Genomic DNA, 111,360 nt, shown 5'->3' on the forward strand with positions numbered 1-111,360 from the left:
CGCGGGTCGGGTAGCGGAACGGGAACCAGCTGACCGGGCCGTCGAAGCGCAGGGTCTCGTCGACCACGTCCGACCACGTGGCCTTCCCCTCCAGGACCAGCGCGAGCTGGTCGCGGTGGGTGCACAGGGCGCGTACGGCGTTGCTGATCAGGTTGAGCGTGGTCTCGTGGCCCGCGACCAGCATCAGCCGCATGGTGCCGGTGAGTTCGGCTTCGCTGAGCCGGTCGCCGTCGCCGTCCCGGGCGGCGATGAGCGCGCTCGTCAGATCCTCCCCCGGATCGGCCCGCCGGGTGGCGGCGATGGTGCCGATCAGCTCGATGAGCTCGCGCACGGCCGCCATGACCTCGGCCGGGGTGGTGTCGGTGGCGATGACGGCGGTGTTGGTCAGCTCGTGCAGCCGCCCCCGGTGTTCGGGGTCCACGCCGAGGAGTTCGCAGATCACGCTCATCGGGAGCGGGAGCGCGACGTGCGTGCGCAGGTCCGCCACCCCGTCCGGGGAGGCCTCCGCCGCCCGCTCCAGGTCGTCCAGCAGCGCGGCCGTCAGTTCCTCGATGCGGGGGCGCAGCCGCACCACCTGCCGGACGGTGAAGGCGTTGCCCACCAGGGAGCGCAGCCGGCGGTGGTCGGCGTCGTCGGCGGTGTGCATGCCCTGGGCGTTGGCGAAGACGCGCAGCGGCCAGTCCGCGGGGATGGTGCCGTCGTGCAGGGCCGGGAAGTGCCGGGCCGACTTGGCCACATCGGGGTGGGCGAGGAACTCCTTCAGCGCCTCGTGGCCGAGGACGACCGCGCCGGGGACCCCGCCGGGAAGCACCACCTCGGCCACGGCGCCCCGGGCGCGCAGCCGGGCGTTGAGGGCGTGCGGGCAGCCGCCCGCGGGGTCGATGACGTGCGGGAGCGCGGCCGCGGACGGGAGCGTGGACGGGGGCGTCGGCTCGGATGCCTGCGCGGGGTCGGTGGACAAGCCTGTCTCCTGACAATACGAACGGATCTCGGCCAACAGTGCGGCCTCGGGGGCCGGTTGTTCAAGGCCGCACCCGCCCCGTCTCAGGAATCCGCAGTCGCGCCGCACGGCCCCGTCGCGCCCGGACGTCGTAGGGTCGGGGCCATGGCGCAGGTACGGCGGACTCTCGAAGGCAAGGTGGCCCTGGTGGCCGGGGCGACCCGCGGCGCGGGCCGGGGCATCGCGGTCGCGTTGGGCGCCCAGGGCGCGACGGTGTACGTGAGCGGGCGCAGTACGCGCGGCAGGCGCTCGGAGTACGACCGGCCCGAGACGATCGAGGAGACGGCCGAGCTGGTCACGGCGGCGGGCGGGTCCGGAATCGCGGTGGTCGCCGACCACTTGGTGCCCGAACAGGTCGAGGCGCTGGTCGGGCGGATCGACTCCGAGCAGGGCCGGCTCGACGTGCTGGTGAACGACATCTGGGGCGGCGAGCGGCTCTTCGAGTGGGAGAGCACGGTCTGGGAGCACGACCTGGACAAGGGGCTGCGGCTGCTGCGGCTGGCCGTGGAGACCCACGCGGTGACCAGCCATTACGCGCTCCCGCTGCTGCTGCGCGAGCCGGGCGGGCTGGTGGTGGAGATGACGGACGGCACGGCGGAGTACAACGCGAGCCGCTACCGGGTCTCCTTCTTCTACGACATCGCCAAATCGGCGGTGCTGCGCATGGCGTTCGCCCTCGGACACGAGGTGGGACCGCGCGGAGCGACGGCGGTGGCCCTGACCCCGGGCTGGCTCCGGTCGGAGATGATGCTCGACGCCTTCGGTGTCACCGAGGCGAACTGGCGGGACGCGCTGAAGACGGTCCCGCACTTCGGCATCTCGGAGACCCCGCTCTACGTCGGCCGCGCGGTCGCGGCCCTGGCCGCCGACCCGGAACTGTCCCGCTGGAACGGGCAGTCGCTCTCCAGCGGACAGCTCGCCCGGGTCTACGGCTTCACGGACGTGGACGGCAGCCGGCCGGACGCCTGGCGGTACATGGTCGAGGTGCAGGACCCCGACCTCCCGGCCGACCCCACCGGCTACCGGTAGGGCGCCGGCTCACCCCCTAAGCCCGGTCAGCCCCGCTCCAGCAGCCGTGCGATCCCGTCCAGGACGCAGCGCAGGCCGAAGTCCCATACGGTCTCGGGGCTGTACCCGCCGACCGCGCTGCCGACCCGCCCGGCGAGGGGGTAGCGCTCGGGGTCCATGGCCCGTTCCAGCAGCGGGGCGCTGAGCTCCCACCACTCCTGGTCGCTCTGGCGGGCGTTGTGCGCGGCGGTGTCGGCGGCGGCCAGGGCCTGCGCGTGGACGAAGCCGAGGAGGTGGGTCAGGGCGGCGTCCATCTCCACGTCGGTGAGGCCGATGCCCTCGAAGGCCGCGAGCTCGCACTCGTACTTGCCGATCACTCCGGGGCCCAGCGGGGGCCGGGTGACGGCCACCTCGCCCATCCACGGGTGCCGCAGGTACAGCGCGCGGTTGTCCTCGGCGACGCGGGCGACCTTCTCCCGCCAGGTCTCCTCCGGGCCCGGCTCGCCGCGCTCCATGGCCAGGTACGCGGCGTCCAGCATCAGGTCGAGCAGCTCGGCCTTGCCGGGGACGTAGGTGTAGAGGGTCATGGGGGTCACCCCCAGCCGCTGGGCCAGCGCCCGCATCGTCAGTGCCGCCAGCCCTGACCCGCCGCCCTGTCCCGCCTCGTCGGCGAGCGCGATCGCACCGTCGACGACGGCGTCGACGGTCAGCCCCTGCCGGGGCCCGCGCCGCCCGCTGGGCGCCCCCTGCCCCGGCTCGCGCCACAGCAGCTCCAACGTGCGGACGGGGTCGCCCGCGCCGCTCCGGTCCGTGGTCACTTCCGACCCCTTTCCGCCGCCTTCCGGCAGCCTGCTCACTTAACTTTCTACGCTGTATAGAATACTGTGTATAATGAAATTCCGAGCCACGACACCAGGAGGACCCATGCGGATCACCGACACCGCCATCTGCCTCACCGTCGAAGACCCCACGACCTCGTCCACCTTCCTGACCGGGCATTTCGGATTCAAGGAAACGATGGCCGTGGACGGCTTCGCTTCCCTCTCCCACCCCGACGGCCCGAACGTGGTCTTCATACGGCGCGGCTTGGAGGTGCTCCCCGAGGAGCTCCGCGAACAGCACGCCGCCGGAGTGCTCCTCGCCTTCACCGTGGCCGACCTGCCCGCCGAGTACGAGCGGCTGCGCGCCGAGGGCGTCCCGATCGTCATGGAACCGCGCGTGGAGCCCTGGGGCGAGCGGGTGTTCCTGGTGGCCGACCCCAACGGCGTGATCATCGAGCTGGTCGACTGGGTGGAGGCCACGGCGGAGCAGGGCACCGACGCCTGATGCCCATGCCCCGCGGGCGTGTTCAGCCCGCGGCGATCCCGGGGCCGTCCCCGGCGAGCGGGGCGAAGAAGCGGGCCACGTCCTGCTCGGTGACCTCGCCGAGGGTGGCCGGGGACCAGCGCGGGCTGCGGTCCTTGTCGACGACCTGCGCCCGGATGCCCTCCACCAGGTCGGGGGAGGTCAGCGCATTGCAGGAGACCCGGAACTCCTGTTCCAGCACCGGCTCCAGCGCCCCGAGCGCGGCGGCCCGGCGCACGGCCTCCAGGGTCACCTTGAGCGCGGTCGGGGACTTGGCGAGGATCGTCTCGGCGGCCTCCTTCGCCTCCGGCTCCCCGGATCCGAGCAGCCGGTCCACGATCTCCTCGACGGTGCCGGCGGCGTAGCAGTGGTCGATCCAGCCCCGCGCTTCGGCCAGCGGCGCGGGCCCGGCACCGGCGGCGTACCGCCCCAGCACCTCCCGGGCCGGGGCCCCGGCGAGCTCGGCGGTCAGCGCCGGCAGCCGGTCGGCGGGTACGAAGTGGTCGGCGAGCCCGCACAGCAGCGCGTCGGCCGCGCCCACCGCGGAGCCGGTGAGGGCGAGGTGCGTGCCGAGCAGGCCGGGGGCGCGGGCCAGCAGGTGGGTGCCGCCGACGTCCGGGACGAAGCCGATGCCGGTTTCGGGCATGGCGACCCGGGAGCGCTCGGTGACCACGCGGACGCTGCCGTGGGCGGACACGCCGACTCCGCCGCCCATCACGATGCCGTCCATGAGGGCGACGTAGGGCTTGGGATAGCGGGCGATGTGCGCGTTGAGCCGGTACTCGTCGCGCCAGAAGGCGGCCGAAGCCCGCGTCCCGGCCTTCGCGTCGTCGTGGATGGCCCGGATGTCCCCGCCGGCGCACAGCCCCCGGTCACCGGCGCCGCGGATGAGCACCTGCTCCACGCCCGGATCCCGCTCCCAGCCGGTCAGGGCCTCGGCGATGCGGAGCACCATGGGATGGGTGAGGGCGTTGAGGGCCCTGGGGCGGTTGAGGGTGATCACCCCGGTGCGGCCCTCGACGGCGCACAGGACGGTGTCGGCGGTGTCGGCGGCTGCGGTGTCGGCTTCGATCTTCACGCCGCCCAGTATGGAGGGCGCAGGGGGTGTCCTACGGGGCGGACAGCAGGGCGACGTAACCGGACAGGGCCGCCGCCGTGCCGGACAGCGGGAAACGGGCGCCGAGGTACCCGTCCGGGCGTACGAGGAATCCGGTCGGGCCGTCGGCGCCGTACAGCCGGGCGAACTCCCCGGCGGCGTCCCGGTACCCGGGAACGGGGGCGGGGAGTCCGGCGGAGGCGTCGAGTGCGGCTTCACGGGCGAGGACGACCACGGTGCGCGGGCCGGTGGCGTCGTCCTCCGTGCCACCCTCCGCGCCGCCCTCCTCGGCAAGCTCCGCCAGCGCCGGGCCCGCGGCCCGGGCCTGCCCGGCGGCCTCGGCCAGGGCCGCGCCGTCATCCCCGTACAGGAGCACCACGTGGCCGGCCCGGCCGCGCAGGACGTCGAGCAGCCGTGCGGGGTAGGCGGCGAGGGGCAGGGTCAATCCGCTGCAGTCCGGGGCCCGTTCACCGGGCTGCGGTGCGTCCGCCGGGCCGAACGGACCGCCGGCGAGCGGGCCGTCGGCGAGCGGGCCGTCGCGGTAGCCGACGAGCAGTTGGGCCTCGCGGAGCAGCACGGTCCGCAGATCGTCCGGTTCCTTGTCGATGCCCTGGGTCGCGTGCCGCACGGTCCGGCCGACGACCTCCTCGCCGACGGGGCGGCGCTCGGCGTCGTAGCTCGCGAGCAGCTGGGGGCCGCCCGCTCCCCGGAGCGCGAGTGCGAGCTTCCAGGCCAGGTTGCAGGCATCCTGGATCCCGGTGTTCATGCCCTGGGCGCCGGTGGGCGGGTGGATGTGGGCGGCGTCGCCCGCGACGAAGACGCGCCCGTCGCCGTACCGGTCGACGATGCGGTGGCTGATGCGGAACACGGAGGACCAGCGCATCCCCGAGACCGTGGCCGGGGCCGGGGCGAGCCGGTCGACGACGGCCTGGATGTGGGAGAGCGAGGGAACCCGGCCCCCCTCCAGCCCGTGCAGCACGCCGTCGCCCGCTCCGGGGCCCCCTGCCGAGCCCCCTGCCGGTCCGCCGGCCGGCTGGGCGGAGAGCTCGGGCGGGACCAGCATCGACATGCGGTAGCGGCCCCGGCCGGGAAGCGGGATGCAGACCAGCACGTCGTCGGTGGCCCCGTCGACGCCCTGGTGCATGGACCGCAGGCCGTACCCCTCGGGCAGGTCCCAGTCGCTCACGACGTCGGCCAGCATGTACTCCTCGGCGAAGGCCCCGCCCTCGTAGGAGAGTCCCAGCCCCTTGCGCACGGTGCTGTGCGCTCCGTCGCAGCCGATGAGGTAGCGGGTGCGCAGCTCCTCCTCGCCTCCGGACGCGGTCCGCAGGAGGCTGGTCACGCCCCCTGCGGATCCGTCGCCGCCGGCGGACCCGTCCCCGTCCTGGGTGAACGACAGCAGTTCGGTGCCGCGTTCGATGACGGTGCCCAGGGCCGCGAGGTGCTCCTCGAGGATCCGCTCGGTCTCGTACTGGGGCAACGCGGCGAACCGGTAGGGCACTTCGGGGGGCAGCATGAGCTCGATCCGGGCCTGCTCGGTGCCGTTGACGTAGATCAGCTGACCGCGCAGGGGCACGGCGGCCTCGATGACGGTGCGGGCCAGGCCCATCCGGTCCCAGATCTCCAGCGTGCGCGGCTGGATGCCGACCGCCTTCGCGTACGGCAGCCGGGCGGGCAACCGGTCGACGAGGCGGCAGCTCACGCCGTGCCGGCGCAGTTCCGCCGCCGCGCTGAGGCCGACCGGACCGGCGCCCACGATCAGTACGTCGGTCGTCGGGGTGTGCGCCATGCCCGCCATGGGGGTCCTCCCGATCGCCCTGCCCCGAACCGGTTCCCTGCCTCCATGCTGACCCGGTGCGGCGCGGACGGCCAGACGAGCCGGTCAGCCCTCCTTGGCGTGCGCGCCCGGGGTGTGCCCGAAGGCACGCCGGAACACGTCGATGAAGGCGCTGGCCGAGGACCAGCCGCAGCGGTGCGCGACCGCGGTCACGGGGGTGTCCACCGCCAGCAGCCGCAGCGCGTGGTGCAGCCGCAGCTGGGTCCGCCACTGCGGGAAGGTCATGCCCAGCTCGGCTCGGAACAGCCGGCTCAGGGTCCGCTCCCCCGCCCCGGCCCCGGCCTGCGCGGAGAGTTCCGCCAGTCCGCGCGCATCGGCGGGATCGGCGTACAGCAGCGCGCACACCGCGGCCAGCCGGGGATCGGAGGGAGCGGGCAGGTGCAGCGGCTGGAGCGGCGAGGCCCTCAGCTGGTCGAGCAGCACCGCCAGCATCCGGTGCCGCTCGGCGCTGCCGTCCTGCGGGGCCCGGGTGTAGGCCAGGATCAGCTCGCGCAGCAGGGGGCCGACGGCGAGCACGGCCGGGGCGGAGAGCGAGAGCGGGTTGAGGTGCGTGGGCAGACCCACGCAGTGCAGGTCGACGCGGCCGAAGGCCCGGTGCTCGTGCACGGTCCCGGCGGGGATCCACAGGGCGCGGGTGGTGGGCGCCACCCAGGTGCCGGCGTCGGTGGTGACGGACAGCACCCCGGAACCGGCGTAACAGATCTGGTGGTCGTCGTGGCGGTGCGGATCGATGCCGTGGTGGGTGTCGAGCTCGCGGATGCTCGTCGCTGCGCGCGGGGTGTGGCGGATTTTCTGCATCACCCGGCAATTTATCGGAAGCGGGACGCCCCCGGCGAGAGCGATTCTCGACCGGTGACCTCCCTGAGACCGCCCAAGACCCAAGCCCAGTCCTCTGCCTCTACCTCCCCTTCGGCCTCTGCCTCTGGCTCTACGTCCGCGCCCGGCCCGGCCCGGCTCCGTACGGCCGCCTTCTCCGCGGGTCACTCCTGCGTGGACGTCTACCAGGGCGCCGTCGCCGCGCTCGTGCCCTTCCTCGTCTCCGAGCGCTCGTACGGCTACGCCGCCGCGTCCGGCATCGTGCTGGCCGCCTCGCTGCTCTCCTCCGTGGTCCAGCCGCTGTTCGGTGCGCTCACCGACCGCTGGCCGATGCCCTGGCTGATCCCGCTGGCCACGGCCGCCGCGGGGCTGGGCGTGGCACTGGTCGGACTCGACGCGGGGTACGCGGCCACCCTCGCCGCGGTCGCCCTGTCCGGGCTGGGCGTCGCCGCGTACCACCCGGCGGCCGCCCTGCTGGTCCGTACGGTGGGAGGCCCCGGGCACGGCGCGATGAGCTGGTTCGCGCTCGGCGGCAACATCGGCTTCGCGTGCGCCCCGCTGCTGGTCGTCGGCGCGCTGGCGCTGCCGGGGCCGGCGGGGTGGTGGCTGCTGGCCGCCCCGGCGGCGCTGGGCGTGTTCCTCAACAGGCCGCCGTCCGCGAAGCGTTCGGCCGTGAAGCGTTCGGCCGCGGACCGGGCGGCCGCAGGTCCGGCTCCGGCCGCCGTCCGGCGCCCCCGCGACGACGGGCGGGCCTTCCTGCGGCTCTCCCTGGTGGTCGTCGTGCGCTCGGTCGTCTTCACCGGCCTGAGCACCTTCATCGCGCTGTACGTCCGCGAGCGCGGCGGCGGCGAAACCGCGGGCGCCGTCGCCCTGTTCGCCCTCTTCGCCGGGAGCGCCGGCGGCACCCTCCTCGGCGGCCGGCTGGCGGCCCGCTGGGGCCGCGTCACCACCGTCCACCGTGCCTACGCGGCCGTGGTGCCGGCCGTCGCGGGCATCCTCTTCCTGCCGCTGCCGCTGGTGTACGTCTGCTCGGCGCTGGCCGCCACCGCCCTGTACGTGCCGTTCTCCCTCCAGGTCACCCTGGGCCAGGACTACCTGCCGACCCGCATGGGCACGGCGAGCGGGGTCACCCTGGGCCTGACCGTCAGCGTGGGCGGTCTCGCGAGCCCCTTGATCGGCGCGGCGGCCGACGCGGCCTCCCTGCGGACGGCCCTGCTCCCGCTGGCCGTGCTCCCGCTGCTGGCCTGGGCCCTGGCCCGGCGCCTGCCGGAGCCCGCGGAGCCCGAGCCGTCGGAGCCGTCGGAGCCGGAGCTCACTGCGGCCCGGGACTGACGGCGCCCTCCCGGGGGCTGGAGCGGTGGGCCCGCCAGGCGACCAGGGCCTGCGGGCGGGTGCCCTCGGGGTGGCGGGCGTGCCAGTCCCGCAGGAACCGGTTCAGCTCGAACTGGGCCCCGATCTCCTGTGGTTGGGCAGCCTGCGCCCGGGTGGCGTGCCAGTGGGCGACCGCCTCGGCGAGGGTGCGTCCCGCGCCCTGGGCGACGTAATCCCGCATGAAGGCGTCGAAGTGGAAGCCGGACCCGATCTCCCGGACGAAGTACTCCCGCAGCACCTGGCTGCACCGCTGCCCCGGCGGGATCACGCTGGCACCGTCCACGGGCGCGGCCAGCTGCCGGCCCGCACCGCGGGCGGGCCGGGAGCCGGCCGGGGCCGGTGTCGGGGCCGGAAGCCCGTCCAGCGCGGCGGCGATCCGCGCCGTGACCGCCGCCTTCCCGCCCCCGACGGGAAGGCCCATCCGGCCCGCCAGCGCGGTGAGTTCGGCCAGCGTCCAGTACCAGCGGGCCAGCTCCGCCCCGCTCAGCTCGGGACTCGGAGCGGGCCGCACTTCACTTCCATTCGTACGCACGTTCGCATCCTAGACGCCTCAGCGCCACGACCCGCCCGCGGTCAACGGACCCCGGCGTTGCGACGTTCACGGCCGCGCAGGACGTCGAGGGCGAAGAACCGCGTGACCGCCCCGCCCAGCCCGTCGGGGCCGGAGAACCCCCGGCGGGCCATTTCGACGTCCGGTGAGGTGCCGCGCCCCTGCCAGTGACGCAGGAAGAGCTTCGCGCACATCGGCGGCGGCGGGACCACCAGCCTGGGCCTGGCCTCCTCCGCGGCCTCGTCGGCCCGGACGACGAGAGCGCACCACTCCTCCCAGCGCTCGGATTCCCGCAGGCGCGCCAGGACCGCCGGCCGCCAGTCCACCGACTGCCATACGGGCCACACCCGCACCATGAGGAGCCGGATCCGGTCGGCGACGGGGAGCCCGTCCCGCTCCTCTTCCGTGAACCAGCGGGCGAGGGAGTCCGGCAGCCGCGACCGGCCGTCGAGCCCGAGCTTGGCCCGTGCGTACGCCTCGAGCGTCATGCCGCGGGCGCCGGCGAGCTCCTCCAGCAGACCGGTCAGCACGTCCTCGTGCAGCGCGGGGTAGCCCTCGTCGAACAGCCGGGCGGCGTCCAGTACGTCGAGGTCCGACATCCACCGGCCGGGAGCGTGCTCCCGACGGGTCCGGCGGACCAGGGACTGGGTCCGGCTGATGCCCGTGAAGGGCACCTCGGGCGCGACCGGACCGGGGGTCACCGCGCCCCGGCTCGCGATCGCGCGCAGCGCCGCCATCGCGTCGAGCCGTTTGAGGTCCCAGACGCCCGAGGCGATCATCTCCTCCAGCGTCCCCAGGGGTTCGTGATCCTCCTCGTCCAGCGCCCGCTCGATGTCCTTCCAGCCGCGGTGGGTGAAGGGCAGCGCCGCGGCCGCCGCCACGATCCGCCGTCCGGCGTCGGGCGCGATCAGCTCGGTCTCGGCACCCTCCTTGCAGCCGTAGCGGAGGTTCACCAGGGCCACGGTCTGCGCCGGGTACCCCATCTCGGCCGGGCCGTGCAGGACCCCCACCTCGTCGTCCCCGTCGATCTCGCCGGAGGCGTACATGGTGAAGACCGCGCCGAGGCCCCGCATGCCGCACGGGGCGAGTTCCGCGGCCCGCAGCGCGCCCATGCTCGCGGCGCCGATCACCTCCGCACCCTCGGTCAGCACCTGGAGGATCTCCTTGTGGCCGACGGAGCGCCGTTCCCGGAAGTAGCCGTCGACGACCACGACCACGTCTCCCGGGTGCCACTGGTCGGCGAGGAGGTCACCCCGCCCTGCGGGCGGACGCACCTCCGCCTCCGGGAGCACCGCGTGGACGTCGGCGGCCGAGAGGGTCGGCCCCGCGTAGACGATCACCCTGGAGCCGTTCACGCTGTGCCCCTTCACTACAGCACCTCCGGGCATACGCGGCTCCCCGGAGCCACGACCTTGACGACCGGGACCCCGATCTCCTCGCGCGTCAGGTCGACGAGGAGGGGCGGATGGGAGAAGGCGGCCGCCGCCCTGCGCACCACGTGCGCGAGGGCGCCGGCCAGACTGTCGTGCGGAACGGGATCCTCCACGAGGCCCTTGATGTCGGCGGCCGCCGGGCCGGACCGCGCGCTCCGCAGCCGGCCGGCGTCCACGTGACCGAAGTCGTCCCGGAGGTCGTCCCGGGCCCCCGAGATGTACGCGAGCCTGGCCTGTGCCGCTTCGGAGACGGCGCGGGTGAGGGCGATCTCCGGGCTGAGGTGGCAGCCGAAGCCGAACATCGGCGCCGGGTACTCCTCGCTCGCCACCCAGGACAGGAAGCACGGCAGGCCGGTGGGCGACGGGACGAGGCGGACCTCCAGGGTGACGTCGGCCCGTTCGATCAGCGTGCACAGCTCGTCGGCCACCGCCGACCCGAGGGAGCGCGGGTCGACGCGTACGCCCATCTCCCCGCCCCCGGTGACCGCGGCCGTCATCGCGTCGCGCTCGATGACCTCGCACAGGGCGTGCAGAGCGGCTTCGATGCGGGTGTTCCCGCTGGCCAGGCCGTTCGTCGACTCGAAGAACACCGGCGGGTTCCAGTCGGTGTGCTCCTCCAGCGTCAGCCGGACCACGTTCACGGGAACGAGGGTGCGCGCTCCGTCGACCAGGGATCGGGCCGCCACCCAGTCCAGCGGGAGCCCGTCGTGCAGCAGGCTCGGCGCGGAGGGCGCCAATGCGCCCACCTCGTAGCCCAGTTGTGTACGGAGCTTGCGGGGCGTGGCGGTCAGCGCGGGCAGGGCCGGCTGTTCCACGTGCCAGGTCTCGACCGATTCCATCACCGCCGAGAGCCTGGCCAGTTCGGGTGTCATCCCCTTGCCCTGGGAGACGGCGAGCGTTCTGGAGAGCGGCCGGATCGCCTGGAAGGTCGGGATGCCGATGGAGTCGAGCCGGGTGATGTCGGCGACCCGGGTGACGCCCACCTTGGCGGCTGCCCTGGTCGCCATCTCCCAGGTGGCCTTCGGTGGTTGGGCCCGGTCGGTGCCCGGGAGGCGGTGCACGGAACGGTCGTGCGGCGTGGCCAGCCAGGCCAGGGGCGCATCGCCGGTCTGCACGGTGACGCCGGTCTGCACGGTGTCGTCGGTCTGCACGGTGGGGAGCTCCTGCGGGTCAGAGGTTCCGGGTGCGCCGCAACAGCGCCCGGCCGGCGACGAAGTTGGCGACGATCGCGACGACGGCGAGCACCACCAGGGAGGGCCAGGCCTTGCCCAGGCCGAAGATCGCGGCGTCGCGCATCCCGGTGACGGCGTACGACACCGGGTTCACGGTCGAGATCCACCGCAGCACGGTGGGGAGCTGCTGGGAGGTGGACAGCGAGGGCGCGGCGAAGACGAGGACGGGCACCGACACGCTGGTGAGCACCATGAAGGTGCGGTAGTCGCTGATGAGGACGGCCGCCGCGAGGTAGAGCCCGTTGAACGCCACCGACGAGAGCACCAGGGCCAGCAGCAGCCAGATCCAGTGGGACGCGTGGAACGGGTAGTCGAAGATGATCGCGGCGACGGCCAGGGCCAGCAGGCTCTGGGCCAGTACGAGCGAGACTCCGGCCAGCAGCTTGCCGGCCAGGAAGCGCGACCGGCGCAGCGGCCAGCTCCAGAGCTGGGTCGAGACCCCGCTCATCTCCTCCTGGAACATCGCCATGCCCGTCGTCCCGGAGGCGCTGACCACCGACATGGACAGCACCATGGGGAGGAGGAAGACGGCGAAGGGGAGGGTTTCGCCGCGGTAGGTGATGTTCCCGACGACGTTGCCCAGCGAGGTGTTCACCAGGAGCAGGTACACGAGCATGGGGGTCAGACCGAGGATGAGGTTGACCCTGTTGCGGGCGAGGAGCGCGTACTCGCGGTAGAACACGGCGGTGAAGTCGGCCGGCTTGCCCGACGCGACCGGTGCGGTGGTCTTGAATCCCAGGTCGGCCACGGTGTCAGCCCTCGTTCCCGGTCATGCGCAGGAAGACCTGCTCCAGCGAGTCGGTGACGGTGGAGATTCCGGAGATCGCGACCCCGGAGTCGTGGCAGTGTCTGGACAGTTGCGGCAGCACGTCCCGGACCTGCGCGTTCTCGATGCGCACCTCGGCGTCCTGCATCGTCGCGGCCAGTCCGGCCGTGGCCGCCCACTCCTTGACGACCTTGGCGCCGACCGCGTCGTCGACGCTGACCAGCAGATGCGCTCCACCGAACTCCTGGACGAGTTCGCTCGGTTGGGCGAAGCGGACCACCTTGCCCTGGTTGATGACCAGGACCCGCTGGGCGTTGCGCTCCAGTTCCTGGATGATGTGGCTGGTCCAGATCACGGTCATGCCGTACTCCTCGCGCAGCCACCGGACGAAGCGCTCGATCTGGTGCCGGCCGGCCACGTCCAGCCCGGCCGAGGGCTCGTCGAGGATGAGGAGTTCGGGGATGGTCAGCAGGGCCCGTACGAGCTGCAGCCGCTGGCGCTGTCCGCCGGAGAGCTGGAAGACGAGCCGGGACAGGTGGTCGGCCAGGCCGAGGTACTCGGCCACCTCCATCGCCCAGGGGCGGGTGGTGCGCCAGGACAGGCCCTTGAAGCGGGTGGCGATCAGCAGGTTGTCCAGGGCCGAGAGCATCTCGTCGTAGGGGGCGGACTGGTGCATCGCGCCGATGCCGGTCTTGGCGGCGACCGGGTCGCGGGCCGGGTCCACGCCGAACACCCGGATCCGCCCGGTGGTGGGCGGGGTGACGCCGCAGATCATTTTCATCAGGGTGGTCTTTCCGGCACCGTTGGGTCCCAGCAGCCCGATGGTCTCGCCTTTGGCGATGTCGAATGAAATCCGGTCGACTGCCGGCGTTTCTTTCCCGCGGTAACGCTTGGTCAGTTCCTCGGCGTTCACCACACCATTCGCCACGGTCCGCCCTCCACAATGTGATCGATGTTTCTCTTGGTGTTTCTCCGTACGGTGTTCTCCGGCTTGGCCGGTCGAGTTGTTGCGGCTGGACGTTACGCCCGCGGGACGGCAGGGAAGCGGCCGCTGCCCAAGTTGCCTTGAAGCTGCCTCCGTTCTGCCGCCTCCCGCGCCGACCCCGTTGGCTAGCATTCGCTGCATGAGCCGTTCGGGACAGGCTGAAGACCGTGACGGCCAATCCGTTGTGGTTCTGGTGAATTGCGCGGGCGGTCGTGAATTGGAGGTCGTTCGCGATGCTTTGACGGGCCCTCTGGAAACTCCGGCGATACTGATCCGGCAGGACGAACTCATGTCGACGCCCCTGGCGCTGGACGTGGATTCCGGTCTGCTGGAGGTATCCGGGCGCCGGGTCAGACCGGCCGTGGTGTGGGTGCGGCACGGTTCGGCCTGCGCCCTGATGGCGCAGGCGGTACCCGCCGGTTCGATGAATCCGCTGCGGGCCGAGTCCTGGTCCGGGTTCCTGCGGCAGGTGGCGGCCACGGCGGACGCCGCACTGCCCGGCGGCACGGTCGTCGGGCCGGGCCAGCTGGCACAGGCGCGCCGGCTGGGCGTGCGCACGCCCCGTACGGTCGTCACCAATGACGTGCCGGCGGGGGCGCGCGCGGTGGGGGCGCCGACCCTCGTGGTCAAGACTCCGGACTTCCGGCTGTTCGAGCCGGACCGGCGCAACTGGAAGGCCGTCCTGCCCTCGGTCGTGGGCCTGGAGGCGGTGGAACAGGGCCCCGGACCGGCTCCGGGCGTCGCGGGAGAGCGCCCGGTCGTGGTCCAGGAGTACGTGCCGCACGCGCGCGAGCTGCGCGTCTATCACCTCGACGGCGGGATCTGCGCCTTCGAGGTCCGCAAGCCCGGTCCGTCGAGCCCGATGACGGATCCCGACAGCGTCACGGTGACGCGCGTCGACTGCCCGACCCCCGCGGCCGAGGCGGTGCGCACGCTGTGCACCGCCTGGAACCTGCGCTACGGGGCATTCGACCTGCTCGTGTCCGACACCGGGGAGGCGGTGTTCCTGGAGGCCAACCCGGACGGGGACTGGCTCTGGTTCGAACGCAAGGCGCGTTGGCACGGCGTCTCGTTCATGGCCGCCGTCATGGTCCGCGAGTTGTTCGTACGCAGTACGTCCTGAGGGAGAGCGTCGTGAGGAGAGCGTCGTGAGGAGTGCGTCGTGGAGCTCTCGCCGGTGACGGCGATACGGGGTACGGCGATACGGGGTGCCGAGATCTCCAGCCGGGGCCTGGTGCTGGTGGCCCTGGTGGCACGGGGTCATACGACCGACCGCGTGGCCCGTGCGCTGCGCCTGAGCAGGCACACGGTGGGCGAGGAGATCAGTGTCCTGCTCGACCGGTTCAACTGCAGGAACAGGGCTGAGCTGGTGGCCTACTGCTATGTCCACCGGCTCCTGCCGATCGATGTCTGGCCGCCGCCGTGCGGCCCCGTGAAAGGGGTGGGTGACGTGTTCGACCCTCTGACCGCTCTGCGTGAGGCCGGGCTTCCGGTCGACCAGTTGAGCACCGCGCAGCGCGAGGTGCTGGCGGGCCTGACCGAGGAGGAGACGTCGGTCGTCGTATCGGTGCAGCTGCGGCTGGTCGAGGCGGATTCCGGTGCGGATGCCGAGGTGTGGGCGCACGACCTGAAGCTGCTCTGAGCGCGCATGAGCCGGAGACTGGTGGTCGTTCTCTTCCTCGATCTGGTCGGGTGGACCCGGCTCGCCGAGCGCGTGGACCCGGAGCCGCTGCAACGGCTGCTCGACGAGTACTACGAGATCTGCTCGGCCGCGGTGGAGGAACACGGCGGGGTCGTCGAGAAGTTCATCGGCGACGCCGTCATGGCGGTCTTCGGAGCCGACACCTCCCAGGAGGACGACGCTCCGCGGGCGCTGCGCACGGCGATGCGGATCCGCGCCGAGGTCCGCGACCTGCACACGCCCGCCACCGACGCCGCACCGGTCGAGGTCCATTGCGGGATCGCGGCCGGTGAGGCCCTGGTGACGCGTTCGGCCCGGGCCGGCATCCGGGTCGTCGGCGACGTGGTCAACCTCGCCGCACGGCTCCAGTCGCTGGCGGTCGCCGGGGAGATCATCGTGAACGAGACCGTGGCGCACCTGGCCCGTCCGCACTACGCGATGGTCCCGGTGCCCCCGGTGGCCCTGAAGGGCAAGGCCGAGCCGGTGCCCGTGCTGCTGGTCACCGGTGAGGCGGCGGACGGCGGGGCCGGCGAGGACTCCCTCATGGTGGACCGCGGCGCCGAACGCCACCGGCTGCGCCGGATCTACCACCGGGTGGCCCGGGAGCGGCGCGCGGAACTGGTGACGGTGATCGGACCACCCGGCATCGGCAAGACCCGGCTGGTCCGGGAGGCCGTGGACGACCTCGTCGCGGCCGGGGCGAGGCCCGTCGCCGTGTTCGGCAGCTGCCAGTCCTACGGAACGGCCGGGAACTACGGGGCGCTCGTCGAGATGCTGGACGCGCTGACCCGGCGGGCGCCGTCCTGCGCGGAGTTGCTGCGGACGGACGAGCGGATCGCCGGAGTACTGGCGGCGCTGCGCGACGCCTCGCTCCCCCGGCGGGCCGGCGCCGTCCCGGGCCCGGGCGTGGAGGAGCTCTCCTGGGCGACCCGGGAGCTCCTCACCGCTGCGGCCCGCGACCCGCTCGTCGTGGTGTGGGACAACCTCGCGTGGGCCGGGCAGTCGCTCCTGCGGCTGATCGGCGAGCTGATGGACGGCCTGCGGGACCTCCCGCTCCTGATGGTCTGCGTGTCCAGGCCGGAGACGGCGGGACGGGACGCGTCGCAGGAGGCGGACGTGATCGAGGTCGGGGCGCTGGTCCCGGCCGACAGCGCGCGGCTGGCGTTCTCGCTGGCCGGGCGCGCGAGCGGCGACGAGGTGGAACTGCACGGGCTCGACCTGGCCGAACAGGTCGACCGGGTCGCCCTCTACAGCGCGGGCAACCCGCTGTACATCCGGCTGATGATGGACTGGCTGAGGAACGGCCGGACCGTCGACGAGGTGCCGCCGACCATCACGGCCATGGTGGGGGCGATGATCGACCGGCTGCCCGCGCCGTCCCGGCGGCTGCTGGGCGCTGCTTCGGTGATCGGGCCCTCGTTCACCCTGGAGCAGCTCGCGCTGCTGGGCGAGCCGGCTCCGGAGGCGGCGGTCGCGGAGCTCGCCGGCCGGCGGCTGTTCCGGTCCACGGAGGAAGAGGGGGGCTACCGCTTCGTTCAGCAGCCGGTGCACGAAGTGGCGTACGGCAGGCTGGAGAAGGAGCAGCGCGTGTCCTGGCACCGGCGGCTGGCCGAGCACGGTTTCAGTCCCGGCTTCCACCTCGAAGCCGCCACCCGGCTCCTCGGAGGGCTGCGCCCGGACGATGCGGGGCTGCCGGAGTTGGCGCGGCAGGCGGCCGGGGCCCTGCTCGGTGAGGGCACGGTGGCGTTGCGGCAGCGTGACGTGCCGACGGCGATCGGACTGCTCGGACGGGCGCTCGTCCTGGCGCGGGGCGGGCCGGACGGGTGCCGGTCGGTCGCGGCCGTCCGGCTGAGCGACGCCCTCATGCTGTCCGGGGACACCCGGGGTGCGCTGGAGGTGGTGGAGGAGGGCCCGTGGCGCGCCACGTCGCCTCCCGCCCTGGTACGGGTACAGCGGCAGCTGCTGGCCGCCCGGCTCGGCAAGGTCACGGCGGCCGACGTGGAGGGGCTGCGGGCCGCGCTCGACGGGCTCGACGGCGCGGAGCCCGACCGGTCCGCCCGGTGCCGGTTCGAGCAGCTGCTGATGCTGATCCACTTGGACCGCGGCCGGTTCGGGGCGGCCGAGGAGGCGGCCTGCGCCGCGCTCGACCATGCCCGCGACGTCGGCGACGCGTACGAGGAGGACCGGCTGCTGGTGGCGCTGTGCGAGATCCGGCAGTGGTCGCCGAGTCCGATGGCGCAGAAGCTCGCGGGGTGCGCGGAGCTGCTGGAGCGGTTCGCCGCCGACCGGTTCCTGGCCCTGCCCGCGCTGGCCGCCCGCGCGCGCTGCCTGGCGCTGACCGGGGACCGGAGCGGTGCGCGTTCGGCGCTGACCGAGGCCGAGTCCGTCGTCGTGCAGCTCCGGCTGACGCTGGGGCGGGTCCTGGTGGACCAGGTCGCCGCGCTGGCCGCGTCGCTGGACGGTGAGCACGCGGAGGCGGAGCGGCGCTTCGGCCGCGCGGCGGACGCTCTCGAACAGGCCGGCTACGTACCGGTCGCGCTGACCATGCGGGTGCAGGCGGCCCGCGAGTGCGCCCGCCGGGACCGGACGGACGAGGCGGCCCGCCGGATCGCGGACCTGCTCGCGCGGCGCGAGGAGATGGACGTCCGGGGGCGGATCCTGTGCCTGTCGGCCGCCGTGCTGGGCGCCGCTGCGCAGGGCCGCGCCGAGCCGATGCGCGCCGAGGTGCTGCGGCTGCTCCGGAACCTCGACGACCCGTGCCTGCGGGGCGAGGTCTGTTTCGACCTGGCCCGGGCCCACCGGTGCCTGGGCGAGGGGGCCGAGGCCCGCACGATGGCCGGGCTGGCCGCCGAGAGTTACGCGGCCGTCGGCGCGGTGAAGCCACTGGGGGCGGTGCGCGCATGGATGTGAACGATGCGCCCTGGCGGCGCGAGCGGCGGCCGCACGCGTCGGGGATGCCCGCGTGGAGCATGCCGGCCGGCGGGGATCCCGGCGAGCCCCTGCCGACGGCCCTGTTCGAGGGGATCGGCCCCCGTTGGGCGTGGGAGGGCGCCGACGGCGAGGGCGTACGGGTCTGCGTGCTCGACAGCGGTGTCCAGGCCGGGCACCCGCTGGTCGGCACGGTCGAGCGGGCCTGGCAGGTGGTGAGCGCCGAGGGCCGGGCTCCGCGCGTGGAGGAGTGCGAGCCGCTCGACGGCGCCGGGCACGGGACCGCCTGCGCGGGGATCATCCGCTCCATCGCGCCCCGGGTGTCGCTCAGTTCGCTCAAGGTGCTCGGCGACGGAAGGGCCGGCAGCGCCTCCGCGCTGATCGCCGGGCTCGCCTTCGCGATCGAGGAGGGCTTCGACGTCATCAGCATGAGCCTGTCGACGACCAGGGTCGAATTCCGCGACCGGCTGGGCGAGTTGTGCGATCGGGCCTACTTCCGCCGCACCGCGGTCGTGGCGGCCGCGCACAATCTGCCCATCGAGAGCTTCCCCTGGAACTTCGCCTCGGTGATCTCCGTGGCCAGCCATGCGGAGCCGGACGGCATGCGCTTCTACTACAACGCCGCTCCCCCGGTCGAGTTCCGGGCCCGGGGGGTGCGCGTACCGGTGGCGAGCCTGGGCGGCGGCACGGTCCGCAACACCGGCAACAGCTTCGCGGCGCCGCACATGGCCGGGATCGCCGCCCTCGTCCTGAGCAAGCACCCGTGGCTCACGCCGTTCCAGCTCAAGAGCGTCCTGTACCACTGCGCGGCGAACGTATCGATCCACAACGAATCGGTTCACAACGCGTCGGTCCACAACGCACCGGTCCGAGGAGAAGGAGGCGGAGAAGAATGAAACCCTGGCCGCACGATCTGATGGCCACCGAACGTCAGCTCCTGCAGTCTGTCGTCACGGTGGCCCGCTACATCTACGGGGCCGCCGCGTCCTCGGTGTTCATGGTGAGCCCCGACACCGGTGAGCTGATCTTCGCGGCGGTGGCCGGCGAGGGCGAACAGGGCCTGGTCGGACGGCGGTTCGAGCCCGGCACCGGCATCGCGGGCTGGGTGGCGGCCAGCGGGCAGCCGCTGATCACGGACGACGTGGGCGCGACCGACCGGTTCGCCCGGGACGCCGCGGCCTCCACCGGGTACGTTCCCGCGAGCATCATGGCCGCCCCGCTCATCGCGGACGGGGAGTGCATCGGCGTGATCGAGGTGCTGGACCGCCACGCCCACGACGCGAACGCCCCGGGCCGGGAACTCGACGACATCGAGCTGCTGGGGCTGCTCGCCACGCAGGCCGCCCTGAGCCTCGCGCTGCTGCGGCGCAGCGAACAGGCCGCGGACGCGGCGCCGCGCATGGGAGAGCTGCTGGCCCGGCTGTCCCAGCACGCGGTCATGGACGCGTCCGACCCCTTGGCCGTCTCGCTGCTGACCCTCTCGCTGGATCTGCTGGACCGGGGTTCGCACCCCGGTTCGAAGGTGGTCTGACGGCCTACGGAGACGGAGCGCAGACGTGCCGGGAACGCCGCGGAGACGCGTACGGAACGGGCCCCTCCTACCCTCCTGGCCTATGGTCCACCGTGCCGAGGCCCAGGCTCCGTCGTTTCCCGAACTGCTCCGCTCCAAGCGCGTGCAGGCCGGGCTCACCCAGCGGACGCTGGCCGACCTGTCGACGATCAGCCCGCGGACGATCCGGGCCCTGGAGTCGGGCCGGGTGAACGCGCGGATGCAGACCGTCCGGCTGCTCGCCGACGCGTTGGGGCTGGAGGGGCTGGCGCGGGAGCTCTTCGTCGGCGCGGGCCTGGGCAGCGGGGGCCCGGCTCCGGTCGGAGCCGATCCCTGCCTGGCGGTGCCGAGGTCCGTCAACGCCCTCATCGGGCGGGACGTCGAGGTCCGGGCGATGGTGGGCGCCCTGGAGTCGGACCACCGCCGGATGATCTCCCTCTCGGGGCTGGCGGGCGTGGGGAAGTCGCGGGTGGCCGCGGAGACGGCGGCGCGGCTGAGCTCCCGGCGCGGCTGGCCCGTGCTGTGGATCGGGTCCGGGACGGTGGCCCCCGACGGTCTCGGCACGGCCTTCGGGCCGTTGCTGCGGTCCTTGCGCCTGCTCGTCGAATCGGGTGCGCAGGACGTGTCCGCGGTCTGCCGGCTCATCGGCCGGCACGAGGTGCTGGTCGTGCTCGACGGGGTCGCCGACGCCCGGGAGCCGGTCGGCGTGGAGGAGCTGTTGGCGTACTGTCCGGGCATCCGGGTGATCAGTACGTCCCGTGCGCCGTGGAGCGTGGCCGGCGTCCAGGGGACGGTGCTCGCCCCGCTGACCGTCCCCGAGCCGGGCTGGGAGGCGGCCGGCTCCCTGGACGCCCTGGCCGCCGTGCCGTCGGTGCGGCTGCTCGTGGACCGGCTCTCGGAGATCCGGCCGGGATTCGTACTCGGCCGGGCGGACGCGCGGGCTGCGGTCCGGCTGTGCCGGACCCTGGACGGCCTGCCGGCCGCGCTGGAAGCGGCCGCCGCGGGGTGCGGGGTACTGAGCCTGCACCGGCTCGCGGACATGCCCGCGGCCCAGCTGCTCGAACTCCCGGCGGCCACCCGGCCCGCCGGTGTTCCCCGGACGATCGGCTGCCCGATCCGGACCGGGGTCGAGCGACTGGACCCCGGACCCCGCACGCTGCTCGGTGAACTGGCCGGCTTCGACAAGGCGTTGACCGTCTGCGAGGCCGCCGAAGTCCTGGACCGGCCGTTGACCCGGGTGGTCGACGGACTGGGTGCGCTGACCGGCGGAGGGTTCGTCCTGGCCGCGCACGAGGAGGCGGAGACCCGCCTGCACCTGCCGAACCTGGTGCGGGCGGCCCTGTCCTGAGGCGGATTCAGCCCAGGTGCTCCGCGAGGAACCGCTCGACCGCGGCGTAGTAGGCCTGCCGGTTGGCGGGCCGGGCCAGACCGTGGCCCTCGTCGGGGAACAGCAGGTACTCGTGCGGAAGTTCCTTGGCCGCCAGTGCCGCGACGATCTGCTCGGCCTCCGCCTGCGGCACACGGACGTCGTTGGCCCCCTGGACGACCAGGACGGGGATCCGGATCGCGTCGACCCGCGACAGCGGTGAGCGTTCCCACAGCATGGCGCGGTCCGTCTCCGGGTCCCCCACCTGGGCGTGCATGAACGAGCGCAGCGCGGTGCGGTAGGGCGCCCCGGCCGCCAGCAGCGTCAGCAGGTTCGACGGACCGCAGAGGTCTATCGCGCACGTGAACACCTCCGGGGTGAACGCCGCGCCGACCAGCGCCGCGTAGCCCCCGTACGAGCAGCCCATGATCGCGATGCGCGCGGGGTCGATCCCGCCGCCCTCGACGAGGTGCCCGACCGCGTCGAGCAGGTCGGTCTGCATCGCGGCGCCCCACTGTTTGGCGCCCAGGTTGCGGAACCGCTTGCCGTAGCCCGTCGAACCGCGGAAGTTGACCTGGATGCAGGCGTAGCCGCGATTGGCCAGGAGCTGCGCCTCTTCGTCGAACGCGAAGGTGTGACGGGCCCAGGGCCCGCCGTGGACGTTCACCACCGCGGGCAGGCCAGCGCGTTCGGCGCCGGGCGGCCAGGTGACGTAGCCGTGGACGGTGACCCCGTCGCGCGCGGCGAACGCGAAGGGCTCCATCCTGGCCAGCGTGTACGCCTCCAGCTCCCTCTGGTGGCTGAAGAGGTAGCGGAGCGCGCCGGCCGGCCGGTCGTAGACGTAGTAGAGGACGGGACCGGCTCCGGTCACCACGGAGACCGTCCACAGCCGGTCGCCGCGGTCGGTGCGGTCCAGGTAGACCTCGCCGTCGACCGACAGGAGCGCGAGCTCGCCGCGGATCCGCCCGAGGTCCTTGCCGAACTCCTCGTCGAGGAAGACCCATTCGTCGCGGTCCTTCGCGAACAGCACCGCCTGGGGCCGGCGGGTCACCGGGTCGAACTCGACCTGCTTGACGTCGTACACCGGGTCCTCCGCGAGCAGGGTCCGCCGCCCGGTCGCGAGGTCGACGGCGAACAGGCGGCCGGCGTTGGCCCCGATGGAGGACAGCAGGTGGCAGGTGGCGCCGTCGCGGGAGAAGCCGACGACGCGCGTCCCGACGGCGTCCTCGTACGGCACGTCGAGCCAGGGCGGGGCGCCGTCCGGGCCGCCCGGGGCCCCCGGACCCTCCGGCGGGTCGAGGAACACGGACAGGCCGCCGTCGGGCTTCATCACGGTGCCGCCGCGCACCCGCAGGTCGGTGTCGACGATCCAGCTCACGTACCCGGGGTTCTCCGCGACCTTGGTGAGCCGGTCCGTCTCCAGATCGAGGGCGTAGACGTCGTGCAGCCCCGGCCGGTCCCTGTTCAGCCCGATCAGCAGGGTCGTCGGGTGCCACCGGTTGTGCGCCAGCACCCGTGCCTGGACGCCGTCGAAAGGCGTGGCGCAGCGCTCCCGGCCGGTGACCAGGTCGACGAGGTGGACCCGCCAGCTCTCGTCGCCGTCCCGGTCGCGCAGGTAGAAGAGGGTCCGGTCGTCGTGGCACAGGCCGTACGTGCGGATGCCGCGGCCCCGGTCGTGCGTGACGGGTCTCGCCTCCTCGGGCCGGTCCACGGGCGCCGTCCAGACGTTCAGCACGCCGTCGTCCGGGGCCAGGTAGACGAGGCGGGTCCCGTCCGGCGAGATCTCGGGCACGAGGTACGACGGGTTGCCGAACAGGACGGAGTGCGGGATCAGCGGTACGGCTTCGGTGGTCACGGTTCCCTTCCCGGGGTGGGTTGGTGGGGGCCGCGCTCCGAGAACCACCAGTCGCGGAGTCCGGGGAACTGCGCGACCGCCTCGTCGGTGTCGAGCGGAGGGGCCGCGGAGCGGCCGGCGGAGGGCCTCGGGAGAGCCGCCCCGGAAGGGACCAGCGTCTGGGCGCGGAACAGCCGGGTCATCAGCACCGGGCTGCTGAGCACTGCTTGGGACACCCGGGCCCGCATCCGCCGCCCGGCTGCGGAGCCGGAGCCCTCGGCTGATCCGGGCCCGTCGGCGGGTGCGGAACCCTCCGCGAAGGCCCGTACCCGGTCCTGCTCGGTCGCCATCCTCCAGGATTCGGCGGCCGTTTCGGCCACCGCCGCCTGGACCGCGGGCAGCACCGAGGGCCGGGCGCCGCGCTCCGCCAGCTCCCGCTCCAGCCGCAGGGCGCCGAGCAGCGCGACGGACATCCCGTGCGAGTACACGGGGTTCACCGCCGTCAGCGCGTCGCCGATGACCAGGAACCCTTCGGGCAGGGGCAGCCGCTCGAAGTACCTCCGGCGGTTCGCGGTGGCGCGGAACGGCCGTACGCCGCCCAGGGGTTCGGCCGCCGCCAGCAGCTCGGCCACGATCGGCGAGCGCAGCGAGCGCGCACCGTCCGTGAATCCGGGCTCGTCCACCGGCGGTCTGGCGGCGCGCGTGCCGGTCAGGGTGAAGATCCACCGTCCGTCCTCGATGGGGAACAGCGTGGCTCCGTACCCCGGACGGCCGCCCGAAGGCCGCGGGTGCACCATGATCGCCGGGAGGTCGGCGGCGAGGCCGGGGGGCGCCCGGTAGATCCTGGTGGAGTACGCCAGTCCCGGGTCGACCACCTCCTCCTCCACACCGGGTCCGCCGATCGCGGTCAGCCATCGCCCGGCCCGCGAGCGCCGGCCCGTCGCGTCCACCACGAGGTCGGCGCGGAGTGTCTCGTCGGAGCCGTCCTCGCCGGAGCCGTCCTCGCCCGCGACCCGGACACCGGTCACGCGCGAGGCGTCCCCTACGAGTCCCAGGACCCGGGTGCGCTCCCGTACGGTGACCGCCCCGTCGGCCAGGGCCCGCTGCCGGATGACGTGGTCCATCAGCCAGCGGCTGCACGAGACCATGAAGGCCCCGGTCTCGTGGCGGCGGAACCAGCCGTCCGCGCTCAGGATCAGCGCGCCGTCCGGCAGGCCCCGGCGGTGCGCTCCCCGGGCGAGGAGCGCCTCCAGCGTTCCCGGGAGCAGGGTGTCCAGGGCCTGGGCGCCGGCGGTCACGAGCACGTGGCTGTGGAAGGCCTGCGGGAGCCCCGGGCGGACGCCCGGGCCGGCAGGGTACCGGCCGCCCTCGACGACGGTGACCTCGTCGACGTGCCGGGAGAGCACCCGGGCCACCAGCACGCCCGCGAAGCCCCCGCCGAGGACGACGGCCTTGGTCATGACCGCGCGGCCGGCTCGCTCCGTGTGGCCTGCGTTCCGGATTCCGTCTCCTCGATGAGGTCGGCTTCGATCATGGAGCTGATGAAGGCGTCCACTTCGGCGCGGATGCGGGCCGTCATGACGGGGTTGTGCCCGGCGAAGAGCAGGGACAGGTTCCTGATGACCGTCTCCCGGTCCCCGTCGCTCTCCACGAGCGCCCAGATCTGGGCGGCCGTCGCGTTCAGGGTGCGGAAGTCGCCGGATTCGCTGTGGTAGAGCGAGATGCCGTCCCCGCTCTCCTGCCAGATCACCGCGTCACTGATGTGCAGGGACATCTCCCAGCCTCCTGTTCACCGGCATGATCGGAATCAGTTCGCCCACCTTGATCGCGGGCACGGGCGCCGGCGGGCGGACCCAGGTCTTCCACTGCTCGTGGGCCTCGTGCACCTCGCCGGTGGCGACCAGTCGCGGGACGGTCATCTCATCGCCGCCCACGGCGAGTTCGGCGCGGGTCACGCCGGTCTCCTGCCACAGCTGCGTGGTGACGCCGTGCCGCAGGATCCGGCACAGGTGGCGGCTGTTGCGCCGCAGGTCCCCGGACTCCGACATGTGCGCGGCCCGGCAGCCGCCGCCGCAGTTCGCCTTGATGTAGCACTTCTCGCAGTCGGCGTGGAACTCCCCGCCGTACACGGTGCTCTTGCGCATCGAGGTCAGGATCGGGCCGGCGAAGATCTCCGACAGCCGCTGCTTCCTGATGTTTCCGGCGAACTCTCCCTTGCCCGTGATGAGTTTGCACGGGTAGACGTCACCGAGGGAGTTGACGTAGATCTCGTTGCCACCCATTCCGCAGTTGCCCTTGACCGAGCACGCGGTGACGGGCCTCGGCCCGTCCGGCTTGAGCTTGCCGGCGACCGGCGAGGTCCAGACGAGCTCCTGCACCTTCAGGTGGTCCTGCCAGCCGAAGTCGTAGTCGTCGCCCACGCCCCGGCCGAGGTCGTTGTGGTTCATCAGGCGGACGCTGTGGATCTCGATCCCGTCGAGGAAGGAGGCGAAGTCCTCCAGCTCGTGGACGTTGTCCGAGGTGACGATGTGGTTGATGGCAGGCGCCACCCCGGCCGCGTTGAGGAGCTGGATCGCCCGATGGGTCTTGGCGAACGCCCCCTTGCCGCGGGTGCGGTCGTGGGTCTCGGCCGTCCCCCCGTCGAGGCTCACGGTGACCGCGTCGAAGAGCTCGGCGAACCGCTTGGCCTTCGCCTCGGTCCGGATCATCGTCGCGTTGGTGATGATGTTGACCTTCAGACCGCTGCTCTTCGCGTGCTCGACGATCTGGAACAGGTCCTTGCGGAGCATCGGCTCGCCGCCGGTGAAGATGATGGTCCCGGCGCCGAAGTCGGCGATCTGCGAGACCAGGTCCAGGGATTCGGCGGTGTCGAGCTCGCCCGGAAGGCACTTCTCGGAGGAGGCGTAACAGTAGGGACAGCGGAGGTTGCAGCCGTCCGTGATGGCGTAGTACGCGACACCCAGGGGCGGTTCGCCCAGCCTGACCTTGGGCTTGTTGCCGTTGAAGTACACGATCCAGTTCAAGATGAGCTTGGCGAGGACGCGTTCCGTCGCGTCGTCCTGCTCCAGCCCCGGCTGCTCACCCCGGGCCCGGGCGGCCGCCAGGGTTTCGAGGACGTGAAACTCACGTCCGGAGAGGACGCACCGGGCGGCCACCTCCGGGTTGACCACGAGGTGGTCCTCACCGTGCACGAAGTACGTCAGGTCGTTGGGCACCTCGAACAACGACAGGTTCCGAACCAGGTTTCCGCGCATCCCGCCTCCTCTCTGGGCTGGCACAGGCGCGGCCCGACGCGAGTGGCCGCCGGACCCCGCCTGTGGAACGGTCAGTTCTCGGCCTGGCCCGATCCCGACCAGAGGCCGCAGGCACAGAGCATCGCGGCGTCGAAGCCCTCCTTCGTGGCCTCCGGGGAGGTCCAGTCCTGGGAGTGCGCCACCACGTCGGGCAGGATCGCCGCGAGGCGGGTCTTCGTCGAGATGAGGACCTTGGTCTCCTCGGGAGTCAGGCTGGCGTAGAACTCTTCGAGGGCGGGCGCCATCGTGCCTCCGATGACGCCGGCCGCACGCAGGGACTCCAGGGCGTTGAAGGTCATGCTTCCACCTTTCGCTGTCGCGTTCGATCGGGGACGCAACCGAGACTGCGCGCGGCGGACCCCTGAAACAACCCCACGAATGTGGGTTGTGCGGGAGCGACGAAGGGGACATACGCAACGCGGGCGAGCGTCTTCCGACAGCGCATCGGGACGGCTGGAACGCGCCGTTCACGGGTGTTGACGATCTCCAGACCGTGCCCCACGCTCATACCACAGCCGTTGTGAAGCTCATGTGAAGCGAACGTGGAAATCGGGATCAATGGAGCGCCCACCCGGCGGCCGGCGGCCCGTCGGACGACCCGAGAGGTGCGATGAACCCCACCGGCTTAGGCATCGTGCACATATCGCTGTTGCCAGGCTTCGTCTGCCGCACCGACCAGCGGGTCGCCGATCTCAGCGACATCCAGCAACGGCTCGTCGCCGCCCTGGTGCTCGGCGACCGCCCGCTCCGGCGCGGTGAACTCGCCGCCCGGCTGTGGCCCGATGCCCCGCCCGACCGGGCGGGTGCCCGGTTGCGCCAGACCTTGTGGCGGCTGAATCAAGCCACGGACGGGGGCCTGTTGAGGGTCTCGCACACCACCGTCGCCCTCGCCGATCACGTCGAGGTGGACTACCGGGCGGCGGCAAGGCTGATCGCGGCGGAGACCGGTGCGGTCGGGGCGGCGACGGCGACGATGGCGGGCGAGGACCGGCTGCCGCAGGCGTGGAGCGTACTGCGCCACCCACTGCTGAACGACTGGGACGACGACTGGCTCGTACCGTTCCAGGAGAAGTGGAAGGTCCAGCGCGTCCAGACCCTGGAGCGCCTCGCCGAGCGGTTCCTCCAGCGCCGGCAGCACGCCGCGGTGCTCGAACTGGCCGACGCCGCGACCCAGGCCGACCCGCTGCGGGAGGCGCCCCGGCGGATCGCCGTCCAGTCGTGCCTGTTCGTCGGCGAGGTGGCCGACGCACACCGCCGCTACCGCGGCTATCAGGAGCTGCTCTCCGCGGAACTGGGCGTGGCGCCGAGCGGCGCCATCCCGCAGTTGCTCAGACAGGACCGCGAGAGACAGCTCGCCCTGGCGGCGGAGTTCTGACCCGGGGGCCGTCGTACCACCGCCGGCACGACGACCCCTTCCGGCACGACGACCCCTTCCGGTACGACGGCGCCCGCCGGTACGACAGCGCCCTCCCGCCCCTCCCTCAGTGCAGGTCGGCCCGTTCGGCGGTGTCGTCGATGAAGCCGCCCGACTGGTGCTGCCACAGCTTCGCGTAGGCGCCGTCCGCGTCGAGCAGTTGGTGGTGCGTGCCCTGCTCGACGATCCGTCCGCGGTCGAGGACGACGAGCTGGTCCATGGTGGCGACCGTGCTCAGCCGGTGCGCGACCACGAGCGCCGTCCGCCCGGCCATCAGCCGCCACAGCGCGTCCTGGACCAGGATCTCGCTCTCGGAGTCCAGGGCGCTGGTCGCCTCGTCGAGGAGCAGGATCGGCGCGTCGCGCAGGATCGCCCGGGCGAGGGCGACCCGCTGGCGCTGCCCGCCGGACAGCTTCACCCCGCGCTCGCCCACCATCGTGTCGAAGCCGTCCGCCAGCCCGTCGGCGAACTCCGTGACGTGCGCCGCCTCGGCCGCGCGGCGGATCTCCGCCTCGGTGGCGTCCGGGCGGGCGAAGGCGATGTTGTCGCGCAGCGTGCGGTGGAACATCGCCGGGTCCTGGGGGACGTAGGCGATCAGGCTGCGCAGGTCGGCCTGGCTCAGCCGGCTGATGTCCTGCCCGCCGATCAGGATCCGGCCCCCGTCGATGTCCGTCATCCGCAGCAGCAGCCGGGTGAGCGTGGTCTTGCCCCCGCCGGACCGGCCGACGAGACCGAGCTTGGACCCCGCGGGCACGACCAGCTCCAGGCCCTCGAAGAGCGGCTTCCCGCCCTCGTGGCCGAAGCTCACCCGGTCGAACCGGACATCGGCGGTCGGCGGACGTCGCAGCGGTTCGGGCTCCACCGGGTCGAGCACGGTCGGCGGTGTCAGCAGCAGTTCGGTGAACTGCGCGGCCTCCGTCATCGAGCTCTCCAGGCGGCGGTAGATCTGATTGAACTCGAACATGATCCGGGTCGCGCTGGCGTAGTAGGTGAAGGCGACGATGACCGCTTCCACCCCGTGCGCTCCTCCGCCGAGCACGATGGCGAGCATCAGCCCCAGCACGTTGGTCGCCACGGACAGGGGCGCGACCAGGGTGTCGATGCGCAGGTTGCCGTAGTCCCACGAGCGCAGGGTGAGCTTCCTCGACTCCGCCACGCGGGTGCGGTGTTCGGCGGCCTCGCGCGATTCGGCGGCGAACGCCCGGACCGTGTCCATGTTCATCAGGCTGTCCGCCACGTGGCCGGACACCCGGGCGATCGCCTCCTCCCGCCGGGCGACGAGCACTTGGCGGCGACGGATCAGGGGCGCCACGCACAGCCCCGTGATCGTGATCATCACCAGCAGCCCGACGACGAGCAGCGGGTCGTACTGCCACAGCACCACCGAGGCGAACAGCAGGGGCACGAAACTGCCCATGACCGAGAACGTCAGCGTGTCGACGAACTCCTCGAAGCGGGAGGCGAAGCTCAGGACCCGCTTCGTGAGGGATCCGGCGAAGTTGTCGTGGAAGAACGCCGCGTCCTTGGCGAACAGTTCGTCCATCCCGGTGACGTAGAGCTGCTCGATCCCGCGGGCGTCGAGGCGGTTCAGGCAGTGCAGCCCGATGCGCCAGAACGCCTCCGAGAGCAGCAGGACTCCGGCGAAGCCGAGGACGTAGGGCATCGCCCAGCCGAGGGCTCCCCCGGTTGCCCCCGTGTCCTCTTCCCCGCCCGCGATCCGGCCGACGAGCTTCGCGACGACCAGCGGTGCGATGTAGTGGATGCCGATGTTGCCCAGCGCCGGGAGCAGCATCGCGGGCGCCGTCAGCCGGCGCAGGCGGACCAACTCCCGCCCGTAGTAACGAAGTGCGAGGAGTACGGGACTCCTGCGCGGTGGGTGTGTGTTCGGTGTACTTCCGTGCGATTCGGGCGATCCCATCCCAACCCTGCCTTCTCGGACCCTCTGGCCAGAAAGCGGAGTGTCCCGCACGGGCGCCCACGGGGTCCAAGGCTTTTCTCCCGATAGCCGAAAACCGGCCGACCTGCGGACGAACCCCGACCGGCGTTCGCCTGGTGTACGCGCCGGCGTCACGCGAGGCTCCCTTACCTGAACCCCGGACGCGCTGTGCTGGGGTGTTCAGCCACCCCTCAACCGCGGAGGTCGTCCCCGCCATGGCAGAACTCAATCGTCGGCGTTTCCTGCAGCTCGCAGGCGGCACCACCGCCCTGACGATGCTGGGCGAGAGCATCGCCCGCGCCGCCGCCATCCCCGCACAGGGGACCACGGGCTCCATCGCGGACGTCGAGCACATCGTGGTGCTCATGCAGGAGAACCGTTCCTTCGACCACTACTTCGGCGCGCTGCGGGGCGTCCGCGGCTTCGGCGACCCGCGCCCGGTGACCCTGCCCAGTGGCAAGTCCGTCTGGCACCAGTCCGACGGCACGAAGGAGACGCTGCCCTTCCGGCCGCCGTCCGAGGACCTCGGGATGGAGTTCCTCCAGGGACTCAACCACGACTGGGCGGGCGGCCAGAGCGCCTTCAACAAGGGCAAGTACGACAACTGGGTGCCCGCCAAGACGGCCACCACGATGGCCCACCTGACCCGCCAGGACATCCCCTTCCACTACGCCCTGGCGGACGCGTTCACCATCTGCGACGCCTACCACTGCTCGTTCATCGGCTCCACCGACCCCAACCGCTACTACCTCTGGTCGGGCCACACCGGCAACGACGGCCAGGGCGGCGGCACGGTCCTCAACAACGCCGAGGCCGGCTACGGCTGGACCACCTACCCGGAGCGCCTGGAGGCCGCCGGGGTCTCTTGGAAGGTCTACCAGGACATCGGCGACGGCCTCGACGCCGCCGGATCCTGGGGCTGGATCAACGACGCCTACCGCGGCAACTACGGCGACAACTCGCTGCTGTACTTCAACAGCTACCGCAACGCCCAACCGGGCAGCGCCCTCCACGAGAAGGCCCGTACGGGCACCAACGCGGCCGCGGGCGAAGGCTACTTCGAGAAGCTGCGCGCGGACGTGGTGGGAGGCACCCTCCCCCAGATCTCCTGGATAGCCGCCCCCGAAGCCTTCAGCGAGCACTCCAACTGGCCCTCCAACTACGGCGCCTGGTACATCTCCCAGGTGCTGGACGCGCTCACCGCCGACCCCGACGTGTGGGCGAAGACGGCCCTGTTCATCACCTACGACGAGAACGACGGCTTCTTCGACCACGTCGTCCCGCCGTACGCCCCCGCCAGTGCCGCGCAGGGCCTGTCGACGACGCCCACCGCCCTGGACGTGTTCCCCGGCAAGGCCGGGTACGTGGCCGGACCCTACGGCCTGGGTCCGCGCGTGCCCATGCTCGTCGTCTCCCCGTGGAGCACCGGCGGTTACGCCTGCTCCGAAACCTTCGACCACACCTCGGTCATCCGCTTCATGGAGCAGCGCTTCGGCGTCCACGAGCCAAACATCTCGCCCTGGCGCCGCGCCGTCTGCGGCGACCTGACCTCCGCCTTCGACTTCGCCCGCAAGGACACCGCCCCGGCCCCGCTGCCGGACACCGACGGCTGGTTCCCGCCGGACCGCGAGCGCCACCCCGACTTCCGGGCGACCCCGCCGGCCCGGGGGGCCATGCCCCGCCAGGAGAAGGGACTGCGTCCCACGCGCGCGCTCAAGTACGCCCCGTACGTGGACGGCGCCGCGCTCGTCTCCGAGGGCAGGTTCCGGCTGACGTTCAGCGGCGGCCCGGAGCTGGGCGCGCAGTTCTACGTCACCTCCGGCAACCGCAGCGACGCGCCCTGGACCTACACCACCGAGGCCGGCAAGTCGATCGCGGACACCTGGAACACCGCCTACTCGGCCGGTGCCACCGACCTGACCGTGCACGGCCCCAACGGCTTCCTGCGCGGCTTCCGCAACCCCGGCACCACCCCCGGCCCCGAGGTCACCGCCCGCCACAACGCCGCCACCGGAAACCTGGACGTCACCCTCACCAACGCCGGCAGCACCACCGCCACGGTGACGCTCACCAACGCCTACGGCGGCGGCCCGAAGCGCCTCACGGTCCCCAAGGGCGCCACCGTCAAGCACACCGTCTCACTGAAGAACACCCGCCGCTGGTACGACGTGACGGTCACCGCATCCGGCTCCCCGGCCTTCCTCCGCCGCTTCGCCGGCAAGGTGGAGACGGGCGCGGCGGGCCTGTCGGACCCGGCGATCCTGACGGAACAGTCCTCCTGACGACGAACGGCGCCGCCGGTCCACCCGGCGGCGCCGCTCTCGGAGTTCCGTCAGTAGAGGTTGGTCACGCTGGTGGCCCAGCCCTTCGCCCCGACCAGCAGGGGCTGCTTGAGGCCGGTGGCACCACCCGGATAGAAGAGCAGGCAGCCGGTGGGGCAGGTGGTGCTGGCCGCCTTGCCCGCGCCGTCGACGTAGTTCACCACGCGCTTGGCATCGGCCGGAGTGGTGGCCCACAGGTCGCCCTGCTCGTCACCCGCCTTGGGCTGGAACTGGTCGTACTTGATGACCTGGCCCTCGTCGGTGATCGTCTTGCCGACGACGGCACCCTGGGCGTTGCCCCGGCTGACGACAACCGGCCGGTCGGCGGTCAGCCAGCCCCCGGTGGCGTAGGTGGTGCGGGGCGCGAGGCCGAACTTTCCGTCCGCGGCGATCTTGCCGGCGTAGAAGTACAGCTTCCCGTCGACCTTGTTGCGGGCCAGGATGTCCTTGACGCCGTCGCCGTTCTGGTCCCCGATGCCGAGGATCGTGTAGTTCTTCCAGGTGGTGCCGCCGGTGTAGCCGGGGGCCTTGAAGTCGAAGGGCTCCGTCTGGTCCGGGCTTGCATCGCCCGTCTTGGTCTTGCCGGAGTAGACGCGCAGGCGGGCAGCGGTGCAGGCGTCGTCCACGCATTCGACGACAGCCAGATCGTTGCCCTTCTTGTAGCCGCTATCGGTGCGCTGGTCCAGGTCGCCGGGGGCGATGATCTGCTGGATGCGCCCCCAGCCCTTGACCCCGAGTGCGGGAGGCGGGAGCAGCTCGCGGCGGGTCGCGTACAAGGGGGCGCCCTGCCCGTTGCCGGGATAGAGGTAGAGCTTGTTGTCGCTCAAGCGGGCAATGACGTCCTCGAAGCCGTCGGGTACGTCAGAGTCGCCCCTGTAGCCCGTGAAGTCACCTCCGTGGGCGATCAGCGCATCCTTCCAGCCGGAGTCTCCGACGACGCGCATCTGCACACGGCCGGCTCCGTTGCTCGTGTACAAGCGCAGGCCGCCGTCCGCTTCGGGGCCTAGCAGGTCCACGAAGCCGTCGCCGTTCAGGTCGCCGACGAGGTCCGTGACCGCCCGGTTCAGCGGAGTCTGCCCGGCCGGGTAGACGAAGGACGCCGAGAAGGTGGTCAGCCTTGTTTCCGTAGTGGGCGAGCCGTTCCCGGCCTTGTCGAAAACGCGAGTGGACAAGTTGTGCCCGAACCGGTCCATCAGGTCGACTTCGATGACGGCTTCCGTGACGCCCTGGGCGAGAGGAACCCAATTGTTCGTGGCACACGGCGTGGTGGACACGGACAAAGGACGGTCCATGGACCAGCAGAACCCGGCGAGATCGGTGGCCGGGTGCTTCAGCTTGATGCGCATCTTGGTGCGCGCCTGCTGAGGGGTGAGGGGGCTGCCGTCCTCCTTGGTGACGGTGACGGGGTCCGTCGGCGCGTCCGCGTCCACGCTGAAGGCGCATGGGCCGGTGAAGGCGCTGTAGGCACCTTCCTCGTCCTTGGCACGGACCTTCCACTTGTAGCTGCCGGTGGGAAGGTTCTGGGCGAGGACCTTTCCGATCGCCGTGCCACCGCTGGACACGGTGCTGACGTCGGAGACCGGCACAGCCGCGCCCGCGGCGGTGGTGACGACGAACTGCGGGGTGACGGTTCCGCCGTCCTCGTCGCGTAGGACTGCGGTCAGGGCCAGGCCGCTGTTACCGATCAAACCGTTGCAAGGGACGGGCTTGTTGCCCTCGACCGAAGGCCCCCAGCTCCCTTCATATGCTCCAGCGCTGACGACCTCGGGCTTGGTCGGCGTCGCCGCGGCCGCGCCCGGTGCGGAGAACAGGTCTGCCGCCGTGAGCGGGAGGGTGAGCGTGAGAAGGACTGTGAGCGCGCGGGGCACGCGTATACCGGCTCTTCGGCGAGTCATGGGATGTCTGCGTCTCTCTGCGAACGTCAAGCACGTGATCACCGCAGAGTAGGGCACGCAATTCGCATTGGCACAGCAAAATCTGAGTGAATGTCATTACGGCAACGGCAAGCCCGATCCCAAATGGTCCAGTTCAGGCGGGTCTGGTCCAGGGCGGTCGGGTTCGAGCTTGCGCGTTCCCTTCGTCCCCCGTGGCGTTTGCGGAACCAAACGATCAGCGGCCGGCAGCGCCCGGGTGCAGCAGCAGGACGTTGCCCAGGAAGCGCGTGCCCGTGGCGTCCGACGGGCGGTTGACGATGCCCGTCCCGGCGGTGACCATCACGCTCGATCCGCCGCCGTCGAGGTTCAGCGCCTCCTGGGCGCCCAGGGACTTCATCAGCTTCGCGGCGCCGGCCACGCCCAGGCCCGCACTCCACCCGGCCCGGCGTCCGTCCACGACGACCATCAGCAGCCTGCCCTGGGCGTCGACCCCGAGCATGGTGCGCGGGTTGCCGCGGACCACCCAGTTGTAGGTGAAGGTCTGGTCGGCTCCCTGGCGGATGATGCCGTCCGCCAGGGCGTTCACCGCGATCCGGCCGTCCCGGATCAGGGTCGGGCCGACCTGGACGATCGTGGTGTCGGAGGTGAGCGGGACGGCGTATCCGGAGCCGTCCAGGACGCGCTGGATGATGCGCAGCCGGGCGCCCTGGCGTGCGTGTGCGAGCAGCCAGTCGGCGCTCTCGCCGATCGCTTGGAGGGTGGAGCCGCCCGCGGGCGGCGTGGCCCCGCGCGTGCGGTGCACCGCCGTCACCCGGTCGTTGCGGTCCAGGACCACCTCGGCGCCCGCTCCGGTCGGCGGAGCGCTCCACTCGGGGGTGAAGCGGACGATCTCGCTCTCGTCGGTGCACTTGACGTCGTGCTGCGGGTGCTGGGTGGGCTGGTCGCGGCCGACGCCCCCGCAGTTCCAGATCTCGCCGGGTATCCGGTTGATGCCGTCGATCTCCCTGATGGAGCCGCCCGCGCCGACCGTGATCCGCGTGGTGTACGTGTCGATGTCCAACTGCCGCCCGCCGTCCGTGAACCTGACCCCGCTGCGGCCCTGGGTGGCGGCGCTCAGCAGCCGGCCGTCCTTCACGTACAGGCCGAGCGAGGCCTTGTCCGCGAACCACTGGGCGTTGACGCCCGCCAGCGCCCCGGCGGCGGTCGCCAGGTCGGGCAGCTTCTCGTGGACGTCGATGGTCGGCCCGAAGTCGCTGGCCAGACGGCCGGTGAACTGCTTGAAGTCCACCCGCAGGACGAACACCCGCTGGAGGGCGTCGGCGTCCGTGCCGTCCTGCGCCGTGTACCGGGTGTCCCCGGCGAACCCGGCCGCCCGGACCTGGGCGAGCGCGGCCGTCGCCGCGTTCTGGTCGGCGTACCGCCCGATCCTCACGGTCCAGCCCAGCGTGCCGGCCGGGCGGTCGGCGAAGGCGGGGATGAGGACCCTTTCCACCCGGGGCTCGAAGCCCTTGGCGCGCAGGGCCCCGGCCACCTGATCGGCCCGCTCCTGGGCCCCGAGGGCCGCGGTGGCCCGGTCGTACGGGCCGTCGGCGGTCAGGGGCTGGTTCACGTGGACGGTCCAGGCGTCGTCGGCGCCGGCCCGGCCGAGGACGAAGGAGGTCCGGGTGACCCCGGGAGCGAGCACGACGGACTGCGCCGATGCGACGGGCGGGATCGTGAGGGGTGCGAAGTCGGCGGCGGCCTCCGGCGCGCGCGGTGACGCGGCCGGCCGTTCCGGGGCTCCGGTTGCCGGTGCCGCACCGACCGCGGTGACCGCGCAGAGGACGAGGACGGCGGCGGACGAAGCTGCGACCCGCGGTGTCAGACGCATACGACTCTCCCTGGAGGTGAGGTGGTGCGTCTTCTCAGTCCAGGGGCGGCACGTGGCGCGCGGCGCAACTCCGCTTGCTGCTCACGTGAATTCCGCGGAACCGCGGGGAAGGCGGGCATCGCAGGTCCGGGGCATTGCGCCCGGGGTATGCGAAAACGACCGAGGGGCCGTTTCAGATTGCTCTGAAACGGCCCCTCGGTCTACGACTCTTTCGAGTCGGGACGACAGGATTTGAACCTGCGACCCCTTGACCCCCAGTCAAGTGCGCTACCAAGCTGCGCCACGTCCCGATGTGCTTCTGATCTGGGGTTTCCCCCGTCTCGGCGGCACATGCAGAACATTACCCCACACCGGGGGGTGTCCATGCACCGGTTATCGGCAGGAGGGGGATGAAGGGAGGATGAAGGGGTGAACGCACGGGATCGGGACGATGAGGGGCGGGCGCGGAACGCCCGGCCCCGGGACGGGCTGGGTCGGCCGCTGCCCTACGGGGCCCAAGGGGTGGAGCGGCAGCCCGAGGGAGTGGTGCGGTCGCCCGGGGAGACGGTGGCGCAGGCGCAGCGGCTGCTGGACGCCGGGATGCCGTTCCACGCGCACGAGGTGTTCGAGGACGCCTGGAAGTCGGGGCCCGGCACCGAGGCGCCGCTGTGGCGGGCGCTGGCGCAGCTGGCGGTCGGGCTGACGCACGCCGCGCGCGGGAACGCGGTGGGCGGGGCCCGGCTGCTGCGCCGCGGAGCCCTGGCCCTGGCCGGGCAGGACGGAGTCGGGGGCGGGGCTGCCCCCGAGGCCGAGGCCCCGGACAAGGCCGCAGAACCGGCCGGGACCCCGCACGGGATGGACCTGGCCGGGCTGGTGCGGTGGGCCCTGGAGCTGGCAGAGCGAGTGGAGGCCGGAGCGGCCGTCGACGCGGCCGCCGAAGCACCGCGGCTCACGGGCGGACCGGGCCCCGCCTGAGCACGGGGCGGCACCAGCGGCCGCTCCGACCCCGGCGCCCCGCCCCGCCCGGCCCCGCCCCGCCCGGCTAGGGCCTCGTCGGCTGGAGGAGGTCCCAGCGGTTGCCGTAGAGGTCCTGGAAGACGGCGACCGAGCCGTACGCCTCGTGGCGCGGCTCCTCCAGGAAGCGGACGCCCTCGGCGGTCATCCGGGCGTGGTCGGCGGCGAAGTCGTCGGTGTAGAGGAAGAAGCCGACCCGGCCGCCCGTCTGGTCGCCGACGCGGGAACGCTGGGCGTCGTCCTTGGCCCGGGCCAGCAGGAGGGCGGATTCCGTGGCGCCCGGCGGGCGCACCACGACCCAGCGGGAGCCGTCCGGGCGCGGGGTGTCCTCGGCGAGGTCGAAGCCGAGCGCGCGGGTGTAGAAGTCGATGGCCTCGTCGTAGTCGTGGACCACGAGGGCGGTGAGGGCGAGGTGGGAGGACATGTCCTCATTGTGCGCCGAGGAGGATTACCTCCAGGGTGCGGGGGCCGTGCACGCCCTCCACCCGGTCCAGTTCGATGTCGCTGGTGGCGGAGGGTCCGGAGATCCATGTCAGCGGCCTGGTGGGGTCCAGCAGGGGCAGTGCCCGCGGGACCGAGTCCACCACCTGGGCGGGGACCCGGACCACGCAGATGTGGTGGTCCGGTACGAGCGTGATCCGGCGCCGTCCCTGCGCGGGGCCGCCGTCGAGGACGATCGTGCCGGTCTCGGCGATCGCCAGGGCGCAGCCCGTCACCACGCTTTCCACCGCGTCCAGTTGGTGCGGGGTGGAGGCCGCGCGGTCGGGGATCCGGGTCGGGTCGGCCGCAGCGAGCCAGTGCGGCGGCAGCCCGGACGGTACGAGCACCGACGACGCACCCCGTTCGGCGAGGAGACGGGCCAGCAGCACGGCGATGCCGTCCTCGTCGACCCGGTGGACCTTGGCCCGGTACTCCGCGAGGTTCGCGGCGAGCAGGTCGACGGTCTGGGCCGGGGTGCGGGCGCCGTGGGCCTGGAGGTAGTCCCGGGGGACGGCGGTGTCCGGGCGCGGCTCCGGCAGGGCCCGGCGGATGCGGGCCAGGATCTGTTCCTTGGCGCTCATGGGCGTGCCCCCTTCTCGCGTGCCGCCTTCTCGCGTGCCGCCTTCTCGAGGCCCTCCTTCTGGCGTGCCTCTTTCTCGCGCGCCGCCCACCAGTCGCGGAACGAGCGCTCCGCGAGCTCCGGCAGCTCCCTGCTGTCCGTCCAGGCCCGCCCCGGCCCCGGCAGCCGGCGCGGTCGCAGCCGACGGGCCCGGGCCAGCAGCCGCTCCCCCGCGCGCAGCGCGCCCGGGCGGTCGAGGAGGAGCCTGGCGGCGCGCATGGCGGCCCGTTCGGCGGTGTGGCCGTCGGCGGGGCGGATGCGGACGCGGAGGCCCTCGCGGGTCACCGGGCCGCCCTGGACCACGCGTTCGCGCAGGTGGACCAGGACCTCCGGGATGTCGATGGCGACCGGGCAGACCTCGTAGCAGGCCCCGCACAGGGTGGAGGCGTAGGGCAGGGTGGCGTCGATCTCGCTCCCGGTGCCGCGGAGCTGGGGGCTGAGGATGGCGCCGATCGGGCCGGGGTAGACGGAGCCGTAGGCGTGGCCGCCTGCGCGCTCGTACACCGGGCAGACGTTGAGGCAGGCCGAGCAGCGGATGCAGCGCAGGGCCTGGCGGCCCACCTCGTCGGCGAGGGTGTCGGTGCGGCCGTTGTCGAGGAGGACGAGGTGGAAGACGGAGGGGCCGTCGCCGTCCACGGTGCCGGTCCACATGGTCGTGTACGGGTTCATCCGCTCGGCGGTCGATGAGCGGGGCAGCGTCTGGAGGAAGATCTCGAGGTCGCGGAAGGTCGGGATCACCTTCTCGATGCCGACCACCGAGATCAGGGTTTCGGGCAGGGTCAGGCACATCCGGCCGTTGCCCTCGGACTCGAAGACGACCAGGGTGCCGGTCTCGGCGACCATGAAGTTGGCGCCGGACACGGCGACTTTGGCCCGCAGGAACTTCTCGCGCAGGTGCAGCCGGGCGGCTTCGGCGAGCTCGCGCGGGTCGTCGCCCAGCCCCTCGGGGGCCGGACGGCCCCAGCCGCCCATCTCCGCGGCGAAGATGTCGCGGATCTCGCCGCGGTTGCGGTGGATGGCGGGGACCAGGATGTGGGAGGGCCGGTCGTGGCCGAGCTGGACGATGAGCTCGGCGAGGTCGGTCTCGTACGCGGCGATCCCGGCCGCCTCCAGGGCCTCGTTCAGGCCGATCTCCTGGGTGGCCATGGACTTGACCTTGACGACTTCCCGTTCCCCGGTGGCCAGGACCAGTTCCGTCACGATGCGGTTGGCCTCGTCGGCGTCGGCCGCCCAGTGGACGGTGCCGCCCGCGGCGGTGACGGCGGCCTCCAGTTGGAGCAGGTACCGGTCGAGGTGCGCCAGCGTGTGGTCCTTGACCGCCTTGCCGGCGGCGCGCAGCCGGTCCCAGTCCTCCAGTTCGGCGACGGCCCGCGCCCGCTTGTCGCGGATGGTGTGGGTGGCGTGGCGGAGGTTGGCCCGCAGCACCTCGTCCCGTACGGCCTCGCGGGCCGCGTCGGGGAAGGCCGGCATGCCGAGATACGTGCCCGTCATACGAGTGGTTCCTCTTCCGTCGCGGCCAGGATCTCGGCGAGGTGCAGGGCCCGCAGCGGGGCGCCGCGGCGGCGCAGGATGCCGTCCAGGTGGGCGAGGCAGGAGTTGTCGGCCCCGCAGAGCACCTCGGCGCCCGTGGACAGCGCGTGGTCGGTCTTGTCGGTGCCCATCGCGGCCGATACGTCCGGGTTCTTGACGGCGAAGGTCCCGCCGAAGCCGCAGCACTCCTCGGCTCCGGGCAGTTCGCGCAGCTCCAGACCGCGTACGGCGGCCAGCAGCCGCCGGGGCCGGTCTCCGAGTCCGAGGCCCCGCAGGCCGTGGCAGGACGGGTGGTAGGTGACGGTGTGCGGGAAGTACGCGCCGACGTCCGTGACCCCGAGGACGTCGACCAGGAACTCGGTGAGCTCGTACACGCGCGGTGCGAGGTCCTCGGCCAGCGCGGCCAGGCCGGGGCCCCGGCCCTCGGACTCGGCCGCGCGGCCGATCCGGGGGTAGTGGGAGCGGACCATGGCGGCGCAGGATCCGGAGGGGGTCACCACGTACTCGTATCCGGCGAAGGCCTCGGCGGTACGCCGGACCAGCGGTTCGGCCTCGCGCCGGTAGCCGGTGTTGTACTGCGGCTGACCGCAGCAGCTCTGTGCGGCGGGGAAGTCCACGGTGACCCCGAGCCGCTCCAGGAGACGGACGACGGCGATGCCCGTGCGCGGGTAGAGCGCATCGTTGACGCAGGTGACGAACAGGGCGGCGCGCATGACGGGCAGAATAGCCCGGTGAAGAAGTTCTCAGTGATCGGCATAGGCGCGGGCGACCCGGACCACCTGACCCTCCAGGCGGTCAGGGCGATCGGCGCGGCGGACGCATTCCTCATCCTGGAGAAGGGCGAGGAGAAGGCGGATCTGACCGGGCTGCGGCGCGCGATGCTCGACGCGCACGCCCGCCCCGGACACCGGCTGGTGGAGGGCCGCGATCCCGATCGCGACCGGACGCCCTCCGACTACACCCCCACGGTGGACGGCTGGCGCAGTGCGCGGGCCGAGCTCTTCGAGCGGTTCATCGCCGAGGACCTCGCGGAGGGCGAGACGGGCGCGTTCCTGGTGTGGGGCGATCCCTCGCTCTACGACTCCACGCTCGCGATCCTCGACGAGGTGCTGGAGAAGGGCCGGGTCGCCTTCGAGCACGAGGTGGTGCCGGGCATCAGCAGCATCTCCTCGCTGCTGGCACGCCACCGCACCACCCTCAACCGGGTGGGCCGCCCGGTCCAGATCACCACCGGGCGCCGGCTCGCGGAGGGCTGGCCGGCCGACGTGGACGACGTGGTGGTGATGCTGGACGCCCGGCACGCCTTCACCGCCCACCTCGACCAGGACCTGTACATCTACTGGGGTGCGTACGTCGGCACCCCCGACGAGATCCTGGTCTCGGGAAAGCTGGCGGAGGTCGCCGGCCGGATCGAGGAGCTGCGCACCGAGGCCCGCGCCCGCAAGGGCTGGATCATGGACACGTACCTGCTCCGGCGCGACTAGGGGCCGCCTCTTCGAACCGTCCGTGAGAGCAGCGTCGTCGACGTGCGCGTCAGCCGACCCGGGGACCGACCGCCAGGGTCAGTTCGAGGACCCGTTGCGGTGAGGCGAGATCCGGGAACAGCTCCCGCAGCTGCGCCATCCGGTACCGGACCGTCTGGGGATGGACGAACAGGGCCGCCGCCACCTCGTCCCGCCTGCCCTGGTGCAGCAGCCAGGCCCGCAGCGTCTCCTCCAGTCGCCGTGCGGTCGTGGCGGGCAGGGTCCGCAGCGGTTCGAGGGCTCGGGCACGCAGGTCTGCGAACGCGTCCGCATCGGCGCTCAGGACCAGCTCGGGCAGGTGGTCCTCGGTGTCGCGGATGTCGGAGGAGAGGGAGCGCGCGCGTACGGCTCGTGCGTACGAGGCGGACGCACGCGTCCACGGCCGGGCCGGGCCGACCACGGCGGTGCGTTCGGTGAGCTGCCGCACGAGATGTGCTCGGTCGGCATCGGGGACGAGCAGCACACCGGTGGCGTCCGGCAGATCGTCGAGGACGAGGGTGTTCGGGTCGAGCGTGCGGTAGGCGGGCCGGGCCTGGTCGGCGGGCAGCAGGACCGCGGTCAGCGACACCGGAGGCTGCCACCCGGCCCGTTGCACGGAGGCGAGCAGCACGTCCGTGCTCGCTCCGGCGAGGAGATCGCGGGCCAGGTGTTCCAGGTGGCGCTCGTGGGCCCTGCCCCGGGCCGCCAGTTCGTCGGCGTGGCCCGCGGCGCTCGCGGCGGAGAGCTCGTCGATGTAGGCGAAGGTCAGCTCGGCGAACTTGGCGACCTCGGCGGCGGGCAGACCAGCGGGTACGGCGCCCGCGGCCAGGCATCGCCAGGCCACGCGAGCGCCGACGCGGTAGGCGCTGAGCAGGGCGTCCATCGAACGGCCGTCGCGCACCTCGCCGCGGCCCAGCTCGTAGGCCGCGTCACCGGCGTCGCCGCCCGTGGCGTTCCCGGTGGCGAGGTCCAGGTAGTGCCCCAGGGCGGTACGTACGGATCGGCGGATGGTGGCGCCCATGCGGCCCGAAAGGGCGTTGGCGTAGGGATGGACCTCGTCGATGATCGCCTCGACGACCTCGTCGGCGGTGTTCTTCAGCGCGGCCCGAAGTGCCGTGACCGTCGTCTCATCGAGGGACAGCTCGCTGGCCCTCCTGCTTGCATGACTCACGTTTTGTTCCCTGCGAACAATTCAGCTGGCCAGATTTACGTCCTGCGGTCATGACTTTACGCCCTGGCGCACAGCAAGCTAGGGCCATGACGAGTACAGCCCTTCGCAGCAGAGCGTGGAAACTGCTGGAGATGGTCACGACGCCCCTGCTGCCGTCGGACTACCTCGACCTGGTCAGCCCGCTGCGTGCGGGCGCCGACCTGCGGGGGCGCATCGAGGCCGTGCACCCCGAGACGGGTGACGCCGCGACCATCGTGATCAGGCCCGGACGGGGCTGGCGCGGCCACACGGCCGGCCAGTACGTGCGGATCGGGATCGACGTCGACGGGGTGCGCCTGTGGCGCGCCTATTCCATCACCTCGCCGACGAACCGCCAGGACGGGCGCTTCACGATCACCGTGAAGGCGATCCCGGACGGCAAGGTCAGCAACCACCTGGTCCGCAGGGCCGCGCCGGGCACGCTGATCCAGCTCGACCAGGCGACCGGCGACTTCGTGCTGCCGCGGGCCAAGCCCGCCAAGGTGCTCTACCTGACGGCCGGCAGCGGCATCACGCCCGTGATGGGCATGCTGCGCGACACGGCGTTCGACGATGTCGTCATGGTCCACAGCGCGCCGCAGCCGCAGGACGTGATCTTCCGCGGCGAGCTGCACGAGCTGGTCGCGAACAAGAAGCTGCGGCTCACCGAGGTGCACACCGACACGGACGGCATGCTCGACATCGCCCGTCTCGACGCACTCGTGCCCGACTGGGCCGAGCGCGAGACCTGGGCCTGCGGGCCCGCGGGCCTGCTCGACGCCGCCGAGGAGCACTGGACCGGGCACGGCGTACGGGAGCGCCTGCACACCGAGCGCTTCCGCGCCGGCATCGTCGTCGCCGGCGAGGGCGGCGAGGTCACGTTCGGGGCCAGCGGCAAGACCGCCGACGGGGACGGCGCCACGCCGTTGCTGGACGTCGGCGAGGAGGCCGGCGTGCTCATGCCCTCCGGGTGCCGCATGGGCATCTGCTTCGGCTGTGTCACACCGCTCACGTCGGGCGCCGTCCGCGACCTGCGCACCGGCGAGATCACCGAGGCCGAGCCGGGCGTCCTCATCCAGACCTGCGTGTCCGCGGCCGCGGGCCCTTGCACCATCGAACGGTAGGAACACCTTGACCGCCATCGACCCCACCGCCCACCTGACCGCGGAGCAGATCGAGGAGCTCGGCCGCGAGCTGGACGCGATCCGCGACGAGGTGATCGCGAGCCGCGGCGAGAAGGATGCCGCCTACATCCGCAAGGTCATTTCGGCGCAGCGCAAGCTGGAGCTGGTCAGCAGGGGCGTGCTGCTGTTCTCGATCTTCCCGCCCGCGTGGGTGATCGGCACCGCCGGCCTGTCCGTGGCGAAGATCATGGACAACATGGAGATCGGCCACAACATCCTGCACGGCCAGTGGGACTGGATGCGGGACCCGAAGATCCACTCCACCACCTGGGAGTGGGACCACGTCTCACCGTCCGACCAGTGGAAGCACTCGCACAACGAGCTGCACCACACGTACACCAACGTGATCGGCAAGGACAACGACCTCGGCTACGGCATCATGCGCGTCGACGAGGACCAGAGGTGGCACCCGTTCCACCTCGGCCAGCCGCTGTGGAACTTCCTCAACGCCTGCTTCTTCGAGTACGGCATCGCGGCGTACGACCTGGAGCTCGGCAAGAACCTGCACAAGCGCCGGCGCAAGAACCCGGAGTTCCGCGCACGGGCCAAGGCCGTGGGCCGCAAGATCCGCAAGCAGGTGCTCAAGGACTACGTGATCCACCCGCTGCTGTCGGGTCCGTCGTTCCTCCCCACGCTCGCCGCCACGTTCACCGCGAACCTGGTCCGCAACATCTGGACCCACTCGGTGATCATGTGCGGGCACTTCCCCGAGGGCGTGCAGGTCTTCGAGCGCCGGTCGATCAGGGGCGAGACTCGCGGTCAGTGGTACCTGCGCCAGATGATGGGCTCGGCGAACATCAGCGGCAGCAAGGCCATGCACTTCATGACCGGCAACCTGTCGCACCAGATCGAGCACCACCTGTTCCCCGACCTGCCGAGCAACCGGTACGCCGAGGTCGCGGTGAAGGTGCGCGCACTGTTCGAGAAGTACGAGCTGGAGTACGTCACGGGGCCGCTGCCCAAGCAGGTGTTCTCCGCCTGGCACAAGGTCTTCCGGCTCTCGCTGCCGAACAAGAAGCCCCGGGTCAAGACGCCGGACCGCGAGCAGGAGCTCGTCGCGGCCTGATTCCCGGTTCGGCCACCGTCTGCGGTCGGCTCATCGAGGAGACGGGACCCCGCGGCGCGGGCCGGTGCCGGCCAGTGCGTCGGTGAGGAAGCGTCCGGCGCGGTCCAGGGCCGCGTCGGCCTCGTCCAGCAGGCCCTCGAAGGCCTGGAAGACGTGGGGGACGTCCTCGGTGACGTCGAGCCGGACGTCGACCCCGGCCTCGGCGGCCCGGGCGGCGAACCGGGTGGAGTCGTCCAGCAGGACCTCGTTGGAACCGACCTGGAGCAGCAGCGGGGGCAGCCCGGCCGGGTCGGCGTGGAGCGCCGGGCTCAGCAGCGGCTGGGCGGGGTCCTGTCCGGCCAGGTGGTGGGTGAAGACGGCGGCCAGGCCGGCGCGGGTGAAGAACGGGTCGGCGTCGTGCTTCGTGGTCATGCTCGCGCCCGAGAGGGTGGCGTCCAGGCCCGGGGAGAAGGCGACCGCGGCGGCCGGCATCTGCAGTCCGGCCTCGCGGGCCGTGAGCAGGGTGATGATGCCGAGGGCGCCGCCGGCCGACTCCCCGGCCAGGACGATCCGCTCGGCCGGAACGCCCTGGTCCAGCAGCTCGCGGTAGGCGGCGAGGCCGTCCTCGACCGCGGCGGGGAAGGGGTGCTCGGGGGCGAGCCGGTAGTCGACCGAGACCGCGCGGGCTCCGGTGCGGCGCACCAGCGCGGCGGTGAGCTGCAGGGCCGTGGCGGGTGAGCCGAAGACCCAGGCTCCGCCGTGGAAGTAGAGGATCGTCCCGGTGGCGGGGCCGCCCTCGGGTTCGACGGTCAGGGCGGGACGCCCGCCGAGCACGGAGGGGGTGACGATCACCCCGGCCGGGGCCGGGCCCGAGGTCGTCTGGGCCTCGAAGTCCCTGCGCATCCGCTCCGGCGGGAGGCTGCCGTCGAACGGAGCCTGCCGCATCAGGGCGTCGATCGTCGCGCGCTGCACCTTGCTCATGAGACCCTCCCGGTGACGTGTTGTTCTTCACCAGGAACTATATTCCTAGGAATATCATTCCCGCGAATCTGGAGCAGAGTGTGACCGACCTGGCGCAGGTGTTCATGGACCTCGTCCGCTGCGAGATCAGGCTCTACAACGCGCTGGGCGAACGACTGCGCGCCGAGCACGGTCTGACGATGGGACAGTTCGAGTTCCTGCGCATCATCGACGGCCGGGACGGCTGCCGGGTGAACGATCTGGCCGAGGAGGCCGCGATCACCGTCGGGGCGACCAGCAAGGGCGTGGACCGCCTGGAAGCCGCCGGCTGGGTGGTCCGGCGGCCCAATCCCGAGAACCGCCGCTCGTCCCTGCTGGAGCTGACCCCCGAGGGCGCCGGGCTGCTGGCCGCGGCCACGCCCACCCTCGAGGACGGCCTGCGCTCCCTGCTCGCCGAGCCCCTGACGGCCGGCGCGCTGGAGCAGCTGGCGTCCACCGTCGCCCTGCTGCGCAGGAGCCTGGAGGGCGCCACGGCGGGCCCGGCCTAGGCCGGGCCCGCCGGGACGTCCGGAGCACCCCGGACGCCCGGCACGCCCGGGACGCCCGGCACGCCCGGGTCCGTCTCGACGGCTACGGGCGGAGGTAGGCGGGCAGTACCTCGGCGAGCCGCTCGTACTCCTCGGCCCGGTTGTAGATCTGCCCGCTCACCCGGATCCCGCCGCCGCCCGGCCAGGGCCAGATCAGGACCCGGATCCGCTGCTCGGCCGCGATCCGCTCGCGCAGTTCGCGGGAGGCGTCCGGGGTCTCGGCCACCCCGGGCGGCAGCCGCAGCGTGCGCAGGGCGAGGCCCTCGGTGTACGGGAGCGGGGCGATTCCGGGGATCTCGGCGAGCAGGGCCGCACCGTAGGCGGCGAGGGTGCTGTTGTGCGCCCGCACCTTGGCGGCGTCGAGCTCCTCCAGCAGGTCGAGCCCGTCCGGGGCGGCGAGCCAGCCGGTGTAGTCGTAGGTGGCGCGGTTCTCCACGGAACGCGGGAAGCCGTAGTGGTCCTCCCAGGACGGCACCGGCGGGCGGACCCGGGCACGGTGGTGCGGGGCCACCGCCAGGATCGCGGTACCGGACGGCGCGTAGGCCCACTTGTGGAGGTTGCCGAACCAGAAGTCGGCGCCCCCGCCCAGGGGGTCGGGAATCATCCCGGGGGCGTGGGCGCCGTCCACGATGGTGGTGACGCCCCGCTCGGCGAGTTCGGCGAGCAGCCGGGGCGAGGCGATGAGCCGGGCGGTGGGCGAGCTGATGTGGTCGAGCACGGCGACCCGGGTCCGCGGGGTGACCCCGGCCAGCACGGCTTCCCGTACGGCGTCCTCGTCGGGCAGGTCGGTGCCCAGGGCCACGGTGGTGAGCGGGGCGCGCCGGGCCGCGGCCGCGACGACCGTGCCGTAGCCGTGGTCGGTGACCAGGATCTCGTCCCCGGCGGCGAACTCCACGGCGTCGAGGGCCACGTTGGCGGCCTCGGTGGCGTTGGACACGAAGGCGATTCCGTCCGGGTCCGTACCCAGCCGGGCGGCGATCCGGGTCCGGGCCTCGACGAGCCGGTCGGGGGCGCCGATGAAGAAGGCGTCGGGGTCCGCGTGCGCCTGCGCACGGAGGGCGGCATGCGCCTCCTGGACGGGGACGGGCACCGCGCCGAACGACCCGTGGTTCAGGTGGTGGACGTCGGGCGAGAGCAGGAACAGCTCCCGCCCGCCCGGGAATTCGGCGGGGCGGCGCATCGACCCGCTGCGTGAGGCGGCCCCGGCCCGCCCGGTGGCGTCGTCGGGGCCGACGCGGTCGGTGCGGTCGGTCGGCTCGGCGGGCTGGGTCACGTGGGACCTCCGTGGGTGCGGCGCGGCTGTCGGGCCGATCATGCCCCGCCGCCCGGCGGAGCGACAGCCCCTCCTCCGGCCATCGCGGGGGCGAAGGCGCGGCGGCACCGCAGGAGCAGCTCCCGTACGGCGGGACCGCGGGGATCGCGCCAGACCAGGGAGAGCAGGGCCGGGATCTCCACGTCCTCGATGGTCCGGGCGGTGAGCCGGTCCCCGTAGGAATCGGCCATCGAGGCGCTGAGGACCGCGACCCCGAGGCCTCGCGCCGCGAGGTCCGCCACGGCATCGGCGGCGCCGGCCTCCAGGGCGATCGCGGGCCGCAGCCCCTGCCCGGCGCAGGCCTGGTCCAGCACCGCACGCAGCCCGGTGCCCGGGGGCATGCAGATGACCGGGTACCCGCCGAGGTCGCGCAGGGTGACCCGGTCCGCCACGGTCAGGGGGTGCCCTGCCGGGACCGCGACGACCAGGCGCTCGCTGACGAGGGTGAGGGCCTCCAGTCCCTCCGGGGTGGTGGCGGCGGTTCCCACGAGGGCGAGGTCGACGGAGCCGGCGCGCACGGCCTGCACCAGCCGGTCGGAGTTGTCTTCCAGCAGGGCGATCTCCACGCCGGGGTGCGCCCGGTGGAAGGCCGCGAGGGCGTCGAAGAGCGGGGTGAGGGTGCAGCCGATGACCATGCCGACGGTGAGGCGGCCCCGGATCAGGCCGGTCACCTCCCCCACCGCCTGGGCGAGGGCCCCGGTGGCGGCCAGGGCGGTGCGGGCGTGTTCCAGGGCTGCCTTGCCCGCGACCGTGAGGGTGACCGTACGCGCGGACCGGTCGAAGAGCTCGGCGCCCAGTTCCTCTTCGAGGCGCCGGATCTGGGCACTGACACCGGACTGGCTGATGTGGACGCGTTCGGCAGCGCGGGTGAAGTTCTGCTCCTCGGCCACTGCCACGAAGTACTCGAGCTGCCTCAGTTCCATGACTGAGGATTCTAGCTTTCAGCAAAACCAGCTGTTGGACTTCTGACCCAGGGGCCACGAGGCTTGGAGCAGACGACGGATCTCCGTCCCTGAACCACGATCGAGCACAGGAGGCAGCGATGTCGGACTACGCGTCGTACGAGAAGGCCCTGCACCCCGAGGACATCACCCGCCTGTTCGTCGAGCGGTCCAACGCCGGTGACGCGGCCGGGGTCGCCGCGCTCTACGAGGAGGACGCCGTGATGGCCTTCCCGCCCGGGGAGCTGACGGTGGGCCGGGAGGCCATCCGCGCACTGTGGGAGCAGGTACTGGTGAACCGGCCCCGCTTCGAGCCGGAGCCCCCGCTCCCGACGCTGGTGAGCGACGGCATCGCCCTCACCTCCACCCCGCCGGCCGACGGCGCCGGGGCCCGCGCCCAGGTGGTACGCCGCCAGCCCGACGGCAGCTGGCTGCGGCTGCTGGACAAGCCGGAGTTCGCCCCGGCCCCCGGCGCGGCCGCGTAGGGCGGTGCGTCAGGCGGCCGGCGGGCGCATGGTCTGGCGGAGCGTGGGCCGTGCGCCCAGGTCCGCGAGCCAGGCGTCCAGGTCGGCCAGGGCGGGCGGGTCCAGGAGGGCCGGGTCCACCGTGGTGCGGAGCTGGTGGGGAACCCCCGAGGCGAGCAGGAGGCGCAGGCTGCGCTCCGCCGAGGCGGCCGCGTGGCCGATGCCGGTGACCCGTTCGTAGCGGCCGGGCGGGGCCTTGACGTCGAAGCCGACCCAGTCCAGCAGGTCCGCGTCCAGCAGCCGGGCCAGGCGGCGGGGGAAGGCTCCCCCGGTGTGGAGGCCGACCTCCAGGCCCAGCGCGCGGGCCTCCCGTACGGCCCGGGGCAGACCGCGCTGGAGCAGCGGTTCCCCGCCCGAGAAGACGATCCCGTCGAGCAGCCCGGTCCGGCGGGCGAGGTGGCCGAGCACCTCGTTCCAGGAGACGGCGGCGGGGGCCCGGGCGGGCAGCAGGCCGGGGTTGTGGCAGTAGCCGCAGCGCCAGGGGCAGCCCTGGCAGAACACGGTGGTGACCAGCCGTCCGGGCCAGTCGCAGGTGGACAGCCGGGACCAGCCGCCGATGCGGATGGCGTCGCCGGAGGTCGCCCCGCCTCCCCCTTCGCCGGTCACACCGCCGCCTTGAAGTGGACGCGCTCGGCGTGTTCGCCCTTCTTGCCGATGTTGAAGGAGGACACCGGGCGGTGGTAGCCCATGACCCGGGTCCAGACCTCGCACGCCGCCCCGCACGTGGGGCAGTGGGGCTGCTCCCCCGCCAGGTAGCCGTGGTCCGCGCAGATGGAGAAGGTCGGGGTCACCGTCAGGTACGGGAGCCGGAAGGTCTCCAGTGAGCGCCGGACCAGCTTGCGGCAGGCCTCCGCCGTCGGGATCCGCTCGGGGGTGTACAGGTGCAGGACGGTGCCGCCCGTGTACTTGCCCTGCAGTTCGTCCTGGCGTTCCAGCGCCTCGAAGGGGTCGTCGGTCCAGCCGACGGGCAGCTGCGAGGAGTTGGTGTAGTACGGGTTGGCGTCGGTGCCGGCCTGGAGGATGCCGGGGAAGCGGGCCCGGTCCTCCTTCGCGAAGCGGTACGTCGTGCCCTCGGCGGGGGTGGCCTCCAGGTTGTACAGGTGGCCGGTGTTCTCCTGGAAGTCGACCATCCGGGCCCGGACCCTGTCCAGGAGGCGGACCGCGAGGGCGTGTCCCTCGGGATCGGTGATGTCGTACGCGTCCGCGCTGAAGTTGCGGACCATCTCGTTGACGCCGTTGACCCCGATGGTGGAGAAGTGGTTGCGCAGGGTGCCCAAGTACCGCTTGGTGTAGGGGAAGAGGCCGTCGTCGATCAGGTTCTGGACGGTGATCCGCTTGAGTTCGAGGCTGTCCTTGGCGAGCTCGCACAGCCGGTCCACCTCGGCCAGCAGCCGCGCCTCGTCGCCCGCGTAGAGGTGCCCGAGCCGGGCGCAGTTGAGGGTGACCACGCCGAGCGAGCCGGTCTGCTCGGCGCTGCCGAAGAGGCCGTTGCCGCGCTTGAGCAGCTCGGTCAGGTCGAGCTGGAGCCGGCAGCACATGGAGCGGATCATGTGGGGTTCGAGCTCGGAGTTGATGAAGTTCTGGAAGTACGGGAGCCCGTACTTGGCGGTCATCGCGAAGAGCCGCTCGGCGTTCTCGCTCTCCCAGGGGAAGTCGCGGGTGATGTTGTAGGTCGGGATGGGGAAGGTGAACACCCGCCCGGCGGCGTCGCCTTCCGTCATCACCTCGATGTACGCCCGGTTGATCATGTCCATCTCGGCCTGGAGCTCCCCGTAGGTGAAGCCGGTCTCCTCCCCCGCGACCACCGGGATCTGCGTGCGCAGGTCCTCGGGGCAGGTCCAGTCGAAGGTGAGGTTGGTGAAGGGGGTCTGGGTGCCCCAGCGCGAGGGCACGTTGAGGTTGTGCACGAGCTCCTGGATGCACTGCCTGACCTGGTCGTACGCCATCGCGTCGAGGCGGACGTACGGGGCGAGGTAGGTGTCGAAGGAGGAGAAGGCCTGGGCGCCCGCCCATTCGTTCTGCAGGGTGCCGAGGAAGTTCACGATCTGGCCGCAGGCCGAGGACAGGTGCCTGGGCGGAGCGGAGTCGATCTGGCCGGGCACCCCGTTGAAGCCCTCGGTGAGCAGGGTGCGCAGGGACCAGCCGGCGCAGTAGCCGGAGAGCATGTCCAGGTCGTGGAGGTGGAGGTCGCCCTCGCGGTGGGCGCGGGCCACGGCGGCGGGATAGACCTGCTCCAGCCAGTAGTTCGCGGTGACCTTGCCCGCGGCGTTGAGAATGAGCCCGCCGAGCGAATAGCCCTGGTTGGCGTTGGCGTTCACCCGCCAGTCCCGGCGGTCCAGGTACTCGGTCACGGTCTCTACGGCATCGACGACAGCAGTCACGGCAGCCCTCCCACGAGGCTCGGCACGGAAGAATGGCGGGCTTTCCCTGAAAGCCCGTGCCGGCAGGTGTCGGACTCGTCCGCCGTGGCGGACGTAACCGTTGCGGGGCAGTCCCGGATTCCCACCGGGTTCCCTGTTGCCTCGGTCGGGGAGAGGCCCCGCCGAACCGGCAGAGCCAACACTACATATAGATGTGACGGCAGAGCACCACCACTACATATGGGGTGACGAAGGTCCCGGGGCAAGGGACTTCAGCCCCTGCGGACTTGCGTCGGAGCCCTGCGGCCTCAGCTCCGGCCGCTGGTGGCGGCGTAGTACTGGAGGTCCTGCACCTCCACCGTCCGGTCCACCCGGTAGCGCAGCTCCACCCGGGCCCCGGCCTTGCCGCCCCGCACCACGGACGCCGAGCCGACGCCCGGCCCCAGGGGCAGCAGCTCGGAGTGGACCCCGGCCGGGGCCGCGTGCGCGTCCTCGGCCGCTCCCACGGCCGTACGGATGCTCGCGGGCGCGGTCAGGAAGCTCAGCACCTCCACCGTGTCCCGGGCCGCGGCGCTGCCGCCCCGCAGCGACATCACGAGGGACTGGCCGCCGCTCGGGTCCGCGGCGGCGAACTGGGTGCGCGAGCTCAGGTACAGCGTGTCGCGGACGATCTTCGGCCAGCCGCCCGTCTTGAACCGGGTGAGGTAGTAGGAGGAAAGGTCCAGGTAGGCATGGCCGTTGTGCAGGGAGGGCGCGAACTGGCTGCCCTCGCTGTAGTCGTTCCACGTGGTGAGCTGGACCCAGTCGGCCCCGTCCTCGATGGCGCGGTTCCATGTGGCGCGCAGGGTCGCGGTGTTGCCCGCCTCGTCGTAGATGCCCTGGTTGGGGCGGGCGTCCTGGACCGACACGGGCTGCATCCAGATCTTGCCCGCGGCGTGGGCGCGCCGGACGTCGCGCGTGGAGCTCTCCTGGCCGACGTAACTGCGGCTGCCCCACTCGGAGAATCCGTAGCTGATGGGCTCGAACTCACCGCTGTACGCGCCGAAGTCGAGGAAGAGCGGCACGAAGGCGGTACGGATGCCGTGCCGGGACTTCAGGACGTCCATGACCCCGGTCCACCAGGCGACGCTCTTCTCCTCCGCCTTGAACGGCGAGACGACCAGCCGGCCGTCGGGGAGCCGGTGGGCGGCCGGGGCCCTGCCGAGTTCCGCGAGGAGGTCGGCGAGCACGACCGGGTCGTCGGTGCCCAGGGAGGTCATGTCCGGCATCAGCATGACCTTGAAGGCCGGGTCCACCGAACGGGCGGCTTCCATCAGGAGGTTGGAGCGCTCCCGGTTCTTCCCCGTGAGGGAGAGCAGGTCGAGGGTGAATCCGTCGATGCCGGCGGCGCGGGCCGTACGGACCTCCTGCCGGAGGTTGGCGAGCTCCCAGTCCCCGGCCTTGGGCGGGACGGGCAGGGGGCGGTCGCGCAGCAGGCCGCCGTAGCGCTCGTGCTTGCCGTTCTCGCCGTCCGGCTTCAGGTAGTTGCGGGTGTAGTAGTCGGCGTCGGCGCCGACGTTGTCCAGGGAGAGCGGGTACGGGGTGAAGTAGTGGGCGAAGACCAGCTTCTTGCCGGCGGCGCCGGAGCGCAGGGCGGCGGGCTGCGGCATGTCGAAGGGCAGGGCCCCCGCGGGGCGCACCGCGTCGTCCGAGCCGGATCCCTGGGCCTTCGGGTCCGGGGCCTGCCCGCCGGGACTCTGCGGGGCGCTCGCGCCCGGGCCGGTGGCGACGGGGCCGGTGGCGGTCGGCGCGGGGACGTCGCCGGGGGTCCCGGGCAGGGTGTCCGCCGGGCCGGGTCCGGAGCGGGCCCGTGCGTCGGCGACGGTGCGGGGCTCCCAGGCGATGCCCGTCGCTGCGCAGACGCCCACGAGGAGGAAGGCGGACAGGAAGAGGCTCAGCAGGGGTCTTCGGCGACGGAAGCCCGCACGGCGCCGGTGCGACGCGGGTCTCGTGCCCCGCCCTGCCCGACGCCGGTCCGCACTCATCCTGACCCCTCCCCCGCATATGCCCGCGCCATGCCCGTACATCGGGCCGCACAGCAGCAGTACAGCGGATTCCCTGCCCCCGGACAACCGTTCCCCGGTGGTCCGGGCCGCGGGAATGGACAAAGCCGCGTCGTGTGTACATCTCCTGCGATCACCGGGCGGCACGGGCTTTTCACCGGAATAGGGAATTCCCCTGGCCATCCGATAGAACTGGCGCATAATCATCTAGATGCGGCTTGAAACAACACTCTTGCCGCAGCTGGTCACGCATGCAGGGGGGCATCGTGCCGATGAGGGATTCCAGAGGAGCCGGTACGTTTCCGGTGGCCTCCGCGGAGCTGTCCCGTCTTTTCACCGCCGTGCGGCGGGGCAAAGTGCTGACCGTCACCGGACGGTCCCGCGAGCCCCGGAGCCAAGTGGTGCGGGAGATAGGGCAACGGCTCTCGTCCAATTTCTACGACGGCGTGGCCGTGGTGTCCATGGACCGCCGGTTCGGGGTCCGCGACCTGACGGCCGAGCTGGGCTGCGTACCGGGCATGCCGTTCCTGCCGTGCGGGACGACGAACGCGGCGTCGTGGCTGGCCGAGCGCGACATGCTGCTCGTCCTCGACGGATGCGAGCACCTCGCGTCCGAGACCCTGGAGTGGCTGCGCGAGCTGCTCGCCGTGGCTCCCGGGCTGCGGGTCCTGGCCGCCGGGAGCGACCCGCTGGCCTTCGCTCCGGAGCAGGTGCACCGGCTCTGACCGGGCGCACGAACGGGTCCGCCCCGGCAGGCGATTGCCGGCCGGGGCGGACCCGTGGAAGCGGTGGACCTCAGCCGAGCAGCGCGAGCGCCGCGTTCAGCGTCGCGGACGGCCGCATGATCGCCGAGGCCTTGGCGGCGTCGGGCTGGTAGTAGCCGCCGATCTCCGCCGGGGCGCCCTGGACGGCGATGAGCTCGCCGACGATCTTCTCCTCGGACTCGGCCAGCGTCTTGGCCAGCGGGTCGAAGGCGGCGGCCAGCTTCGGGTCCTCGGTCTGGCGCGACAGCTCCTGCGCCCAGTACAGGGCGAGGTAGAAGTGGCTGCCGCGGTTGTCGATGCCACCCAGCTTGCGGCTCGGCGACTTGTCCTCGTTGAGGAAGGTGCCGGTCGCCCGGTCCAGCGTGTCGGCCAGCACCTGGGCGCGGGCGTTGCCGGTGGTGGTGGCGAGGTGCTCGAAGGAGACGGCCAGCGCGAGGAACTCACCCAGGGAGTCCCAGCGCAGGTAGTTCTCCTTGACGAGCTGCTGGACGTGCTTCGGGGCGGAGCCGCCGGCGCCGGTCTCGAAGAGGCCGCCGCCGTTCATCAGCGGGACGACCGACAGCATCTTGGCGCTGGTGCCCAGCTCCAGGATCGGGAAGAGGTCGGTCAGGTAGTCGCGCAGCACGTTGCCGGTCACCGAGATGGTGTCCTCGCCGCGGCGGATGCGCTCCAGGGAGTACGCGGTGGCCTCGACCGGGGACAGGATCTTGATGGTCAGACCGTCGGTGTCGTGGTCGGCGAGGTACGTCTTCACCTTGGTGATCAGCTGCGCGTCGTGCGCGCGGCCCTCGTCGAGCCAGAAGACGGCCGGGACGCCGGTGGCGCGGGCGCGGGTGACGGCGAGCTTGACCCAGTCCTGGATCGGCGCGTCCTTGGTCTGGCAGGCGCGGAAGATGTCGCCGGCGGCGACCTCCTGCTCGATGAGCGCGGCACCCGAGGCGTCGACGACGCGGACGGTGCCGGCGACGGCCAGCTCGAAGGTCTTGTCGTGGCTGCCGTACTCCTCGGCCTTCTGGGCCATGAGGCCGACGTTCGGCACCGAGCCCATCGTGGACGGGTCGTACGCGCCGTGCGCGCGGCAGTCGTCGATGACGGCCTGGTAGACACCGGCGTAGCTGCTGTCCGGGAGGACGGCGAGCGTGTCGGCCTCGGCGCCGTCCGGGCCCCACATGTGGCCGGAGGTGCGGATCATGGCCGGCATCGAGGCGTCGACGATGACGTCGGACGGGACGTGCAGGTTGGTGATGCCCTTGTCGGAGTCCACCATCGCGAGGGCCGGGCCCTCGGCGATCTCGGCGTCGAAGGAGGCCTTGATCGCGGCGGCGTCGGGCAGCGCGCCCAGGCCGTTCAGGATGGTGCCGAGGCCGTCGTTCGGGGACAGGCCGGCGGCCGCCAGGGTCTCGCCGTAGCGGGCGAAGGTCTTCGGGAAGAAGGCGCGGACCACGTGGCCGAAGATGATCGGGTCGGAGACCTTCATCATCGTGGCCTTGAGGTGCACGGAGAACAGGACGCCCTCGGCCTTGGCACGCTCGATCTGGTCGTTGAGGAAGGTGCGCAGCGCGTCGACGTGCAGCACGGACGCGTCCACGACCTCGCCGGCGAGCACCGGCACGGAGTCGCGCAGCACCGTGACGGCGCCGTCGGCGTCGACGTGCTCGATGCGCAGCGTGCCGGCCTCGGCGATCACCGCGGACTTCTCGGTGGAGCGGAAGTCGTTCTCGCCCATCGTGGCGACGTTCGTCTTCGACTCGGTGGTCCAGGCGCCCATGCGGTGCGGGTGCGCCTTGGCGTAGTTCTTGACCGAGGCGGGGGCGCGGCGGTCGGAGTTGCCCTCGCGCAGGACCGGGTTGACGGCGCTGCCCTTGATCTTGTCGTAACGGGCGCGGTTCTCGCGCTCCTCGTCGCTCTTCGGGTCGTCCGGGTAGTCCGGAAGGGCGTAGCCCTGGCCCTGGAGCTCGGCTACCGCGGCCTTGAGCTGCGGGATCGACGCCGAGACGTTGGGCAGCTTGATGATGTTGGCCTCGGGCGTCTTCGCCAGTTCGCCGAGCTCGGCGAGGGCGTCCGCGATCCGCTGGCCCTCTTCCAGGTACTCGGGGAAGCTGGCGATGATGCGGCCTGCCAGGGAGATGTCACGGGTCTCGACATTCACACCGGCCGTCGACGCGTACGCCTGGATCACAGGCAGGAAGGAATACGTCGCGAGGGCCGGGGCCTCGTCAGTGTGCGTGTAGATGATGGTCGAGTCAGTCACCGGATGCTCCGCTCCACAGTCTGCGTCTCTCGTCTGCAACATTGCTCGACATCAAGATATCTCGTGATCGGGCCTGTCTGGACAGCCCCCCGGCGCAAGCCCGTGCGAGACACACGTCACTCCGGGTGGCCGGGACCCGCCCGGGCCGCTCCGGCCGCCCGGAAACGCCGAGAGCGCCACCACCGACTGCTTTCAGCCAGTGACGACGCTCGGGCACTACCGATTACGGGCCTGCTCAGGCGTGGACGGCCTTCGGGCTCGGGCCGTACTGGTTCGGGTTCGGCTGGCCCTCGGTGGCCATCAGGACGAGCGCCCAGATCCAGCCGACGAGCGGGATGAAGCTGACGAGGATCCACCAGCCGGACTTGCCCTGGTCGTGCAGGCGGCGGACGGCGACACCCAGGCTCGGGAGGAACGTGCCCAGCGCGTAGAGCGCGTAGAGCAGCGGCGAGGTGCCGGCGACCGCGTCGATGATGGCCACGATGATCAGGGCCGCGATGTCGAAGAGGACGAACATCCAGTACTCCTGGCGGCGGGCGCGGCCGGAGAAGACGGCGTACTTCTTCAGAACGTCGATGTAGTAGTGCATGAGTCCCCCCAAGAGACGGGTCGTGGGCCGGTCCTGATGGAGCGAGCCGGGGCAGAACTTATGCCCCGCTTACGTCGCGGTCAAGCCAGTTGGCAAGGCACCAAAAGCGTTACTTTTCGCTGCTCGGCGGCTCAAACACACCGGTACCGGGCGCAACTTGAGACCCCCTGGCCCCAGCCGCTCACCCCGCGTGACGAAATGGGCTGACGGAAGTCTTACGGCAAGGCGTGGGACACCCCGTCCACCCCCGGAGTTCCGTAGCGTCCCGGTCATGCGCGTACTCGTCACCGGCGGATCCGGGTTCATTGGTTCCCACATCGTTACCACCCTGCGTCTTCGCGGGCACGATCCCGTCGTCCTGGACCTCGTCCCGCCATCAGCCGGGGGCGAGTTCGTACAGGCGGACGTGCGCGATCCCGAGGCGGTGCGGGCCGCCCTGGCCGACGGGGTGGACTCCGTCTGCCACCAGGCCGCGATGGTCGGCCTCGGCAAGGACTTCGCGGACGCCCCGGCCTACGTCTCCCACAACGACCTCGGCACGGCGGTGCTGCTCGCCGCGATGGCGGAGTGCGGGGTCCGGGACCTGGTCCTCGCCGGGTCGATGGTGGTCTACGGGGAGGGCCGGTACGAATGCCCGCGCCACGGCGTCGTGCGCCCGGGCCCGCGCCGCGTCGCGGACCTGGCCGCCGGCCGCTTCGAACCGCACTGCCCCGTCTGCGATGCGGAGCTGACGCCCGGGCTGGTGGCCGAGGACGCCCCGACGGATCCGCGCAACGTGTACGCGACCACGAAGCTGGCCCAGGAACACCTGGCGGCCTCCTGGGCGCGCTGCGTGGACGGCCGGGCGGTGTCGCTGCGCTACCACAACGTGTACGGGCCGGGGATGCCGCGCGACACCCCGTACGCGGGCGTGGCCTCCTTCTTCCGCTCCTCGCTGGCGCGGGGAGAGGCCCCGCAGGTGTACGAGGACGGCGGCCAGCGGCGGGACTTCGTCCACGTGACGGACGTCGCGGAGGCCAACGCCCTGGCCCTGGAGGCCCCGACGCCGCCGGGCGTGTGCACCGCCTACAACACCGGCAGCGGAACCCCGCACACGGTCGGCGACATGGCCACCGCGCTGGCCGCGGCCCACGGCGGCCCCGACCCCGTGGTCACCGGCGCCTTCCGCCTCGGCGACGTCCGCCACATCACGGCCGACTCCCGGCGCCTGCGCACGGAGCTGGGCTGGCGCCCGGGCGTCGACTTCGAGGAAGGCATGACGGCCTTCGCCCAATCCCCCGCCTGAGGCCGGACGCCAGCCAAATCCAGCTTCGCGGCAGGCATGAGGGCCTTCACACACCCCCCTGCCTGAGGCCCCACCGGGCCTCCCGCATCCAGGCGGACGCCGGCCAAATCCAGCCCCTCCGGCGTTTGAGGAGCGGGGGTCCGGGGGCTGGCCCCCGGCAACGGCGCCGCACCCGCCCACGGCCCGGCGCACCATCGGCCCGGCCAGGCCAGGCTCAGGCCGGCAGCGGCAAGGTCACCTCGAACCGGCACCCTCCGGGAACGTTCCGCACCGCCGCCCGCCCCGCGTGCGCCTCCACGATGCCCCGTACGATCGCCAGCCCCAGCCCCGCCCCGGCCGGAGGCGCCGGCACCGAGGCCGCCCCGGCCGCAGGCGCCCCGGACGGAGGCGTCCGCGCCTGGTTGCCCCGCCAGCCCGTGTCGAAGACCCTCGGCAGTTCCTCCGCCGGAATCCCCCCACAGCCGTCCGTCACGGACACCACCACCGCGTCCCCGGCCGCCCGAACGGACGCGGCGATGGCCACCGTGCCGTCCGCGGGCGTGTGCCGGATCGCGTTGATCAGCAGGTTGGCCAGGACCCGCGTCATCTCCTTGCCGTCCACCTCCACCGGCACCCGGTCCACCGCTCCGCCGTCGAGCCGCACCCCGCGCTCCCGCGCCAGCGGATGCACCCCGGACAGCGCATCGCCGACCAGGTCGTACACGGACATCCGGCTCGGGCTCAGCGCCAGCGCCCCCGCATGGATGCGGGACAGTTCGAAGAGGTCCCCGACCATGGAGTTCAGCCGGTCCACCTCGGTGCGGATCTGCCGGTGGTAACGCGCCGGATCCTCCGCCATGCCGTCCTCCAGCGCCTCCGACATCGCCCGCAGACCCGCCAGCGGGGTCCGCAGGTCGTGCGAGATCCAGGCCACCAGCTCCCGCCGCGAGGTCTCGAGCGCACGCTCCCGTTCCCGGGACACCGCCAGCTTCTCGCTGGTCGCCGCCAACTCCCGCGACAGCGCAGCCAGTTCCGCCGTCGCCAGTCCGGGCGGCGCCGCGAAACTGCCGCCATCACCGAAGTCCCGTGCGGCCAGGGACAGTTCCCGGCTGCGGGCCACCACCCACCGCCCCAGCAGCAGGGCCACGGCCAGGGAGACCACCGCCGCCATCGCCACGACCAGGGTGACCACCCCGAGGTCGTGCCGGGAGAGGAACATCGCCTGGGCCACGGCGAGCGTCCCGGCCAGCATCGCGGTGACCGTCACGGCGGCGATCACCGTCAGGGACACCGCGACCGACCGGTGCCGCACCAGCCGCAGCACGAGCGCGCCGAGCGCCCCCGCGCACACGGCCCCGCCGAACGCGAACAGCGCGATGAGCAGGAAGTCCTTCATGCCGCGGCCCCCTCGTGCGGCCCGCCCGGTTCGAAGCGGTAGCCGACGCCCCAGACCGTCTGGATCAACTTCGGCCGCCCCGGGTCCTCCTCGACCTTGGCGCGCAGGCGGCGTACGTGCACCGTCACCGTCGACAGGTCGCCGAAGTCCCAGCCCCACACCTCGCGCATCAGCTCCTCCCGCCCGTGCGCCTGCCCGGGATGCCGGAGGAAGTGCGCGAGCAGGTCGAACTCCCGTACGGTGAGCGCCAGTTCACGCCCGTCCTTCGCGGCCCGGTGGGTGGTCGGATCGAGGGTGATCCCGGCGGCCGTGAGCCGGGCACCTCCCCCACCGGACCCCGGGGCCGTCCCGGCTCCGGCCGCCGCAGCGCGCCGCAGCACGGAGGAGACCCGCAGGACCAGCTCGCGCGGGCTGAACGGTTTCGTGACGTAGTCGTCGGCGCCCCGCTCCAGTCCCGCGATCCGGTCGTCCTCGTCGCCCCGCGCGGTCAGCATGATCACCGGCACCGGGCCTGCCGCACGGAGCCTGCGGCACACCTCCAGCCCGTCCAGACCCGGCAGCATGAGGTCCAGGACGACCAGGTCCGGCCGGAACGCGGCGGCCCGGGCGAGCGCCGCCGGGCCGTCCGCGACGCTCTCCACCGCATGGCCGGCGCGCCTCAGGTAGCCGGTGACGACCTCCGCCACCGTCGGGTCGTCGTCGACGACCAGGATCCGCGCGGGCACCGGCTCCGCACCGCCACCGCCACTGCTGCTGCTCACGCCGTCACCGCTCATACCGTCCAGCCTCCCACCCGCGGGCGCGGGCCCGGGCCCCGGAGCGCGTCCACGGGGGCGACGTCCGCGTTTCGTAAGGAGTCCACGGCCCTTTTGCGGGGCCGCGGTTCCTACGGTGACACCGTGAGCGAAACCGTGACGGTAGACGTCGTACTCCCCTGTCTCAACGAGGCCGAGGCCCTGCCCTGGGTCCTCGCGCGCATCCCGGACGGCTGGCGGGCCCTGGTCGTGGACAACGGTTCCACCGACGGCTCCGCCGAGCTCGCGCGGGCCCTCGGCGCGACCGTGGTCACCGAGTCCCGGCGCGGTTTCGGCGCCGCCTGCCACGCCGGGCTGCTCGCCGCCGAGGCGGACCTCGTCTGCTTCTGCGACTGCGACGCCTCGCTGGACCCCGGGCTGCTGACGGGCTTCGTGGCGGCCGTCGCCGCGGGCGAGGCCGATCTGGTGCTCGGCCGTCGCCGTCCGCAGGGCCGCGGCGCCTGGCCCGCGCACGCCCGGGCCGGGAACCTGGCGCTGGCCCGGCTGCTGCGCAGGCGGACCGGACTGCGGCTGCGCGATCTGGGCCCGATGCGGGCCGCGCGCCGGGAGGCCCTGCTCGGGCTGGACCTGTCGGACCGGCGCTCCGGCTACCCGCTGCAGATGGTGGTCCGGGCCGCGGACGCGGGCTGGCGGATCCGGGAGGTGGACGTCCCGTACCTGCCGCGCTCGGGGAAGTCGAAGGTGACGGGCACCTGGCGGGGCACCTGGCAGGCGGTCCGCGACATGAGCCGGGTCCTGGCGCAGCCGGCCGACGCCCCGGCCGCCGGCCGGGCCGGTGCGGTGGCACCCGCCGACGGTGCGGGCGCGCCTTCCGGTGGTGGGCGATGAGCACGACCACCCTGCTGGTGATCGCGAAGGAGCCGGTCCCGGGCCGGGTCAAGACCCGCCTCACCCCGCCGTTCACCCCGGCCGAGGCGGCCGCGCTGGCCGAGGCAGCGCTCGCCGACACCCTCGCCGCCGTGGCCGCGGCCCCCGCCCGGCGCCGGATCCTGGTCCTGGAGGGCCGGCCCGGCCCGTGGCTGCCGCCCGGCTTCGAGGTGCTCCCGCAGTGCGCCGGGAGCCTGGACCTGCGGCTCGCCGCCGCGTTCGGGGCCTGCAGCGGGCCCGCCCTGCTGATCGGCATGGACACCCCGCAGGTCACGCCGGAGCTGCTGGACGTCGACTGGTCGGCGTACGGGGCCTGGTTCGGGCCCGCCGTCGACGGCGGGTTCTGGGCGCTCGGACTGGCCGTCCCCGACCCCGCGCTGCTGCGCGGAGTACCGATGTCGGTCCCCGAGACCGGCGCGGTCCAGTACGAACGGCTGCGCGCGGCCGGGCTGCGCACCGGCCGGCTGCCCGTCCTGCGCGACGTCGACACCGCCGGGGACGCCCGCCTGGTCGCCGCCGAGGCCCCGGCGGGCGCCTTCGCCGCGCGGCTGGCGGACCTCACCCGGCCGGTGCTGCGATGACCACGCTCACCTCGGGCGGGGCCCGGCCCGGCGGTCCGGTCACCGCCTGGTCGGCCGATCCGTACACGGTGGCCCTGCGCCGCGGCCGGGGGCCGCTCTATCTGCGGCGGGGCGACGGGTGGCTGCTCCCGCTGGACGTGGAGCGCTGGTGCGAGGCTCCGGACGGCGCCGACCGGACGGTGCTGGACCACTGCCGGGGCGCCGTCCTCGACATCGGCTGCGGCCCCGGCCGGCTGGTCTCCGCGCTCGCCGCCCGTGGACACCGGGCGCTGGGCATCGACGTCAGCCCGGAGGCGGTGGCCCGGACCGCCCGCTCGGGCGCCGCCGCCCTGCACCGGTCGGTCTTCGACACCCTTCCCGGCGAAGGCCGTTGGGACACGGCGCTGCTCATCGACGGGAACATCGGCATCGGCGGCGACCCCGCCGCGCTGCTGCGCCGGACGGCCGAGGTGCTCGCGGTGACCGGTTCGCTGATCGTGGAGTGCGCGCAGGCGGAGGGCGGGGCCGACGTGGACGAACGCTGCGAGGTCCGGGTGGCCGACGGCCGCGGCGGCCTCGGGGCGCCGTTCGCCTGGGCCCGCGTCGGCCCGGCGGCCCTGGCCCGGCACGCGGCGGCCGCGGACTGGGCGCCGGCGGGCCGGTGGACGGCGGCGGGCCGGGCCTTCACCCTGCTGACGCGCGGGGCCGCAGCCGCCTGGACCGCAGCCCCGTAGGCCCCGTGGGCCCCGTCAGTGCAGTCCGCCGTACGCGGCCATGACGATCTCCATGCCGCGGTCGTCCTGCTGCCGCTCCCGGTCGATCATCTGGTTCATGACGTAGGCCACCGTCATCCGTGCGTCGGGATCGCTCACGACGAGCGAACCTCCCCAGCCGCCCCAGCCGAAGGTGTTGCCGAACTTCCCGAAGCCCGTCGTCCAGGACATCGGCGTCCCCAGCACGCGGTCCGCACCGCTGAACACCTCCTGCCAGGCGGGCTCGCACCCCTGCGGAGACAGCAGCCTCACCCCGCCTGCCGTTCCCCGGTTCGCCAGGACCGACTGGACCAGGGCGACGGAGCGGGCGTTGCCGTAGCCGTTCACGGCGGGGATCTGCGCACGGCGCCAGGCCGGGGCGTTGACGTCCCGGACCCGGACGGCGACACCGGTGTTCTCCCGGGGTGCGCCGTCCGGGCCGGGCGGCGCGCCGGCGGCGTAGTCGTCGGTCAGTGACGGCGGCGGGATCAGCGGAGCGACGCGGTGGTCGTGCTCGGCGGGGAGCCCGATGTGGAAATCCGCGCCCAGCGGCCCGGCCACTTCCTCCGCGAAGAACGCACCGACACCGCGGCCGGTGATGCGGCGGACGATCTCGCCCACGAGGAACCCGAAGGTGAGCGCGTGATAGCCGGCGGCCGTTCCCGGTTCCCATGCGGGCGCCTGCGCGGCCAGCCCCGCCGTCACGGCCTCCCCGTCGTAGAGCTCCGCGACCGACCGCAACCCGGGCAGGTCCGGCAGCCCCGCGGTGTGCGACAGCACGTGCCGCACCAGCACGCCCTCCTTGCCCGCCGCGGCGAACTCGGGCCAGTAGGCGGCGACCGGCGCGGACAGGTCGAGCAGGCCCCGGTCGGCCAGGATCAGCGCGCACAGGGCCGTCATGTTCTTGGTCGTCGAGTTCACGCAGGCGAGGGTGGATCGCTCCCAGCCGACGCGGCGGTCCGCATCGGCGTACCCGCCCCAGAGGTCGACCACCGGCTCGCCGTCGAGGTAGACGGCCGCCGATGCGCCCACGTCCTCCTTGGCGAGCAACCCTGCGAGCGCCTCGTGGACCGCGCCGAACCGCGGCTCGCAATATCCCTTAATGTCGTTCATGGGGGTAAGCCTCGGGCAGCGCCGCGTCGTGCCGCCCGACAATTCCCGCACGGGATGTGTCGGGTGGGAACGGAAGGACGGACAGCGTGCTGGAGCGGCTGAACCAGGCGTTGGAGCACCTGGAGTCCCGCCTCGACCAGGACATCGACATGGCCGAGGTGGCCCGCATCGCCGCCGTGTCGGAGTACCACTTCCGACGGCTGTTCTCCGCGCTCGCCGGGATGCCGCTCCCGGTCTACGTACGGCGCCGGCGGATGACGCTCGCCGGGGCCGAGGTGCTGGCCGGGGAGCTGACGCTGCTCGACGTCGCGGTGCGGTACGGGTACGGCTCGGGCGAGGCGTTCGCCCGGGCGTTCCGGTCGGTGCACGGCATCGGGCCGGGCGAGGCCCGGCGCACGGGCGCGGTGCTCACGGCGCAGCCGCGCATGTCCTTCCGCGTCGTCGTCGAAGGAAGCACGACCATGCGCTACCGGATCGTGGAGAAGGAGTCGTTCCGGGTCCTCGGCAGGAAGGCCCGGGTGCCCCTCGTGCACGACGGGACCAACGCGGCCGCCACGGCCCATGTGGAGAGCCTGGACGAGCGGGCGGTCGTACGGATGAAGGAGCTGGCCGGCCTGGAGCCCGAGGGCATCCTGTCGGCGGTGGTGCACCTGACCGACAGCCGGGAGGAGGGTGCCGAGGTGGACTACTGGGTCGGCGTGGTGACCGGCCCCGGGACGAGCGCCGAGGAGCTCGACGCCCTCGACGTACCGGCCGGGACCTGGGCGGTCTTCGACAACCACGGGCCCTACCCGAGCGCCCTCCAGGACCTGTGGCGCGACGTGTTCACCCAGTGGTTCCCCTCGAACCCGTACACGAGCCGGCCGGGTCCGGAGCTCCTGCGGACGCAGCCGGTGGAGATCGGCGCGGAGACCGGCTCCCAGCTGTGGATCCCGGTCGAGCGGGGCAGCGCCTGACGCGACGCCGAGCCGCCCGTCACCCCGCCGGCCCGTCACCCCCCTCGGCGGCGCCGGAGGTTCCGGACCGTGAGCGCCGCCACCGGCCGGCGACCGCCGCGGCCCCGGCGGACACCGCCACCGCGGCGAGCACCAGGAGCAGGTTCCGCCCGTACGGCAGCGGCAGGGCCGACGAGTTCGGCGGCGCCCCCGGTCGCAGCAGCAGGGGCAGGGTGACCAGGACGAGCACGCCCGCCGTCAGCAGGGCTCCCCGTACGAGGCCGCGCGCGGGCACGGCGGCGACCGCGAGGCCGGCCGCCAGGACGAGGGGAGCTATGATCCCGTCGTGCAGGACGAGCGCCCCGCCCATCCACACCAGCACGTCGAGGGGGTCGGGCAGGTCCGCCAGCAGCCGTCCGCCGATCGCGATCAGCAGCAGCCCGGCACCGCCCAGGAGCAGGCGCACGCCTTTCACAGCACCTCCAAGAGGGTGACCCATTTGGTCTGCAGTACTCCGGGCCGGTTCGGCGCGATGACGCGCGCCGGGTAGCCGTGGTCGGCGGTCAGGACCTGGCCGTTCAGTTCCAGTGCCAGCAGGGTCAGCGGGTCCTCGGCGTAGTCGCGGCCCATGTCCATCACCCGGTACGCGCCGCCCGTTTCCAGCGAGGTCACCCTCAGCCCGGCCCCGGCCGGGGCGCCGGCCCGCGCCATCAGGTCGCGGATCCGCACTCCGCTCCAGCGCGCTTCCACGCTCCAGCCCTCCACGCATGCGATCGGCAACCGCGCGTGCGCCCGAGGCAGGGCGCGGAGTTGATCGAGCGTCAGGGTGTAGGGGATGGGGCCGCGCACCTCCAGCCGCCAGTCCCGTACCGCCCGTTCGGTGACGCCGGCCGCCGCGGCCGTGCGGTTGACGGGGAGCCCTTGCGGTCCGTGGTCGGGGTGCCGGGGTGCGAGCAGGTCGAGCCGCTTCAGCGGGGTGAAGGACTGTCCGACGGTGACGAGGGTGACGGCTCCGACGGCCGCGCCGACGCCGAGCATCAGGGAGCGCCGGTCCGGGCCGTCCCGGGAGGGTAGTTGGAGCGTTCCGGGTGAACGGCGGCTCCAATGGGCCCTGATCTCGGGGGCTTTGACGGCGATGTGGAGGAGCAGTGATCCGGTCACCACCCAGGCGAGCGCGAAGTGCGTCTGGATGAAGCCGAACGGCCAGGGGTACCACTCGGCGATGTTGAGGAGTCCGGTGAAGACCTGGAGGACGGCGGAGGCCACGAGCACCGCCACCGACAGCCGTTCCAGCCCGTGCCGGACTCCGCGCACCGGGGGCCACACGAACAGCCTCGGGTACACCGTCCACAGTTTCGCCAGGAGCAGCACGATCGCCGCGAGCCCGGTGGCGATGTGCAGGCCCTGGCTGAGCCGGTAGCCCCAGACCGGGCGGCCGGGCAGCGAGTCCGCGGCCCAGCCGGGCGGGTGCTGGAGGTAGTGGCTGATCAGGCCTGTCAGGAAGCAGACGGCGAAGGCCGCGCCGAGCCACCGGCCGAGGGAGGTGGCGGTCCGGGCGTCGTGCAGGCGGCCGCCGAAGGAAGGCGGGGGCGGAGTCATGTCCTCCATGAGAGCGCCGCCGGGCCCCGCGCGGGCGGCCCGACACCTTACGAAACGCGGACGCCGGGCCGGGTCGCCCGCCCGGCGGCGCCCCGCGCTGCCAGGCTGGCCCGTATGGACCACCCCCGCGCCCGGACCCTCCTCACCGTGCTGCTGCTCGCCGCGCTGACCGCCGTTCTCGTGCCCGCCGTGCGCGAGGAGGGCTACTTCGCCGACCCGGCGCGGCTCACCTGGTGGTACGCGGCCGCCTGGACGCTGTTCGGTGCGGCCGCCTGGTCGCTGCGGCGGGTGCCGGAGCGGTTCGTGGTCCCCCTCGTGCTGGCGGGTGCGCTGGCCGTCTGCGCGGCGGGGCTCGCCGGGCCGCCGCTGACCAGCACCGATTCCTTCCGTTACGCCTGGGACGGGCGGGTGCAGGCCGCCGGGATCTCCCCGTACGACCACGCCCCCGCCGATCCCGCGCTGCGCGCCCTGCGCGACGACTGGCTGTTCCCGCGCGGCGCGGCCGGCTGCGCCGGGCCCGACCGGGTGGGCATCGAGCCGGGGGTGTGCACCCGCATCAACCGGCCCGCCGTCCACACCGTCTACCCGCCCGTCGCGGAGGGGTACTTCGGGTTGGTCCACGCCCTGTCCCCGGCGGGCGTGCGGCACAAGGCCCTGCAGACCGGAGGGGCGCTGCTGGCGCTCGCCGTCACCGGGGCGCTGCTGCTGGTCCAGCGCCGCCGGGGCGCGCGGCCGCGTACCGCCGCGTACTGGGCCTGGTGTCCGGCGGTGGCGGTGGAGGCGGTGAACAACGCGCACGTCGACGTGCTCGCCGTCCTGCTGTCGGTGGCGGCGCTGGGTGCGGTGGTGCGCCGACGCACCCTCGGCGGGGCCCTGTTCGGGCTGGCGATCGCGGCGAAGCTGCTGCCCGCGGTGCTGCTGCCGGGTGCGCTGGCCGGGGTACGGCGGTGGCGGGACGCTGCGGCGCTGCTGCTGCCCGCGGCCGCGGTGGTGGGCCTGGCGTACCTGCCGTACGTGCTGGTCTCCCGCGCATCGGTGTTCGGCTACCTGGGCGGCTACGCCGAGGAGGAGGGGTACGAGGACCCGGGCGCGGGCGGCCGCTACGCGCTGCTGCGCCTCGTGCTCCCGGACTCCTGGTCGGTGCCCGCGGTCGCGGCCGGGATGCTGGCGGTGACGGCGTACGTCTGGCGGCGCGGGGATCCGCAGCAGCCGTGGAGCGCGGCGCTGTCGGTGACGGGCACTGCGTTCCTGCTGATGACCCCGGGGTACTCCTGGTACGCGCTGCTGCTGATCGCGCTGGTGGCGCTGGACGGCCGCGCCGAGTGGCTGGCAGTGGCGGTCGCGGGGGCGGCGGCGTACGTGTCGGTGCGCGCGCTGGGCGGGGCGACGATCCCGGTGGCGTACGGGCTGGCGGGCGCGGCCGTGCTCGTGGGGTGGGCGCTGCGGCGGCGGGCGGCGGCCCGGGGAGGAAGGGGAGTTGCCCCCGGGCCGCCGCCTCACGCTCCTCGGAGCGGTCAGCCGATGTGGAACGGGTCCCCGTAGACCTTCCAGTCCAGGGGGGTGTTGAGGTTGAGGTTGCCCTTCTTGAGCCACACCCGCTGGGCCGTGTCGACGCGGCTGGTGTCGCTGTGCGCCTCCTCCTGCTTCATCGCCCAGACCCGGGCGTCGAGGAAGGCGTTGAGCCAGGTGGTCTCGTTGCCGCCCTGGGCCGGGGGCTTGGCCTTGGTGAGGGCGCGCTTGCGGATGTTGCGGAAGCTGGTGGAGTCGTCGCCGTCGCCGTGCATGACGATGGCGTCGTAGTAGGTGAACTGCCCGAGCACGCCGACCCCGTCGGCCTTGCCCTGCTTCACGGCCGGGTTGAAGTAGACCCGGTCGCGCTCGTGGTCCTGGGCCTTCTTGAAGTCGGAGTCGGAGGCCGCCTTCACCCAGTCCTTGGTGAAGTTGGGGTCGAGGCCGGCGTGCGAATCGCTGCCGTCGACCTTCCGCAGGGCGGGGAGGTACTTGGCGAGCACGTTGCCCGGCTTGATCTGCGTGTAGTACTCGACGAGTTCGAGCATGTCGTGGGTGCCGGAACAGAAGCCGATGATGCCGGCCGTGTAGCCGCGGCCGTCGTCTATGTCCTCGATGTACTTGTACTGCGCCTTCCAGTTCAGCGAGGAGTTCTCGGCACTGGAGACGATCTGCATGGCGATGTCCTTCTTCACCGGGTCGTCGAGTCCGACGGCGGCGGCCGACACCTGCGCGGAGGCCGGTGCCGCGGTGGGGGCGGCGGCCGTCGCGTGGGCGGTGACGGGCACGGCGAGAAGAGCGGCGCCGAGCAAGGTACTTACGGCCAGTCGCTTGCGGTGGGGGGTGAACACAGTGCCTCCATGAGGGAGTTGATGCTCGGGCGACTTCGTTAGGAAACTTTACTACCAGAACTCCCGCCACCTCAAGAGCCCGGCACGACCCACCCCTATCGGAAGGGGTGCGACACACCTACCCCTGGCATATGAGAGGCTGCCCGGGGCATGATTACGCAGATGCGGCTGATTTCGGCTGCTGGAATCTCATATGCGCGATCAACGACAAGTGCGGGAAACCGCGAGGCGCGCGCACGACGCAGGAACGCGAGCACGACGCAGGAAAGCGCAAGCACGACGCAGGAAAGGGAGGCGCCGATGGCCGTCCTCGTCATCGGAGACGCACCCACCGCCGCCATCGAGGCGGCCGGGCTGCGGATCCACCCGTGCCGGCCCGGCGCCGACGATCCCCTGCCGGCCACCCTCACCGGGATCGACGCGCTGATCCTCTCCCCCGGCGCCACCCCTGCCGCCCTGCCGCTCGTCGGGCCGGCGCTGGCCGCCGAAGTGCCCGTCCTCGCCCTGGGCGAGGGAGCCCGGCTGCTCACCGAGGCGGCGGGTACGGACGGCACCGGCGGCGGCAGCACCGATCCGCTGCTCGGCGACGGCTCCGCGCCGCACGGTTTCCGGGTGGGCGCCAGCGCCTGGGGGCTGCCCGTCCCCCACGAAGCCGACTGCGAACTGCTGCGCCGCTTCGCCGAGTTGGTCGCCGGGCGAGCCGAAACCACCGCCACCCGCGCCTTCTTCACGCCCCGGGCCGCCGCCTGGGAGGAGCGGTTCGCCTACCAGACACCGGCGTACGAGGCCGCCGTCGCCCGGATGCGGCTGCGCCCCGGGCAGCGCGCGCTCGACCTGGGCTGCGGCAGCGGCCGCGCCCTGCCCGCGCTGCGGGCCCTGGTCGGAGCCACCGGAACGGTGATCGGCGTGGACGTCACGCACGCCATGCTCGACGCCGCCGCCCGCGCGGGCCACGGCGGCCCGGCGCGGCTGCTGCTCGCCGACTGCGGGCGGCTCCCGCTGCCGGCCGGCGCCGTCCACGGCATCTTCGCCGCCGGGCTCCTGGACCACCTGCCGCATCCGGCCGCCGCCCTGCGCGAGTGGGCCCGCGTCACCGCCCCCGGCGGGGAGCTGCTGCTCTTCCACCCCTCCGGGCGGGCCGAGCGCGCGGCCCGCCACGGGCGCGCCGTCAGCCCCGACGACCCGCTGGCCGAGCCGAACCTCCGCCCGGCCGTCGAAGCGGCGGGGTGGCACGTGGCCACGTACGAGGACGCCCCCACCCACTTCCTGACCCGCGCCACCCGCTGACGGGCGGGGCTCCGGTCAGGCTCCGGGGCGGTCGGCGGGGTGAGCCGCCAGGCGGGCCTGCAAGCCCCGCTTCGCTTCGGGCCACTCGGGGCGCGTGAGGGAGTACACCGCCGTATCGCGGATCCAGCCGTCCCGCATGACCATGTGGTGGCGCAGTACGCCCTCGTGCCGCGCGCCGAGCCGGGTGATCGCGGCCCGCGACTTCGCGTTCCGCACGTCCGTCAGCAGCTCGACCCGGTTCATCCCCATGACCTCGAAGGCATGCGTCAGCATCAGCAGCTTCGCCTCCACGTTCGCTCCGCTGCGCTGCCGGGACGCGGCCAGGAAGGTCCAGCCGATCTCCAGCCGCCGGTTCGCGGTGTTGATCACCATCAGCCGGGTGGACCCGATGACCCGCCCCGTCTGCGCGTCCACCGTCGCGTACGGGATCTGCGTGCCCGCCGCCCGCGCCGCGACCGCGTCCTCGATGAAGCCGCGGACGTCGTCCGGGTGCGGGACGATCGTCACCGCGAGCTCCCAGAGGCTGCCGTCGCGGACCGCCTCGCACAGCCCGTCGTGGTGCCGCAGCTCGAGCGGCTCCAGCCGCACCCGCTCTCCGGCCAGTACCGCCGTCGCCACCACGCCGTCCACCGCCGCCTGCTGCATGCCCGACCTGCCGTTTCTCGTGTTGCGCGCCGCCACGAGGACCCTATCGGGCACGACCGGCCTTCCTCGAAGGGGTTTCTGCCGGCCCGGTCAGAGCCAGCCGTTGCGCCGGAAGCCCCGGTGGATGACGAAGCACGCGACGGCCATCACCCCGAGCACGAGGGGATACCCGTAGGTCCAGTGCAGTTCGGGCATGTGCTCGAAGTTCATGCCGTAGACCCCGCACACCATCGTCGGAACGGCGACGATGGCCGCCCACGCGGTGATCTTGCGCATGTCCTCGTTCTGGGCGACGGTCACCTGCGCGAGATGGGCCTGCAGTATCGAGTCCAGGAGGGCGTCGTACGCGGCGATCTGGTCGGTGGCGCGGGTCAGATGGTCGGCGACGTCGCGGAAGTACGTGCGCATCTCCGGCGGGATGACCGGGATCGGCTGCGTGCTCAGCTGCTGGAGCGGGCGGCTCAGCGGGGCCACCGCCCTGCGCAGTTCCAGCAGTTCGCGCTTGAGCTGGTAGATCCGCCCGGCGTCCCCGCGGCCGCCGTGCTCGCTGAAGACCATGGTCTCGACGGCGTCTATGTCGTTCTGCACCGCGTCCGTGACGGCCACGTACTCGTCGACCACGTGGTCGGCCAGCGCGTGCAGGACGGCGACCGGCCCCTTGGCCACGTGCTCGGGGAGCTCCTCCAGCTCCTCGCGGACCGACCCCAGGGTGCCGCGGCCGCCGTGCCGGATGGTGATGACGAAGTCGGCGCCGGCGAAAGCCATGAGTTCGCCGGTCTCCACCACCTCGCTGGTCGCGGTCAGCTCCTCGTGCTCCACGTACCGCACGGTCTTGAACACGGCGAAGAGGGTGTCGTCGTAGCGCTCGATCTTGGGCCGCTGGTGGGCCTGGACCGCGTCGCCGACGGCGAGCGGGTGCAGGCCGAGCAGTTCGGCGAGCCCGGCGAACTCCTCCTGCGAGGGCTCGTGCAGTCCGATCCAGACGAAGCCCTCGCCCGTCTTGCGGACCCGGCGCAGCGCCTCGCCCACATCGGCGTGGCCGTGGCCGTCCTGGCGCACGCCCTCCCGGTAGACGATGCAGTTGACGACGGCGCTGCCGAGCGGGGAACGGGCCGGGTGGCTGAGGTCGACGGTCCGCCGGTAGGTACGGCGCACGGCCCGGCGCAGGTTGCTGAACATGGACAACGGACGTACTCCCCTTCGGCGGATCAGCGGCCAGTGTGCCACCGGCACGCGGACCCCATGAACGCCCGCCGCTCGGGCCTTCGCTCCCGGGGCCCGTCCGCAGGCCCTCCTCGAGCTCTGCCCTCGCGCTCTTCCCTCGGGCTCCCGCCCTCGGGGTCCGCCCGTGGGGTCCGGCCTCAGACCCCCGGCTTTCAGGGCCCCAGCCTCGCGGGCCCGGCCTCAGACCCCCGCTTCAGGGCCCGCGTCCGCGGGCCCCCCGCCTCAGGCCCGGTCGATGAAGACGCTCGTGGACTTCACCCGCGCCGTCGCCCTCGCTCCGACCTCCAGGCCGAGTTCCTCCACGGCCTCCCGGGTCAGCAGCGACACGACGCGGTGCGGTCCGGCCTGGATCTCCACCTGCGCGTCGACCGTGCCCAGCTTGACGCCCGTCACGATGCCGGGGAAGGCGTTGCGCGCCGAGGTGTACGGAGCCCCCTCGCCGTCGCCGCCCTCCTGCGCGACCTCCACGCAGAACGCGGCGAGGTCCGGCCCGTCGACCATCCGCCGGGTACCGTCCCGACGCGTCGGGAACCTTTCCGCGTCGGCCCACCGTCGGGCCGTGTCTACGCTGACGCCGAGCAGCCGCGCCGCCTGGCCGATGGTGTAGGACTCCATGCCCGCAGCCTAAGCCCTCCCCCGACCGGTCCTCGCAGGCCAAGGGGCCCGGCCGGGGGAGGGCAGGATTCCCGCGGGTCCGCCCGTCAGGACCCGTCCTGGCCGAGCGCCCCCGCCGCCGCCCGCGCGACCGCCTCCGCCACCATGGACAGCGCGGGCGATTCCAGCTTCCACTGCTGCCAGTACAGCGGGATCTCCAGGCTCCGGCCGGGCGCGATCACCACGAGTTCCCCCGCTTCCAGCAACGGGTCGGCCTGCACCATCGGCAGCATCGCCCAGCCCAGCCCGGCGGTCGCCGCGTCGCAGAACCCCTCCGACGTCGGCACGTAATGACGTACGGCGGAGGCCCTGGCCGCCGCGTCCCCCGTCAGGACCCGCACGAACTCGTCCTGGAGCAGGTCCAGCCGGTCGAACACGACGACCGGCGCCTTCCGCAGGTCCCGCTCCACCGCGTCCCGCAGATGCCGCGCCGCGAACTCCGGGCTCGCCACCGGCAGGTACCGCACGAGCCCCAGCCTGCGCACCGTGCACCCCGCCACGGGCACCGGCTGCGAGGTGACCGCGGCCATCACGCGCCCGTCCCGCAGCAGTTCGGTCGCGTGCGCCTCGTCCTCCCGGTGCAGTTCGAAGCAGACCGGCGGGTCCTGCGGCACCCCCGTCAGCGCGGGCAGGAACCACGTGGCCAGCGAGTCCGCGTTGACCGCGATCGGCAGCCGCACCGGTCCCAGTCCCTCGGCCATGCCCAGCTCGGCCCGCGCGTCGCGCTCCAGCCGGACGAGCTGCCGCGCGAAGCGGACGAGGACCTCCCCCGATTCGGTCGCCTGCACGGGCTTGGTCCGCATCAGCAGCACCCGCCCGGTCCGCTGTTCCAGCGCCTTGACGCGTTGGCTGACGGCGGAGGGGGTCACGTGCAGGGCGGCGGCGGCCGCGTCGAAGGTGCCCTCGTCGATCACCGCGAGCAGGGTCCGCACCTGGTCCACAGGCAGCTCATCCATCACAGCCGCTAATGGTAGGTAAGAATCTTTAGCTGTACTCCTCGCCGCGCCGCTGCCTACGGTCGAAGACATGACACACGGCATCATCCCGGCGGGCCTCGCGGGCTTCGGCACCGGCCTTTCGCTCATCGTCGCCATCGGCGCCCAGAACGCCTTCGTCCTGCGCCAGGGCGTACGCCGCCAATCGGTCCTCGCCGTGGTCGCCATCTGCGCCCTCTCGGACGCGGCCCTGATCGCCCTCGGCGTGGCCGGCGTCGGCGCGTTCGTCACCGCCTGGCCGCCCGCCCTGACCCTCGTCGGACTCGTCGGCGGCGCCTTCCTGATCGGCTACGGAGCCCTGGCCGCCCGCCGAGTGCTGCGCCCCGACCCGGGCGCCGCCCTCACCGCGGACGCCACCGGCCGGGCCGCCGGCTCGGCCGCCACCCGCCGCGCCGTACTGACCTGCCTGGCCATGACCTGGCTCAACCCGCACGTGTACCTCGACACCGTGCTGCTGCTCGGCTCCATCGCCGCCGGCCGCGGGGACCTGCGCTGGGCCTTCGGGGGCGGGGCCGTCCTGGCGAGCCTCGCCTGGTTCGGCGCGCTCGGCTACGGCGCCCGGCTGCTCAGCGGCCCGCTCGGGAAGCCCGCGGCCTGGCGCGCCCTGGACGGACTCGTCGCCGCGACCATGGTCACGATGGGCGGCCTGCTCCTCGCCCGGGCCTGAACCCCGCCGGGCCGGGCTCCGACGACGAGCAGGTCGTCGGGGAGCCCGGCCGGCTCGCACAGGGTCCGGCCGGGGTCGCCCCGCAGCACGTGCCGGCGTACGACGGGCACGCCCGCCGGGTCACCCCCGAAGGCCTCCTCGAAGGCCCGGTCGAGGGTCGCTGCGGCCTCCAGGTCCCGCCCACCGAGCCGTGCCTCCCGGGCCCCCGCCCGCAGGGCGGCGAGGCTGCCGAGGGAGCCGCTCACCCTGACCACCACGCGGCTCATCGGCTCGGTTCCCGCACGGCCCTGACCAGCCCGTGGACCCACTCGCGCAGCGCCGGAAGGGCCGGCAGCCCGGCGCCGGACCGCCGCTCGTGGCACTGCTGGAGGGCCCGCTCGGCACGGTCGCTGAGGACGGTGTACTCGCTGGACATGAAGGTCTCCTTCCGCCGGGCACCAGACCAATTCCCGTGCGCCGACCTCCAGTCTGGGGAGCGATTGGCCTGTCCAGCAGGGCCAATCCCGCACATCTGGCCTGCCACCGTCCCCCGAGTTCCACCCCATGGACAGGCCCCGAGTGGGTACGGATCACCGTGCCCGCAGCCTCGTACCCCCACCCCCGCCACCTCGTACGGCCTTTCCCCGCACCACCAGGAGCCCCCGTGCCGGACCAGCCCCCGACCCCGCCGCCCTCCGCGTCCCCGTACACCGACTCGGTCCGCGCCTACTACGCCGCCCAGCCCTCGCCCCTCGTCGCCGCCACCGGGATCGTGCTGGATCCGCACGGGCGGGTCCTCGTCCTCACCACCTCGTACAAGGCGGAGCTCGAGCTCCCGGGCGGGGGCGTGGAGGACACCGAGACCCCGGAACAGGGGCTGGCCCGCGAGCTCAAGGAGGAGCTGGACCTGAGCGCGCCGGTCGGGCGGCTGCTCGCCGTGGACTCCCGCCCGCCGGGGCCCCTCGGCCGCTCCCTCGTGGTCCACGTCCACCTCGTCGGCCCGCTCACGCCCGAGGAGACCTCCGCCCTCTCCTTCCCGGACGGGGAGGTCACCGAGGCGCGCTGGCTCACCCCGGAGGAGGCCTACGAGGCCCTGGGCACCCGGAAGGGATCCCGACTGCGCGCCGCCCTGGCGGCCTTGCACTCCGGCTCCCTGGCGCACCTGATCGACGGGGTGCCGCAGCCCGGCTCCCCGGCCGGCTTCGACCCCGCGCGCCGGGCGGAGCTGGAACACGTGGGCGCCTACGACACGGCCGGCCACCGCGCCGCCCGCCCCAAGGCCCTCACGGCGGCGAGCGTGCTGTTCACCGACTCCGCGGGCGGGGTCCTGCTCGTGCGGCCCGCGTACGGCGATCCGGACCACTGGAACCTGCCCGGCGGCGGCATCGACAGCGACCTCGGCGAGATCCCGCGCACCGCGGCCCGCCGGGAGGTCCTCGAAGAGCTCGGCCTCGACCTGGCCCCGGGCCCGCTGCTCGCCGTCAACTGGTCCCACCGCTCCGGCTATCCGGCCCGCGTCCGCTTCCTCTACGACGGCGGCACCCTCGACGCCCCCACCCTGGCCCGGATCCGCCTGCCCGGGACGGAACTCCTCGCATGGCGCACGGTCCCCCCGGCGGAACTCCGCCGCTTCACCAAACCGGCCCTCCGCCGCCAGATCGAGTCCTGCCTCAGGGCCCGCACCACACCGGGCGGCCCCTTGGAACTGCACCACGGCCGACCGGTGGACCGGCCCTAGGGGGTGTCTTGCCGATCAGGCCGGGCTCGCGGCGTCTGGCACCGCGCCCTGATCCGGCCCGATCGGCAAGACACCCCCTAGAACCCGGCGGCGAGCCGACGGGCACGCGCGATGACCCCCGCCCGGGCGAAGTAGCCGAGCCCTTCCGCGCGCAGGGACTTCGAGACCTCGCGCTTCGCGAACCCGCGGGCCAGCATGACCGCCGCCTTCCGGGTCACGGCGTCGCGGGCGCTGTCGGCCCCCGGGACTTCCGGGGCCTCGGCGGGCCGGGGAGCGAGGGGCTCCTCGCTCGGGGCTGCACGGGTCTCATCGTCCTGGGCTGCACGGGGTTCGGCGGGCCGGGCTGCCGGTGGCTCGGTGTGCCGGGCTGCGCCGGCCTCGGCGTGCCGGGCCGTGCCGGTGGCTTCGTGCCGGGCGGCCGGGACCCGGCCACGCCGCCACACAGCCGACACGTCGGCTCCCGGAATCACCAGGGAGGCGACGGGCAGGCGGGGCGGGCGGGGCACCGCGGGCGGGGTCGCGTTGCGGCTGATCAGATCGCGGAGCGCAGCCTCCGCTTCGGCGGGCGCGAGAACGGCGATGTCCGCGTGCGGCAAGGAGGCCGGGGCGGGCGTTCCGGCCGGGACGATCACCATCCGGGTGGTCTTGGAGGGGCGCACACCCAGCACCGCACCGTGCCGTTCGGCGAGTTCGGCCACGGCCCGCGTCCGCGGGTCCGCACCCAGGGGCACGACGCGTACGCCCTTCAGCTCCGTGCCCGTCACGGGCAGCCGCTCGGCGAGCTCGGGAACGGCCAGGAGCTCGGCGAGCACGGCCAGCAAGCGGAGTTCCCGGGCCGACGGCCGCTCCCCCGCCATGGTGTGGCGGGCCTCCCAGACCTCCACGTGCGCGGCGCGCAGGCTCTCCTGGCCGTGGCCCGCGGCCGAGGCGAGCTCGGCGAGCTCCGAGGCGTCCCGTCCGAGCACCTTGCCGGTGGCCGCGACCTCGGACAGGGCAGCGGAGTACGCGGCGGCCCCGGCCGGGTCGGGGGACGTGCGGGTCCTCATCGGAAGGGCCCGGTGGAGGTGCGCCAGCCAGCCGTCCTCACCCCGGCGCAGCCCGCAGGCGCGCGGACGGACCCGTACGGAATCCGGCACCGCCGCCGGCTGCACTCCGGCTGCGGGACCGCCGGTCAGGGTGAGGGGGACGGGCGCCGTGCCGATCAGGGTCGTCAGGATCCGGGCGGTGTGCCGGGCGTCCTCCAGAGCCGCGTGTGAGGACAGGGGCCAGGAGCCCGAGAGGCTCTTCACGATCCCGCCGAGCTTGTAGCCGATCATCTCCGTGTGCGCCCGGTACTCCTTGAGCGTGCACAGGCCGGCCGCTTCCGGCGGCTCGATGCCGGCGCGGCGGAACTCGGCGGCCAGGAACTTCGATTCGAAGTCGAGGTGGTGGGCGACCACGACCGCACCGTGCATGATCCGGATCAAGGTGCCGGCCAGTTCCTCGAAGCGAGGGGCGCGCGCCGCTTCCGCGTTGCCGATGCCAAGGTCCCCCGGCGTGGCCCCTGCCCGGCGCGGTCGGCTACTTCGGCTCGGTGGCGAGTTGGATCAGGTTGCCGCAGGTGTCGTCGAGGACGGCGGTGGTGACGGGGCCCATCTCCAGCGGTTCCTGGGTGAAGCGGACGCCGAGGGCGCGCAGGCGCTCGTACTCCGCCGTGACGTCGTCGACGGCGAACTGGGCGAGCGGGATGCCGTCCTCGACGAGGGCGTCCCGGTAGGTCTTGGCGGCCGGGTGGGCGGCGGGCTCCAGGAGGAGTTCGGTGCCGCCGGGCTCGGCGGGCGAGACCACGGTCAGCCACCGGTGCTCGCCGCCCAGCGGGACGTCGTGCTTCTTCACGAATCCGAGGATCTCGGTGTAGAAGTGCAGGGCCTTGGCCTGGTCGTCGACGAAGATGCTGGTCAGGTGGATCTTCATGGGGTGCTCTCTTCCGGTCCGGGCGGGTCGGGCATGCGCCACCGCTCGGCGATCTGCCGTAGCGGGGCCGTGTTCAGGTCGTGGAACTTGTACCGGCCCTCCCGCCTGGTCTCGACGAGTCCGGCGGCCTCCAGCACGGCGAGGTGCTGGGAGACGCCCTGGCGCGAGATGCCCAGCCGGTGCTTCATCGTCAGCCGCGAGCAGATCTCGAACAGCGTCTGCCCGGACTTCTCCGCGAGCTCGTCGAGGATGGTGCGGCGGGTCGGGTCGGCCAAGGCTCTGAAGAGTTCGTCGGCCACGTCCACCAGGATAGGCAAGCAACCACTTGCCTATCAACCGGAGAAGCCGCCGTCAGTCCGGAATAGGCGCAAAGTCCCAGTACGGGCGGCTCCGCTGTCTCGCCGCGACGGTCTGGACGTGCTGGACACCCAAGGTGCTCGCGAGCCCCCTGATCCCCGCGTCCTCGTACTTGTCCGCCTCCTCGCGCGCGCGTACGACGCGGAGGTCCGCGGCAAGAGCGATCTGCGCGGCGAACGTCATGGGGTGCGTCGGACCGAACGTCTGTTCCGCGACCCGCAGGGTCTCCCGGCTCAGGGAGAGCGCCTCCTCCACGTGCCCCCTGACCTGGCGGTGCCCGGTGACGTTCAAGGCGCAGCCCAGCGTCCACGGGTGCCGCGTGCCGAGCGCGCCCCGCATTCCGGCCAGCCCCTGCTCCGCCAGCGACAGCGCTTCCTCGCGCTCGCCCTGTGCCCGCAGGACCAGGGCGAGGTTGCCCATCGCGCCGATGGCGTACGGATGGGCCCGGCCCAGCTGCCTCTCGTACGCGCGGAGCACGTCCTCGGACAGCCCGCGCGCCTCGTCGATGTCCCCGTGCTCACGGAGGTACGCGGCGTGGTCGCAGGCCACCGCCAGCGCCCCCGGGGAGTCGGCTCCGAAGAGGCGCGCAGCTCGCTCCCACACGGTCCGCAGCAACTGACCCGCGCCGGGGAGGTCTCCGTCACCGCGCAGGCACATCGCGAGGTTGTGCTCGGAGCTCAGGGCCAGCGGGTGGGAGGGGCCCAGCATCTGCCTGACGCGTCTGACGCCCTGTTCCTGCCGGGCGCGCGCCTCCCGGTAGTGCCCCAGCAACCGCAGGTCCACGGCGTGGGCGAGGACGGAGGAGAGGGTGGAGGGGTGCCGGGCCCGCAGCATGCGCTCGCGGCGGTGCAGGGTCTCCTGGTCGAGGTCGTGGGCCTCTTGGTAGCGGCCCAGCAGCCGGTAGGCGGCGGCCAGATCGTGCCGGGCCTGCAAAGTGGTGGAGTCGTCCCGGCCGAGCAGCTCCCGCGTGGCGTCCACCAGCGGCTCGATCCACTCGCGGGCCTCCTCGTACCGGCCGAGGGCGAGCAGGAGCAGACCGCGAGCGCGCTCCTCCCGCAGGTCCTGCCGACTGCGGCCGCGTCCCGGCCCGGCGCCGGGGAGGAGCTCGCGGAATGCCTCCTCGGCCTGGCCCAGTCGGCCGAGGAGGCGCAGCACCGTGATGTGCAGGGAGGCGAGCTCGCGCAGGGTGGGGTGGTCCGCGCCGAGTACGGCCCGCCAGGAGCGGCCGATGTCCTCGCACAAGCGCAGGCAGGTGGGGTACTCGCCGGCGAGTACCAGGTAGCGCACGCAGTCCAGGAGGAAGGTCCGGGTGCTCGGGTCGCTGCTCGTGAGGGCGCCGGAGGGTCCCAGGTGCGGGACGAGTTCGGCGTACCGGGGCCAGAGCCGCGCGTCGGTGGGCCGGCCGGGGGCGGCCTCGACGAGCACTCGCTGAACGGCGCGGGCCAGCGGTTCGGCCTCCTCCCCGGAGAGGTTCTCGCGGACGACACGGTGCACCGTGCGCTGGATCTGTGCGGTGCCCGTCCCGCCGCTGCCTTCCCCCACAGACCCGTCCGAGTGCTCCAGGTGTACGACGGAGAACTGGACCAGCTTGTTGAGGGCCTCGTTCCACCGGACGGGGTCGCCGAGCATCCCGGCTACCCGTTCCGGCACCTCCCTTGCGGGGAAATCGCGCAGCAGCCACAGCGGGACCGGGCCGGGGGCGAAGAAGACGAACAGCCGCAGCAGGGTGAGGGCGTCGGGAAAGTTGACCCGGATGTTGTTGAGGAGGATGGCCAGCGCGGTCTGGAAGGGCAGCGGGTAGTCCTCCGAGAGGGTGAGCGGCTCGCGGGAGTCCACGCCCTCCAGCAGGGCGACGTACTCCCGCACGTCGAGCGAGGAGTCGGCGAGCCAGCCGGCGGCCTGGTCGAGCGCGAGCGGGTAGTCCCCCAGGGCCTCGGCGAGCCGGTCGGCCTCGGCAGCGGTGAGGCGCACCGCCCGGCGTCGGACGAAGGCGACGGACTCGGAGCGGTCGTAGAGCGGGACTTCGACGAGGCTGGTGTGCCGGGAGCCCCACTCGCGGTTGCGGGAGGTGATGAGGACGTCCCCGGGACCGGAGGGCAGCAGGTCGGTGAGGTCGTCCGGGTTGTCGCAGCCGTCGAAGACGATCAGCCACCGGTCGTGGGGAGTTCCGCGCCTCAGCGCTTCGAGCACGGCCCGGATCTGCTCCCCGTAGCTGCCCGCGCCGCGCGTCAGGCCAAGGGCGGGGGCCAGTTCGGCGAGACCTCCGCGCGTGGTGGCCCGGTCCTCGGCGGGGACCCACCACACCACGTCGTACTCGGCGGCGAAGCGGTGGGCGTACTCCACGGCGATCTGGGTCTTGCCGATACCGGAGAGCCCGAGGAGCGTGACGGCGGAGGCACTGCGCGGGGCTTCGGACAGGGTCGCGTGCAGGCGGGCCATGAGGTCGTCGCGACCGGTGAAGCGGGTGTTGCGGCGCGGGACCCGGCCCCAGATCTCGGGCGGGTCGTTCGGGAAGCGGGGGCCGCGCCGGCCGGTCTCGGTGCCGATCCGGTCGGTGGGCAGGTCCAGGTGGCGCAGCACCCGGTACTCCGCCTCGTACGCGTCCAGACCCCACAGGGACACGGGGTCCAGCGGCGCCGTGGGCAGCCTCGCATCGGTCAGGGCGACCGCGGTGAACCGCTCCAGCTCCGACGGGGCGAGACTGCTCCACGCGGTGTTCCACTCCCGGTCGCTCCGGTCGCCCGTGGCGAAGAAGCGTGCGCTGAGCACCATCAGCACCGAGCCCCGGCCCGGCAACAGCAGGCGCAGCTCGTCCTCCAGCGGCTGCCCGGGAGCCGGCTCCCAGCGCCTCAGCGTGGTACTCGGTCCGCGGGCCTCCAGCCGGTGGGCCAGCCAGACCGCCCACGGCCTGTTGGATCCGCTGTAGACGATGCGGATGTTCCGGGTGCTGCTGCCCTCGTCGGCGTGCGCCCGTTCCGGGGGCCGCGACCGGTCTGCAGCCCGGGCCCGGTCCGCAGCCCGGGCCTGGTCCGCAGCCCGGGCCTGGTCCAAGGCCCGAGCCTGGTCCTGGGCCAAAGCCAGGTCCGCCGCCCGAGCCCGCTCTTCGGCCCGTACCTGCTCTTCGATCCGCAGGCGTTCCTCGGCCCGCGCCCGCTCCTCGGCCAGAGCCCGCTCCTCGGCCAGAGCCTGCTCCACGGCCCGCGCCCGCTCCTGCGCCAGAGCCTGCTCCACGGCCAGCGCCCGCTCCTCGGCCCGTAGTACCCGCTCCTCGAGCCGCCCGCGTTCCTCGGCCCGCGCCCGCTCCTCGGCCAGAGCCTGCTCCACGGCCCGCGCCCGCTCTTGCGCCAGAGCCTGTTCCACGGCCCGCGCCAGCTCCTCGGCCCGCGCCGGCTGCTCGGCCCGCACCCGGGCGTCGGCCCGCTCCCGCTCCTCGGCCCGGGCCTGTCTCACCGCCCGCGCCCGCTCCTGCGCTTCCGCCGTCCGGGCCTCCTCCCGGCCGGGAACGGCCCGCGCGTAGCGGCGGGCCACCAGCGCGGAGACCTCGGCGAAGGCCTCCGGGGCGAGCAGCTCGCCGCCCTCGTCGGGCTGCTCCTCGCCGGTGAGGTAGGCGCGGGCGAGGGCAGGAAAGTTGTGGGCGCGCCGCCCGAAGTGGCGTTCCACGTACTCCCCGCAGCACCTGAGCACGAGGAGGGCTTCGCCCAGGGGCAGCGCCCGCAGCAGCGCCTCGCGCACGTCGGGCACGAACTCGTACCAGCCCTCGGGCTCGGCCCGCCGCAGGAGCCCGCCGAGCAGGACCTCCGCGAGGACGGACGGTCCCGTCCCGGGGGCCGTGCTGCGCTGCACCAGCTGCATCACGGGGAGGCTGAGGGGGACGGCCGAGAGTGCCACGGCCAGTTGCAGGGCGGGGCGCGAGGCGGTCCGGCGGAACGACCCGATCAGCTCGGCGGGGGGCGGCGTACGGTCCGTGCCGACGGGGAGGGCCGGCGGGTAGTCCGGGCCCACCCAGCCCGCCGCGGCCGGCAGCGCGAGGCCGGTCGACGTCGACAGGAGGCGTGCCCACGCTCCCAGCCCCGCGCCGGTCGGCGCGAGCACGGGCACGGGGACCGGACCTGCCGCGGTACCGCCTTCGAGCGGGATGAACGCGAGCCGGCTCACCAGCCCCTCGGGACGCCTCAGTGTTCCCGGCAGCGCCGGCAGATGGGTGCGCCGCCACATGCGCTGGGGCAGCGGCTGGACCAGGGCGACGGGCGCCACCGCGCTCCAGCGGTGGAGCAGCCGCTGCATCCGTCCCGCACGCCACAGCGGGCCGGCGCAGTCGCTGAGCACCAGCGTCAGCTGCCGGCCGGAGGGATCCCTCAGCTGCTCCGCTCCCCAGAACGGGCGGCTCCCGTCCCGGGCGGGACCGATCAGCAGCCGTCCGTCCCCGGCCTCGCGCACGTGGTGGACCAGGATCTCGCGGAACGCTCCGGTCCCGGCGAGGATCTCGCTCAGTTCCCCCAGGGTCCGCTGCCACACCGGGGTCGAGGTGGACACGTCCAGGACGAGACGGATCCGGGCCTCGCGCCGGGTGGAGGGGCGGCTGACGGGCAGCAACAGGCCCGTCAGCGCCGCCCGTTCCGCGGTGGCCTGTTCGTCGAGCCGGTCCTCCACCGGGCGCACGGGTGCCCGGTAGCGCTGGAGCGGGCGCAGGGCGCGCACCAGCGCCAGGGGCTGCGGCAGGGCGGTGGCCAGGGGGACCCGGACCCGTTCGAGTCCGCCGGCGGTACCTGCGCCCCGGCCGCGGTGGCGGGGGTGGTCCGCGTACAGCCGGGTGCGCTCCCGCGGTCCGGCCGTACCGCCGGTGACCGCGGGGCCGCCCCTCTCGGCGGCGCCGCCGACCTGGCCCGGCGCGTCCCCGGCGGGGTCCCGTGCGTCCCCGGCCGGGCCCCGCGCGTCCCCGGCCGGCGCACCGGCGACGGGCGGCTCGGCCGGTGCGGGGAGCGCGGGTGCGGCCGGATCCACGTGCCGGGCCAGCCAGAGCGCTTCGGCGAGCTCGCGGGCCGTCGGTTCCGCGCCCGCGGACAGCAGCCTGCGCACCAGCTCCGGCAGCGGAGCGCGTCGGGACTCGCGAGGCTCAGGGGACTCGTGGGGCTCAGCGGAATTGGGGGACCCAGGGGATCCAGGGGACTGGGGGGCCATCAGCTCGGCCCGGGTTCACCGTGGTCGAGGGGGCGCATCAGCAGCTCGGCCAGCCGCTGCCGGTCGGACTCGTTGCCGGGCACCGTCTCCTGCGTCAGGTAGATGGCGTTGAGGAGTTGGTCCGCCGTGCGCAGGGCGCCGGGCCTGCTCGTGAGGAACTGCCGGATCAGGGCGTCGTTGGTTTCGGCGTCGTCTTCGCCGAAGTGGGCGCGGACCATGGACCGGAGGCGGCCGGTGCCCCATTCGTCGTCCTTGGGCGACGACAGTTCCAGGCGGAGGCAGCGGCGCAGCAGCGGGACGGGGAAGTCCCGTTCGCCGTTGCTGGTCATCACGACCACGGGGAAGGCCCGGCAGCGGATCTTGCCCTTCGTGACCTCGGCCCGGGTGTCGTCGTCGGTGTCGACCTCGACGGCCTCCTGGACCGCCTGGAGGCGCTGGAGTTCGGGGATGGTGAACTCCCCTTCCTCCAGTGCGTTCAGCAGGTCGTTGGGCAGGTCGATGTCGCTCTTGTCGAGTTCGTCGACGAGGAGCACGCGGGGTTTCTCGTACGGCAGCAGCGCGGTGCCGAGCGGGCCGAGGCGGAGGTAGCGGCCGATGTCCCGCGTGTGGTCCTCGCCTCCCTCGCGGGCCAGCTGCATGTCCTGGAGCCGGGCGATGGCGTCGTACGAGTACAGCCCCTCGCGCAGCGTCGTACGGCTGACGACCGGCCAGTGCAGGACGCGGCCGAGCCCCAGTTCGTGGGCGAGGGCGTGCGCGAGCGTCGACTTCCCCGAGCCCGGCTCCCCCGTCACGAGCAGCGGGCGCCGCAGGTACAGGGCGGCGTTGATCATCTCCAGTTCGGCCGGGCGCCAGGCGAGGCCCGCGGATCCCATGGCCGCGTCGGAGCCGAGCCGCCGGGTCGACTCCGCGCCCAGGGACGGGGGCCCGGAGACCACCGGGGAACCGTCGAAGTCGCGCCAGGGGGGCGGATCCGGCAGGCGGTCGACGCCGTCGTGCGGTTCGCCGGTGCCCCGGAAGACGAACCAGTCGGGGGTGGTCATGACGTACTCCTCGGGTAGCGATCGCGGCGGGGCCGGCGGCCGGCGGTTCAGGGCGAGTTCAGCAGGCCTGCCGGCTCGGGGAGCGGACGGTCCGGGTCGTCGTAGAGGAGGGCCAGCGGTTCGGCCCAGTCCGCATCGGCGTCGGCCCTGCTGATGCGCTCGCGCAGCATCCGCAGTTCCTCGGGCAGTGCGCCGGCCCGACGGGCCCGGCGCAGCAGCCGTGCCACCCGGTCCTCCAGGTCCCCGCAGGGCGTGCCGCAGCCCGCCTGGTGCGGGTCGCCCCGATGCCACAGCGCGACGGCGTACCCCGCTCTGATCACCTCGCGCAGCGGCTCCGCCCCGTCCCCCGCCGTTCTGCACACCAGCGGTACGGCGCCGGCCGGCGCTGCCTCCAGCGCCTCGCTCCCCGCTCCGGGCCATCTGAGGGGCAGCGTTTCCAGGGCCCCCTCGGCCACGCCCAGCCAGCGTTCCCTGTGCAGCTCCCGGGGGGTCGTCTCCCTTTCCAGCGGGCGCAGCACCACTTGCCGGTGGACGCCGAAGGGCCGGTCGGCGGGGTCGGGCCGCATGCTCCGCGCGACGAGCCGGGAGCGCCACAGGTGCACGTTCTCGTCGAAGCACTCGACGGGCAGCACGAATTCGAGCCGTGCGGGCCCGTCCTCGGTGTCGGTCCGGCCGAAGATCTCGTGCAGTGGTTCGCTCAGGAGGTACGGAAGTTCGGCGAGCGAGGCACCCTCCGGCTCGTCCCCCTCGTCCCAGGCGCGGAAGCAGCCCGCTTCCTCGGCCCAGGTCCAGATCCGCCAGTGGAAACGGTCTTGCGGCCGGTAGGCGTCCGGCCGGAGCTCGACCGCGACCACCGGGCCGCCCGTCTCCGCCCCGGCGGCCCGCGCGGCGACCCAGGCGGCGATCCTGGGCGTCTTCAGCAGCGCCCGGTAGTAGACGGGCAGTTGTCCGGCGCGCTGCTGCACCCAGCGCTCCAGTTCGGCGGCCGGCCCGGGCCGTTCCGCGGCGCAGGTCCTGGCCACGAGCAGGAGGTAGTGCAGGAAGGCGATGTCGTCGCCGTCGGCCGTCTCGTAGAGCCAGCCGTGTCCGTCGCGCCAGTCGCGCGCCGCGACCGCCCCCGGCCACAGGGGCTCCTCGCCCACCGCCACTTCGATGAGCGATTCGAGTTCCCGCGTGGAGACGGGCGGAGGCAGTTCGGCCAGCAGGGCGGACGCGGCGGCGCTGTCCCTCGGGGTCCAGACCCGCTCGCCCGAGGGGACGAGCCCTTCCTGCGCGGCCACCCAGGACTTCGCGGCCGAGCCGGGCTCCTCCCGCATGCGGTGGTGCCACTGGTCGTGGGCGCGGATGAGCTCCCGGTACGGTTCGCGCCCCAGCCCCTGCTCGCCGCCGACGGGCACCGCCCGCGCGAACCCGCGCAGCGCCGTGGCGGCGATGGCCAGCCCGCCGTCCTTGCCGCGCCTGCGCGCCTTGACCACACCGAGGACGACGCCGCGGTCCCGGTCCAGCACCGGGCCGCCCGAGGCCCCGTGGGGGATCTCGGTCTCGGGGCCGAGGGTGAGCCCGCTCGATCCGTCGCTGCCGTTGACGACGCAGTGCCCGCTCCATGTCTGGGGCTTGCAGCCCTCGGCCGCGCGCCACCCGTAGACCGTCACCCGCGAGGGTGCGTCGCTCCGGTCGCCGAGCCGTACGCACGCGTGCCGGAGCGAGTCGTCCGCCAGCCGGATCAGCACGAGGTCCTGTTCGGGGTCGAACCCCCCGCCCAGCCAGTACCCGAGCCGGGCCGGAGTACTGCCGTGCCGTCCGTGCACCAGGAAGGTGCCCACCGCCTCCGGCTGCTCCACTCCGGGAATCACGTGGGCGCAGCTGAGCACCCAGCCGGGTGCGACGAAGAACCCGGTGCCCCAGAGCTTGTCCGGGTCCCCTTGGGGCCCGATCCGCACCGTGGCGCGGCGTGTGAGCTCCTCGAGTTTCGCCGCCGTCATCCGCTTGCGTCGTCCGGGCCCGGGCCCACCCTGCCTTCGGCTTCTCGGCGGCTCCAGGTGAGGGTGACCGAGATCGCGGCCTTGGCCTCGCCGTCCGCCAGCATGGCGACGGCCTTGCCCGGCTTCACCGCCAGCTCGATCCCGAAGGTGGCGCTGACCTCATCGGGGCGGGCGGCCCGCGCGGATTCGAGTACGGCGGAACCGATGCCGCTGACCAGCTCGTTCAGCTGATCCACCCGGGCGGTCAGGTGGTCGAACGCGCCCACGTCGTCGTACGCGAACTCGTCCGATCCGCGGGGAGCGTCCTCGGGGCGCATCACGCTGACGCGTGCCAGTACGGTCTCCCCGTTGGGCAGTTCGATCTCCTGGATCTGACGTTCCATAACCTCTCCCCCAGCCGCCGGACAACTGAGCCTCATCCGAGCCCTGTTGACCTTGCCGGAGGCCATTGTGCAGGCTCACGTCCGGATCGTGCAGGGAGATGACGCGACTCGGAACCTTCTGCTGAATCCTTTTCGGGCGTCCCCGCCTCTTGTCCGCGTACCGGCCGAACGGGCCGGCGGAGCCAGGAGGAACAACCATGATGATCACCGGTCTCGTAGCGATCGGAGCCCTGCTCGTGGGCGCGTGCAGCTGGCACCTGCTGCGGCGGTACAAGAGCCGAGCCTGACCAGACCCTGCAGACCCTGCAGACCCTGCAGTCCCTGCCGTAGGACACCTTCCGGAATGAGCAGCACATGAACCAACGTTTCCCCTGGCCGGACGAGCGGCTGATCAAGGCCGCTCAGGACGGCGACGTCACCTCGCTCACCACCGTCGTCATGGAATCGCAGCCTCATGTGCGCAGGTTCGCCCTCTCGCTCTGCGCCTCGCCCCAGGACGCGGAGGACGCGGCGCAGGAGGCGCTGATCATCCTCTACCGGAAGATCGGCACCCTGCGGGCCACCGGCGCGCTCGCCTCGTGGATGTTCCGGATCGTGCGCAACGAGTGCCTGCGGCAGGTACGGCTGCTCCTCGCGCGGAGCGACGAAGCACCGGCCCCACCGGAGTCGGCGGACCCGTCCGCGGAGGACGCCGTGCTGCGCAGGCTGGAGGCGGAGCGGATCGCGGCCGCGGTCAGCGCCCTTCCCCGTGACCAGCGCCAGGTCCTGATCCTGCGGGACGTCCAGGGCCTGCCCGGCAAGGCCGTCGCCGACGCGCTCGGCCTGAGCACCGCCGCGATGAAATCGCGGCTGCACCGGGCGCGCGCAGCCCTGCGCGACACCTTGACGGCGATCGACCCCCCAGTAGTCGAAGGAGACTCACGACGGTGAACACCGTGAAGACCACGAACACCATGCACACCATGAATACGCCCGGGACGGACTTCGCCAGCGCGTCCGTCCCGCGCCATCTGGCGCGCGGCGCCCTCGGTTTCGGGCTGATCGTCGGCTCGATCGCCCTGGTGCCCGTCGTCGGCCCGGTCGCCCTGCTGGCGGCCCCCTTGGCCCTCGTCGCCTTCCGGGGCTGCCCGACGTGCTGGCTGGTCGGCCTTGCGCAGACCATCTCGCGCGGCCGCCTGGAGCGCCGGTGCACGGACGGCGTCTGCACCCTCACCCCGTCAGCGGGCCGGACGCCTCCCCCGGCCGTTCCAGGCGCGGGCGGTCAGCGCGATCGACCCGTCGGCCTCGACGGGAACGCGAGCGCGCAGCCGCTCGCGCAGGGCATCGTGCCGCTTCGGCGGCAGTGAGGCGAGGTACGCCGGCGCGGGCCCTTGGCCGCCCAGGAACGGGGCCCCGTGTAGTCCCAGAGGTACGCGGCGACCGTGCCGCCGGGGCGCACGATGCGGGCCGTCTCGGCGACGGCCCGCTCGGGGACGGGGACGAAGTTGAGGACCAGGCCGCTGACCGCCGCCGACGCCCGGCCGTCCGGGAACGGCAGGCCCATGGCGTCGGCGCGTACGAAGCGGGCCCGGGCGTCCGTGACGTGCCGCCGGGCGTACCGGACGTAGCCGTCCGACGGGTCGGCTCCCACCACCCGCTCGGGGTCCGCCACGTCCAGGACGGCCTGCGTGACGGCGCCCGTGCCGCAGCCGATGTCCCGCCAGTCGCCGCCCGGCGCGACGTCCAGCCGCCGGAGGCACTCCGCCGCCACGGGCCGGCTCCACCGCCCGATGTACGGCTCGTAGGCTTCGCCTTCGCCCCACACCGTGGCGCCCGCCGCTCCGCTAGGGCTTGATGTTCTGGTTCAGGTGGAAGAGGTTGCCGGGGTCGTACGTGCCCTTGACCTGGACCAAGCGGTCGTAGTTGCCCTTGTAGTTGGCGCGGATGCGCTCCTGGTCGTCGTCCGCCATGAAGTTGACGTAGCCGCCCTCCTCCGAGTGCGGGGCCGTGGCCTCGTAGTAGTCGCGGACCCAGGCGGTGTTGGCCTCGTTGTCGGCGGGGTCCGGCCACATGCCCGCGATGACGGTGGCGAAGGAGGCGTCCCGGTAGGCGAAGGCCGTTGCGTCCGGGGCGACGCGGTGGCAGGCGCCGTTGATCGGGTAGATGTGGACGGTCGAGTTGACGGCGGGCACGCGGGGGCCGTGCACCAGGTGCGCTTCGATCGCGTCGTCACTCAGCTCCGTCACGAAGTTGGCCTTCCAGTAGTGCTGGAGGCCGGGCGGCACCAGTGCGTCGAAGGCGCTGTTCAGCGCGGGGTACGGCATGACGCCGACGTGCTCGGCGACCACCGGGGCGAAGTCGTGGAAGGGCTGGAGGGCGCGCTCGCCCTCCTCCGTCGGGCCTGCCCAGCAGGACACGATCAGGATGAAGGTGTCGCCGTGCCGGTCCTCCGGGATGAACGGCAGCGGCGGGGCGATCTGGAAGGCCGGGAACCCGCCGAGCTGCTCCGGCGCGTCGGCGATGAAGTCCCGGAAGGCGCGCAGCACGGTGCCGGCGCTGTCCAGTTCGTAGAGGATCGGCCCGCCGTAGATGTCCTTGACGGGGCTGAGCCGGAATTCGAGGGAGGTCACCGCGCCGAAATTGCCACCACCGCCGCGCAGCGCCCAGAAGAGGTCCTCGTGCTCCTGCTCGCTCGCCACGACGAGCTGTCCGTCCGCCGTCACCACATCGGCCGAGATCAGGTTGTCGCAGCTCAGGCCGAGTCCGCGGTCGAGGTAGCCGATGCCGCCGCCCAGGGTGAGGCCGCCGACGCCGGTGGTGGAGATGATCCCGCCGGTGGTCGCCAGGCCGAAGGCGTGGGTGGCCGCGTTGAAGTCGCCCCAGGTCGCGCCGCCCTCGGCACGTGCCGTCCGCCGTACGGGGTCGACGCGGACGCCGCGCATCGCGGACAGGTCGGCGACCACTCCGTCGTCGCAGGTGCCGAAGCCGGGCACGCTGTGCCCGCCGCCCCTGACCGCCAGGTCGAGCCCGTTCTCCCGGGCGAAGTCGACGGCCGCCATGACGTCGCCCGCGTTGGCGCAGCGCACGACGACGGCCGGCCGTCTGTCGATCATGGCGTTGTAGACCGTGCGGGCTTCGTCGTAGTCCTCGTCCCCCGGAGTGACGACGGTGCCGCGCACCCGTTGACTCAGCTGGTCCAACGTGAGGTTGCCCATGGCCATCGCTCCTCTTGCCCCGGCCCGGGGCGGAGTGACCTCCGGCGAGCCCGGGGCTGTCCGCCAGTGGATAGGCCCTCAATTCACGCTACGCCGAATGGGTGGAGCGGCAATCCGAACCGCTCAGGCCCCGCCCGTGGTGCTCCAGCTCGCCCGCCGAAGGACCTCGGCCAGCTCCTCGGGGTCGGGGGCGGCGTCCGCGGGATCGTCGGGCCACTGCTCGACGATGGCGGTGGCCCACTCGGCCCAGTCGGCGACGAGCCGGTAGTAGTCGGTGAGGAAGCGGCCGACGAGCAGCGTGTGGGCGGCCCTTTCCGGGAACGGGGCCTCGCCGGCGACATGGGCGTGCGCGGTCGCGGCGTTGCCCTGGTTGCGCTCTTCGGCCCAGACCCGGGCACCGCGGAGGGTGGCCAAGGTGTCGGCGCTGGTACCGGAGTCCGCGAAGAACACCTTCAGGAGCTGTTCGGACTCCAGGACCGGCCCGGCGCTCGGTTCGGGCAGCCAGTCGGCCAGTGCGCGCCGGCCCGCGGCGGTGATGCTGTAGACGGTGCGCGGCCGCCGTCCGACCGCTTCGCGCGTCGCCTCGGCCAGGCCGTGGCGGACGAGCTTCTTCGGCTCCTCGTACAGCTTGCTCTGGGCCCGGGGCCAGATGCGGCCCAGGCTCCGGTCCATCTGCTGTGCGAGCTCGTAGGTGCTCCAGGGCCGGACCGAGAGCAGGCCGAGGATCGCGTACGACGTGGTGGTGAGCGCCGGGCCCATTGACATCGCCAGCCTCGAGGCGTATTCCGGAAATAGTCCCTTTGGGACTATTTTGACAGCATAGGCGGTGATGGTCATGATCAGCACTCTTCGGGTCGATCCCGCCAACGCCGAACAGGCCCGCGCCTGGGACGGTCACGAGGGCGCGTACTGGGCGGAGCACGCCGATCGGTACGACCGGGCGATACGCGCCAACCACCCGCACCTGCTCGCCGCGGCCGGCATTTCCGCCGCCGACCGGGTGCTGGACATCGGCTGCGGCACCGGCGAGACCACCCGCGAGGCCGCGCGACGGGCGAGCGGCGGCCGGGCCCTGGGCGTGGACCTGTCGGCGGAGATGCTGCGGGTGGCACGGGAGCGTGCGGCGGCCGAAGGACTGCGCAACGCCGACTTCGTCCAGGCCGACGCCCAGGTCCACCCCTTCCCCTCCGCGGGGTTCGACGTGGCCGTCAGCCGCTGCGGGACGATGTTCTTCGCCGACCCGGTCGCCGCCTTCCGCAACATCGCCGGCGCGCTGCGACCCGGCGGACGCCTCGTCCAACTGGTCTGGCAGGCCTTGGCGGACAACGAGTGGTTCCTCTCGTTCACCCGGGCCCTGGCCGCCGGACGCCCGCTGCCCACGCCCGCACCCGACGCCCCCGGGCCGTTCGCGCTCGCGGACCCGGAGCGGGTCCGGACCGTCCTCGAGGCCGCCGGTTTCACGGGCATCCGGCTGGAGCCCCACAGCGAGACGATGTGGTTCGGCGAGGACTCCGCCGACGCGGAGCGGTTCCTCCTCGGCATGCTCGGCTGGATGCTCGACGGACTCGACGACGAGGGCCGGCGGCGCGCCGTCGACGACCTGCGAGCCACCCTTACGGCCCACGAAACCACCGACGGCGTCCGCTACGCCTCGGCGGCCTGGATCATCCGAGCGATCCGGCCGCCGGCTACCGGCTGAGCGACTACCGGCTGAGCGACTTGAGCGCCGCCGCGTCGTACGGCTTCAGCTCGTCGAAGCGGTTGCCGAGGACCTTCGCCGCCCACTGCGGGTCCTGGAGCAGCGCCCGGCCGACGGCGACCATGTCGAACTCGTCCCGTTCCATGCGGTCCAGGAGGTTGTCGATGTCGCCGAGCGCCGCGCCTTCTCCGGCGAAGGCGCGGAGGAAGTCGCCGTCGAGGCCGACCGAGCCCACGGTGATGGTCGGCCGGCCGGTGAGCTTCTTGGTCCAGCCCGCGAGGTTCAGGTCCGAGCCCTCGAACTCCGGGAGCCAGTAGCGCCGGGTGGAGGCGTGGAACGCGTCGACACCCGCCGCCGCCAGCGGGGCCAGGATGGCCTCCAGCTCCTCCGGGGTGTGCGCGAGCCGCCCGTCGTAGGCCTCCTGCTTCCACTGGGAGTAGCGGAAGATCACCGGGAAGTCGGCGGCGACGCGCTCGCGGACCGCGGCCACGACCTCCTCGGCGAACTTCGTACGGGCCACCGCGTCGCCGCCGTAGGCGTCGGTGCGGCGGTTGGTCCGCTCCCACAGGAACTGGTCGATCAGGTAGCCGTGGGCGCCGTGCAGTTCGACACCGTCGAAGCCGATCCGCTCGGCCTCCGCCGCGGCGTCGGCGAACGCGCCGATGACGTCGTCGAGGTCGGCGCGGGTCATCGCCTTGCCGGTCCCCTCGGTGCCGTCGACGCGGATGCCGGAGGGACCCACGGCGGGGGCCTCGGGGTACGGCGCCTCGCCCTGCTTGCGCACCATGCCTATGTGCCACAGCTGGGGGACGATCGTGCCGCCCGACTCGTGCACGGCCGCGGCGACCTTCGCCCACCCCGCCAGCTGCTCCTCGCCGTGGAACCGCGGCACCCGGTCGCTCTGCCCGGCGGAGTCGTGACCGACGTAGGTGCCCTCGGTGACGATCAGGCCCACGCCCGCGGCGGCCCGGCTGGCGTAGTACGCCAGCACGTCCTCGCCGGGCACGCCGCCGGGGGAGAACTGCCGCGTCATCGGCGCCATCGCGATGCGGTTGGGGACGGTCAGGCCGTTCAGCTGGACGGGCCGGGAAAGGATCTCGGCCGCGCGGGAGGCGGTGGACGTGGTCACGGTCATGCGGGTCCTCCGGGTTGAGCTGTGGCTCGTCGGATAGCGACGAGAAGTGCATAGTACACAGGCTATGTATCATGCATATTGCAGGATGCGGGGCCGCCGGTCCCCCGGTTCCCAGGTCCGCGACAATGGGACGTCCGAAGGAGCGGGGAGGCGCAGTGCTGGAAAAACTGGAGCGGGAGCTGATGCTCCTCTCGCGACACCAGGTGCTGGCCCGGCGCGAGCGCGACCCCGAGCGCCTGGAGCGGTCGGCGTACGTGCTGCTCAGCCGGATCGACACACAAGGCCCCATGTCCATCGGGCAGTTGTCGGAGGCCTTCGGACTCGACACCTCGACCGTGAACCGCCAGACCGCCGCACTGCTGCGCTGCGGACTGGCCGAGCGCGTCCCGGACCCGGACGGCGGCATGGCCCGCAAGCTGCGCATCACGGAGGAGGGCGGGCGCCGGCTCGCCGAGGACCGCGACGTAAACCAGTCCTGCCTGGCCCGGGTGATCGCCGGCTGGTCCCCCGAGGAAGTACGGCAGCTCGAGGACGCCCTGGTCCGCCTCAACCGCAGCGCCGAGGCCCTCGAAGGCCGCCACTGGCCGCGCCCGGAGGAAAACGACACCCCCGCGGCATACCACCCGCCGACTCCCGCGCCGTAAGGCCGCCCACGACCCCGGACGCACGAAAGGCCGCTTTCTCATTTCCGAGAAGACGACCTCCGACCTACATGAAGCAAAGTCGGGACGACAGGATTTGAACCTGCGCCCCCTTGACGCCCAAAAGCTGACGCCCAGCCCGTACCGTCCACCTAGTCCGTGGAACCCCACAAACGTCCAGGTGGGGGGTTTGCACTCCGCGTCACCGGCCAGGGCCTGTGACATATTGGTGACACGACCACGTCCGCTAAGCACCCGCCACGCGCCACTAGAGCCTCCAGGAAGCGCGGCGTTGCCGCGGCAGGCCCGTTGACCACCGTGAGGCGAACGCCTGCCTAGTGGATCTACGTGGCCCTACGTGAAGCATCGGTCAGCATCGCGGGCCTTGCGACAGGATCCAGTTCCGTCATACGGGCTGTTCACCAGCTTCTTGCGCGCTACGGCTACCGGTTGGTGACCCTGAGTGGTGATGTGCGCAGGAGGAGGCCCGATGCACGAGGACAGCGACCGCAGGAAGACGGTCAATCCGAGTGCGTACCTGGCGCTTGTGGAGGGTCTGACGCACATCTTCTGGAACAAGGGGCCCTACGATCGACCACAGCGAGCTTCTGTCACGACTCGACTTCGGAGCCACCAAGCGCGAGGTGTCCGGTCAGCTGGTCAACCGGCCGCGAGCCAACGAAGCGCGCTACCTAGACGTGACCGTCGCCCTCATGCTCGACATCGCCGCCATGGAGAGCTTCCGAACCTGACAGCCCAGGCCGACGCCGACGACATGATAGCCAAGGCCAAAGCCGCTGTGACGGAGCTTCGCCGCTGGACGGCCAAGCAGCAAGCAGTGATCCGGGAGCACGAAGCGCACGCTCGCATCATTGCCCGGAGCGCCAAGGGGGCGCAGGACGGACGGGCGTTCGCCCAGTCCCACGAGGAACTGAAGCAGCGCTTCCTCCTGATGCACGGAGCCGGGTGAGCTCGTTGAGGGGGTCGACCTCTCAGTGCGGCCTGGGTGCAACGCTCTCTGCGCAAGGCGGCATCCAACCTCCATTCAGCAAGGACGGCAAACTGGAGCTCCACAGCCGGTCGCGATAGCGCGCAGGCGCCGGTTCCCGGCCAAGAGGGCTGCCACAGCAGGGTTCGCCCATTCGATTCGGTGGACGGGGCGAGTCCGTCGAGGGGTGCGATCTGACCCCACTCGCCTCACGCGACCCGGGCCAAGGTGCGGGAGCAGGAGGATAGCGCGACGTCGTCCCCCTGCCCCCACACCCTCACCCTCACAGGCCGAGTTTGTTCTCCATCGTCTGGGCCTGTGCCTCGGGCAGCGGGCACAGACGTTCCACCGCCGACTTAAGCTCCTGACGACCCACGAACGTGGCGAGACTGGGTTCGGCCACCCGTTCCCTCATGCGCTTCGCCACTTCGGGCGTCCCGAGGTGCGCGGCCACGGCGGGCGTGCGCAGCGCCTCGCGGCACAGCAGTGTCAGTAGCGAGTCACCAGCCTCCGTCGCCGTCATACAGGTGGTGGCCAGTGGTTCATCGGCCGGCAGCAGGCCCAGCCGAGCCGATGCGACGAGTGCCATACAGCTCTCCCGGGGGTGCCAATGGGTGACACCGAGCCGTTCGAAGGCTGCCAGCGCTTCTTCGGCCGCCACCGCGGCCCAGTCGGTGCGCGGCAACCACGCCGCGGCCCAGGCCACCTCTGCCGGATACGCCGCGATATTCGGCTCCAGCGTCGGTACATCGTCCGGCAGTTGGTGCTCCTGGCCGCACTCTACGAGCGCCTGCGCCGTCCATCCCAGGGTTGTCCAGTGCGTCCCGCCATCGACCACCAGCGAGCGCTTCAACGTCCTGCCAACGAGCTGCCCGACGGCCGGGGCGAGGAAGTCGACCGACCGGTCCGCGTGGCGCAGCGACTTGAGCATGCGTCCCGAGCATTCGAGTCCGAGGGTTTCTGCGAGGATTACGGGCTCAATCGAGGTGAGGTCGTCGACGATCTTGTCGACGATGTCCTTCCTGCCGGTCAGGCAGAGTACTGTCATGAGTTCGGGCAGGGTCCGAAGGTCCTGCCGCATGCGCAGGTCCAGCCTCTTGAACAACTTGTTCGCCACGACCCTCTCGCCCAGTTGCTCACCCCACTGCGGTTCCCAGATGTAGGCGAGCGTCAGGACCTCCAAAAGGGCCTTAGGGCTGGCCAGCAGGTGCATGGTCGGCGCCCACACCTGGTAAACCAGTGTCCGCATCCAGCTCTGCGATTCGCCGGTCGACAGCACGCCGAGGCGCACGAGCTGCCGGCCGATGGTTCCCTGCGTGATCGGGTCCTGTTCGTACCGGAGGATGTCGGTGAAGGTCCGCCAGCGGTCATATTTGTCGTTGTACAGGGAGTCCAGCTCCGCTCTGCCTGCGCCGGGCAGGCAGCGTTCGGCGACGGTCAACAGATCCGCCAGAAGCGGTGGATGGACCACACTGCGGATCACGGCATCCCTGAGATACGAAACCCCCTGGCCGGCCTCCGGCAGGCCGAGGCCGTGGACGACGCTCGCCGCCTCACCCGGGTCGACCTTGCGCAGCTGATTCAACGCAGTGGTGAACGGTCCAATGCGCTGTAGCGCTCGCAGGCTGCGGGTCCAGTCCCACTCGGGGTACTGCGCCTTGAAGTGGTGCAACACCACGCGGGAGGCATCGGGGTACCCGGCGGCACGGAGGGTATCCGCCATGACAGCGAGCTTCTGGGCTACGTCGCCCGCGCGCCACTGCAGCGGGCTGCGCACCGCACGGTCGACCTTGATTTGTCTTGCGTAATCCTCCGCCACCCGGGGAGCGAGCGCGAGAGCCAGCCGGTGGGTGTGCACCATGCTCTGCGGGTCGAGGTTCGGGTTGAGCATGCGGTCGACCAATGTGTGGGTGTCGATGCGCGCCGAGAGCTGTGCGTGAAACCGTTCGCCGAAGTAGTCGTCGTCGATGAGCAGCATCGCCAGCTGCGGCCCCCAGGGCCGTGCCGCCCCGCGCTGGGCGTCGATGCTGGACACCACCAGCTGGAGCACCTCGTCCTCCAGCTCGGCGCGGTAATCGGCGCCCGCCTCCCATAGCCCGCGCAGGAAGTAGTAGATGACGGCGGGCCGCCGTTCCCGCTTCATCAGTGCCCTGGCGAATTCCGGCCCCAGTTCGGACGCCAAGCGGTAGCCGAAGCGATCCGCCGTGTCGCAGTAGAGGTCGTCCGCGCGGCTGACACTGCTGAGGAGCATTCCGGCGCCGCGTCCGTCCTTGAGGTCCGCGATCGACCGGGCCAGATCCTGGGCAAGTTTGAGGTCGGCTTCCTGGCTGCCGCTTGCGGTCTGGTGGTATAGCAGCTTCTTGATGGTGCCGCCGTGGATGTTGCGCACCGTGGACAGCAGGATCGACGCCTCGGCCGGTGCCGACTTCCTGAGCACCGCCGCCAGCGCGGGTCCGAGCTGCAGATTCTTCAGTAGGTGGTTCAGCAACTGGTTGACCCTGCCACGGTCGTTGCGCTCGAGGTCGGCGAAGGCGCTGCTGATCTGGATCGCGTCCGCACCCCTCAGTGCTTTCATGATCTGCCTGTCGTACCGTGCGGTCAGTTTCTCCCAGGCATCCGGACCATTGAAGTGCAGCTGCAGCGACATCCAAGCCAACAGTCCGCCCAATGAGGTCTGCTGTGAGGGAAACTGGTTGAGCAACATCTGGGCGGGCTTCTCCAGCGGGCGCAGCCGGTTGCGCCGCGATTCCTCCCTGTTGTCCGGCCCGTGTGCCTCCTGCGACCTGCGGTGGATCAGATCATCCAGCCGCCGAACGGCGATGAGGTCGCCGTAGTACCGGGCGTCAGCCCCACGGACCAGGGCGTCCGCACGCTGTTCCAGCCACTCGCAGAGCGTCGCCAGCGGCGTTGTGGCCTTGGAGGACAGCCGAAGCAAGGACCGGACGAGGTGCCAGCGGTCCGTGACCGAGGCAGGCCTGGCCAGGACGGCGTCCAGCCCCGCCCCTGGGGTGCCCAGCCAGGCCAGCAGATCGGCCACCTCGGTGCCGGTGAGCTGGTTCTGATGGTCCCAGAGTGCCTGGAGCGCTGCCGTCAACTCCCGTGCGGTCAGGTTGGGCAGCTCCCGGATGCGTGTGATGACGGCAGGAAGGACAGCCGTGATCCACAGCAACTCGCCGCCGGGCCGCGCGCACAGGCGGAGCACCCGCAGCGCAACCGGGGGGTCGACCACGATGGCCCACGAGGTGAGCGCTTCCCGCACCGTCCCGAGCTCGAGCAGATCAGCGAAGCGTCCAGGAGCGTACGCGGCACAGTTCGTGAGCAGGGCCCGCACCCGCTCGTGCGCCCCCTCGCCCACCATGGCGAGCAGGTACGGCTCCAGCCAGACGGACTGCTCAGCGCGTCCCTGCGGACCGGCGAAGTCCAGCACGGCCTTCGCTCGCACTTCGCTGGGGATCCGGGCCAGGCCACCGCCCTCGACGACGCCCAGTGCCGAGCGGGTCTGCTCCGAGAGCGGATCCAGCCAGGAGACGGGCACTCTCTCGTCCAGCATGGAAACCGCCGCGAGCTGGCACACCGTCGCCCGGGCGGGCTCATCGAGGTCGGCACAGGCCCTCTCGACCTGTCGGCGCACCGGGTTCGTCGCCTCACCCTGCCCAGGTCCCGCAGACCCGTCCGGGGTGATGCCCTCACGGAGCAGGTCTGTCAGCACGCCCAGGTCGCCCTGGCAGGCCTCCGCCACCGCGCTGATGCCGGCGTCACCATCGATGGCCTGGTACACGGTGGGGTGGGCTTCGACCAGTCGGCGGGCAAGCCCCGGGACTTCGTGCTGCGGTACCGGGGTCACGTACGTGGTCACCCCGTGGCTGTCCCAGTTGCTTGCCGCTCCGTCCACGTACCGGGTCAGGGCCAGTACGCCGACTTCGAGGTCGCCCAGCGATTCGAGCGCCGCGCCGATGTTGCCGTCGGTCAGCGCGTGGAGGTCCTCGAGAACGACCAGGACGGGGCATCCACCGGTGACCTGTGCGGCGACGAGTGCGGCCCGAACCACGTGAGTCAGGCTGTCATCGACGGGCAGTTGGCGGTCCACGGGCGAAAGGACCACGGTCTGCCAGCCACCGTCTTCCAGCGCGCCGACCAACTGACGGGCGCACACCGTCTTGCCGCTGTTCCGGTTTCCCGACTGGATGACACGCGAGGTCGGCCACTTCACGAAGCGCCCGGCGAGAAAGGCCGCCTGGTCCAACTCGACCAGCGGAGCGCGGTCACCGCACAGCCAGTCGTCGGCTTCCTTGAACGGTGCCCTACCGGTGGCGTGGAGCAGGGTCCACCTGTGCGCGTCGAGGCTCGCCTGGGCCCACTCCCGGCTGGTCTCCTCCCACCGGTCGCCCCACAGGAGACGGGCCGCGCCGGCCAGGGTCGGATCGGGATCCGAACTCGTCCCGGACGGGGTGCGCAGCGTCCAGCCAACCTCGTGGCGCCACAGCAGGTCGAGGGCGTCCTCAGCCAGGTCGGGCAGCGCCGGGCTCTCCCCGGTGCGCCAGCTCCAGGCCCCGTCCGTGGTGCACCCCGCGAGGGGCAGAACACCGAGCTCCCCCGGGGTGGGCAGCCCGCCCCGGTGGGCCAGGTAAGTGAGCGCGACGGCGACGGCGCAAGTGTGCGGGGCGACCGCGGACGCACTCAAGGCGCCCCGCACGTCGACGGTGGCGCGGACCGCAAGCGGACCCGGGCCTCCGATGTCGGCAACCAACCTGCGGGCCAGGCCAAGCGCCCGTTCCACTTCGAAGTCTTCGGCAGGCGGCAACGCTGTCCCGCTGACCCGCAGCGCGCGGTCCGTCGGCTCCGGGTCCGACACCTCCCCCATGTCGAACCGTACGGTCGCACGGGCAACCACCGACCAGTCGTCGACCGGCTCCAGGAGCAGCGGCACCTCGGAAGGGTCCGTCGGCTGATGCTTGAACGTGGCGGCGGCCGGAAGCCGTTCCTGCTCCGCCCGGGTGACGAGCTGGTCGAGTTCGGTGAGCAGTTCGGCATCCAGCTCGGCGAGGAGCGGGGCGAGCGTGCTGGTGCCGGGGTCGACGCACCCAGCCAGCAGCGCCCCAGCGCTGATCGGAGGACGCTCCCCCAGGTATTCAAACGGGCGGACCGGAAGCGACCCCTTGCGCAAGGCCCGGCCGCCGAGATCAATCACGCTCCGCAGGAGGTGTTCCACCTGGGCGGCATCGACCGACGGCCGACGTAGCACACAGGCGAGTGCATGCAGGGTCATTCGGAGCTCGTACCGCAGCGATTCGTCTCTGCGGCTGGGCTGCTTTCCGGCCCCCGTGCTGCTCACGTGTCCTCCTTGATCGGCGCGCCCCGGCAGGCCCGTCTGTTGCTGTTCAATGGGCGACTCGGACCACTCCGGCACTGGTGCCGACCACCAGATCGCCACAGGTATCGACGTCCACCGAGCTGACGTCGATGCCAAGTTCGAAGTGGACGGAGGTACCCGAGCCCAAGGGAAGCGGGGTCAGCCTGATGTCACCGCGCTGCCCGGCGCTGACCAATGCCCGGCCGTCGGCGGTGGCGCGCACACGGATCTCGACCACCTGACTCGCGTGAGCGGTCACCTGCCCAACCGGATCGAGGTTCCAGGACGTCAGCCAGACGGTTCCATCGCCCGCCCCCGTGTACACGCCGTCGCAGTCGGCGGCGATGGCGGCTAGAGCCAGGTGCTGCGCCGGCTCGAAACTGCCCACCAGCTGGCCGTCCGCTCGCCATACGGTGACGTCCCTGGCCGAGCGGGTGGCCACCATCGGAATCCCCTGGTACACGGCGGTCGCGGCGCCCCCGATCCGGAGGCGGCCTCGGGGAACCAGTCGGCCGGTGCTCTCGGGGGTCCGCCAGTGCCATCCGTCAGTGCCCGCGATGAGCAGGTTCCTCGTCTCCGACTGGACGCAGGTCACCAACCTGCAGTCGAGCGCGAGGTTGGGCACGGCGAACGCCTCACCGTCGGACAGCCGCTCCGCCCAGGCCCGGCCGTCGACCTGCCCGGCGAACATCGCCGATCCGTTGGCATCGATGACGGAGGCAGCGCTCACCGGCGCTGTGCGCTTGGCCGACGCGAGGGTCTCCCAGACGCCGACGTCCTCCGAGCCGCGACGCAGGAGGAACCGTCCCTCCTCGTCGAGGACGAGGTCGCCGCCGTCCGGGAGACAGTGAACACTCGTGACCGGAGCCGTATGCACCAGGTGGGGTCGCCAGCCCACCGCGGACTCGCCGGCGCGTCGGGCGAGTACGGGCAGTCTGTACACCTGGGCCAACAGCGCCAACCTGGACAGCGTCTGCCCGTCCGTCCGGTTCGTCCTGGCCAGATGCTTGCACAGCGACCTCACGCGCGCGACCTCGCCGCGCGGATCGTCCTGGAGGACCGTCAGGACTCGCTGCAGCGCATCGGAGTTCATCATCAACAGGAACTCCGGCTCCCTCAGGTAGTCCAGCAGTACACCAGCCTGCTCCGCGTGATGGACAAAGTGCTCCCGGGTGTAGCGGTCGGCCGCGGTCCAGTCCCGCGCGCCCGACGGGCGCAGCGGCAGCCTGTGGGTCATCGCCTGCACGAAGGCAGTGTGGGCGGTCTCCCGTCCTGCCATGTGGACCAAGGCCTCCGCGTTCGGGGACCGTTCGAACCGCCAACCATTTCTATGCAAGCCGCCTTCCGGAGCAGCGAGGAAATCCGTTGCCATCAGCTGTACCCGTTCCAGCTCGGCCGCCCCGACCTTGCGCCCGCTGGTCCGCTCCGCCACGGCCGCCCAGACCTGCCCGTCCGCCGGCAGGCCCTCGCCCTGGGCGAGCGCCACCGGGAGCAGGAGCTGCGCGGCCCACTCCGGATCGTCCTCGTCCAACGCCCTCAGCTGTTCCAGGAAGAGCTCCGCGGTGGTCCGCTCCGCCCGGACCCGCGCGCTGCCCGGGTCCTCGGCACTCAGCGACACGGCGAACAGGTAGGCCCGGAGCCAGGAGCCGCCCGCTGCCTCGGCCGCCGCACCCGCGATGTCGGTCACCCACTGCGGGTCCGTCTCGGCCCAGGTGGTGCCCATCCGGTGGCGCAGGACGTGGCCGACGAACTCTGCGATACCCGCGGGATCGGAAAACTCGGTGCTGTCGAGGTCGATCAGGGAGCCGGTGAACCCGTCTGGTACCCCGTGGCCGGCCAGAATGACCCTGGTCCGGTCGAGCGCGGCGAGCGGGGCCAGCAGGTCCGTGTAGAGACCGTACGGATCGACGCAGGCATCGATGGAGTCGAAGCACATGGTGAGCGTTCCGGTTCCGGCCGCAAGCCGATCGAGCAGTCCCGCTGCGTCGTGCCACTCGGTTCCCAGCTTGTAGTGGGATGCGATCAGTTTCACGACAAGAGCCAGCGGCATGCCCCGAACGTCCAGTAACAGGTCGAGACATTCGAGCGGAACCGGTGCCGGCGCCCTGGGCCCGGCCCGCAGCGGCTTCCCCGAGGATCCCGTATGGACCCAGTCCAGCAACACGGATTTCCCGGAGCCCGAGTCTCCGGTCACGGCGAGAGCACCTGCGGCGTCGCCGCTGTTCAGGTGGGCGAGGATCGCGTCGACCGCCCTGCCTCGGCCGCAGAACGCCCACCCGCTCACCTCATTAGCCTCCTTGGGCCTGCGGACCTTCCCGGACAGGTACCACGGGTTGTAGAAGGCCCGGGTGGCCCCGCCCGGCGGGAGGAACTCGGGCTCCGGGGGCACCCCCTGGTCACCGGCTAGGTGTTTCATCCGGCCGACCAGCGCCTCGTGGAGCACCTCCATCCGGAGGAACTCCTCCCGCTCACTGCCCGGAACGGTTCGCAAGGCAGCGGCGAAGGAATCAGTGAAGTGGAGCTGGTGCGCCTGGTGGAGCCGGTCGACGGCGCCGAACGCGGTGAACACGGGAAGCGGGCTGCCGATAGCACGCTTGAGGGCCAGCTCCTGGCCGAACCGTGTCACCGCAAGTCCGGCGTGGCAGGTGTCCACGAGCATCACCACCTCACGCGGGAGCGGCCGGCCGTCCGCGGTGAGCAGCGCGAACAGTTCGTCGGCCCTCAGTTGGGTGCTGACTTCCTCCTTCTCGCTGTCGCGGGCGGCTAGAAGGAAGTCGCCGTCGCCGAACTCCCTCCCGTGCCCCGAGTAGTAGAAGATCAGCAGGTCGGGCGGCACGCCGTCGTCACCGTGGAGGGCCCGTTCGAGGCTGCTTCGCAACTGCTGCACGGTCGGGTCCAGTCCGGAGTCACGGTGGATCGTGCAGCCGGCCGATTCGGCCAACACCGCCTTGACCATCCGCAGCTCGTCGGGTACCCGCTGCAGCGGCTCGAAGCCCTCCCCGAAGTTGCTCGTGCCCATGACGAGTGCGACGCGCGCGGCACTGCCGACCGAGCCGGCACGGATGCCCGCCGCGGTCACCGCTCCCCAACGAGCAGGGCGTCCCCGACAGCCTCGGCCAGCTCGGCGGTGGTGAGGTAGCGCAGCAGCGAGTGCCCGCCGAGCATGTACCGCCCAGGGTGGAACCATGCGGTATTGCGGACGGGCCGGTCGTCGACGAGTTCCCCGAAGGCAGGGCCCAGTTCCTTCATCAGGGCGATCGGATCGTCACCGGCAGCGATGTTGATCCAGCGATTCACTCGGGGGTGACGCCTGCCGCCGTCCGACAGCGGCCCCGGCACCAGGCGTTCCTGGATCAGTCCGAGGCCGAGGGGGGAGCCCAGCGTGACCAGGGTGTCCACCTTCCAGTCCGAATGGTCCCTGCAGAGCGCCTCGTAGGCGACGACGGAGCCCAGCGAGTGCGCAACGATCACCCTGGTCTCCGGCGTCACCACCCGCTCGAATCGCTGCTGCGCGCAGGCCCGGACGCTGTCGTTGGAGTCCAGATAGCGGCGCACCTGCTGTACCAGCCAGATCGCGAACCGGGCCGGCGGCCGACCGAGGGCCTCGGACGACTCGATCCGGCGCAGCACGGCCTGTGTCACGCCCTTGCCACCGGCCGCAGGGGCTTCGACACCCGCCGCGAACGCCTCCAGCAAGGCACTGTCCAGCGGATCACTGACATCACCGAACCTCAGTCGGGGGATGCCTTCGAACTCATCTTCGCTGTCGGATCCCTTGGTACCCAGACTGCGGTAGCAATTGCCGTAGAACACCGCCGAGACCTCGTCCGGCGACGGCACCTGGAGGGCGGCATCCGTCATGCCGGTGCGCAGCGCCCCGTACCAGTCCGTGAGCGATGTCTCGCGGTGCTTGTACTGGTACCCGATGCCATGGCACATCACAACGCGCGACATACGTCTCCCTGCAGACGCTCCCGGGATCACCGGGAGGCAACCACCCTGTACGTGGCGTCAAGCCGCCACCAAACACGCCGCTATGAATCTCCATCGAACAGGCAGGCAGACTGTGTCCAGTTCGAGCATTTCCACTGCCGCTTGCGCACACCCACACTAGCGGCTGGACGCCCTGCCCTGGCCGTTCTGCGTAAGTAGGCTCGTGGCGACAACCGAAACGGCTGCCGCCGACCTGCATCGATCGCACGGCCGCAGGCTGGCGCGGGAGTACGCATACTCTGCGCAGACCACCCGCAGCCGAAGGTCCCGATCGGATACATGGTCGTGAATCAAACGAGCCCGACCCAGCCAGCAGCTGACTGTCATTCACAATGACGAACGACCGGCAAGGGCGGTGCCGCGCCCGGAGTGTCCTGCGTTGTGAAACTGGAAGGTTTTGAGTTCCGGAAAGTCGGACGTCGGCGAATCAGCGTCAGCCGGGGATTCCGCATCTTGTACAGCCACATCTGACGCAATGACAGGAGTCCTGCCCTTCTCGCGTCATGCCGCCCTTCGCAGGCAGCTCGCAGATGCCTCGGCGCACGATGCCGTTACCGACAGCGAGCACGGCACCTGGAGCTTCACTGTCGGAAAGAGATCTGCGAGAAACCTTGGAGGCACAGAAGCTGGAGAACCCCTCGTCGGGCCAGGCCCGCTACGACTACCAGTACAGGTTCGACCGATTGTGCGAGAAATGGCTCACAGCCCTCATGAACCTCTCCCCTGCCGAACAGGACAGCCAGTCCTCGCCTGTCACGGCTCGATGGGCCCGCGCCCACGACGTTCTGGAGCGTGCCATCAAGCGTGATCTTCAAGATGAGCCGTGGGCGGTGAGGCTGGCCGACCGACTGCACGACACCGGCCGAGGATTGGTGACCGGTATCGCTGCTTCGATGACCGATCCGCTGGTAGTGGCTCACGACAGGCGCGAGACCTGTACGCGGACGGACACCTGCGGCAGGGCCCGTTCCTCAACACCCTGACCTACTGCTCCGTCGACCTCGCCCAGCTCATCGAACGCCGCCCCGGCACAGCCTGGGAAGTGTTGGCCCAGGTCGCGGGGCTCGCAGCCGACAAGGCCGTCCCCTCCCTGCCCCACCAGGTGTTTCCGCCGGGGAAGGTGGAGGAGGCGTTCGCCCTGCCCTAGCGGTCCGCCCACACCGGCAAGCTCGTCGTCGACCTCACGGCGAGGCCCGGACCGACGCCGTCCCAGCCCCTCATCGACCCCCGGCGGCGGCTACCTCGCCACGGGCGGGACCTCAGGGTTCGGCGCCGCGACCGCCCGCTGACTCCACGACCTGGGTGCGGGGCACATCGTGGTCACCGGCCGCACCGCAACGGCGAAGGACCCCGCTCCCCCACGGCCGGCGTCCCGCGGATCACCGTCCACGACCTGCGCCACCTGGCCGCCACGATCACCATCACCGCCGGCGTGCCACTCACCGTGGTCTCAAAAACGCGGTGGCACTCCACCGTGTCGACCACCGCGAACATCTACAGCCACCTCACCCGGCAGGCAGTCCGAGAAACCGTCGACACCATCGACCGCACCTTCACCCGAGCCCAGAAGAGGAGCCCCGAACTGCGGCGCCCGGCGTGGCTGCGACCACATCCGCCAGATCCGCGAGGCCCTCGGCCAGCTCCGCTCCCCGCGCCGCCTGCCTTCAGCGCCACGGCCAACCGGCCACGGGCTGGACTTGCGACCACATTGCGACCACATTGGCCCCGAACACACGAAAGGCCGCCCTCTCATGGATGAGAGAACGGCCTCCGACCTGCGAAAAGCAGAGTCGGGACGACAGGATTTGAACCTGCGACCCCTTGACCCCCAGTCAAGTGCGCTACCAAGCTGCGCCACGTCCCGATGCCCGTTGACCTGGGGTTTCCCCTGGTTGAACGCGCAGGAGAACGATACCGCACTTCCGGAGGTGCTCGCGCGCACCTTTCTTCTCCGTGGCGGGGCGAAGGGCGGAAGGGACCGGTTCGAGGGCGTGGTTGACCTCAAGCGGGCTTGAGGTTGCACGATCGGTGCATGACACGGACAGCAGCCGCGGATGCCGGGTTCCGCCACGAAGACCTGGGCGAGCTCATGGCCCTCATGACCGGGGCCGAGAAGCACGGCCCCGCCGCCACCTCCACGCTCGACGCGCTGTGGGTGCTCTACGACCGGGTCCTGCGGGTCGGGCCCGGCAGCGCCGGGGATCCGGGGCGGGACCGGTTCCTGCTGTCGAAGGGGCACGGGCCGATGGCGTACTACGCCGTCCTCGCCGCCAAGGGGTTCTTCCCGGTCGACTGGCTCAGCGGGTTCGGTGCGTACGACTCGCCCCTCGGGCACCACCCGGACCGCACCTTGATCCCCGGAGTGGAGATCGGCAGCGGTTCACTCGGGCACGGGCTGCCGCTCGCCGTCGGGAGCGCCCTCGGACTGCGGGCCCAAGGCCTCACCGACCCGGCCGTGTGGGTGCTGATCGGGGACGCCGAGCTGGACGAGGGAAGCAACCACGAGGCGATCGCGTACGCCGGCTCGGCCGGTCTGGAGCGGCTGCACACGATCGTGATCGACAACGACTCCGCGACCCACGGCTGGCGGGGCGGCATCGCCTCCCGTTTCGAGGCCGCCGGCTGGTCGGCGGTCACCGTGGACGGCCGGGACCACGCGGCGCTGCACAGGGCGTACACCGCACCTCATCCGGGCCGACCGCACGCCGTGGTCGCCCGGGTCGAGAAGAAGCACTGAACTCCGAGGGGGAGACATGGACACCATGCGCGAACGGTTCATCTCGGTCACATCGCGTGCACTCGACGAGGATCCCCGGCTGGCCGTCGTGCTGGCCGAGATCACCATGGACGGCTTCCGGCCCGCCCAGGACCGCCATCCCGACCGGGTGATCAACATGGGCATCCGCGAGCAGCTGCTGGTCGCCGTGGGCGGCGGTCTGGCCCTCACGGGGCTGCGTCCGGTGGTGCACACCTTCGCCAGCTTCCTCGTGGAGCGGCCCTTCGAGCAGGTCAAGCTCGACTTCGGGCACCAGGGAACGGGCGGGGTACTCGTCAGCGCGAGCGCGAGCTACGACTGGCCGGCCGGCGGCTTCACCCACATGGCGCCGGGCGACGTGGCCCTGCTGGACACCCTGGACGGCTGGACCGTGCACGTCCCGGGCCACCCGGACGAGGCCGAGGCGCTGCTGCGCCACGCCTACGCCGCCGGGGACGACAAGGTCTACGTCCGGCTCTCCGCGCAGTCGAACACGGCGGCCCGCCCCGTGGCCGGCCTGGGATTCCAGACCGTACGGGAGGGCCGTGCGGGCGTCGTCGTCGCCGTCGGGCCCCTGCTCGACAACGTCCTCGCCGCGACCGAGGGCACGGACGTGAGCGTGCTGTACGCGCCGACCGTACGGCCCTTCGACGACGCGGCGCTGCGTGCCGCCGTCGGGCACGGCCCGGCCGACGTGGTGCTGGTCGAGCCCTACCTCGCCGGGACCTCCACGGCCGCCGCGAACCAGGCACTCGAAGCGGTCCCGCACCGGGTGCTGGGCCTCGGGGTCGGCCGGGCCGAGCTGCGCCGCTACGGCACGATCGACGAGCACACGGCGGCCCACGGACTGGACCCGGCCGCGCTGCGCGCGCGGATCGCGGCCTTCACCCGGCGGTGACGGGCCCCTTCGGCCCGGGGCGGTCCAGTTCCGGATGGGCCGCCGCCAGGCGCTTGGGGGCGGCCTGGCGCCAGGAGTCGGTCAGGATCGAGCGCAGCTCCGCCGCGTCCTCCACCGCCGCCAGCCGGACCCGGAGCCACGCGTAGTTGTCGTCGTGGCCGGGCCGTATGAAGAACTTCTCCGGCTCCGCCGCGATCAGCTCCTCGCGGTCCTCCCGGGGACACTTCACCCCGATCGAGGTGTCGTCGTCGGCGAGCGCGGCAAAGATCTTCCCGCTCTTGGCGCCCTTGCCGCCCTTCCCCGCCTCCCCGTCCTTCCCGTCGGCTCCGCCCACCCTGAAGGTGGGCATGCCCCAGGCCAGCTTCTCGCTGCTGCCCGGGAGCGACAGCGCGATCTCCCGGACGTCCTCCGCCCTCATGGCCATCCCCCGACTCCTCTCCGGTCCGTTCCGGTGCCGTCCTCCGTCTCCGACCGTAGACCCGGGCACTGACATTCACCCCCGGGCCGCGAGGTCCTCCCGGTCGTGCACCAGCTCCACCAGCTCCGCCGCCAGCGCCTTCACCGTCGCGAGCCCCGCCAGCCCCCACCGCCTCGGCACCACGTCCACCGCGCACACCGTCCCCAGGACGATCCCGCGCCGGTCGGTCAGCGGCGCGCCCGCGTAGGACCGCACCCCGCTCTCGTCCACGACGGCGTTGCCCGCGAAGCGCGCGAAGTCCCGTACGTCCTCCAGCACCAGCGCGCGCCGCCGGACCACCACGTGGGGGCAGTACCCGTGGTCCCGCGGGAGCGCCCGCGCCGGATAGCCGCTCGCCGGCGCGTCGGGCGCGTGGTGCAGACCGGCGAAGAACTGCCGTTCCTCGCTGATGAAGTTGACACCGGCGTACGGCGCCCCGAGCTCGTCCGCGACCCGCCGCGCGAACGCGTCCAGCTCCCCGTCCACCCGCTCCCCCAGGCCCAGTTCACGCAGCCGCAGCACGCGTGCGGGCGCCTCCCGGTCCACCGGTGTGAGCAGCAGGTGTCCGGTCGATTCGTAGTACGTCATGGTGTCTCCCCCACATCACGTCACTCCGCGCGCCGCGCGGACCTCATGGACGGTATGAACTTCGGATGGAGTAGTTCGGATCGAGCAAGTGGTGGACCAGGGATGCCAGCACCCCCGTTCCGGAGCTCGGCAGGCGTGCGTCGCAGCGCACGACGGGCACCTCCGGGCCGAGCCCCATGGCGTCCCGGACCTCGTCGGGGGCGTAGCGGTGCCCGCCGGCGAACTCGTTGACGGCGACGACGAACCCGATCCCCCGCCGCTCGAAGAAGTCCACGGCGGGGAAGCAGTCGGCGAGGCGGCGCGTGTCGGCGAGCACCACCGCCCCCAGCGCGCCCGCGCACAGCTCCTCCCAGAGGAACCAGAAGCGCTGCTGGCCGGGGGTGCCGAAGAGGTAGAGCACGTGCCGCTCGTCCAGGGTGATCCGGCCGAAGTCCAGCGCCACGGTCGTGGTCGTCTTCGCCTCGACCCCGTCGAGCGGGTCGGCGGCCTCGCTCAGCCCGCTCAGCAGCTCCTCCGTGCTCAGCGGCTCGATCTCGCTCACCGCGCCCACGAAGGTGGTCTTGCCCGCCCCGAACCCGCCCGCGACCAGGACCTTCAAGGTCGCGGAGGATCCACGGGCGGCCGGCTCAGAGCCGTTTGCGCAGGCCATCGAGCACCGCCCGGAGCAGGGACTGGTCGTCGTCGGCGAAGGAGCCGCCGGTGGGGAAGCACGGCGCGCGCACCGTCACGGCCCCGTGCTCCATCAGATCGCCGAGGACGACCTTGACCACCACCGCCGGCAGCCTCAGGTGTCCCGCCACCTCGGCGACGGTGACCCCGGCCGAGCCGGCGCACAGCCGGAGCGCGAGGGCGTGCTCGGCGCCGAGCGGCGCGCGCGGGCGCACTCCGGTGGCCGTCACCAGCGACAGCAGGTCGAGGGCGACGGACGGCCGGGTCCGCCCGCCGCTCGCGGTGTACGGGCGGATGACCCGGCCCGCCGAATCGTCCAGCCACGGCGCATCGCGCGGTCCCCCCGGTGCCGTTGCCCCCCTCGCACGGGCCCTCATCGCTCCACGCCGGCGGCGGGCCGCCTCGGCGGGGCCGCCAGGTACGGGCGGACGCTCTTGACCAGCATGGCCATCTCGTAGCCGAGTACGCCCGCGTCGGCCTCCCGGTCGGCGAGTACGGCCAGGCAGGTGCCGGATCCGGCCGCCGAGACGAAGACCAGGGCGCTGTCGAGCTCGACCACCACCTGCCGCACCTCGGCGCCCTCCGCGAACCGGGACCCGGCGCTGCGGCCCAGCGCGTACAGCCCGGAGGCGAGGGCCGCCAGGTGGTCGGCGCTGTCGGCGTCGAGCCCGTGCACGCAGGTGACGAGCCCGTCGGCGGTCAGCAGGACCGCGCTGCGCGTGTACGGCACGCGCTGGACCAGGCCGCTGAGCAGCCAGTCGAGGTCCGAGAGCCGACTGGTCGTGGTCGCCACTTCGCCGCCCATGGGGGTGCGCTCCTTCGCTGTCGGGTGAGAGGCCGGGGTCACGTCTGGTGCTCCGACTGTGCGAGGCCGAAGCCCCGTTGGAAGGCGGCCATCAGGCCGGGGTCGTGCACGGGCCGCTCCGCGCCCGCGGCGCCGCCGGGACTGGGCACGGGGGCCTCGCGCAGCTGGGGCGCGAGGTGCTCCTGGGCCCGCCGGCGGGGCAGCGGCGGCCGCTCTCCACCGTCCCGGGCGGCCGGTACGGCGGAGAGCGGCGGCGCGACCGGCGCCGCCACGGTCTTCACCGGCGAGGCGACGGCCGGCATCGCGACGGCCGGCATCGCGACGGCCGGTGCAGCGACAGCAGGGGCCGCGACAGCAGGGGCCGCGACCGTGACCGCGGACGCCACCACCGGCGGGGCTCCTGAGGGCTCCGGCCCGGGCAGCGGCACCCGTACAGGCTCCAGCCGTGACGCGCCCGCCCCCGCGCCCGTCCCCTCGCCGGTCCCCCAGGAGGTGGCCCGGGAGCCGCCCAGGGCATCGGCCGCGCTCGGCGCCTCGGCCCCCAACAGCTCCTGGGGCAGGACCAGTACGGCGAGCACGCCGCCGTAGATGTTCGACTTGAGCTCGACGGCGATCCCGTGCCTGCGGGCCAGCGCCGAGACGACGAACAGGCCGATCCGCCCGTCGGCCAGCAGGTGCCGGACGCTGATCTGGTCGGGGTCGCCGAGCAGGGCGTTCATCCGGTGCGCCTCCTCGGGCGGCATGCCGAGGCCCCGGTCCTCCACCTCGACCGCGATCCCGGCCGTGACCCGCTCCGCGCGCACCACGACATCGGTGTCGGGAGCCGAGAACACGGTGGCGTTCTCGACGAGTTCGGCCAGCAGGTGCACGACGTCGGCGACGGCGTGGCCGCGTACGGAACCACCCGCTGGGGGCACCACCTTGACCCGGGTGTACTGCTCGACCTCCGCGACCGAGGAGCGCAGCACCTCGCTCAGGTCGACGGGCCGGGTCCACTGGCGGCGCGAGGCCGCTCCGCCGAGCACCGCGAGGTTCTCCGCGTGGCGCCGGATCCGGGTGGCGAGGTGGTCGACGTGGAAGAGCTCCTTGAGCAGGTCCGGGTCCTCGACCGTGTCCTCGAGGTCGTCCAGCAGCGAGATCTCGCGGTGCACGAGGGACTGGAGGCGGCGCGCGAGGTTGACGAAGACCTCGACCTTGCGGTCGCTGTCGGAGGGCGCGACGGGGCCGCCGAGGCGGACCAGGGTCGCGTGGGCCTGTTCGCGGGCACCGCGCAGTTCCTGGGCGAGCAGCCAGAACTCGTCGACTCCCGCCGTCTCGGGCCCGAAGGACGGCGCGGCCGGCCCGGCGCGCACCGGGCGGGCGGGCAGCTCCCCGCGCTCCAGCCGGTCGGCTGCCGTGTGCAGCTCCTGGCGTCCGCGGACGCTGGAGCGGCGCAGTGCCTCGCAGCGGTCGCGCACGGTCTTGGCCGCGCGCTGGGCCCCGAGCAGGGCGGCCGCGAGCGCGCCCGCGAAGAGCAGGGCGCAGCCGCTGAGCACCGGCCACAGCCGGGGGTCGCGGGCGCCCGCGCCGCCGCCGAGCTGGAGCGCGAAGATCACCGCGGCGGCGCCGCTGAGCCCGGCGGCGAGCGTGGGCAGCAGGGCGGCGCGGATCAACTGGGGCCGTATCTGCCGAGCGGGACCGGTGACGGCATGTCTCGACGGGGAGTGGCGGGCGGCGCGGAGTCCGGACATCGGCGTCCTCGGTAGGTGGGGCCCGGCCCCCGGGGCTTCCCGGGGTCCGGTGTTGATCACCGGATACCCACGCTAGACCGCACGCTCGGCCCCAGGACGGCCAGTTGGGGAACTTCGCCCGGGTGCTTCCCGCTCCCGATGGAGCGCTCGCACGACAGCCCGAATGCGCCGGGAGCGCGCACTCCCCGGCTCACGGCGGGCACGCGCCGTCCCCCCGGCACCCCCGCCCGCACCTCGCCCCTCTCCCGCCCCACCGACTGCGACCCGGCCACCCGACTACCCGGCGGTCACTTACTCAACTTCGGCATCTGCGGCCTGAATCCGAAATTCTCCTATGTA

General features: G+C 72.5%; 99 protein-coding genes, 2 tRNA genes and 1 riboswitch (1 of these 102 only partly in view). Of the genes, 36 read left to right on the plus strand and 65 right to left on the minus strand.

Going from position 1 to position 111,360, the window contains the following annotated elements; all coding sequences use genetic code 11:
* Positions 1-961 carry the 5' portion of a cytochrome P450 gene (locus ACFRU2_RS17505; protein ID WP_382972799.1) on the minus strand. The gene continues 341 nt to the left of window position 1, outside the view, so only the first 961 of its 1,302 coding nucleotides appear in the window; the start codon lies at positions 959-961; its stop codon lies beyond the left edge, outside the window.
* Between the two features lie 144 nt (positions 962-1,105).
* Between ACFRU2_RS17505 and ACFRU2_RS17510 the strand changes: the two genes are divergently transcribed.
* Positions 1,106-2,029 (plus strand): SDR family oxidoreductase, encoded by a 924-nt coding sequence (locus ACFRU2_RS17510; RefSeq protein ID WP_382972801.1) that lies wholly within the window; start codon positions 1,106-1,108, stop codon positions 2,027-2,029.
* A 26-nt stretch (positions 2,030-2,055) separates the two neighbouring features.
* On the opposite strand, the gene ACFRU2_RS17515 is transcribed toward ACFRU2_RS17510, so the two are convergent.
* Complete coding sequence (locus tag ACFRU2_RS17515) at positions 2,056-2,826, minus strand: TetR/AcrR family transcriptional regulator C-terminal domain-containing protein (protein WP_382972803.1); 771 nt, start codon at positions 2,824-2,826, stop codon at positions 2,056-2,058.
* Between the two features lie 106 nt (positions 2,827-2,932).
* Here ACFRU2_RS17515 and ACFRU2_RS17520 point away from each other — a divergent pair, with 106 nt between their 5' ends.
* Positions 2,933-3,334: a VOC family protein gene (locus ACFRU2_RS17520; RefSeq protein WP_382972805.1), complete on the plus strand. Its 402-nt coding sequence runs from the start codon at positions 2,933-2,935 to the stop codon at positions 3,332-3,334.
* A 22-nt stretch (positions 3,335-3,356) separates the two neighbouring features.
* On the opposite strand, the gene ACFRU2_RS17525 is transcribed toward ACFRU2_RS17520, so the two are convergent.
* The 3 genes from ACFRU2_RS17525 to ACFRU2_RS17535 form a co-directional block, all read right to left on the minus strand.
* Positions 3,357-4,424, minus strand: coding sequence for an enoyl-CoA hydratase/isomerase family protein (locus tag ACFRU2_RS17525; RefSeq protein WP_382973295.1), 1,068 nt, complete (start codon positions 4,422-4,424; stop codon positions 3,357-3,359).
* A 37-nt stretch (positions 4,425-4,461) separates the two neighbouring features.
* Positions 4,462-6,237 (minus strand): FAD-dependent monooxygenase, encoded by a 1,776-nt coding sequence (locus ACFRU2_RS17530; RefSeq protein ID WP_382973297.1) that lies wholly within the window; start codon positions 6,235-6,237, stop codon positions 4,462-4,464.
* Between the two features lie 93 nt (positions 6,238-6,330).
* Positions 6,331-7,083 (minus strand): AraC family transcriptional regulator, encoded by a 753-nt coding sequence (locus ACFRU2_RS17535; RefSeq protein ID WP_382972807.1) that lies wholly within the window; start codon positions 7,081-7,083, stop codon positions 6,331-6,333.
* Positions 7,084-7,275: 192 nt separating this feature from the next.
* Here ACFRU2_RS17535 and ACFRU2_RS17540 point away from each other — a divergent pair, with 192 nt between their 5' ends.
* Complete coding sequence (locus ACFRU2_RS17540; RefSeq protein ID WP_382972809.1) at positions 7,276-8,433, plus strand: MFS transporter; 1,158 nt, start codon at positions 7,276-7,278, stop codon at positions 8,431-8,433.
* Here ACFRU2_RS17540 and ACFRU2_RS17545 read toward each other — a convergent pair.
* Genes ACFRU2_RS17545 through ACFRU2_RS17565 form a run of 5 tightly spaced genes read right to left on the minus strand, consistent with a single transcriptional unit; the run spans position 8,414 to position 13,381 of the window.
* On the minus strand, positions 8,414-9,004 hold the full coding sequence (locus ACFRU2_RS17545; RefSeq protein ID WP_382972811.1) for a DUF6434 domain-containing protein: 591 nt from the start codon (positions 9,002-9,004) through the stop codon (positions 8,414-8,416). The genes ACFRU2_RS17540 and ACFRU2_RS17545 overlap by 20 nt on opposite strands.
* Before the next feature lie 41 nt (positions 9,005-9,045).
* A complete protein-coding gene (locus tag ACFRU2_RS17550; RefSeq protein WP_382972813.1) occupies positions 9,046-10,377 on the minus strand; it encodes a TfuA-like protein in 1,332 nt (443 codons plus the stop codon).
* A 14-nt stretch (positions 10,378-10,391) separates the two neighbouring features.
* Complete coding sequence (locus tag ACFRU2_RS17555; protein WP_382972815.1) at positions 10,392-11,606, minus strand: YcaO-like family protein; 1,215 nt, start codon at positions 11,604-11,606, stop codon at positions 10,392-10,394.
* A gap of 19 nt (positions 11,607-11,625) precedes the next feature.
* The gene (locus ACFRU2_RS17560; protein WP_382972817.1) at positions 11,626-12,435 is read right to left on the minus strand and encodes an ABC transporter permease; all 810 of its coding nucleotides are present in this window, start codon (positions 12,433-12,435) and stop codon (positions 11,626-11,628) included.
* A 4-nt stretch (positions 12,436-12,439) separates the two neighbouring features.
* Complete coding sequence (locus tag ACFRU2_RS17565) at positions 12,440-13,381, minus strand: ABC transporter ATP-binding protein (protein WP_382972819.1); 942 nt, start codon at positions 13,379-13,381, stop codon at positions 12,440-12,442.
* A gap of 346 nt (positions 13,382-13,727) precedes the next feature.
* On the opposite strand from ACFRU2_RS17565, the gene ACFRU2_RS17570 reads away from it, so the two are divergent.
* The 6 genes from ACFRU2_RS17570 (at position 13,728) to ACFRU2_RS17595 (ending at position 20,944) form a co-directional block, all read left to right on the plus strand.
* Positions 13,728-14,561: a hypothetical protein gene (locus ACFRU2_RS17570; protein ID WP_382972821.1), complete on the plus strand. Its 834-nt coding sequence runs from the start codon at positions 13,728-13,730 to the stop codon at positions 14,559-14,561.
* Between the two features lie 39 nt (positions 14,562-14,600).
* Positions 14,601-15,080: an aroma-sacti cluster domain-containing protein gene (locus ACFRU2_RS17575; protein ID WP_382972823.1), complete on the plus strand. Its 480-nt coding sequence runs from the start codon at positions 14,601-14,603 to the stop codon at positions 15,078-15,080.
* A 6-nt stretch (positions 15,081-15,086) separates the two neighbouring features.
* Positions 15,087-18,029, plus strand: coding sequence for an AAA family ATPase (locus ACFRU2_RS17580; RefSeq protein WP_382972825.1), 2,943 nt, complete (start codon positions 15,087-15,089; stop codon positions 18,027-18,029).
* Positions 18,020-18,943 (plus strand): S8 family serine peptidase, encoded by a 924-nt coding sequence (locus ACFRU2_RS17585; protein WP_382972827.1) that lies wholly within the window; start codon positions 18,020-18,022, stop codon positions 18,941-18,943. The genes ACFRU2_RS17580 and ACFRU2_RS17585 overlap by 10 nt, the downstream gene beginning before the upstream one ends.
* Entirely contained in the window at positions 18,940-19,578 is a 639-nt protein-coding gene (locus ACFRU2_RS17590) for a GAF domain-containing protein (protein WP_274550538.1), read from the plus strand. Before ACFRU2_RS17585 ends, ACFRU2_RS17590 begins: the two co-directional genes overlap by 4 nt.
* A gap of 82 nt (positions 19,579-19,660) precedes the next feature.
* A complete protein-coding gene (locus tag ACFRU2_RS17595) occupies positions 19,661-20,944 on the plus strand; it encodes a helix-turn-helix domain-containing protein (protein WP_382972830.1) in 1,284 nt (427 codons plus the stop codon).
* 7 nt (positions 20,945-20,951) lie between these two features.
* Here the strand turns inward: ACFRU2_RS17595 and ACFRU2_RS17600 are convergent, their stop codons facing one another.
* From ACFRU2_RS17600 to ACFRU2_RS17620, 5 genes are all read right to left on the minus strand, one after another.
* Positions 20,952-22,817, minus strand: coding sequence for a S9 family peptidase (locus tag ACFRU2_RS17600; RefSeq protein WP_382972832.1), 1,866 nt, complete (start codon positions 22,815-22,817; stop codon positions 20,952-20,954).
* Complete coding sequence (locus ACFRU2_RS17605; protein WP_382972834.1) at positions 22,814-24,256, minus strand: NAD(P)/FAD-dependent oxidoreductase; 1,443 nt, start codon at positions 24,254-24,256, stop codon at positions 22,814-22,816. Before ACFRU2_RS17605 ends, ACFRU2_RS17600 begins: the two co-directional genes overlap by 4 nt.
* Entirely contained in the window at positions 24,253-24,570 is a 318-nt protein-coding gene (locus ACFRU2_RS17610) for a PqqD family protein (protein ID WP_382972836.1), read from the minus strand. The genes ACFRU2_RS17605 and ACFRU2_RS17610 overlap by 4 nt, the downstream gene beginning before the upstream one ends.
* Entirely contained in the window at positions 24,551-26,050 is a 1,500-nt protein-coding gene (gene stsB / locus ACFRU2_RS17615) for a StsB family radical SAM/SPASM domain sactipeptide maturase (protein ID WP_382972837.1), read from the minus strand. The genes ACFRU2_RS17610 and stsB overlap by 20 nt, the downstream gene beginning before the upstream one ends.
* A 71-nt stretch (positions 26,051-26,121) precedes the next feature.
* The gene (locus ACFRU2_RS17620; RefSeq protein WP_250741964.1) at positions 26,122-26,388 is read right to left on the minus strand and encodes a StsA-related sactipeptide RiPP; all 267 of its coding nucleotides are present in this window, start codon (positions 26,386-26,388) and stop codon (positions 26,122-26,124) included.
* A 311-nt stretch (positions 26,389-26,699) separates the two neighbouring features.
* Here ACFRU2_RS17620 and ACFRU2_RS17625 point away from each other — a divergent pair, with 311 nt between their 5' ends.
* Positions 26,700-27,464 carry a BTAD domain-containing putative transcriptional regulator gene (locus ACFRU2_RS17625; protein WP_382972840.1) on the plus strand — a complete coding sequence of 255 codons (765 nt, stop codon included), beginning with the start codon at positions 26,700-26,702 and terminating at the stop codon, positions 27,462-27,464.
* 106 nt (positions 27,465-27,570) lie between these two features.
* Here ACFRU2_RS17625 and ACFRU2_RS17630 read toward each other — a convergent pair whose 3' ends face one another.
* On the minus strand, positions 27,571-29,421 hold the full coding sequence (locus ACFRU2_RS17630) for an ABC transporter ATP-binding protein (protein ID WP_382972842.1): 1,851 nt from the start codon (positions 29,419-29,421) through the stop codon (positions 27,571-27,573).
* 233 nt (positions 29,422-29,654) lie between these two features.
* Here ACFRU2_RS17630 and ACFRU2_RS17635 point away from each other — a divergent pair, with 233 nt between their 5' ends.
* Positions 29,655-31,721 (plus strand): phosphocholine-specific phospholipase C, encoded by a 2,067-nt coding sequence (locus ACFRU2_RS17635; RefSeq protein WP_382972844.1) that lies wholly within the window; start codon positions 29,655-29,657, stop codon positions 31,719-31,721.
* A 50-nt stretch (positions 31,722-31,771) separates the two neighbouring features.
* On the opposite strand, the gene ACFRU2_RS17640 is transcribed toward ACFRU2_RS17635, so the two are convergent.
* From ACFRU2_RS17640 to ACFRU2_RS17650, 3 genes are all read right to left on the minus strand, one after another.
* Positions 31,772-33,628 (minus strand): hypothetical protein, encoded by a 1,857-nt coding sequence (locus ACFRU2_RS17640; protein ID WP_382972846.1) that lies wholly within the window; start codon positions 33,626-33,628, stop codon positions 31,772-31,774.
* A gap of 241 nt (positions 33,629-33,869) precedes the next feature.
* Entirely contained in the window at positions 33,870-35,504 is a 1,635-nt protein-coding gene (locus ACFRU2_RS17645; RefSeq protein ID WP_382972848.1) for a phosphodiester glycosidase family protein, read from the minus strand.
* A gap of 216 nt (positions 35,505-35,720) precedes the next feature.
* A tRNA-Pro gene (locus tag ACFRU2_RS17650) sits at positions 35,721-35,794 on the minus strand.
* 118 nt (positions 35,795-35,912) lie between these two features.
* On the opposite strand from ACFRU2_RS17650, the gene ACFRU2_RS17655 reads away from it, so the two are divergent.
* The gene (locus tag ACFRU2_RS17655) at positions 35,913-36,458 is read left to right on the plus strand and encodes a DUF309 domain-containing protein (RefSeq protein ID WP_382972850.1); all 546 of its coding nucleotides are present in this window, start codon (positions 35,913-35,915) and stop codon (positions 36,456-36,458) included.
* Positions 36,459-36,525: 67 nt separating this feature from the next.
* Here the strand turns inward: ACFRU2_RS17655 and ACFRU2_RS17660 are convergent, their stop codons facing one another.
* Genes ACFRU2_RS17660 through ACFRU2_RS17675 form a run of 4 tightly spaced genes read right to left on the minus strand, consistent with a single transcriptional unit; the run spans position 36,526 to position 39,839 of the window.
* Entirely contained in the window at positions 36,526-36,921 is a 396-nt protein-coding gene (locus ACFRU2_RS17660; protein WP_382972852.1) for a VOC family protein, read from the minus strand.
* A gap of 4 nt (positions 36,922-36,925) precedes the next feature.
* Positions 36,926-37,558 carry a lactate utilization protein C gene (locus ACFRU2_RS17665; RefSeq protein ID WP_382972854.1) on the minus strand — a complete coding sequence of 211 codons (633 nt, stop codon included), beginning with the start codon at positions 37,556-37,558 and terminating at the stop codon, positions 36,926-36,928.
* Entirely contained in the window at positions 37,555-39,087 is a 1,533-nt protein-coding gene (locus ACFRU2_RS17670) for a lactate utilization protein B (RefSeq protein ID WP_382972856.1), read from the minus strand. The genes ACFRU2_RS17665 and ACFRU2_RS17670 overlap by 4 nt, the downstream gene beginning before the upstream one ends.
* On the minus strand, positions 39,084-39,839 hold the full coding sequence (locus ACFRU2_RS17675; protein ID WP_382972858.1) for a (Fe-S)-binding protein: 756 nt from the start codon (positions 39,837-39,839) through the stop codon (positions 39,084-39,086). Before ACFRU2_RS17675 ends, ACFRU2_RS17670 begins: the two co-directional genes overlap by 4 nt.
* An 18-nt stretch (positions 39,840-39,857) precedes the next feature.
* Here ACFRU2_RS17675 and cobF point away from each other — a divergent pair, with 18 nt between their 5' ends.
* Positions 39,858-40,610: a precorrin-6A synthase (deacetylating) gene (cobF, locus tag ACFRU2_RS17680; protein ID WP_250741975.1), complete on the plus strand. Its 753-nt coding sequence runs from the start codon at positions 39,858-39,860 to the stop codon at positions 40,608-40,610.
* A gap of 49 nt (positions 40,611-40,659) precedes the next feature.
* On the opposite strand, the gene ACFRU2_RS17685 is transcribed toward cobF, so the two are convergent.
* Entirely contained in the window at positions 40,660-41,799 is a 1,140-nt protein-coding gene (locus tag ACFRU2_RS17685) for a PucR family transcriptional regulator (protein WP_382972860.1), read from the minus strand.
* Between the two features lie 86 nt (positions 41,800-41,885).
* Between ACFRU2_RS17685 and ACFRU2_RS17690 the strand changes: the two genes are divergently transcribed.
* Together ACFRU2_RS17690 and ACFRU2_RS17695 are read left to right on the plus strand one after the other, a co-directional pair.
* Complete coding sequence (locus ACFRU2_RS17690) at positions 41,886-42,941, plus strand: ferredoxin reductase (protein WP_382972862.1); 1,056 nt, start codon at positions 41,886-41,888, stop codon at positions 42,939-42,941.
* A gap of 7 nt (positions 42,942-42,948) precedes the next feature.
* Entirely contained in the window at positions 42,949-44,067 is a 1,119-nt protein-coding gene (locus ACFRU2_RS17695) for a fatty acid desaturase family protein (RefSeq protein ID WP_382972864.1), read from the plus strand.
* A 30-nt stretch (positions 44,068-44,097) separates the two neighbouring features.
* Here the strand turns inward: ACFRU2_RS17695 and ACFRU2_RS17700 are convergent, their stop codons facing one another.
* Entirely contained in the window at positions 44,098-45,027 is a 930-nt protein-coding gene (locus ACFRU2_RS17700) for an alpha/beta hydrolase (RefSeq protein ID WP_382972866.1), read from the minus strand.
* 80 nt (positions 45,028-45,107) lie between these two features.
* On the opposite strand from ACFRU2_RS17700, the gene ACFRU2_RS17705 reads away from it, so the two are divergent.
* Positions 45,108-45,554, plus strand: a complete 447-nt coding sequence (locus tag ACFRU2_RS17705) for a MarR family winged helix-turn-helix transcriptional regulator (RefSeq protein WP_382972868.1) — start codon at positions 45,108-45,110, stop codon at positions 45,552-45,554.
* 82 nt (positions 45,555-45,636) lie between these two features.
* Here the strand turns inward: ACFRU2_RS17705 and ACFRU2_RS17710 are convergent, their stop codons facing one another.
* Positions 45,637-46,866 carry an aminotransferase class V-fold PLP-dependent enzyme gene (locus ACFRU2_RS17710; RefSeq protein WP_382972870.1) on the minus strand — a complete coding sequence of 410 codons (1,230 nt, stop codon included), beginning with the start codon at positions 46,864-46,866 and terminating at the stop codon, positions 45,637-45,639.
* Between the two features lie 38 nt (positions 46,867-46,904).
* On the minus strand, positions 46,905-47,828 hold the full coding sequence (locus tag ACFRU2_RS17715) for a LysR family transcriptional regulator (RefSeq protein ID WP_382972872.1): 924 nt from the start codon (positions 47,826-47,828) through the stop codon (positions 46,905-46,907).
* Positions 47,829-47,947: 119 nt separating this feature from the next.
* Between ACFRU2_RS17715 and ACFRU2_RS17720 the strand changes: the two genes are divergently transcribed.
* Positions 47,948-48,331, plus strand: a complete 384-nt coding sequence (locus ACFRU2_RS17720; protein ID WP_382972874.1) for a YybH family protein — start codon at positions 47,948-47,950, stop codon at positions 48,329-48,331.
* 9 nt (positions 48,332-48,340) lie between these two features.
* On the opposite strand, the gene ACFRU2_RS17725 is transcribed toward ACFRU2_RS17720, so the two are convergent.
* The 3 genes from ACFRU2_RS17725 to ACFRU2_RS17735 all read right to left on the minus strand — a co-directional run bounded on the left by ACFRU2_RS17725 (position 48,341) and on the right by ACFRU2_RS17735 (position 52,754).
* On the minus strand, positions 48,341-48,976 hold the full coding sequence (locus tag ACFRU2_RS17725) for an anaerobic ribonucleoside-triphosphate reductase activating protein (protein WP_382972876.1): 636 nt from the start codon (positions 48,974-48,976) through the stop codon (positions 48,341-48,343).
* Complete coding sequence (locus ACFRU2_RS17730) at positions 48,973-50,751, minus strand: ribonucleoside triphosphate reductase (protein ID WP_382972878.1); 1,779 nt, start codon at positions 50,749-50,751, stop codon at positions 48,973-48,975. The genes ACFRU2_RS17725 and ACFRU2_RS17730 overlap by 4 nt, the downstream gene beginning before the upstream one ends.
* Before the next feature lie 43 nt (positions 50,752-50,794).
* Positions 50,795-50,937, minus strand: a riboswitch (cobalamin riboswitch).
* A 101-nt stretch (positions 50,938-51,038) separates the two neighbouring features.
* A complete protein-coding gene (locus ACFRU2_RS17735; protein ID WP_382972880.1) occupies positions 51,039-52,754 on the minus strand; it encodes an endo-1,3-alpha-glucanase family glycosylhydrolase in 1,716 nt (571 codons plus the stop codon).
* Between the two features lie 290 nt (positions 52,755-53,044).
* Here ACFRU2_RS17735 and ACFRU2_RS17740 point away from each other — a divergent pair, with 290 nt between their 5' ends.
* A complete protein-coding gene (locus ACFRU2_RS17740) occupies positions 53,045-53,497 on the plus strand; it encodes a hypothetical protein (protein WP_382972882.1) in 453 nt (150 codons plus the stop codon).
* A 70-nt stretch (positions 53,498-53,567) separates the two neighbouring features.
* Here ACFRU2_RS17740 and ACFRU2_RS17745 read toward each other — a convergent pair whose 3' ends face one another.
* Positions 53,568-55,787, minus strand: coding sequence for an NADP-dependent isocitrate dehydrogenase (locus ACFRU2_RS17745; protein ID WP_382972884.1), 2,220 nt, complete (start codon positions 55,785-55,787; stop codon positions 53,568-53,570).
* 235 nt (positions 55,788-56,022) lie between these two features.
* Positions 56,023-56,376 carry a DUF805 domain-containing protein gene (locus ACFRU2_RS17750; RefSeq protein WP_382972886.1) on the minus strand — a complete coding sequence of 118 codons (354 nt, stop codon included), beginning with the start codon at positions 56,374-56,376 and terminating at the stop codon, positions 56,023-56,025.
* A gap of 271 nt (positions 56,377-56,647) precedes the next feature.
* Between ACFRU2_RS17750 and ACFRU2_RS17755 the strand changes: the two genes are divergently transcribed.
* Positions 56,648-57,661, plus strand: coding sequence for an NAD-dependent epimerase/dehydratase family protein (locus tag ACFRU2_RS17755; RefSeq protein ID WP_382972888.1), 1,014 nt, complete (start codon positions 56,648-56,650; stop codon positions 57,659-57,661).
* 214 nt (positions 57,662-57,875) lie between these two features.
* Here the strand turns inward: ACFRU2_RS17755 and ACFRU2_RS17760 are convergent, their stop codons facing one another.
* Both ACFRU2_RS17760 and ACFRU2_RS17765 read right to left on the minus strand, forming a co-directional pair.
* Positions 57,876-59,036, minus strand: a complete 1,161-nt coding sequence (locus ACFRU2_RS17760; protein ID WP_382972890.1) for a sensor histidine kinase — start codon at positions 59,034-59,036, stop codon at positions 57,876-57,878.
* Positions 59,033-59,812, minus strand: a complete 780-nt coding sequence (locus ACFRU2_RS17765; RefSeq protein WP_382972892.1) for a response regulator — start codon at positions 59,810-59,812, stop codon at positions 59,033-59,035. Before ACFRU2_RS17765 ends, ACFRU2_RS17760 begins: the two co-directional genes overlap by 4 nt.
* A gap of 123 nt (positions 59,813-59,935) precedes the next feature.
* Between ACFRU2_RS17765 and ACFRU2_RS17770 the strand changes: the two genes are divergently transcribed.
* From ACFRU2_RS17770 to ACFRU2_RS17780, 3 genes are read left to right on the plus strand one after another with little or no spacing between them, the layout of a single operon-like run.
* The gene (locus ACFRU2_RS17770) at positions 59,936-60,679 is read left to right on the plus strand and encodes a glycosyltransferase family 2 protein (RefSeq protein ID WP_382972894.1); all 744 of its coding nucleotides are present in this window, start codon (positions 59,936-59,938) and stop codon (positions 60,677-60,679) included.
* Positions 60,676-61,299 (plus strand): DUF2064 domain-containing protein, encoded by a 624-nt coding sequence (locus ACFRU2_RS17775; protein WP_382972896.1) that lies wholly within the window; start codon positions 60,676-60,678, stop codon positions 61,297-61,299. Before ACFRU2_RS17770 ends, ACFRU2_RS17775 begins: the two co-directional genes overlap by 4 nt.
* A complete protein-coding gene (locus ACFRU2_RS17780; RefSeq protein ID WP_382972898.1) occupies positions 61,296-62,012 on the plus strand; it encodes a class I SAM-dependent methyltransferase in 717 nt (238 codons plus the stop codon). Before ACFRU2_RS17775 ends, ACFRU2_RS17780 begins: the two co-directional genes overlap by 4 nt.
* 15 nt (positions 62,013-62,027) lie before the next feature.
* Here ACFRU2_RS17780 and ACFRU2_RS17785 read toward each other — a convergent pair whose 3' ends face one another.
* The gene (locus ACFRU2_RS17785; RefSeq protein WP_382972900.1) at positions 62,028-63,143 is read right to left on the minus strand and encodes a serine hydrolase domain-containing protein; all 1,116 of its coding nucleotides are present in this window, start codon (positions 63,141-63,143) and stop codon (positions 62,028-62,030) included.
* Positions 63,144-63,229: 86 nt separating this feature from the next.
* Here ACFRU2_RS17785 and ACFRU2_RS17790 point away from each other — a divergent pair, with 86 nt between their 5' ends.
* Entirely contained in the window at positions 63,230-64,099 is an 870-nt protein-coding gene (locus ACFRU2_RS17790; RefSeq protein ID WP_382972902.1) for a GyrI-like domain-containing protein, read from the plus strand.
* 19 nt (positions 64,100-64,118) lie between these two features.
* Here the strand turns inward: ACFRU2_RS17790 and ACFRU2_RS17795 are convergent, their stop codons facing one another.
* Positions 64,119-64,544 (minus strand): hypothetical protein, encoded by a 426-nt coding sequence (locus ACFRU2_RS17795; RefSeq protein ID WP_382972904.1) that lies wholly within the window; start codon positions 64,542-64,544, stop codon positions 64,119-64,121.
* Positions 64,545-64,549: 5 nt separating this feature from the next.
* Positions 64,550-65,686: a molybdopterin-dependent oxidoreductase gene (locus ACFRU2_RS17800; RefSeq protein ID WP_382972906.1), complete on the minus strand. Its 1,137-nt coding sequence runs from the start codon at positions 65,684-65,686 to the stop codon at positions 64,550-64,552.
* Between the two features lie 105 nt (positions 65,687-65,791).
* Between ACFRU2_RS17800 and ACFRU2_RS17805 the strand changes: the two genes are divergently transcribed.
* The gene (locus ACFRU2_RS17805) at positions 65,792-67,219 is read left to right on the plus strand and encodes a glycosyltransferase 87 family protein (RefSeq protein ID WP_382972908.1); all 1,428 of its coding nucleotides are present in this window, start codon (positions 65,792-65,794) and stop codon (positions 67,217-67,219) included.
* On the opposite strand, the gene ACFRU2_RS17810 is transcribed toward ACFRU2_RS17805, so the two are convergent.
* Complete coding sequence (locus ACFRU2_RS17810) at positions 67,192-68,037, minus strand: chitosanase (protein WP_382972910.1); 846 nt, start codon at positions 68,035-68,037, stop codon at positions 67,192-67,194. The two genes, ACFRU2_RS17805 and ACFRU2_RS17810, sit on opposite strands and share 28 nt — an antisense overlap.
* A 300-nt stretch (positions 68,038-68,337) precedes the next feature.
* Here ACFRU2_RS17810 and ACFRU2_RS17815 point away from each other — a divergent pair, with 300 nt between their 5' ends.
* A complete protein-coding gene (locus tag ACFRU2_RS17815; RefSeq protein WP_382972912.1) occupies positions 68,338-69,324 on the plus strand; it encodes a class I SAM-dependent methyltransferase in 987 nt (328 codons plus the stop codon).
* A gap of 15 nt (positions 69,325-69,339) precedes the next feature.
* Here ACFRU2_RS17815 and ACFRU2_RS17820 read toward each other — a convergent pair whose 3' ends face one another.
* From ACFRU2_RS17820 to ACFRU2_RS17835, 4 genes are all read right to left on the minus strand, one after another.
* Positions 69,340-70,023 (minus strand): GNAT family N-acetyltransferase, encoded by a 684-nt coding sequence (locus ACFRU2_RS17820; RefSeq protein ID WP_382972914.1) that lies wholly within the window; start codon positions 70,021-70,023, stop codon positions 69,340-69,342.
* Between the two features lie 36 nt (positions 70,024-70,059).
* Entirely contained in the window at positions 70,060-71,148 is a 1,089-nt protein-coding gene (gene corA, locus ACFRU2_RS17825) for a magnesium/cobalt transporter CorA (protein ID WP_382972916.1), read from the minus strand.
* Between the two features lie 267 nt (positions 71,149-71,415).
* Positions 71,416-71,808: a molybdopterin-binding protein gene (locus ACFRU2_RS17830; RefSeq protein ID WP_382972918.1), complete on the minus strand. Its 393-nt coding sequence runs from the start codon at positions 71,806-71,808 to the stop codon at positions 71,416-71,418.
* Between the two features lie 86 nt (positions 71,809-71,894).
* Positions 71,895-72,803, minus strand: coding sequence for a LysR family transcriptional regulator ArgP (locus tag ACFRU2_RS17835; protein WP_382972920.1), 909 nt, complete (start codon positions 72,801-72,803; stop codon positions 71,895-71,897).
* A gap of 70 nt (positions 72,804-72,873) precedes the next feature.
* Between ACFRU2_RS17835 and ACFRU2_RS17840 the strand changes: the two genes are divergently transcribed.
* The gene (locus ACFRU2_RS17840; protein WP_382972922.1) at positions 72,874-73,509 is read left to right on the plus strand and encodes a LysE/ArgO family amino acid transporter; all 636 of its coding nucleotides are present in this window, start codon (positions 72,874-72,876) and stop codon (positions 73,507-73,509) included.
* Here the strand turns inward: ACFRU2_RS17840 and ACFRU2_RS17845 are convergent.
* Together ACFRU2_RS17845 and ACFRU2_RS17850 are read right to left on the minus strand one after the other, a co-directional pair.
* On the minus strand, positions 73,392-73,775 hold the full coding sequence (locus tag ACFRU2_RS17845) for a hypothetical protein (RefSeq protein WP_382972924.1): 384 nt from the start codon (positions 73,773-73,775) through the stop codon (positions 73,392-73,394). The two genes, ACFRU2_RS17840 and ACFRU2_RS17845, sit on opposite strands and share 118 nt — an antisense overlap.
* The gene (locus ACFRU2_RS17850; protein ID WP_382972926.1) at positions 73,772-73,924 is read right to left on the minus strand and encodes a hypothetical protein; all 153 of its coding nucleotides are present in this window, start codon (positions 73,922-73,924) and stop codon (positions 73,772-73,774) included. Before ACFRU2_RS17850 ends, ACFRU2_RS17845 begins: the two co-directional genes overlap by 4 nt.
* A gap of 228 nt (positions 73,925-74,152) precedes the next feature.
* Between ACFRU2_RS17850 and ACFRU2_RS17855 the strand changes: the two genes are divergently transcribed.
* A complete protein-coding gene (locus tag ACFRU2_RS17855; RefSeq protein WP_382972927.1) occupies positions 74,153-75,226 on the plus strand; it encodes an NUDIX domain-containing protein in 1,074 nt (357 codons plus the stop codon).
* A 77-nt stretch (positions 75,227-75,303) separates the two neighbouring features.
* Here ACFRU2_RS17855 and ACFRU2_RS17860 read toward each other — a convergent pair whose 3' ends face one another.
* From ACFRU2_RS17860 to ACFRU2_RS17890, 7 genes are all read right to left on the minus strand, one after another.
* On the minus strand, positions 75,304-76,692 hold the full coding sequence (locus ACFRU2_RS17860) for a hypothetical protein (RefSeq protein ID WP_382972929.1): 1,389 nt from the start codon (positions 76,690-76,692) through the stop codon (positions 75,304-75,306).
* A 94-nt stretch (positions 76,693-76,786) separates the two neighbouring features.
* A complete protein-coding gene (locus ACFRU2_RS17865) occupies positions 76,787-77,179 on the minus strand; it encodes a VOC family protein (protein WP_382972931.1) in 393 nt (130 codons plus the stop codon).
* Positions 77,176-77,478: a helix-turn-helix transcriptional regulator gene (locus ACFRU2_RS17870; RefSeq protein ID WP_250747923.1), complete on the minus strand. Its 303-nt coding sequence runs from the start codon at positions 77,476-77,478 to the stop codon at positions 77,176-77,178. The genes ACFRU2_RS17865 and ACFRU2_RS17870 overlap by 4 nt, the downstream gene beginning before the upstream one ends.
* A 52-nt stretch (positions 77,479-77,530) precedes the next feature.
* Positions 77,531-82,612, minus strand: coding sequence for an FxSxx-COOH system tetratricopeptide repeat protein (gene fxsT, locus ACFRU2_RS17875; RefSeq protein WP_382972933.1), 5,082 nt, complete (start codon positions 82,610-82,612; stop codon positions 77,531-77,533).
* Positions 82,613-82,713: 101 nt separating this feature from the next.
* Entirely contained in the window at positions 82,714-83,754 is a 1,041-nt protein-coding gene (locus ACFRU2_RS17880; protein WP_382972935.1) for an AAA family ATPase, read from the minus strand.
* Between the two features lie 47 nt (positions 83,755-83,801).
* A complete protein-coding gene (locus tag ACFRU2_RS17885) occupies positions 83,802-85,736 on the minus strand; it encodes a trypsin-like peptidase domain-containing protein (RefSeq protein WP_382972937.1) in 1,935 nt (644 codons plus the stop codon).
* Positions 85,733-86,119 (minus strand): CU044_2847 family protein, encoded by a 387-nt coding sequence (locus ACFRU2_RS17890; RefSeq protein ID WP_250747931.1) that lies wholly within the window; start codon positions 86,117-86,119, stop codon positions 85,733-85,735. Before ACFRU2_RS17890 ends, ACFRU2_RS17885 begins: the two co-directional genes overlap by 4 nt.
* Positions 86,120-86,473: 354 nt before the next feature.
* Here ACFRU2_RS17890 and ACFRU2_RS17895 point away from each other — a divergent pair, with 354 nt between their 5' ends.
* Both ACFRU2_RS17895 and ACFRU2_RS17900 read left to right on the plus strand, forming a co-directional pair.
* Complete coding sequence (locus ACFRU2_RS17895) at positions 86,474-87,049, plus strand: RNA polymerase sigma factor (RefSeq protein ID WP_382972939.1); 576 nt, start codon at positions 86,474-86,476, stop codon at positions 87,047-87,049.
* A complete protein-coding gene (locus ACFRU2_RS17900; protein ID WP_382972941.1) occupies positions 87,046-87,465 on the plus strand; it encodes a hypothetical protein in 420 nt (139 codons plus the stop codon). The genes ACFRU2_RS17895 and ACFRU2_RS17900 overlap by 4 nt, the downstream gene beginning before the upstream one ends.
* On the opposite strand, the gene ACFRU2_RS17905 is transcribed toward ACFRU2_RS17900, so the two are convergent.
* The 3 genes from ACFRU2_RS17905 to ACFRU2_RS17915 all read right to left on the minus strand — a co-directional run bounded on the left by ACFRU2_RS17905 (position 87,381) and on the right by ACFRU2_RS17915 (position 90,078).
* On the minus strand, positions 87,381-87,869 hold the full coding sequence (locus ACFRU2_RS17905; protein ID WP_382972943.1) for a class I SAM-dependent methyltransferase: 489 nt from the start codon (positions 87,867-87,869) through the stop codon (positions 87,381-87,383). The genes ACFRU2_RS17900 and ACFRU2_RS17905 overlap by 85 nt on opposite strands.
* Before the next feature lie 73 nt (positions 87,870-87,942).
* Positions 87,943-89,319: an FAD-binding oxidoreductase gene (locus ACFRU2_RS17910; RefSeq protein ID WP_382972945.1), complete on the minus strand. Its 1,377-nt coding sequence runs from the start codon at positions 89,317-89,319 to the stop codon at positions 87,943-87,945.
* A gap of 117 nt (positions 89,320-89,436) precedes the next feature.
* Positions 89,437-90,078 carry a helix-turn-helix transcriptional regulator gene (locus ACFRU2_RS17915; protein WP_382972947.1) on the minus strand — a complete coding sequence of 214 codons (642 nt, stop codon included), beginning with the start codon at positions 90,076-90,078 and terminating at the stop codon, positions 89,437-89,439.
* A 70-nt stretch (positions 90,079-90,148) separates the two neighbouring features.
* On the opposite strand from ACFRU2_RS17915, the gene ACFRU2_RS17920 reads away from it, so the two are divergent.
* Positions 90,149-91,012 carry a class I SAM-dependent methyltransferase gene (locus tag ACFRU2_RS17920; RefSeq protein ID WP_382972949.1) on the plus strand — a complete coding sequence of 288 codons (864 nt, stop codon included), beginning with the start codon at positions 90,149-90,151 and terminating at the stop codon, positions 91,010-91,012.
* Positions 91,013-91,016: 4 nt separating this feature from the next.
* Here the strand turns inward: ACFRU2_RS17920 and ACFRU2_RS17925 are convergent, their stop codons facing one another.
* Entirely contained in the window at positions 91,017-92,147 is a 1,131-nt protein-coding gene (locus tag ACFRU2_RS17925; RefSeq protein ID WP_382972951.1) for an NADH:flavin oxidoreductase, read from the minus strand.
* A 125-nt stretch (positions 92,148-92,272) separates the two neighbouring features.
* On the opposite strand from ACFRU2_RS17925, the gene ACFRU2_RS17930 reads away from it, so the two are divergent.
* Both ACFRU2_RS17930 and ACFRU2_RS17935 read left to right on the plus strand, forming a co-directional pair.
* The gene (locus ACFRU2_RS17930; protein ID WP_382972952.1) at positions 92,273-92,791 is read left to right on the plus strand and encodes a MarR family winged helix-turn-helix transcriptional regulator; all 519 of its coding nucleotides are present in this window, start codon (positions 92,273-92,275) and stop codon (positions 92,789-92,791) included.
* 796 nt (positions 92,792-93,587) lie between these two features.
* Entirely contained in the window at positions 93,588-93,758 is a 171-nt protein-coding gene (locus tag ACFRU2_RS17935) for a hypothetical protein (protein ID WP_382972954.1), read from the plus strand.
* Between the two features lie 301 nt (positions 93,759-94,059).
* Here ACFRU2_RS17935 and ACFRU2_RS17940 read toward each other — a convergent pair whose 3' ends face one another.
* From ACFRU2_RS17940 to ACFRU2_RS17950, 3 genes are read right to left on the minus strand one after another with little or no spacing between them, the layout of a single operon-like run.
* A complete protein-coding gene (locus tag ACFRU2_RS17940; RefSeq protein ID WP_382972956.1) occupies positions 94,060-99,108 on the minus strand; it encodes a hypothetical protein in 5,049 nt (1,682 codons plus the stop codon).
* Between the two features lie 46 nt (positions 99,109-99,154).
* Positions 99,155-102,205, minus strand: coding sequence for a caspase family protein (locus ACFRU2_RS17945; protein ID WP_382972958.1), 3,051 nt, complete (start codon positions 102,203-102,205; stop codon positions 99,155-99,157).
* Positions 102,202-103,080, minus strand: a complete 879-nt coding sequence (locus ACFRU2_RS17950) for a hypothetical protein (protein ID WP_382972960.1) — start codon at positions 103,078-103,080, stop codon at positions 102,202-102,204. Before ACFRU2_RS17950 ends, ACFRU2_RS17945 begins: the two co-directional genes overlap by 4 nt.
* A 650-nt stretch (positions 103,081-103,730) precedes the next feature.
* Between ACFRU2_RS17950 and ACFRU2_RS17955 the strand changes: the two genes are divergently transcribed.
* Entirely contained in the window at positions 103,731-104,102 is a 372-nt protein-coding gene (locus ACFRU2_RS17955) for a hypothetical protein (RefSeq protein ID WP_382972962.1), read from the plus strand.
* A gap of 395 nt (positions 104,103-104,497) precedes the next feature.
* Positions 104,498-104,878 carry a tyrosine-type recombinase/integrase gene (locus ACFRU2_RS17960; protein WP_382973300.1) on the plus strand — a complete coding sequence of 127 codons (381 nt, stop codon included), beginning with the start codon at positions 104,498-104,500 and terminating at the stop codon, positions 104,876-104,878.
* Positions 104,879-104,909: 31 nt separating this feature from the next.
* On the opposite strand, the gene ACFRU2_RS17965 is transcribed toward ACFRU2_RS17960, so the two are convergent.
* Positions 104,910-104,983 (minus strand) — tRNA-Pro (locus ACFRU2_RS17965).
* A gap of 168 nt (positions 104,984-105,151) precedes the next feature.
* Here ACFRU2_RS17965 and ACFRU2_RS17970 point away from each other — a divergent pair.
* Both ACFRU2_RS17970 and ACFRU2_RS17975 read left to right on the plus strand, forming a co-directional pair.
* Positions 105,152-105,856 carry a transketolase gene (locus ACFRU2_RS17970; RefSeq protein WP_382972964.1) on the plus strand — a complete coding sequence of 235 codons (705 nt, stop codon included), beginning with the start codon at positions 105,152-105,154 and terminating at the stop codon, positions 105,854-105,856.
* Positions 105,857-105,872: 16 nt separating this feature from the next.
* Positions 105,873-106,772, plus strand: a complete 900-nt coding sequence (locus tag ACFRU2_RS17975; protein ID WP_382972966.1) for a transketolase family protein — start codon at positions 105,873-105,875, stop codon at positions 106,770-106,772.
* Here the strand turns inward: ACFRU2_RS17975 and ACFRU2_RS17980 are convergent.
* The 6 genes from ACFRU2_RS17980 to ACFRU2_RS18005 form a co-directional block, all read right to left on the minus strand.
* Positions 106,759-107,196, minus strand: a complete 438-nt coding sequence (locus ACFRU2_RS17980) for an MmcQ/YjbR family DNA-binding protein (protein WP_382972968.1) — start codon at positions 107,194-107,196, stop codon at positions 106,759-106,761. The two genes, ACFRU2_RS17975 and ACFRU2_RS17980, sit on opposite strands and share 14 nt — an antisense overlap.
* A 69-nt stretch (positions 107,197-107,265) precedes the next feature.
* Positions 107,266-107,817 (minus strand): GAF domain-containing protein, encoded by a 552-nt coding sequence (locus tag ACFRU2_RS17985; protein WP_382972970.1) that lies wholly within the window; start codon positions 107,815-107,817, stop codon positions 107,266-107,268.
* A gap of 43 nt (positions 107,818-107,860) precedes the next feature.
* Entirely contained in the window at positions 107,861-108,466 is a 606-nt protein-coding gene (locus tag ACFRU2_RS17990; protein WP_382972972.1) for an ATP/GTP-binding protein, read from the minus strand.
* Entirely contained in the window at positions 108,444-108,863 is a 420-nt protein-coding gene (locus ACFRU2_RS17995) for a DUF742 domain-containing protein (RefSeq protein ID WP_266962160.1), read from the minus strand. Before ACFRU2_RS17995 ends, ACFRU2_RS17990 begins: the two co-directional genes overlap by 23 nt.
* A complete protein-coding gene (locus tag ACFRU2_RS18000) occupies positions 108,860-109,291 on the minus strand; it encodes a roadblock/LC7 domain-containing protein (protein ID WP_382972974.1) in 432 nt (143 codons plus the stop codon). The genes ACFRU2_RS17995 and ACFRU2_RS18000 overlap by 4 nt, the downstream gene beginning before the upstream one ends.
* 38 nt (positions 109,292-109,329) lie before the next feature.
* On the minus strand, positions 109,330-111,021 hold the full coding sequence (locus ACFRU2_RS18005) for a sensor histidine kinase (protein WP_382972976.1): 1,692 nt from the start codon (positions 111,019-111,021) through the stop codon (positions 109,330-109,332).
* Positions 111,022-111,360 lie beyond the last annotated feature (339 nt).

Source organism: Streptomyces sp. NPDC056883, from assembly GCF_042788835.1.
GTDB classification, from domain to species: Bacteria; Actinomycetota; Actinomycetes; order Streptomycetales; family Streptomycetaceae; genus Streptomyces; species Streptomyces stoeckheimensis.

What these genes read in the sequence shown, in the direction of transcription:
- ACFRU2_RS17530 (WP_382973297.1), bottom strand. Translation starts at nt 6,237, where the DNA reads ATGGCGCACACCCCGACGACCGACGTACTGATCGTGGGCGCCGGTCCG.
- corA (WP_382972916.1), bottom strand. Translation starts at nt 71,148, where the DNA reads ATGTTCAGCAACCTGCGCCGGGCCGTGCGCCGTACCTACCGGCGGACC.
- ACFRU2_RS17610 (WP_382972836.1), bottom strand. Translation starts at nt 24,570, where the DNA reads ATGTCCCTGCACATCAGTGACGCGGTGATCTGGCAGGAGAGCGGGGAC.
- ACFRU2_RS17690 (WP_382972862.1), top strand. Translation starts at nt 41,886, where the DNA reads ATGACGAGTACAGCCCTTCGCAGCAGAGCGTGGAAACTGCTGGAGATG.
- ACFRU2_RS17840 (WP_382972922.1), top strand. Translation starts at nt 72,874, where the DNA reads ATGACACACGGCATCATCCCGGCGGGCCTCGCGGGCTTCGGCACCGGC.
- ACFRU2_RS17620 (WP_250741964.1), bottom strand. Translation starts at nt 26,388, where the DNA reads ATGACCTTCAACGCCCTGGAGTCCCTGCGTGCGGCCGGCGTCATCGGA.
- ACFRU2_RS17915 (WP_382972947.1), bottom strand. Translation starts at nt 90,078, where the DNA reads ATGTCAATGGGCCCGGCGCTCACCACCACGTCGTACGCGATCCTCGGC.
- ACFRU2_RS17720 (WP_382972874.1), top strand. Translation starts at nt 47,948, where the DNA reads ATGTCGGACTACGCGTCGTACGAGAAGGCCCTGCACCCCGAGGACATC.
- ACFRU2_RS17910 (WP_382972945.1), bottom strand. Translation starts at nt 89,319, where the DNA reads ATGGCCATGGGCAACCTCACGTTGGACCAGCTGAGTCAACGGGTGCGC.
- ACFRU2_RS17880 (WP_382972935.1), bottom strand. Translation starts at nt 83,754, where the DNA reads ATGACCACCCCCGACTGGTTCGTCTTCCGGGGCACCGGCGAACCGCAC.
- ACFRU2_RS17670 (WP_382972856.1), bottom strand. Translation starts at nt 39,087, where the DNA reads ATGACGGGCACGTATCTCGGCATGCCGGCCTTCCCCGACGCGGCCCGC.
- ACFRU2_RS17865 (WP_382972931.1), bottom strand. Translation starts at nt 77,179, where the DNA reads ATGAAGATCCACCTGACCAGCATCTTCGTCGACGACCAGGCCAAGGCC.
- ACFRU2_RS17780 (WP_382972898.1), top strand. Translation starts at nt 61,296, where the DNA reads ATGACCACGCTCACCTCGGGCGGGGCCCGGCCCGGCGGTCCGGTCACC.
- ACFRU2_RS17630 (WP_382972842.1), bottom strand. Translation starts at nt 29,421, where the DNA reads ATGGGATCGCCCGAATCGCACGGAAGTACACCGAACACACACCCACCG.
- ACFRU2_RS17775 (WP_382972896.1), top strand. Translation starts at nt 60,676, where the DNA reads ATGAGCACGACCACCCTGCTGGTGATCGCGAAGGAGCCGGTCCCGGGC.
- ACFRU2_RS17995 (WP_266962160.1), bottom strand. Translation starts at nt 108,863, where the DNA reads ATGAGGGCCCGTGCGAGGGGGGCAACGGCACCGGGGGGACCGCGCGAT.
- ACFRU2_RS17805 (WP_382972908.1), top strand. Translation starts at nt 65,792, where the DNA reads ATGGACCACCCCCGCGCCCGGACCCTCCTCACCGTGCTGCTGCTCGCC.
- stsB (WP_382972837.1), bottom strand. Translation starts at nt 26,050, where the DNA reads ATGCGCGGAAACCTGGTTCGGAACCTGTCGTTGTTCGAGGTGCCCAAC.
- ACFRU2_RS17925 (WP_382972951.1), bottom strand. Translation starts at nt 92,147, where the DNA reads ATGACCGTGACCACGTCCACCGCCTCCCGCGCGGCCGAGATCCTTTCC.
- ACFRU2_RS17980 (WP_382972968.1), bottom strand. Translation starts at nt 107,196, where the DNA reads ATGGCCATGAGGGCGGAGGACGTCCGGGAGATCGCGCTGTCGCTCCCG.
- ACFRU2_RS17850 (WP_382972926.1), bottom strand. Translation starts at nt 73,924, where the DNA reads ATGTCCAGCGAGTACACCGTCCTCAGCGACCGTGCCGAGCGGGCCCTC.
- ACFRU2_RS17835 (WP_382972920.1), bottom strand. Translation starts at nt 72,803, where the DNA reads ATGGATGAGCTGCCTGTGGACCAGGTGCGGACCCTGCTCGCGGTGATC.
- ACFRU2_RS17675 (WP_382972858.1), bottom strand. Translation starts at nt 39,839, where the DNA reads ATGCGCGCCGCCCTGTTCGTCACCTGCGTCAACGATGCGCTCTACCCG.
- ACFRU2_RS17535 (WP_382972807.1), bottom strand. Translation starts at nt 7,083, where the DNA reads ATGCAGAAAATCCGCCACACCCCGCGCGCAGCGACGAGCATCCGCGAG.
- ACFRU2_RS17800 (WP_382972906.1), bottom strand. Translation starts at nt 65,686, where the DNA reads ATGGAGGACATGACTCCGCCCCCGCCTTCCTTCGGCGGCCGCCTGCAC.
- ACFRU2_RS17920 (WP_382972949.1), top strand. Translation starts at nt 90,149, where the DNA reads ATGATCAGCACTCTTCGGGTCGATCCCGCCAACGCCGAACAGGCCCGC.
- ACFRU2_RS17970 (WP_382972964.1), top strand. Translation starts at nt 105,152, where the DNA reads ATGACACGGACAGCAGCCGCGGATGCCGGGTTCCGCCACGAAGACCTG.
- ACFRU2_RS17785 (WP_382972900.1), bottom strand. Translation starts at nt 63,143, where the DNA reads ATGAACGACATTAAGGGATATTGCGAGCCGCGGTTCGGCGCGGTCCAC.
- ACFRU2_RS17930 (WP_382972952.1), top strand. Translation starts at nt 92,273, where the DNA reads ATGGGACGTCCGAAGGAGCGGGGAGGCGCAGTGCTGGAAAAACTGGAG.
- ACFRU2_RS17635 (WP_382972844.1), top strand. Translation starts at nt 29,655, where the DNA reads ATGGCAGAACTCAATCGTCGGCGTTTCCTGCAGCTCGCAGGCGGCACC.
- ACFRU2_RS17975 (WP_382972966.1), top strand. Translation starts at nt 105,873, where the DNA reads ATGGACACCATGCGCGAACGGTTCATCTCGGTCACATCGCGTGCACTC.
- ACFRU2_RS18000 (WP_382972974.1), bottom strand. Translation starts at nt 109,291, where the DNA reads ATGGGCGGCGAAGTGGCGACCACGACCAGTCGGCTCTCGGACCTCGAC.
- ACFRU2_RS17510 (WP_382972801.1), top strand. Translation starts at nt 1,106, where the DNA reads ATGGCGCAGGTACGGCGGACTCTCGAAGGCAAGGTGGCCCTGGTGGCC.
- ACFRU2_RS17890 (WP_250747931.1), bottom strand. Translation starts at nt 86,119, where the DNA reads ATGGAACGTCAGATCCAGGAGATCGAACTGCCCAACGGGGAGACCGTA.
- ACFRU2_RS17990 (WP_382972972.1), bottom strand. Translation starts at nt 108,466, where the DNA reads ATGGCCTGCGCAAACGGCTCTGAGCCGGCCGCCCGTGGATCCTCCGCG.
- ACFRU2_RS17580 (WP_382972825.1), top strand. Translation starts at nt 15,087, where the DNA reads ATGAGCCGGAGACTGGTGGTCGTTCTCTTCCTCGATCTGGTCGGGTGG.
- ACFRU2_RS17595 (WP_382972830.1), top strand. Translation starts at nt 19,661, where the DNA reads ATGGTCCACCGTGCCGAGGCCCAGGCTCCGTCGTTTCCCGAACTGCTC.
- ACFRU2_RS17985 (WP_382972970.1), bottom strand. Translation starts at nt 107,817, where the DNA reads ATGACGTACTACGAATCGACCGGACACCTGCTGCTCACACCGGTGGAC.
- ACFRU2_RS17625 (WP_382972840.1), top strand. Translation starts at nt 26,700, where the DNA reads ATGAACCCCACCGGCTTAGGCATCGTGCACATATCGCTGTTGCCAGGC.
- ACFRU2_RS17585 (WP_382972827.1), top strand. Translation starts at nt 18,020, where the DNA reads ATGGATGTGAACGATGCGCCCTGGCGGCGCGAGCGGCGGCCGCACGCG.
- ACFRU2_RS17590 (WP_274550538.1), top strand. Translation starts at nt 18,940, where the DNA reads ATGAAACCCTGGCCGCACGATCTGATGGCCACCGAACGTCAGCTCCTG.
- ACFRU2_RS17665 (WP_382972854.1), bottom strand. Translation starts at nt 37,558, where the DNA reads ATGAGCGCCAAGGAACAGATCCTGGCCCGCATCCGCCGGGCCCTGCCG.
- ACFRU2_RS17605 (WP_382972834.1), bottom strand. Translation starts at nt 24,256, where the DNA reads ATGACCAAGGCCGTCGTCCTCGGCGGGGGCTTCGCGGGCGTGCTGGTG.
- ACFRU2_RS17895 (WP_382972939.1), top strand. Translation starts at nt 86,474, where the DNA reads ATGAACCAACGTTTCCCCTGGCCGGACGAGCGGCTGATCAAGGCCGCT.
- ACFRU2_RS18005 (WP_382972976.1), bottom strand. Translation starts at nt 111,021, where the DNA reads ATGTCCGGACTCCGCGCCGCCCGCCACTCCCCGTCGAGACATGCCGTC.
- ACFRU2_RS17885 (WP_382972937.1), bottom strand. Translation starts at nt 85,736, where the DNA reads ATGACGGCGGCGAAACTCGAGGAGCTCACACGCCGCGCCACGGTGCGG.
- ACFRU2_RS17645 (WP_382972848.1), bottom strand. Translation starts at nt 35,504, where the DNA reads ATGCGTCTGACACCGCGGGTCGCAGCTTCGTCCGCCGCCGTCCTCGTC.
- ACFRU2_RS17715 (WP_382972872.1), bottom strand. Translation starts at nt 47,828, where the DNA reads ATGGAACTGAGGCAGCTCGAGTACTTCGTGGCAGTGGCCGAGGAGCAG.
- ACFRU2_RS17735 (WP_382972880.1), bottom strand. Translation starts at nt 52,754, where the DNA reads ATGAGTGCGGACCGGCGTCGGGCAGGGCGGGGCACGAGACCCGCGTCG.
- ACFRU2_RS17520 (WP_382972805.1), top strand. Translation starts at nt 2,933, where the DNA reads ATGCGGATCACCGACACCGCCATCTGCCTCACCGTCGAAGACCCCACG.
- ACFRU2_RS17740 (WP_382972882.1), top strand. Translation starts at nt 53,045, where the DNA reads ATGAGGGATTCCAGAGGAGCCGGTACGTTTCCGGTGGCCTCCGCGGAG.
- ACFRU2_RS17750 (WP_382972886.1), bottom strand. Translation starts at nt 56,376, where the DNA reads ATGCACTACTACATCGACGTTCTGAAGAAGTACGCCGTCTTCTCCGGC.
- ACFRU2_RS17755 (WP_382972888.1), top strand. Translation starts at nt 56,648, where the DNA reads ATGCGCGTACTCGTCACCGGCGGATCCGGGTTCATTGGTTCCCACATC.
- ACFRU2_RS17950 (WP_382972960.1), bottom strand. Translation starts at nt 103,080, where the DNA reads ATGTCGCGCGTTGTGATGTGCCATGGCATCGGGTACCAGTACAAGCAC.
- ACFRU2_RS17700 (WP_382972866.1), bottom strand. Translation starts at nt 45,027, where the DNA reads ATGAGCAAGGTGCAGCGCGCGACGATCGACGCCCTGATGCGGCAGGCT.
- ACFRU2_RS17570 (WP_382972821.1), top strand. Translation starts at nt 13,728, where the DNA reads ATGTCGACGCCCCTGGCGCTGGACGTGGATTCCGGTCTGCTGGAGGTA.
- ACFRU2_RS17830 (WP_382972918.1), bottom strand. Translation starts at nt 71,808, where the DNA reads ATGGAGTCCTACACCATCGGCCAGGCGGCGCGGCTGCTCGGCGTCAGC.
- ACFRU2_RS17815 (WP_382972912.1), top strand. Translation starts at nt 68,338, where the DNA reads ATGGCCGTCCTCGTCATCGGAGACGCACCCACCGCCGCCATCGAGGCG.
- ACFRU2_RS17845 (WP_382972924.1), bottom strand. Translation starts at nt 73,775, where the DNA reads ATGAGCCGCGTGGTGGTCAGGGTGAGCGGCTCCCTCGGCAGCCTCGCC.
- ACFRU2_RS17765 (WP_382972892.1), bottom strand. Translation starts at nt 59,812, where the DNA reads ATGAGCGGTGACGGCGTGAGCAGCAGCAGTGGCGGTGGCGGTGCGGAG.
- ACFRU2_RS17660 (WP_382972852.1), bottom strand. Translation starts at nt 36,921, where the DNA reads ATGTCCTCCCACCTCGCCCTCACCGCCCTCGTGGTCCACGACTACGAC.
- ACFRU2_RS17760 (WP_382972890.1), bottom strand. Translation starts at nt 59,036, where the DNA reads ATGAAGGACTTCCTGCTCATCGCGCTGTTCGCGTTCGGCGGGGCCGTG.